Genomic DNA, 113,987 nt, shown 5'->3' with positions numbered 1-113,987 from the left:
CCGACGAACGTCCAGATGGATGGCCTCTTTTTCAGGATCGGAGCGGCAATGCCGATGCCCTCGGTGACGTTGTGGAGCGCAAAGCCCAGCACCAGGAAGGTACCGAGCCCAGCCGACCCCGCCGCAAAAGCGGCACCAATCGCCAGCCCCTCGCCGAGATTGTGCAGGCCGATCCCGAGCGCGATGTAAGTGGAAAGCGCAAGCCCGGCCGGCGCACCGCTTCGCCGCCCGATCGCCATCAGCAGAAGGAAACTGCTTAAGGCCGCCAGCACCACCATGACCGGCCCTTGGAAGATCGCGGCCGCCTCGCCGGCAAGTTCGAGCGCTTCTGCACTCGCATCGACAAACAGGAAGCCGAGCAAGCCGATCGTCAGCGACAGCAGGAAGGCCATGCCGTCGCGACCGACGCCGCGCAGCACCGGGTAGAACATCAGGCCGACGGCCACCGGCACGATACCGACGATGATGCCGACCAGCGCCTGCAGTCGCAGTTGGCCTGTCGTTGCCTGCGGCGTCGGCACGGCGACGGCAATGTCGTGAGCAAACGTGGCCCCGGTATTGCTCACCACCTTCACGGCATGCGCCTCGCCCAGCATCCATGGGAACGGCAGGTTCAGCCACGCTGCCCTGCCCCGCGCGATCGGCCCCGACGGATCCTGGGTGAATTGCCAATAGGCGTCGTCCACCTGAACCTGCGCCACTGTCATCGGTTCGGATCCACCGGCGCGAACAAGGAGACGAAGGCCGCTATCGTCGAGCACGGTCCTTTCGAAAGTCAGGTTTTCGATAGGCGGCGCACCATTGCGAAATCCTGACAACGGATCCGCCGATAGAATCCAGGCAACAGCAATGGCAAAGGCGATGAGAGGCAGCGCCAGCCACACCAGGTTGGTCTTTGCCGCGCGGATCGCAGCTCTCGGCAGGGTCTCGTTCATGCCAGCGCCTCCACCACATCGAACATGCCGACCCAGCCGAGCTCGGTAAACTCGGTCTGATGCGGGTGGAACATGTAAAGACCGGGCTCATGCTCGGCGAAGGTGAATTCGAGGATGCCGCGCTGTGCCTGGCACTGGGTGATGAGATCGACGGTTTTTAATGTTGGCGTCAACGTCGTGCCCTGATCGTAATAATCGAAGAAATTGGCGTGCAGGTGAAACGAGTTGATCGGGTCGAACTCGATGACATTGACCAGATAGATGCGTACCGGCTTGTCTTTCACGATCCGGATCGGCCGCTTCATGAAGGCGTGAGCGACAGTGTTGACCGCATAGAATTCGTTTTCGGCATCGAAATTGGTGTCGAAGGCGTTCATCACCATCACCAGTTCCTGCCAGCCGGCATTCTCCGGCGTGCCGAGCAGTCGGGAGCGGGCGACGTCCACATGTTCCGGCCGGCGCTCGGGATCGGGGTCGATGACGAAGGCGCCATACATGCCCTTGTGGATATGTCGGCGCAGCGGCATCGCATGGCAATGATAGAGGTGGCAGCCAAACGGCTTGGCGTCGAACTCGTAAATGAACTCATCGCCGGGATCGACCATGCCGGCACCCGGCACGCCATCCATGCGCGCGGCATGAATGCCATGAAAGTGGATCGAGTGGGGATGAGATGCGTAGTTGCGAAAGACGATCCGCAGACGCTCGCCCTCCTTTGCCCGAAGTGCTGGCCCCGGCACGCGGCCATTATAGGTCCAGGCCGGAAAGGTGATGCCGGGCGCGATTTCGATGTCGCGATCCTGCGCGGTCATCTCGAAGGTCCTGAGCGTTCGTCCATCCGGCAGCATCGAGACCGTACCGGTCTCCCAATCGGTCAGCATGTCGGTCGGGTCGAAACCGTTGACGGTGCTGTCGACATCGCCGATCGTCATCATCGCCCCATGCCCCATGGCGGGCATCGGATCCTGGGCGGCCGCCCCCGCCGGCGCAGCATGACCGGCATGGCTCGCCTGCTGTTGGCCCAAGGTGGCGCTGGTGCAGATCGCGGTCCCGCCCGCCGCCGCCAGCCCGCCCATCAGAAGGCTCCGCCTTCGGAGCAGGTCTGGTCTCGTCGGCTTGTCCATTTTTGGCCCCTCTCTCGATCGGATAAGCCACGCGCCGCGCTGCGATGGCATAGGTCAGCAATGCGCCACATGCTTTTGCAAATCATTTGCAGCTACATCAATAATGCAAATGCAACTCATTCGCAACTAACCTCGAATCGAGCGCTCTTGCGCAGGGACCCAAGGGACCGATCGCTTAACGCCGCAACTCCCATCTGCCCTGGAACGAAAACGTCCCCGGAAGCAGCGCTTCGGGGACGTTGATCGGAAGCCGTTGCACGGACCGGAAGCGGGCTCATCCGCATCGCAAAGCCCGACCGGCGCCAGTTTCACCATTCGAGTTCGAGTTGAGGAAGCCCGTTCGAGGTTTTTTCGATCGTCCGACCCGTCTCATCCACCGTCGCAGTGACCCGTTGACGGAAGGCCGAGAAGCTTTCGAAGGTGACGACGTCGATCGGTTCGTCGAATTTCATCGTCAGGCGATAGCGCCCCGGCTGCGCCGTCAGCGCCTGCACCGACAGGATCTCGCCTTCGAAAGCCTGGCCGAGATAGCGCCCCTTCACCCGCGAGCCCAGCATCCAGGGATTGAAGGGCGGCCGGTTGCCGACGGAGGCATGCAGCGTGTTCCAGTCGCGAAAGCCGTATTGCGCGGCGATCAATTCAAGCGAGCGGGAATGGCCGATGGTTTCGCCTTCGGCAGCAAGGCGGGTACGCAGGCGCCTGGCCTGATCTTTCAGGGCATCGAGTGAGGGAAGCGTGGTTGTTCCGCGCGTCATGAGAGGGTCTCCTGCAGCGGCATGCATTCCTTGGAGATGGGAGCCCGCATTGCCACCGGTTCGCATGCCGTTTCGGCTGACCGTGTCTCGAAGAAGGACTTCACCAAAGCATGACGCTCGCGGACGGCAGGGACCTTCACCCTGCCGTTTCCATAGGGGATGCCGTCTCGACTGTCAAACTTGGCCCGGAAGAGCGGCGATCGTGCAGGCGCAAAAGACGATTGCGCACGCGCAAAAGCTGTGGGACGACTACGGCGCGGGAGACAACGAGGGAGGACATCATGACCGACATGACGATACTCGCATTCGCGCTGGTTGCCTTCATCGGCATCGCGACACCGGGCCCGACGGTTCTGCTCGCGCTCACCAACGGCTCGCGTTATGGCGTGAAGCGCGCAATCGCCGGCATGCTCGGCGCCGTGCTCTCCGATTTCGTGCTGATCGGCGCCGTCGCACTCGGTCTCGGCGCCCTGCTCGCCGCCTCCGAATTCTGGTTTACCGTCGTCAAATGGCTGGGCGCCGCCTACCTCGCCTTTCTCGGCATCATGCTGTTGCGGTCGAAAGGGACGATCCAGGTCGCAACCGAGGCAAGCGGCTCCGGTCATCCCGTTTCCGCTGTCGCCATCTTCGTCAAGAGCTTCCTCGTCGCCGTCACCAACCCGAAGGGCTACCTGTTCTTCACCGCCTTCCTGCCGCAGTTCATCGACGCCGCGGCGCCGCAAGCACCACAATATGCCACCCTGACATTCGTCTTCGCCTCGGTCGATCTTGCCGTGATGTTCGGTTACGCGCTGCTCGGTGCACAGGCCGCGGCCTTCCTCAAGCACTCCGGCGCCGTCTGGCTCGATAGACTCTGTGGCGGCGCGCTACTGGCGCTCGCCGGCTCGCTCGCCCTCTATCGCCGCGCCACCGCCTGAAATGCTGTTTCGTCAGCACGTGCTCGCAGCCATCGCCAGCGGCGACGTGAGACCTTGGCCTTCCGACGCTGGACGAAGCCGACGGTCAGGGCCGGTGGTACGCTGCGCACCGCAGTCGGCGTTCTCGCCATCGATGCCGTCGACGAGATCGAGGAAGGCGCAATCACCGACGGCGACGCGCGCAAGGCCGGCTTTGCCGACCTCGGCGCTCTCTTGAAAGAGCTTGCCGCTCGCCGCGAGGGCCGCTGCTATCGCATCGCCTTCCACCGAGCCGGCGACGATCCGCGCATCACGCTGCGGGAAATGTCCGACTTCGGCAGCGAAGAACGGGCAGAGATCGGCCGCAAGCTCGATGACTTCGACCGCAGCGCGGGCATGGCCTGGACGATACCGGTGCTCACGCTGATCGCTGCCTGCGACGGAACCACCGCCACGGAATTGAGCGCCGCCATCGGCATGGAAAAACTGAAACTCAAGACGCGCATCCGCAAACTGAAGGAACTCGGCCTCACCGAAAGCCTAGCCGTCGGCTATCGCCTGTCCGAACGCGGCCGCGCCTTTCTCAAGGGGCAGTAACGCACGCACAAAAAAAGCGGACGGCGTCGAGGACACCATCCGCTTCTCGTCTTGAGGCACATGCGATCCACGGCAACACAGCGCGAACACCATCGTTGCGCGTATCGGTGGCTCCTTCTAATCCCGATTGCCACTGTTGCGTGCCTGGAGCAGGTGTGAGACGACTTGCCACCGAGACGGGCAAGGCGAGGAGACAGGCATGATCGGCTACACCATGGTTGGGACGGCGGACCTGAAACGCGCAGAGCGTTTCTATGATCCGCTGATGACGCTGATCGGCCAGGAACGTTGCTATTGCGACGAGCAGGTTTCCTCATGGGGCCGAACGGACGACGACAAGGCGCCGCGCTTCTTCGCCTGCTACCCCTTCGACACGCGTCCCGCCTCGGTCGGCAACGGCGCCATGACGGCCTTCCTGGTGGAAAGCGCCGGGCTGATCGACCGGTTGTTCGAAATCGCTATGGAGCGCGGCGGTAGCGAAGAGGGAAAGCCGGGCTTCCGCCCGCAATACGGAGACGGCTTCTACGCAGCCTATGTGCGCGACCCGGACGGCAACAAGCTTGCCTTTGTCTGCTACGACGCCCGCACGGAAAAAAACGCCGCCTAGTCGGTCCTTTTGCCGGGCACCTAGCGTCGCGTCGACCAGCCGAACCAGAGCGCCACGGCCGCGAGCATCAGTGCGAGCACGCGCCGCACCAGGCGTTCGCGTGACGGCGAGTTGAGGACCGGCTCCAATGCACCTGCCAGAAGCACGATCGCGGCATGCACCGCAGTCGCAACGCCCACATAGATCGCAGCAAGCGTCAGGTTCTGTGGCAACAGCGGCCGCGCGTCGTCAACGAAGGTCGGCAGGACGGTGACGAAGAACAGGGCCGCCTTCGGATTGAGCAGATTGGTGATCAGGCCACGTTGAAAATAGAAGGATGCCGGCTTGCCGCTCGGACCGGCCTCCTCGCCGTCGCCGTTCCAGGCGTCGAAGGCAAGATAGAGCAGGAAGCCGACCCCAGCCCAGCGAAGTGCGCCGTAGAGCATGTCCGACTGACCGACAAACTCGGCAACCCCGAAGGAGGCGGCGAAGCCCACGAGTGCCAGGCCGAGCGCGACGCCGGCAACGGTCGCCATGCCGGGCCGACGCCCCTCCGAAGCCGCAACCATGGCGAGGTAGGCCATGTTCGGCCCGGGCGTCAGTTCGATGATGAAGGATGTCAGCAGAAAGGGCAGCAGGGTCGCTGCCCCGAGAATGAACGGATCCATGCGGGAGATTTCCATGCACTTGCAACGAGTCCTTGTCCGCAAGGACAGGTCAGCGACACCGCGTTGTCAAGGAAGATCAGGAAATCATCGGGAGAGAGCGCGCGGCCCATGAGGCGTCTGCCCCCTCACCGGTCGCATCGGACCAGCGAGGGAGCAGCGAAAAATCCGCCTCCGCAGGGTTGGAGGCGGAAAGGGGTCTCAAGCCACGCGGCGGACCGGCGGCATCGTCAGCTTACGGCCGCTGGCGACGATCAGGCCGGCAGCGCCCTCAAGCCAGTTGTCCCGAAGCTCGAGCGCCAGGAACCGGCTGCGCTCAAACGGGCCGGGCATGACGAGGTGCTGCGTGCGGCTCGCGAAGAAGCCGAAGCGCTCGTAATAGGCGGCGTCGCCCACGAGCAGGATCGCGCCATGGCCGCGGTTCTTGGCCTCTTCGATCGCCGCCCGCATCAGCATGGCGCCGATGCCCTTGCCCTCATGATCAGGATCGACCGCGAGCGGACCGAGCAGCAATGCCGGCAGGGCATGGCCTTCGCGGTTGACACCGGCTTCGACGTTCCACAGGCGAACGGTACCAATCACATGACCGTCGATATCACGCGCGACGAAGGCGAGGCCCTCGGCCGGCAGCCGGCCACTGCGCAGCTTTTCCGACGACTTGCGGCGCCGCTCCGGCCCCATGGCACCGTCGAGCAGGTTCTCGCGCGCGACGACGTCGCCCGGATTTTCGGCATCGATTACAAATGTAGTGGGCGCAAAGAATGCGCGCAGGGCGTCAACAACAGCGGCCATCGGGGCCTCCCGTCATCAAAACCGCTTCAGGCGGACCGAACAAAAATTGTGAAATGGCGCTCCCGCCCGAAGACGGGAGCAATCCGGATCAGATTACGTAGGCCTTCAGCGGCTCGAAGCCGTTGAAGGCGACGGCCGAGTAGGTCGTCGTGTAGGCGCCGGTGCCTTCGATCAGAACCTCGTCGCCGATCGAAAGCGTGATCGGCAGCGGATACATGTTCTTCTCGTAGAGCACGTCAGCCGAATCGCAGGTCGGGCCGGCGAGTACGCAAGGCTCCATTTCGTCGGCATCGCGCGCCGTGCGGATCGGGTAGCGGATCGCCTCGTCCATGGTTTCGGCGAGACCGCCGAACTTGCCGATGTCGAGGAACACCCAGCGATGGGCGTCGTTGTCCGACTTCTTCGACACCAGAACGACTTCCGCCTTGATCACGCCGGCGTTGCCGACCATGCCGCGACCGGGCTCGATGATGGTCTCCGGGATGTTGTTGCCGAAGTGCTTCTTCAGGGCACCGAAGATCGCCTGGCCGTAGGCTTCCGCCGTCGGGACGTCCTTCAGGTACTTCGTCGGGAAGCCCCCACCCATGTTGACCATCTTCAACTCGATGCCGCGCTTGGCAAGCTGCACGAAGACGCGCTTGGCATCCGAGAGAGCCGCATCCCAGGCGTCGAGCTTCGTCATCTGCGAACCGACATGGAACGAGACGCCGTAGGAGACGAGGCCATGCTGATGGGCATAGACGAGCACGTCGACGGCCATCTGCGGGACGCAGCCGAACTTGCGCGACAGCGGCCATTCGGCGCCTTCGCCATTGGTCAGAACGCGGCAGAACACACGGGCGCCGGGAGCGGCACGGGCGATCTTCTCGACTTCCTCATGGCTGTCGACCGCGAACAAATTGACCCCAAGCGCATGGGCGCGGGCAATGTCGCGCTCCTTCTTGATGGTGTTGCCATAGGAAATGCGGCTCGGGGTCGCACCGGCATCGAGCGCCATTTCGATTTCAGCGACGGACGCGCAATCGAAGGAGGAGCCGAGACCGGCGAGAAGGCGCAGGATTTCCGGCGCCGGATTGGCCTTGACGGCGTAATAGATCGAGCTGTCGGGCAGCGCGTGACGGAAGGCCTTGAAGTTGTCGCGCACGACGTCGAGGTCGACAACGAGGCATGGGCCTTCGGGTCGTCGGGTGTTGATGAAGTCGATGATGCGTGCCGTGGTCATGGCCATATTCCCCTGATCCAAAATGCTCCGCTTTCGCGGAGGACAAAGGGCATACGCGCACATGCGCTGGAACCAGCCGGTGGAGACCCCGGAACCATGCATGCGCTCGATGCGCGAACGGTGAATCAAAGCCCGCCTAGGCTTCAATTCGGCTTTGTCTGCCATGGATTGGAGGGGATAACCCAACCGCACTTCCGGCAATGAAGGTGTGCCTCTTCAGTAACCCCGGCTGTTGGAAAGCCGGCAGACACCAGAAAGGCCCGCACCGTCGTTGCTTCAAGATGTCCTCGCATTTCCCGGTTGGCCGGAATAGCGACTGGAGGGGTTAGTTCCAGGTACCTTACCGATACCCTCACCTAATCGAGGGTCGGCGGACACCCACAGGCACGTGCGACTTTGGGCAAGGGCGTAGGTAAGAAAAAAGCCTGTCGCAATCAAGAGTTTTTTCGCACTGGCAGTTGAATTTTTTTCCAAGCAGGCAAAACTGGCGGTGTTCACAAACATTGAACGATCTGCGCCGGATCGATCACTGCTGTAAATTATTGAAAAGGGTCATTATTTTCAGCATGCGCCGGTATCCGCCGAAACCGGTGCATCAGGCGCAAGCGACGGACAATCTGCCGTCGGCATCCTCGGCGCGAAAAGAGGCGTTCGCATCGAATCGGCGCAACGCGATTGAGAGCACGAAAGAAAGATTGCCATGGACACACTCACCCGCATCCGCGCCTTCATCGACGTCGTGGACGCCGAGGGGTTCTCGGCCGCCGCCAGGCGCGTCGGCAAGTCGAAGGCGCTACTTTCGAAATATGTGCGCGAACTCGAGGACGAGCTCGGCGCGCTGCTGCTCAACCGCACCACCCGGCAATTCTCGCTGACCGAAGCCGGCCATACCTACTACCGCACCGCCTCGGAAATCCTGAAGGAGATCGACAACCTTGCCGATCTCGTGCGCGCCAACAACTCCGACCTGAAGGGACGGCTGCGCATCACGGCGCCGCGCACTTTCGTCGATGCCGAGATCGGCCAGTCGCTCATCGACTTCGGCAAGCAGCATCCTGAGCTCTCGCTGGAGATCGTCTCGGACGACCGCTTCGTCGATCTCGTCGAGGAAGGCTTCGACGCTGCCATCCGCATAACGCGACTGGAGGATTCCACGCTTATCGCCCGCAAGCTCGACGATTTCCAGGTGCTGATCTGCGCCGCGCCGGAGTTTCTTGAGAAATCCGGCCCGATCGAACACCCGACCGATCTTTCCAAGCTCCCCTGCATTCTCGACACCAATGGCCGCTCCTATTCCAACTGGCGCTTCGTCGAGCCCGACGGCTCGGCCTTCACCGTTCCGGTCAGCGGCCCGATCGAGGTCAACAGTCCGCTTGCCGCTCTGAGGGCCGCCGTCTCCGGCATGGGCGTCGCGGTCATTCCCGATTTCATTGCCCGGCCGAAGATCGCGGCGGGCGAACTCGTGACGATGTTTGACGATTTCCTGCCGCGCGACCGCGGCATCTATGCGATCTATCCGCATCGCCGCTATTTGCCGGCCAAGGTCAGGACGCTGGTCGATTTCCTGCATGCCTGGTTCCGCAAGCCACGCTGACCGCCTCTGCATCACCGAAGCTGCCGCCGGCGCATGTGATCGGCCAAGTCCCAATTCCGTCCCATTTCCGGTACATTCCCGGAAACGAATCGCGGGAGATCGCCCCGCCGAAAGGATTGCCGTTTCATGAGAACCAAACGCCTCATCATGGCCGGCCTTGCCACCCTGCTTGCGCCGTCGCTGGCCCTTGCCCATCCGCACATCTTCGCGGAAGCGCGGCTCGAGGTGGTCTCCGACGACAAGGCCGAAGTCAGCGAACTGCGAAACGTCTGGCGTTTCGACGAGCTGTTTTCGTCGAGCGTGGTGCTCGATTTCGACAAGAACTCGAATGCGATGCTCGATCCGGACGAACTGGCGGAAGTCGGCCAGACCGTGCTGGAGTCGCTGTCTGAGTACAATTACTACACGACGATCCTCGACAACGGCAAAACCATCAAGGTCAACAAGCCGGACAGCATCACCGTCGACTACAAGGACGGGCAGCTCATGATGATGTTCGCCGTCAAGCCGGCCGAGCCGATGCCGCTCAAGGGCAAGCTTTCCTTCGGCGTCTATGATCCGACCATGTATACGGCGATGGATTTCGCGACCGACAACGACCTGACCGTCGTCGGCGAGAAGATCAACGCCTGCGAACACAAGGTTGTCCGCCCCGATCCCGACGAGGTTCTCGCCGAGAACAAGGACACGCTGACCGATGCCTTCTGGAGCGATCCGACCGGCACGGACATGTCGAAGCTCTTTGCAACCAGGATAGAGATCACATGCTGAACACCCGCAGGATCGGACGTCTGGTCACGGCAGCGCTCATCGTCACGGCGCTCTCCGCAACGCTTGCGGCGGCCCAGTCGCCGCTCGGCATCGGCACGGCCGAGCCTGCATTCAAGACGACCGGCTTCCTCGGCGGTTTCTTCGCCTGGGTGAACATGGAGCAGCAGGGCTTCTACCGGTTGATGACCAACGCGTTGAAGGGCATGCGGGAAAACCCCTGGCAGCTCTGGTCGCTGGTCGGGCTCTCCTTCACCTATGGTGTCCTTCATGCCGCCGGCCCCGGCCACGGCAAGGCGGTGATCTCCTCCTACATGATCGCCAACGAGACCGAGCTGAAGCGCGGCGTAATGTTGTCGTTCCTTTCCTCGATCTTGCAGGGGATCGTCGCGATCCTTTTGATCGGCGCCGTCTATCTGCTGCTGCGCGGTTCGTCGATCAACATGACCACGGCGACGCGGTGGCTGGAAATCGCCAGCTACGCGCTCATTGCCGCTTTCGGCGGATGGCTGCTTCTGCGCAAGCTGCGGTCGATGCTGCGTCCGGTCGCCGTGGCCTCAATCGCCGGCGGCGGGCATATCCATCTCGCGCACGATCACGACCATCATCACCACGATCACCATCATCACGAACACGGCGGTCACCATGGGCACAGCCATGGCCCTGGCGAAGTCTGCGCGAGCTGCGGGCATGCGCACGCCCCCGATCCGTCGATGCTGAAGGGCGATCGTTTTGCGCTCCGGGAAGCCTGGTCGGCCGTTATCGCCGTCGGGCTGCGGCCCTGCTCCGGCGCGCTGATCGTGCTGTCCTTCGCGCTCCTGAACGGGCTCTATCTCGGCGGCGTGCTCTCGGTCTTCGCCATGTCGATCGGCACCGCGATCACCGTCTCGATCCTCGCGACCATGGCCGTCACGGCCAAGGGCGTTGCGCTGCGCTACGCCTCAAGCAGCTCTGCCGCAGCCCGGATCTCGAACGGCATCGAGATCGCCGGTGCAGCCTTGGTTCTGTTGCTTGGATTGGTTCTTCTCGGCGCGGCACTGCAGAGCTGACGCTCTGCGGCTTAAGCAGAAGCGATCGTCAAAGCCCGCGCTTGCGCTGGTAGCGGGCTCTCAGCCAGAACAGCAGGAAGAAGCCGAGCACGAAGATCACGCCGAAGGCAGCGGCAAGCCAGGGCGAGATGTCGCCAAGCTTCAGCATGATCGACGGCAGCACGAAGAAGCCGAGGCCGGCAACGACGAGAATGATCGCAGCGGCGATCGCCGGTGACTTTTCCTTGTTCTGCATGACTTCCCTGCTGTTGTCTGGTGCGACCGAACGTCGGGCGCCTACTTGGACGCCTTCCGCTCCAAGTCCGCACGTATATCTTCAAGCCGCCGCTTCTGGCGACCATCCTCGTCGAAGTTATCAGCTGCGAGCCAGGTTTCGAATGCGGCATTGAGCAGCGGCCATTCGCTGTCGATCATCGAGAACCAGGCCGTGTCGCGGTTTTCGCCCTTGGAGATCATGTGCTGGCGGAAGATGCCCTCGAACGTAAAGCCGAGGCGCGCCGCCGTGTTGCGGCTTGCCATGTTCTCGCTGTGGCATTTCCATTCGTAGCGGCGATAGCCGAGATCCTCGAAGACGTGTTTCGCCATCAGGTAATGGACTTCGGTCGAGAGCGGTGAGCGGGCCATGGCGGCGCCATGGGCGACAGAGCCGACTTCAACGACGCCATTGGCGGGATCGGCACGCATGTAATTGGCCATGCCGACGACGATACCCGTCGCCTTGTCGCGAAACACTTCGGTGACCCAACCGGACTTCTCCTGCGCCGCCGTTAGCCAGGCATCAAAACCTTCAATGTCCTTGAAGTCCGGCTGCGTGAAATACCTGAGCAGCGGATTGATCGCCATGCCGCCGAGACCGTCCCAGAGGTCCTGAAGATGCCGGTCACGCTCATAGGGCTCGAGCTTGACGAAGCGCCCTTCGAGCGCGACGCCCTTCGGCGCCGGGCATCCTTTCCAGTTCTTGAGATCACGCATCGGCCGCTCCTCCGTTACCCCTTGCACTTCGCAATAGGCCAGAGTGGCGACCGATACAAATTCAAACTGGTTATGAACCCATGAGGATCAGGCGAGGATGCTAGGCCGTCGCCGGCACCTTGGCGGCCGAAACGGTCGCTTCGATGTGATCGACCAGCGCATCCGGAAGGCCGAGGCGGCCGGCCAGCAGGTCGAGATAGCCACGCTCCGCACGCGTCTCCGGCTCGATCGTCAGGCGCGATGCGGTATAGACCTCGACGCGCTCTTCTTCCGTCTTGGCCGCACCGACGATCGCGTCGATATCGACAGGATTGGCAAGCTCGTTTTCGAGGAAGGCGGCGGCATCGGCCGAAAGGCCGGCGACCGACAGCTTGTCCATGATGTGCTGACGCTCGGCCTCGTCGATGTGCCCGTCAGCGCGCGAGGCCGCGATCATCGCCCGCACCAGCGTCAGCGCGAAGTCGTGGCTGACGGCCTCCGGCGCAGACGCGAAGCCGGAATCGGCCGGCGGCGGCAGGAGTTCCGGTTCCCCCTTGGCAACGGTTGCGCCTCCCGGCGTGTTGCCGGCCTGATAGTTCTTGTAGGCCTGGTAACCGAGACCCGCGATGGCCGCGAGGCCACCGAGCACAGCGGCATTGCCGGCCAGCTGGCGACCAGACTTGGTGCCGAGCAGGACCGCGGCGATGGCGCCTGTCGCCAGCGGATTGTCCTTGGCAAGCTGCGTCGCCTGGGTCGCGCGATCGCGCACCGTGCCGCCGGCACCGGGCACCTGCGATCCCAGAAACTGATCCAGCAATTTCTTCGCGTCGAACATCGGGTTTCGCTCCTTGTCGGTTGGATTGTCGGTTCCGGGCGGTTGAGATCAAACGAAACGGAGCGCCGCCCGCGCTCGCGCCGTCGAATGGATTGAGACATAGGAACGTTGCAGGGGAAATACAAATTCGCGCCAGGCGCGTGTGACGAAGAACACCGCGACCAACGAAAAAAGCCGGGCTTACGCCCGGCCTTCAAATGTAGAAACAGTGCTTCCCGTTCAGCCCTTGAGGGCGAAGGCTTCGGCCGCAAGCTTGGTGATGCCGGCCCAATCGCCCTTGGCGACCAGATCCTTCGGTGCGACCCAGGAGCCGCCGACGCAGACGACGTTCGGCAGCGTCAGATAGTCGCGCGCGTTGGAAAGCGAGATCCCGCCGGTCGGGCAGAACATCGTGCCGGCCAGCGGCGAAGACAGCGACTTGAGATAGGCGGCACCACCGGCCTGTTCCGCCGGGAAGAACTTCATGACGTCGTAGCCTTCTTCGCGCAGGCCCATGACTTCGCTCGCCGTCGCGGCACCCGGCAGCAGCGGCACTTCGTGGTCGTTCGCGACATCGATCAGTTCCTGCGTCGTGCCGGGGCTGACGATGAACTTCGAGCCGGCTTCGACAGCCGCTTCGAATTGCGCGGCATTGAGGATCGTGCCGGCGCCGGCAACCGCGCCTTCCACTTCGTTGGCAACCGCGCTGATCGCTTCGAGCGCTGCCGGCGTGCGCAGCGTGATCTCGATCGCCCTCAACCCGCCGGCAACCAGAGCGCGCGCCAGCGGCACGGCGGTCGCGACGTCGTCGATCACGAGGACCGGAACGACCGGCTGCAATTTGAGGATGGAAAGAAGCCTGTCGGTTTTCGCGCTCATGCCGATCGTCCTTTTTAAAACGATTGAATATGCCCTCCGCATACTCCGCCGGCCACCGGTTGTCGAGACCCAAGGGCGCAAGTGTGCGGCATTCTCATGTAAGCTGAAGATAAAATATTACCTACAACAAAGAGATGACTTGAGCCTTCGCACGAAAGCGATAGTTTGATGACGGCGAGCCTATCGAAATGGCGGATTATCCATGGCGAAGGAAATAGAACGCAAGTTTCTGGTCGCGTCCGACGCGTGGCGAGAGCATGCGGACAAGGGCATCGACCTCAGGCAAGCCTATGTCGTCACCATGGACGACCGCTCGCTGCGCGTGCGCATCCACGGCAACAAGTGGGCGCGCCTCACCATCAAGATCGGCAAGTCGGCGCTGGTCAGAAACGAATATGAATACGATGTACCGATGGACGACGCTCGCGAGATGCTGACGCAGGCGGTCGGCATCGTCATCGAGAAACGACGATATCGCGTGCCATACAGGGGCTTCGTCTGGGAAGTGGATGTCTACGAAGGCGCGCTCAAGGGCCTGGTCGTCGCCGAAGTGGAGATGAAGCGCGAGACCGACTTGCCGGCGCTGCCCAATTGGATCGACCGCGAAGTCACCGGCGACCGCCGTTATTCCAACCAGGCACTTGCCACAGAGGGGCTGATGGAACCCCAATCATGACCTACGCCTTCCGGCCCGGACGGCCGTTCACCAACGATTTCCGCGCCATTGCCGCCGAACAACTCACGCAGGCGGTCATGACCCTCGAAGACCGCCCTGATGGCCTCCATGAGGCCATCCATGAGGCCCGCAAGAACTTCAAGCGTCTGCGTTCGCTCTATCGGCTCGTTGCCGCCGACGCGCCGCAATTCCAGAAGCACGAAAACACGCGCATTCGCGACATGGCCCGCAATCTCTCAACCGTCCGCGATGCGGCAGCGCTGGTGGAAAACGCTCAATACCTGAGGGCATCGGCTGCCAGCGTCGAACAGGAGAAGGCTCTCACTCACATTTGCAAGCGGCTGGAGAAACGCCGCGACCGCATCGCTGCCTGCGAGACCGACATCGAGGACCGCGTTGCCGCAACCATCGTCACTTGTGAACACGCCCTGCAGGCACTGGCGCAAGTCTCTTTTGACGATCGTCGCCGCAGAACCGCCGCCCGGCTGACGAAAGGCTGGCAGCAGACGCTCAAGCGCGCCGCCCGCGCCAAGGAAGCCTGCGGCTCGAGCACCGAAGCCGGCGCCTTCCACGAGTTGCGCAAGCGGGCGCAGGACTACCGCATGCATCTGGGACTTATGCGCGACACCTGGCCGTCTGCTATCCAGGCCAAGCGCAGCGAGGCCAAGATGCTGGTCGACACGCTCGGCCACCTCAACGATCTCGCCGTCATGATCCAGTTGATCAACGAAGATCCGGCGCTGGCCGGCAACAGCCAGGACCAGGCCCATCTCATCGCCGCCGTCATTGCCCGGCAGGAAACCTTGCGAGACGACGCGTTGACACTGGCAGCTACGGTCTTCCAGGAGCAGCCCGCCGAAGAGAGCCGGACGATCCGTCTGCTCTGGCTCGACGCCGCGCGCTAGCACAGCCACCCCGGCGTATCCGCCCAAGGCGCGACAGAGTGCCCCTCTCGCCTGCCGCGATTGCGCTCGCGGCGCGAAAGCTGTATTTGCACCGGCCATGACCGACATTTCCACCACCCCGCGCCCTGAGACCCATGGTGAGACCCACGGCCAGTTTCTGGTCGCCGCGCTCTATCATTTCGCAAGCTTCCCGCGCTTCGCCGAATTCCGCGAACCGCTGCAGGCCGTCTGCGACGAGAACGGCGTCAAGGGCACATTGCTCATCGCCCATGAGGGCATCAACGGCACGATCGCCGGCACGGATGCCGGCATCGCCACGGTGCTTGCCTTCCTGCGCGCGCAGCCGGAGCTTGTCGCATTGGAGCACAAGGAAAGCCGCGCGTCCTCGATGCCGTTTCTGCGCATGAAGGTGCGGCTGAAAAAGGAAATCGTCACCATGGGTGTCGAGAACATCGACCCCAACAAGATCGTTGGTACCTACGTCGATGCGAAAGACTGGAACGCGCTGATCTCCGATCCCGAGACGATCGTCATCGACACGCGAAACGACTACGAGACGGCGATCGGCATCTTCAAGGGCGCGGTCGATCCGCAGACCAAGACCTTCCGCGAGTTCCCGGACTGGGTGCGCAACCACACCGGCCTGCACAACAAGCCGAAGATCGCCATGTACTGCACCGGCGGCATCCGCTGCGAGAAGGCGACCGCCTTCATGAAGGAACAGGGCTTCGACGAGGTCTACCACCTCAAGGGCGGCATCCTGAAGTATCTCGAGGAAGTGCCGCAGGAAGAGAGCCTCTGGGAGGGCGCCTGCTTCGTCTTCGACGATCGCGTCTCCGTTACCCATGGTCTGGAAGAAGGCGAGCACACGCTCTGCCATGCCTGCCGCCAGCCGCTGACCAAGGCCGATCTCCTCTCGCCGCACCACGAGGACGGCGTTTCCTGCATTCATTGCCACGAGGTCCGCACAGACGAGGACCGCGAACGCTACCGCCAGCGCCAGAAGCAGATCGAGCTTGCGAAGAAGCGCGGCGAACGCCACCTCGGTAGCTGAACGGCGGTTTCGCCCCTCATCCGCGCGGTGAGGGAGGCCCCTCATCCGCCTGCCGGCACCTTCTCCCCGCAAGCGGGCGAAGGGAGATCTGGCGCCGTCTCATCACAGATCAGGCTCCGGCATTTGGGCCGCCGCTTTCAAGCAGGTCCCGACCGGCAGCGAAGGTTCCAGCACGACGGCCGCTGTCGGGCACGTCCCCTCGCCCCGCCTGCGGGGAGAGGGCTAGGGTGAGGGGCAAACCTGCTGCTGCAGCTACCCCGGCAGCGCCTCGCATTCATCCAGCGCCAACGCGCTGCGGTCCCATTCATGCCGGCTGCGGGTGAATATCGCATCGGTCGGCTGGAACACTGAGGGATCGTCGAGCGTACCGGCATAGATCGACCAGCGCCAATCGTCAGGCGGTCCGGAGCCGAAGACCTGGCTGCCGCAGGTTTCGCAGAAATAGCGGACCGACACATTGCCGTTTTCGGCGCGTGTTTCGTAGCCGCGGCAGGTGCCTGACATTACCACGTTCGCGCGATCGAAGATCATGTAGCAGCAATGGCCGGTTCCGGTGGTGCGCTGGCAATCGCGGCAATGGCAGAAGCCGGAATAGAGGGGTTGCCCCTTCGCCTCGTAGCGGATTGCGCCGCAGAGACAGCCGCCTTTCATCACACTCATGTCGTCTCCTCCTCGAAGCGTCGGGAGGATAACCGCGCGGAACGCACGGTCAAAGCAAAACCGCGCGCCGGAATGCGGCGCGCGGTTGCTGTTTCGATCAGAAGCTTACCAGCTCGGGATCAGCGCGCCCTTGAAGGTGTCGTTGATGAAGGCCTTCACCTTTTCGTCGTGGTAGGATTCGACCAGCGTCTTCACCCACGGCGCATCCTTGTCGGCCTTGCGCACGGCGATGACGTTGGCATAGGGCGACTTCTCGCCTTCGATCGCGATCGCGTCCTTCTTCGGGTGCAGGCCGGCTTCCATCGCGTAGTTGGTGTTGATGACGGCCGCATCGACGTCCTGCAGCGAGCGCGGCAGCTGGGCGGCATCAAGCTCGGCGAAGGTGATGTTCTTCGGGTTCTCGGTGATGTCGGCAGGCGTGACCTTCAGGCCGGCCTCTTCCTTGACCTTGATCAGGCCCTTGGAGGCGAGAACGAGCAGCGCGCGGCCGCCATTGGTCGGGTCGTTCGGGATGGCGATCGTCGCGCCGTCCTGGAGTTCGTCGAGGCTCTTCACCTTCTGCGAATAGACACCCATCGGCGTGGTAATCGTGGTGCCGACGCTGACGATCTCGAAGCCGCGATCGGCGATCTGGTTGTCGAGATAGGGCTGGTGCTGGAACGAGTTGGCGTTGAGATCGCCATCGGCCAGAGCCTGGTTCGGAACGACGTAGTCGGAGAATTCGAGGATCTCGATGTCGAGGCCCTTGGGTGCCGCGACTTCCTTCACCTTCTCCATGATCTGGGCATGCTCGCCCGGCGTGACGCCGACCTTGATGGTCTCGGCAAGCGCCGTGCCGGCGATAAGAGCGGCAATCGCTGCCGCGATGATAAGCTTCTTCATGGATGTCTCCTTGTTCACGTTCAGTCTTGGGAGGAAATCAGGTCTTGCGGTTTTTCTTGTCGAAGCGCCGCGCCAGGCCGTCGCCGGCACTCTGGACGAGTTGCACCAGCACGATCAGCACGATGACAACGACGAGCATTACGTCGGGCATGAAGCGCTGGTAGCCGTAGCGGATGCCGAGGTCGCCGAGCCCGCCGCCGCCGACGGCCCCGACCATCGCCGAATAGCCGATGAGACTGACGGCGGTCATGGTGAGCGCCAACGTCAGAGCCGGACGCGCTTCGGCAAGCAGCACCTTGAAGACGATCTGCATCGGGGTGGCGCCCATGGCGCGCGCCGCCTCGATCAGCCCCTTGTCGATCTCGCGGATCGCCGCTTCCACCAGACGCGCGACGAAGGGGATCGTCGCGATCGTCAAAGGCACGATCGCCGCCTTGGTGCCGATCGAGGTGCCGGTCAAAAGCCGGGTAAAGGGAATGATCGCGACGACCAGGATGATGAAGGGCGTCGAGCGCGTGGCGTTGACGATCAGCCCGACGATGCGGTTGAGCGTCGGCGCCGGGAAGAGCTCGCCCTTGCCGCTGGTCGCGAGGAAGATGCCGATCGGCAGGCCGATCAGCGAGCCGATGAGGCCAGCGACGGCAACCATGTAGATGGTGTCGACGGTGGCACCACCGATGCGCAGGAGAATATCAGGCGACATAACCGAGCACCTCCGTTACCAGACCGTTTTCGGTGAAGAAGCGTTCGGCGCGACCGGATGTCTCGGCATCGGCGCCATAGGCAACGACCAGCGAGCCATAGGGCGCGCCGCCGATCTCGTCGATCGTGCCGGCGATGATGTTGACCTCGGCGCCAACCGATTTGATCAACTGAGAGATCAGCGGCCTTTCGGCCGCCGCACCAAAGAAGGTGAGCCGCACGACGGCACGGTCTCCAGGTGCGGGCTGGGCTTTGAGCGCCCGGGCCACCGCGTCCGGAAGCTTGGAGCCCGGCAAGCCCGAAAGCAGCGCGCGCGTCGTCTCGTGTTTCGGATGCGTGAAGACGTCGAAGGTGTGGCCGCGCTCGACGATGCGGCCGTGATCGATGACGGCAACATCCGAGGTCACCGCCTTCACCACTTCCATCTCATGGGTGATGAGCAGCACGGTCAGGCCAAGCTCGGCATTGATCCGCTTCAACAGGTCCAGGATCGACTGTGTCGTCTCCGGGTCGAGGGCCGAGGTCGCTTCGTCGGAGAGCAGCAGCTTCGGCTCGGTCGCAAGCGCGCGGGCGATGCCGATTCGCTGCTTCTGGCCACCGGAGAGTTCGGCCGGGTAGCGCCCGTGCTTGTCGGCAAGGCCGACGAGATCAAGCAGCGGCCGCACGCGCTGATCGATCGCGCGCTTGTCCATGCCTGATATCTCGAGCGGCAGCGCGACATTGCCGAAAACGGTGCGCGAGGAGAGCAGGTTGAAATGCTGGAAGATCATGCCGACGTTGCGGCGAAGCGTGCGCAGCGCCGCATCGTCGAGCCCGCCGACATCGACGCCGTCGACCAGCACCTTCCCGCTGCTCGGCTTCTCCAACCCGTTGACCAGCCGGATCAGCGTCGATTTGCCGGCGCCGGAACGACCGATAATGCCGGTGATTGAACCGCGATCGACCGTCAGCGAGACGTTGTCGAGCGCGGTGAAGGCGCCGCTTTGGCCGGAGGCGGGGAAATGCTTGGAAACGCCGTCGAAGACGACGGCTGCGTCAGCCGGTGACGTGGCTTTCAAGGCGGAAACGCTCATCGTTCGGAGATCCCCGAAAGAGGCGCAGTCGGAATGTGCGGATACATTAGGTGCTCTCGGATGTTCAAAACTCGTGATCCCGGCAAAGTCGGGATGGAAGGCGCGTCCGGTCAGGCCGACATTCGACAACGCATTCGGAACAGGGAGCACTTCTCTAGCATCAAGAAACCAGTCAGTTCAACTTTGGCGCCGCATGGCCCGCATGCGACATAATCTACGGCTCTTATGGAGAACTGCCGCTGGATTTCACAGACATGATTTTCCGCAATAGGAAGGAGATCGGCAAAACCATGCTCTTTTGCTGCACTGGGTGCCGCATCCCGCAGATCGCCATCTTGGAAATCCTTGTTTGAACGGACTGCACCCGACCGCATTTCATGCTAACGGGCAGGAACAGGGTTACGAGGTAAGAAATGCGCATCGTCTTGACCGGAAGCTCGGGCCGCATCGGCCGGGCGATCTATAACGCGCTCGCCGCAGACCATGATGTCATCGGCATCGACCGCACGCCTTTCGGCACGACCGCGATAGTTGGCGATCTCGTCGACGGCGAATTGCTGGAGCGGGCCATGGAGGGGGCGGATGCCGTGATCCATACGGCAGCACTGCATGCGCCGCATGTGGACATGCTCGCCGACCAGGAATTCGAACGCGTCAATGTGATGGGCACGCATCTGGTGATCGCTGCCGCCCAGGCGACGGGTGTCGGCCGTATCGTCTTTACCAGCACGACGGCTCTTTACGGCCACGCGGTCACCGCCGGAGGCTGCGCCTGGATCACCGAGGAGACACCGCCAAAGCCGCACACCATTTATCACCACACCAAGCTTGCGGCCGAAGCCCTACTTGAAAATGCCGCCGACCGTGCCCTGCATGTGCGGGTATTGCGCATGTCGCGCTGTTTCCCGGAGGCGGCCGACCGCGTCGCGAGCTATCGCTTGCACCGTGGCATCGATGTGCGCGACGTTGCGGCGGCGCATGCGGCGGCACTCGACAACGGCGGCCCTTTCTTCCAGCGTTACATCATCTCTGGCGAAACGCCGCTGCTTCCGACCGATTGCCGCCGTCTGGCAGAGGACGCCGCAAGCCTGTTGCGCGAACGCGCGCCAAAACTGTCGCAGGCTTTTGCGGATCGCGGCTGGCCGCTGCCCGCCACGATCGACCGGGTCTACGACCCGAGCGCCGCAATCGAGAAGCTCGATTGGAAGCCGCGCTACGGTTTCAAGGAAGTGCTGGCCCAGCTCGACCGGCAGAGCCTCGAGGTCCTGCCGGTCCGGTGGTGATCTTGGGGTAACGCAAATCCGGGAGAACCGTTTCGCGTTCTTCCCGGAGCTGTGCTTGATGCGGGTCGGCTGAAACCACGCGCCCAATTGTCAGGCGTGGTTGCCCTTCGGGAACTCTTCGGCGAGCGCCTGGTACCAGTGACCACTCTTCTTGATGGTGCGCACCTGGGTATCGTAGTCGACATGGACGATGCCGAAACGCATCTTGTAGCCTTCGGCCCATTCGAAATTGTCCATCAGGCTCCAGGCGAAGTAGCCGCGCATCGGGTAACCCTCGGCAATCAGGTCGGCCGTGACAGACAGATGGTCGGCGATGTAGTCGAGTCGCGGCTGGTCGTCGACGATGCCGTTTTCGACACCCATGTTGTAGCAGGCGCCGTTCTCGGTGATGTAGCAGTCGGGCAGCTGGTAGGTCGCGTTGAGCGTCCTGACCAGGCTACCGAGCGCCGGTGCGTAGACCTCCCAGCCGATATCCGTCTTGGTCTCGCTCACCGCCTTGGCGTTGATCGTCGCCGGGTACTCCGCACTCTTCGCCGGGTCGGCGCTGACCCGCATCGGCGTGTAGTAGTTGAGCCCCCACCAGTCGAGCGGCCGGGAGATCGTCTCCATGTCGCCGTCTTCGATCGTGGGCATGCGGTGGCCGAGCGCGCTCATGAAGCTCTCGGGGTATTCGCCTCTAAAGATGGGGCCGAAGAAGACACCATTGTGGAAGTCGAAGGCCCGTTCGGCCGCTGCCATGTCGGCCTTGCGGTCGCTGCCCGGATACACGGAGTGCGCATTGATGACGATGCCGGCAGGCAGGTTCGGCCGCTCCGAGCGGATGGCATCGACGCCGAGCCCGTGCGCCAGATTGGTGAAGTGCAGCGCGTGAAGGGCTGCATCCATGTTGCGCTCGCCCGGCGCATGGATGCCGTAGAGATGGCTCAGCCACACCGAACACCACGGCTCGTTGAAGGTCGTAACCGCGTCGAGACGATCGCCGAGACGGGCGATCACCGTCTTGGCGTAACGCTGGAAGGCGTAGGCCGTCGTGCGCGCCGTCCAGCCTCCCTCGCCCATCAGCGCCAGCGGCAGATCCCAATGGTAGAGCGTGGCGAATGCCCTAATGTTGCGGGCCTTAAGCCCGTCGACGAGACGGTCGTAGAAATCGAGCCCCTTTTCGTTGATCGGGCCGGTGCCTTCCGGAATGATGCGCGGCCAGGCGATCGAGAAGCGGTAAGCCTCGACGCCGAGGCTCTTGATCAGGTCCAGATCCTCGTCCAGCCGGTTGTAGTGGTCGCAGGCGACATCGCCATTGTGCCGCCCGAAGACACGGCCCGGCATGTTGGAAAACGCGTCCCAGATCGACGGCTTCCGGCCATCGGCCTTGGTGGCACCTTCGATCTGGAAGGAGGCGGTCGCCACCCCGAATACGAAGTCGCCCGGGAAGCGCTGGGCCAGGATCTTGGGATCGGTCATCTCTCTGCCTCGTCTTGTTCCGGCCCCGCCGGAAACGGGACCATGTTGTTTTCTTTTGTATCGCGGCCGACCTAAAGCCGTGCTGGCAAATGTCAACTCGCGAAAAAGGGCGGGAATGCCCCACCCTTTCGCCGGTTCTTGTGCTCCGCTACACCTTTACCCACGCACCATTTCGTTTGGATGACTGGACGCAGGCGTCGACGAAGACCATGCCCTTCATGCCATCATCGATGGTCGGATAGGTGACGGCCGGATCGACCTTTTCGCCCTTGCGCTTGGCGAAAATGGCGCGTGCCGCTTCGGTGTAGATATTGGCGAAGCCTTCGAGGTAACCTTCCGGATGACCGGACGGGATCCGGCTGACGCGGTTTGCCGCAGCACCCGCCCCGGCACCTGCCCGGGTGAGCAGTCGCTTCGGCTCGCCGAACGGCGTGTGCCAGAGATAGTTCGGGTCCTTCTGTGTCCATTCGAGCCCGCCCTTGGTGCCGTAGACGCGCACCATCAGGCCGTTCTCGTGGCCGGGCGCGACCTGGCTGCACCAGAGCAGCCCCTTGGCGCGCTCACCGTCCTTTGCCTTGAAGCGCATCATCACATGTGCATTGTCGTCGAGCTGACGACCGGGAACGAAGCTGTCGAGATCGGCCGAAAGCTCCTCCAGCTCGAGGCCGGAGACGAAGGCGCCGAGATTATAGGCGTGCGTGCCGATATCGCCGGTCGAGCCGCCGGCGCCCGAGCGCGCCGGATCGGTGCGCCAGGCCGCCTGCTTCTGGCCGGACTGCTCGATATTTTCGGTCAGCCAGTCCTGCGGATATTCCATCTGCACCAGCCGCACCGCACCGATCTCGCCATTGGCCACCATCTCGCGCGCCTGCCGCACCATCGGATAGCCGGTGTAGTTGTGCGTCAGCACGAACAAGGCATCGCTGTCCTCGGCCGCCTTTTTCAGCTTCTTGGCGTCGGCAAGCGTCGAGGTCAGCGGCTTGTCGCAGATCACGTGGATGCCGCGCTTCAGAAACTCCTTGGCAGCGGCGTAGTGAACGTGGTTCGGCGTGACGATGGCCACCGCCTCGATGCCGTCCTTCAGCTTCGCCTCGCGGATCGCCATCTGCTTGAAGTCGGAATAGACGCGCGACGGGTCGAGCCCGAGCTCGCGGCCCGAGCTTTCCGCCTTTTCCGGCGTCGACGACAAGGCGCCCGCCACCAGTTCAAAGTGATCGTCGAGCCGTGCCGCGATACGATGCACCGCACCGATAAAGGCGCCGGAGCCGCCCCCCACCATGCCGAGCCGGATGCGGCGCTCGCGCTTCTCGCTCGTTCCTTCGATTGCCATTTGGTTTCTCCCCTGTTTCCGTTCGTGTGTCGTTTGTGTGTTTCGCGTGACCGTTCGCGAGCATTGCCCGTCATCCCGGTGAGGCCCTCCTCATTCGCGCGGTGTGGGCCTGCCCCTCATCCGCCTGCCGGCACCTTCTCCCCGCACGCGGGGAGAAGGGAGATGCCGCACCCGCTCGCCACACAGACCTTGGCAACATGAACCGTAGGAGTAACGGCCAGCGTCGTGCACGTCCCCTCTCCCCGCCTGCGGGGAGAGGGTTAGGGTGAGGGGCAAGCCAAAAGCCGAGCGAGGGGAAATCCTCAAATCCCCAGCATGCGCCGGTTGGCGGCCTCGTCGGTACCGCCGCCGGCGAAATCGTCGAAGGCCTTTTCGGTGACGCGGATGATGTGGTGCTTGACGAAGTCGGCACCCTCGCGCGCGCCATCCTCGGGATGTTTCAGCGCGCATTCCCATTCGACCACGGCCCAGCCCGCAAAATCATTGGCCGCCATCTTCGAAAACACCGCGCCGAAATCCACCTGGCCGTCGCCGAGTGACCGGAACCGCCCGGCCCGGTTGACCCAGCCCTGGTAGCCGCCATAGACGCCCTGGCGTCCGGTCGGGTTGAACTCCGCATCCTTGACGTGGAACATGCGGATGCGGTCCTTGTAGATGTCGATGTTGTCGAGATAGTCGAGGCACTGCAGCACGTAGTGCGAGGGGTCGTAGAGCATGCAGGCGCGGGCGTGGTTGCCGGTGCGCTCCAGGAACATCTCGTAGGTGATGCCGTCGTGCAGGTCCTCGCCCGGATGGATCTCGTAGCAGACGTCGACACCACAGTCCTCGGCATGGTCGAGGATCGGTTTCCAGCGCTTCGCCAGTTCGTCAAAGGCGGTCTCGACGAGGCCGGCCGGCCGCTGCGGCCAGGGATAGACGAAGGGCCAGGCAAGCGCGCCGGAAAAGCTTGCCATCGCATTGAGCCCGAGGTTCTTCGACGCCGTCAGCGCCAGCTTCGCCTGTTCCACCGCCCATTGCTGCCTTGCCCCAGGATTGCCGCGCACCTCGGGTGCGGCAAAACCATCGAAGGCCTCGTCATAGGCCGGGTGCACGGCGACGAGCTGGCCCTGCAGATGGGTCGAAAGCTCCGTCACCTCGACACCGTTGTCGCGCGCCGTGCCGGCAAACTCGTCACAATAGGTCTTCGAGGTCGCTGCCTTCTGAAGATCGATCAGCCGCGCGTCCCAGCTCGGGACCTGCACGCCTTTGTAGCCGCAGTCGGCCGCCCATTTGGTGATCGCGTCCCAGGAATTGAACGGTGCCGCATCGCCGGCAAATTGCGCAAGAAAGAGCCCTGGACCCTTGATCGTCTTCATCCCGATTTTCCTCCCGATGAAACGGCCATTGATGATGTCGGCCTATCCGGTCAGTCGGCGACAAGGAGGTACAATGGCACCTTGTTTTCGCCACAACTGGCGGACCTGAAACGTTGCAGGCGCCAAAGCTAGCAGATTTTTAACAGGGGGCAACTGGCGAAGGCGCAGATTCCCGAGAGATTTGTAATCGATTTCATATTGCAGCCCACCTGCGTCGCCGACACCCGCAGTCGCCGCAAACCGGCGGCCCGGAGAGACCGGGCCGCCGCGAGCAACCTCGCGAGAGTGCTCAGACGTAGCGGTTGACGACGTTTTCGAGCAGTTCCTGCTTGCCGGACTTCGGCTGCGGGTTGAGATCCGATTTCAGCACCCAGGCTTCGATCTCCTCCAGCGAGAAGCCGCCGTCGAGCATCTTCTTGGCTTCCGGCACCTGCCAGCCGGCATAGCGCTGATTAAGCGGTGCCGAGAGCGCCTTGTCCTCGATCATCTTTGCCGCTGCCTTCAGACCACGGGCGCAGCAATCCATGCCGCCGATGTGACCGATCAGCAGGTCTTCCGGGTCGATCGACTGGCGGCGCAGCTTGGCATCGAAGTTGGTGCCGCCGGTCTTGAAGCCGCCGCCTGCGAGAACCTGGTAGTAGGCGAGCGCCATCTCCGGCACGTTGTTCGGGAACTGGTCGGTGTCCCAGCCGGACTGGTAGTCGTTGCGGTTCATGTCGATCGAACCGAAGATGCCAAGCGCATTGGCAAGCGCCAGCTCGTGCTCGAAGGAGTGGCCGGCGAGGATCGCGTGGCCCTGTTCGATATTGACCTTGACCTCGTTTTCCAGACCGTAGTTCTTCAGGAAGCCGTAGACGGTCGCGACGTCGTAGTCGTACTGGTGCTTTGTTGGCTCCTGCGGCTTCGGCTCGATCAGGATCGCGCCCTTGAAGCCGATCTTGTGCTTGTACTCGACGACGAGATTGACGAAGCGGCCGAGCTGGTCGAGTTCGCGCTTCATGTCGGTGTTGAGCAGCGTCTCGTAGCCTTCGCGCCCGCCCCACAGCACATAGTTCTGGCCGCCGAGGCGCTTGGTTGCGTCGAGGCAGGTCTTCACCGTTGCCGCGCCAAAGGCAAAGACATCCGGGTCCGGATTTGTCGCGGCACCCGACATGTAGCGCCGGTTGGAGAAAAGGTTGGCGGTGCCCCAGAGCAGATTGACGCCGGTCTCGGCCTGCTTCTTCTCGAAGTGATCGACGATATCGTTGAGGTTCTTCGTGTTCTCCGCAAAGCTCCTGCCTTCCGGGCGCACGTCGGCGTCATGGAAGCAGTAGAAGGGCACGCCGAGCAGGTTGAAGAATTCGAAGGCGACGTCGGCCTTCAGCTTCGCCGCGTCCATGGTGTCCTTGAACCAGGGGCGCTCGAAGGTCTGGCCGCCGAAGGGATCGCCGCCCGGCCAGACGAAGGTGTGCCAGTAGGCGACGGCAAAGCGCAGGTGATCTTCCATGCGCTTGCCGAGAACAACCTCGTCCTTGTTGTAATGACGGAAGGCAAGCGGGTTGGCGCTATCAGGGCCTTCATACTTGATCTTGGCGATATCGCCGAAAAATCCTGTGCTCATGGGTTTGGCTCCTCTCAAGGATGATGCGAATGGGATGGATTTCGGCCGGCGTCGCCCGTTCGATAGGCGCGGCCATTACGTGGAAGGTAATTGGTTTCATTCCCTCGTCCGGCGATAGCTGGGGCATCGAAACGCCAAACGAAAGGAACACTTCGATGCACGACTTCAACGCCATCGCCGAAGCCTACATTGCCGCCTGGAACACAACCGACGCCGCCGCCCGCTCTGCGCTGATCGAGAAGGCGTTCACCGCCGACGTCGCCTACCGCGACCCGATCATGCAAGGCGACGGCCACGCCGGCATCGATGCGCTGATCGCCGGCGTCCACGGCCAGTTCCCCGGCTTCCGCTTCACGCTGAAGGGGGCTGCGGACGGTTATGCCGACACGATCCGCTTTTCCTGGGCGCTCGGCCCGGAGGGCGTTGCCTCGGTTATCGAAGGCACGGATGTCTGCCAGATCGAGAACGGCCGCCTGAAGACGATCACCGGCTTTCTCGACAAGGTCCCCGCCCGCTGAGCGGCCGGCACCCGAACCGGATCTGCGGTGCAGCGTCGTCACGACGCCGCACCCTTGATCGCCGGATAGAGCCGGCGATAACGCTGATAGGTCTCCTCGTAGACCGAAACCAGCGACGCCTCGGGCGCGATGGTTTCGGCAGTGAGCGGCGCATAGCAGGTGGCGACGGGATCTGCACCCGTAGCGGCAATCAGGCCCAGGCGGGCTGCCCCGAAGGCGGCACCGAAATCGCCGTCGGCAGGCAGATCGACCGGCAGGTCGAGTGCCGTGGCGATCGACTTCAGCCAGTAGCGTGAGCGCGAGCCGCCGCCGATCGCGGTTACCCGCGACAGCGTCGTGCCGGCGGCGCGAAGGGCCTCCAGGCTATCGCGAATGGCGAAGGACACGCCTTCCATCACCGCCTGGGCCAGCACCACGCGGCTGCTTTCATGCCCTAGCCCGACGAAGGCGCCGCGGATCGCCGCATCGTTGTGCGGCGTGCGCTCGCCCGAGAGATAGGGAAGGAAGGTGACGCCGGTCGGCGCCTTCAGGTCATCACCAAGCTCGGCGCTCAAATCGGCAGCACTGAGACCGGCGATGCCCGAGTACCAGTTGAGCGCATCGGTCGCCGACAGGATGACGCCCATCTGGTGCCAGGTGTTCGGCAGCGCATGGCAAAAGGCGTGTACGGCGCTTTCCGGATTGGGCAGGTAGCTCGCATTCGCGGCAAAGAGCACCCCTGAGGTGCCGAGCGAGACAAAGGCATGTCCCTCGCCGACGGTGCCCATGCCGCAGGCAGACGCCGCATTGTCACCGGCACCGCCGGCAACCACGACGTCGCCGGCAATGCCCCAGCGGGCCGCGAGTTCCGAACGCAGCCCGCCAGCCGCCTCGGTGCCTTCGACCAGGCTCGGCATCTGCTTCTCGTCCATGCCGGTGGCGGAAAGCAGGCTCTCCGACCAACGGCGCTTGCCGGTGTCGAGCCAGGCGGTGCCGGCCGAGTCCGACATTTCCGACATGTGCTCGCCGGTCAGCCACAGGCGCAGATAGTCCTTGGGCAGCAGCACCCAGCGCACTTTGGCGAAGATCTCGGGCTCGTTGGCCCGCACCCAGGCAAGCTTCGGCGCGGTGAAGCCCGGGAAAACGATATTGCCGGTAATCGCGCGGAACTGCGGGTCCGCGTCGAGTGCTGCCGCCTCGCGGAAGCTGCGGGTGTCGTTCCAGAGAATGCAGGGCCGAAGCACCCGGTCGTCGGCGTCCAGCAGTGTCGCGCCGTGCATCTGGCCGGAGAGGCCAATGCCGCGCACCGCCGCAAGCTCCGCCGGGTGGGTCGCTTTCAGCCCGGCAATCGCCTCCTCGGTCGCCCGCACCCAGTCCGCCGGGTCCTGCTCCGACCAGCCGGGATGTGGCCGCGAAACGTCGAGCGCGCCGGAGGCCGAACCGATGATGCGCTGGTCGCCATCGATCAGCATTGCCTTGACGCCCGAGGTACCGAGATCCAGTCCGAGATACATGCTTGCCTCCATTGAGCAATTCCAGACCGGTTTGCCGTCTGGAACTGCGCAGTTCCAAATCGTTACGCCGGCTCGACCGGCAGGTTATCCCTAAGGAAAATCTCGATACGGATGCGCTCCTGCGCCCCGATCACCGATAGACCATCCGCACGGGCCTTCAGCACGCGGATGGCGCTGCGCACCTCATGGCCGGCATCCTGGTTGAGGAGCGCGTCCAAGGTGCCGGAGGCGAGTGCCGCGCGACTATGCGGTGTCAGCTCGTGCGCGATGGCGCAAATATCAGCCTGACGCCCGGCCTTTTCGAGTGCCGCGATCAGGCCGCGATTGCCGGCGCCGAGACTGTAGATGCCGGCGAGGTCCGCATGATCGGCGACAAGCCCCGAGACGAGGTTTTCGACTTCGGCGGGATCGTCATGACCCTCGACGACGGGCAGAAGCCGGCGGCCCGGGGCGCTTTCGGCCATCGCCGCGCTGAAACCTTCGAGGCGATCACGATGGTCGCGCACCAGCATCGCGCCGGCGACGATCGCGACCGATCCTTCGCGACCGCTGAGGAAACGCCCCATCAAGGTGCCTGCGGTCCGGCCGGCGGCGATGTTGTCGACGCCGGCAAAGTGATCACGCGACGATCCCGGCAGATCGGAGACCAGCGTCACCACAGCAATGCCGTCTTCGCGCAGCCGGTCGACAGCCGCAACGACCTCGGGCGCATCGATCGCAACCACGGCGACGCCGGCAGGGGCGAGTGTCCGCGCCTTTTCCAGTGCCGCGGCCAGGGCCGCCCTATCGAAGGCCGGCACGGAGAGCACGGTGATTGCGGTGCGCTCGACCGCAGACCGCACTTTCGCCGCTTCCACCTCGGCCGCAAGGCCGCGCATGAAGGTGTTGTCGCCCTCGGGCAGAATGAAGACCAGCGGGTAAATGCGGCTCTTGGCAAGATTGGCGGCGGCGACGTCGCGCACATAACCGAGCGTCGTTATGGCGCGTTCGACCTTGTCGCGGGTGACGCCACGCACGCCCGGGCGGTTGTTCAAAACCCGGTCGACGGTGGCGAGGCTGACCCCCGCTTCTGCAGCGATATCGTGAACTGTCGGACGCATGTTTTCCTCCGGGTTCTGCCTTTAGAGGAATTTCTGATGTACGTAAATCAGGAATCTTCAAAGCGGCGAAAACAGGCGTCCGTGCGCCGGCGGAAAGACGGCACGCTGTCACTTTAAACGATTGATTCTGATCGATTTAACGAATGTTGTGACACTTGCCAGATATTAGGCGAGCCGCTTGCTGAAAGCCGCAGTAAACGTGACCTCTCCGTGCGCGGAACCAGCCTCGGCCAACACAACATCCATGAAACCGTCCGTGACACGCACGATCGCAAAACCGCCCATATAGGCCGCCTTCGGCTTGATGAGGTCGAGCCCGCCCTGCCGGTAGATCATTGCGGTTTCGTGCTGGTGTCCGTGGAACAGGCCGATGACGTTGTAGCCTTTGAGGATATCGAGCAGTGCCTGGCGCTGGCCGACACTCCACCAGTGCGGCGCGCCGTCACCGGTGTCGTCAAAAGTCTTCAAGTTGGCATCCCAGACCTCCGTCGAAAACGCGTCCCAGCCATAGTGCTGGAACAGTATGACGGGCCGGCCATCGCCGGCATAGGCAGCCAGATCCTGTTTCAGCCAGGGCAGCGCATTCACCGCGCCTTTCGTCTCATCGCCGCCGAAGCGCTGCAGCTGCACAAGGTGCAACCCGCCCCAATCCCAGGAGTAGCAGTCCGAAAGCGGGTCGTAGTTGGTCACCGGCACCGGCGGCTTGTAGAAGACCGTCTGGCGATGATTGAGCTCGACATAATCGCGCAGCTCGCGGCGATACCAGTCGATATGCGGCGGCGGGCCGTCCTGGTCGAGGTCATGATTGCCGAGCCCGACGAATACGGGCATGTGGACGCGATCGCTCCCTGCCCCTTCCTGATAGCGGCTGGAGAACTGCTGCAGCTGCCGCCCTTCCCGCGGCTGGCGTACCTGGCCGCCGCCGTCGTCGGTGATGTCACCGCCAAGCACCAGGCCGAGTGGCTTGCCGATCTGCCGTCCGGCACTTGCGAGACCGCTCGGCTTGCCCGCGACCGTTTCCGGCCAGCGCATGGCATGCACGGCGTTCAGCGCCGCCACATGGCGCAGCAGGTTCGCGTCGGTCTTGCCTTCCGCCGCGCAGTTCGGCGCGAGCCCCTCGATCGAGACGAGGCAGGCATGGATGTCGTTGGAAAACAGGAAGGTCGCATCGATGGCTGGAATGGCGGCGCGGGCGCGAGGGGCCGCAAGCGCCGCCGCGAGACCGCCCAGGCCTACCATGAAAGATCGCCTCGAAATGCCGGCCGAAACCCATTGCCGCATGCCACCGCCCCCACCTTGCACGGACGGGAGTGTGCCGCAAGGCGTGGTTCCCGTAAACCGAGAGCCACGCCCTAAACGAGGCGTTCTAGTGACCGCCGCCGCTGGGGCCGGCGCCCTGCGGCTTCTTGATCATCATCACACCGAAGATCAGCGACAGGAACAGCACCGTCAAAAGCACGAAGATATCGCCGAAGGACAGGATGACTGCCTGCTTCTGCGCCATGGCGGCAAGCTGCTTGACGGCGATCGTCGTGCCGTCGAGACCATGGGCGTTGAAGTTGGCGGCCATGTTGTTGAACCGCTCCATCGCCTCCGGATTGCCCCACTGAACATGCTCGGCAAGGCGCGCATAGTGGAAGTCCTGGCGCTGGGTCAGGATCGTGTTGATCACCGCGAGCCCCACCGCACCGCCGAGGTTTCGGGTGAGGTTGAAAAGACCAGAAGCGCCGCGCATGCGCGCCGGCGGCATGGTGCCGAGCGCGATGTTGTTGATCGGCACCATGCAGAGCATCAGCCCGACGCCGCGCAGAATCTGCGGGATGAACAGCTCGTAGAAGTCCCAGTCGGCGGTGAGATGGCCCATGATCCAGGTGCCGGCGGCAAAGCTGGTAAAACCAATCGTCATCAGCACACGCGGATCGAGCTTTCCCGAAAGGATGCCGGCGACCGGCGCCGTGAAGAACATCGCAAGGCCCGAGACGAACATGGTCTCGCCGATCATCAGCGAATCGTAGCCGCGGATGCGACCGAGATAGAGCGGATAGAGATAGGTGAGGCCATAGAGCCCGATGCCCATGACGAAGGAGAACATCGAGCCGAAGGCGAAGTTGCGGTTGGCAAAGGCCCTGAGGTCGACGACCGGGAACTCCACCTTGAAGGCCCGATAGAAGAACACGATGGCGGCGATTGCCGAAGCGACTGCGCCCATCACGATGTGCTCGTCATTGAACCAGTCGTTGGTGTTGCCTTCTTCCAGCACGTACTCCAGCGCGCCGAGGAAAATCGCCATCGAGGCCAGGCCCCACCAGTCGAACTTCTTGAACAGGCCGAGCTCCGGCTTGTCGAAATCGATGAAGGTCCAGGTGAGCGTGGCGACGATGATGCCAGGGATGACGTTGACCAGAAACAGCCAGTGCCAGGAGAAAGCGTGGCTGAGATAGCCGCCGACCGTCGGCCCGATCGTCGGCGCCAGCGTCGCGATCAGGCCGATGATCGGCGAGACGATGTTGCGCTTGGACGGCGGGAAGATGGTGAAGGCCGCCGCAAACACCGATGGGATCATGCCGCCGCCGATGAAGCCCTGGATGGCGCGATAGACAATCATCTGGTCGATGTTCGTCGCCGTTGCCGCAAGCGCGCTCGCCGCGGTGAAGCCGGCGGCCGAAACCGAGAACAGCACGCGCGTCGAGACGATGCGCGCCAGCGTTCCCGACAGCGGGATCATGATGACTTCGGCGATGAGATAGGAGGTCTGCACCCAGCCGATCTCGTCCGAGCCGGCCGACAGGCCCGCCTGGATTTCGGCGAGCGAGGCCGAGACGATCTGGATGTCGAGGATGGCCATGAACATGCCGACGACCATGGCGAAGAAGGCGATCAGCCTCTTCGGATCCATATGTTCCTCGACCTTCGGTGCGGCGGCCGCCACCGAACCTGCTGTTGCCGTTGCGGCCATCTCAGCCACTCCTTGCAAAGGCGCGCCTTGAGGCGCGCCGGCGTTTGGGCCTGATTACTTGGTGGCGGCGACCTTGGTCTGATCCGGCGCCGTGCGCGTGTCGACGTCGACGACGACACTCAGGCCCGCGCGCAGGTGTCCTTCGGCCAGCACGTCGGCCGGGAGCGTGATGCGCACCGGCACGCGCTGGATCACCTTGGTGAAGTTGCCGGTGGCGTTTTCGGCCGGCAGCAACGAGAAGACCGAACCGGAGGCTGGCGAAATCGAGGCAACGGTGCCTTCGATCGCGTGATCCTCATAGGCGTCGACATGGACCTTGACCTTGGAGCCCGGCACCAGATGGGCGATCTGGGTCTCCTTGAAATTGGCGTCGATGTAGAGCTGGTCGACCGGAACGAGGGCAGCGAGCCGCTGGCCGGCTGAAACGAGATCGCCAACCTGAACCGCCACGTTGCCGACGATGCCGTCATAGGGCGCCTTCAAGACGGTGAAGCCGAGGTCGCGATTGGCCTTGTCGCGCGCAAGCTCGAGCGAGCGGATCTCGCTTTCGGCTTCGGTGCGCTGGGCTTCGAGAACCGTGATGCTCGCATTGGCAGCGGCGATGTTGGCATCGGCGCCGGCAAGGTTCGCCCGTGCCTGGTCGAGCGCCACATCGGCGTTGTCAAGCGAAGCGACGGTGCCAACGGCCTTGGACTGGAGGTCGCTTGCGCGCTTCTGCGCAAGCTCGGCGCCGCGCACCGTCGCTTCGAGAGCCTTCTTCTGCGCTTCGGTCTGGGCCAGGCTCGCCTTGGCACCGGCAATCTGCGCATCGAAACGGCTGAGTGCAAGTTTCTGGGTGGCAATCTTTGCCTCGGCCTGCTCGGCAGCGATACGATAATCGCCATCGTCGAGGGTAACGAGAGGATCGCCGGCCTTCACCTTCTGGTTGGCGACGGCATCGACCTTGGCGACGTATCCCGAAACCTTCGGCGAAATCGTCGCGATGTCGCCTTCGATATAGGCGTCATCGGTCGAGACCATGAAGCGGCCATTGGTCCACCAGTCGTAGCCGAACCAGGCGCCGGCGGCGAGAAGCGCCAGACCGAGCACCGGAACGATGGGCTTGCGCGCCTTCTTCGGCGGCTGCGCCGCTTCTGCGGGAGCCTGGACAGCGGCCTGCTCCGCCGCAGGCGCCTTTGCCTCAAGCGCGGTTTCCTGCTGCACTTCAAAATTCTCGTCGACTGGACGGACGCGAGCAGCGCTGGATGTGTTGGATGCGGACATTGGGCACCGGCCTGGTTAAAGATTGCTGAACGAACTGAACCGTTCGGTTCGATCGAGCTTGACATAGGCCCTTTCTGGTCGCATATCAAGAGGAAATCGAACCACGCGGTTCGATGACTGAAATTTAATGCAAGCAGGACGGAAACAAGCGACCACCATGAGCACGGTGAAGACCGGAACCCAGGACATGATCCAGCCGAATGTCGGCCAGGACGAAGATCTCTTTTCGATGGGCGGCCGCCACGCCGCCGGCGAGGACCCCGCCAAGCGCGAGCAGATCCTCGAAGGTGCCCGGCGCGCCTTTCTGAGCCAGGGTTTCGACGCTGCCAGCATGAACGACATCACCCGCGAGGCCGGCGTCTCCAAGGGTACGCTCTACGTCTATTTCGAGAACAAGGAAGACCTGTTCAAGGCTCTGATCATCAAGGGCAAGACCCGGGTGGTCCAGACCGCCAAGCACGCGCTCAACGATCACGACGACGTCGAGGAATCGCTCTACGATTTCGGCGTGACGCTGACGACCAGCATGACGGCCGAAGAAACGATCCGCTCCATGCGCATGGTGATCGGCGTGATCGATCGCATGCCGCATCTGGCCGAGCGCTTCTTCAGCGAGGCGCCGGAAAACGGTTATACCGTGCTCAAGGCCTATCTCGACCGGCAGGTTCCTGCCGGTACTCTGGATATCGACAACACCGAGATGGCCGCCCGCCAGTTCATCGAAATGGCGCAGGCCGGGCTCTTCAAGCACCGCCTGTTCGGCGGCATGTGCACCGCACCGCCGAAGGAACAGATCGAGGCGACGGTGACCGCCGCCGTCCGCGTCTTCATGTCCGCCTACGGACCGAAGAAATAGGACGGCTGGCGCCGAACTCATCCGACCCCTCCGGCGTTACAATCCAGCAATTGCGATCAAGCGCGCCTTCCGGCAAGACCCTATCACCAGGGCGCTGCCAAAGGAGTGATGATGAGTGCCATCGGACGCGCGGTCTGGTTCATCGAGAGCCATTTCGCAAGGGACATATCGCTGGATGAGATCGCCGGGGCCGCTGGCCTCTCGCGCTTCCATCTCTCGCGCGTTTTCGGGCTGGTCACGGGCCGTTCGATCAGCGCCTATATTCGCGGCCGGCGCCTCAGCGATGCCGCTTACGCCCTGGCCGATGGTTCCCTCAGCATTCTTTCGGTAGCCCTCGAAGCGGGCTACAACTCGCACGAGGCTTTCACCCGCGCCTTTCGCGACCAGTTCGGCGTGACGCCCGAGACGGTGCGCAAGCAAAGGCACGTTCGAAACATCGAACTGATGGAGCCTTTAAGAATGGACGATACCCGCCTTCTCAAGATCGACCCGCCGCGCTTCGAAGACAGCCCGCCCCTGCTTCTGGCGGGCCTAGCGGAAACCTGTGCCTACAGCCGCACCGAGGGCATCCCTTCGCTCTGGCAGCGGTTCAACCGCCACTTCGGCAACATAGCCGGCCAGAAGGGCGACATCGCCTACGGCGTCTGCACCCAAAGCAATGGCGAGGCCGGAACCTTCCGTTACATGGCAGCCGCGGATGTCAGCGAAATCGACGACCTGCCGGAGGGCTTTTCGACGCTGAAGCTGCCGAAGCAGCGTTATGCCGTCTTCCTGCACCGCGGCCACATCTCCGCGATCGCCAAGACCGCGGACCATGTCTTCGGCACTTGGTTGCCCGAGTCCGGACTTCAGCACGGCGAAACGCCTGATCTCATCGAACGCTACGACGAGCGCTTCGACCCGCATTCGGGCATGGGCGTCGTCGAACTTTGGATTCCAATCAAATCGTAAACGGTAAAGCGCCGCCGCAAATAGCGGCGGCGCTTGTCACCTCCGCGATGTTTCTTAAATACTTTCGGCGATTCTTGCGCGACGACGCGCCACCCACAAAGGAAGATCGCCGATGCAGGATATCCTGTTGCTTGCCCAAGACCCCGCCGCCTGGGTCGCCCTCGTCACCCTTGTCGTCATGGAGGTGGTTCTCGGCATCGACAACCTGATCTTCATCTCGATCCTCACCAACAAGCTGCCGCTCGAGCACCGCGAAAAGGCCCGCCGCATCGGCATCGGCCTCGCCCTCGTCATGCGCCTTGCGCTTCTCGGCACTGTCGCCTGGATCGTCAAGCTGACGACGCCGGTGTTCGAGGCCTTCGGCCACGGCTTCTCCTGGAAGGACATGATCCTGATTGCCGGCGGCCTGTTCCTCGTCTGGAAGGCGACCAAGGAAATCCACCACAATGTCGATCCGGCCGATCATGGCGAGGACTTCATCGCGTCTTCGGCGATCAACAGCTTCGGCGCTGCGATCGCTCAGATCCTGTTGCTCGACCTCGTCTTTTCGGTCGACAGCATCATCACCGCCGTCGGCATGACGCCGCACCTGCCGATCATGGTCATCGCCGTGATTGCCGCCGTGACCGTGATGCTCGTCGCCGCCAATCCGCTCGCCAACTTCATCGAGAAGAACCCGACGATCGTCATGCTGGCGCTCGCCTTCCTCCTGATGATCGGAACGACGCTGATTGCCGAAGGCATGGGCCTGCATGTGCCGAAGGGTTACATCTACGCCGCCATGGCCTTCTCGGCCCTTGTCGAAATCCTCAACATGGTCGCGCGCAATGCGCGGCTCCGGAAGGCAGGCAAGCTCAACTGACGAGTTGCGCCCACGACGGCCTCATCGCGAAAAGGCCCGCATCGCCGATGCGGGCCTTCTTGTTTGTGGGAGTTCACGAAGAGGCGGGACCGAACCGACCGGCCGTCAACCGCGAGCCTTCAGCGAAAAGCAGGATCGCTCCTCCTCTTTCGCTGAGCCATGCCGGTAGCCCGGCTCCGCGCCTTCTGATTGGACAACGCGTCTCCCGAGGAAACGTTCCGCTGACCTCCGGTCCGGTTCATACGTCTGCGCGATGACCGACTTCGACCAGAATGTTGCCGGGAATGACCACATAGAAGACGTAGGCGCCGTGCCGGTCCTCCGGTGCGATCACCTGGGCGCCGGATCCACGCACCCGCCGGTAGGCGTCGTCGACCTCAGCCCGCGCCGGCAGCAGGAAGCCGACATGATAGGTCTGGGCGCCGAGGTTCACCTGGTCACCACCGCCGAGTGCCGTGATCGGCGGGCTGACGACGAGCACGAGGCCGAAACCGTCCGTCAAGCGATAGAAGGCGTCCTTGCCGCGCTTTTCGACCAGCGTCAGGCCGAAATGGTCGATGAGGAAGGAAGCCGTTTCGGCAACGACGGGGCTATAGAGGTCGATATGATTCAGTCGCATGTTCACAGTCTCCGTGTTCGAGAAACGCGGCGGACTGCGCCGATGTGCATACCCCGCCGCGGACCGATGCGATGGCATCGGAACCACGTCGTGGGTTCGAACGGGACGTTCGAGCAGAGCTTCGTTAGAAAACCGAAGGGACCGGGCTTACCTTATCCGGTCCTGCCTTTTTCGACGCGTCCTGCTTACAGCAGAAAAGCCGGACACGGAAGATGGAATGGCGATCAGTTCTTTCCGGCGTCCGGATCGATGTGCTGGAGTTCCTGCAGATAGGCGTCGAGACGATCGAACTTCTGTTCCCAGAAGCGCCGATAGCTGTCGAGCCAGCTGTTGACGTCCTTCAGCGGCGCGGCCTCGAGCCGGCACGGGCGCCATTGCGCTTCGCGGCCGCGGCTGATCAGCCCGGCGCGCTCGAGAACCTTGAGATGCTTGGACACTGCCGGCAGGCTCATTGCGAAGGGTTCCGCCAGTTCGCCGACCGAGGCCTCTCCGAGAGCGAGGCGAGCGAGGATCGCCCTTCGCGTTGGGTCGGCCAGGGCTGAGAGCGTCGTCGACAAGCGATCTTCCGGCATTTTCTAAAAAACCTTTCAGTTAAATAACCTTTCGGTTCATTATCGCCCAGGGCAGGCAGTGTCAACAAAAACCGGCGTGATCCACTTTCCGTTGACATGATCGGTGTTCTATGGTCTCACGCGAGCCGACTGGAATAGCCTGCCGATACCGCTGTTGCGGCACCCTTGCGGGCCTTTCCTTCCCATAAAATGCGCGCCCCAGCGGTCGGATTTCTTTTCCGGCAAGGGGCGAAAAGCACGTCAGACGGGCAAAGACCATGGCAAATTCAGCAGTCCGGGTACGCATCGCACCCTCCCCCACCGGCGAGCCGCATGTCGGCACGGCCTATATCGCTCTGTTCAACTACCTCTTTGCGAAGAAGCACGGCGGCGAGTTCATCCTGCGCATTGAAGACACCGATGCGACCCGCTCGACGCCGGAGTTCGAACAGAAGGTGCTGGACGCGCTGAAATGGTGCGGGCTCGAATGGTCTGAAGGTCCTGATGTCGGTGGTCCCTATGGCCCCTATCGCCAGAGCGACCGCAAGGACATGTACCGTCCCTATGTCGAGAAGATCGTCGAGAACGGTCACGGCTTCCGCTGTTTCTGCACGCCCGAGCGACTGGAGCAGATGCGCGAGAGCCAGCGCGCCGCCGGCAAGCCCTCGAAGTATGACGGCCTTTGCCTCAACCTTACGGCCGAAGAAGTGACGTCGCGCGTTGCCGCCGGCGAGCCGCATGTCGTGCGCATGAAGATCCCGACCGAGGGCTCGTGCAAGTTTAACGACGGCGTCTATGGCGACGTCGAAATCCCGTGGGACGCCGTCGACATGCAGGTGCTCTTGAAGGCCGACGGCATGCCGACCTACCACATGGCAAACGTCGTCGACGACCATCTGATGAAGATCACCCACGTCGCCCGCGGCGAGGAGTGGCTGGCTTCCGTGCCGAAGCACATCCTGATCTACCAGTATCTCGGCCTCGAGCCGCCCAAATTCATGCACCTGTCGCTGATGCGCAATGCCGACAAGTCGAAACTGTCGAAGCGCAAGAACCCGACGTCGATCTCCTATTACACCGCCCTCGGCTACCTGCCGGAAGCGCTGATGAACTTCCTCGGCCTGTTCTTCATCCAGATCGCCGAAGGCGAGGAGCTGCTGACGATCGAGGAACTGGCGGCAAAGTTCGATCCGGAAAACCTTTCCAAGGCCGGCGCGATCTTCGACATCCAGAAGCTCGACTGGCTGAACGCGCGCTGGATCCGCGAGAAGCTCTCGGAAGACGAGTTCGCTGCCCGTGTGCTTGCCTGGGCGATGGAAAACGACCGCCTGAAGCAGGGCCTGAAGCTCAGCCAGTCGCGCATCTCGAAGCTCGGCGAACTGCCGGATCTCGCAAGCTTCCTGTTCAAGTCCGATCTCGGCTTGCAGCCGGCTGCCTTCGCCGGCGTCAAGTCGACGCCCGAGGAACTGCTCGAGGTCCTCAACACCGTTCAGCCGGATCTCGAAAAGATCCTGGAGTGGAACAAGGAGTCGATCGAAGCGGAACTGCGTGCGGTCGCCGAGCGCATGGGCAAGAAGCTGAAGGTCATCGTGGCGCCGCTCTTTGTGGCGGTTTCCGGCTCTCAGCGCTCGTTGCCGCTGTTCGACAGCATGGAAATCCTGGGCCGCGCCGTGGTACGCCAGCGCCTGAAGGTTGCCGCCCAGGTGGTCGCCTCCATGGTCGGCAGCGGAAAGTAAGGAGAGCACGATGAACGACAAGACCGAGACCACTGGCCTCTCCTCCGACGCAACTGAAGTCCGCGCACAGAAGCTGAAGCTGCTGCGCGAACAGATCGGCGACGTCTATCCGGCGCATTTCCACCGGACGATGAGCAATGCCGAACTCACTGCCAAGTACGAGGGCCTAGAACCGGACACCGAGACGCAGGATGTCGTGACCGTTGCCGGCCGCGTCTATTCCTCGCGCAACTCCGGCATGTTCATGGACATCCATGACGCCTCCGGCAAGATCCAGATCTTCAGCCACAAGGACGTGACGAGCGAAGAGGCCCGCGGCCTGCTGCCGATGATCGACATCGGCGACATCATCGGCGTCACCGGCGTCGTGCGCCGTACCAAGCGCGGCGAGCTGACGATCAACGCCCAGGCGATCACCATGCTCACGAAGTCGCTGCTGCCGATGCCCGAGAAGTGGCACGGCCTCTCCGACATCGAAATTCGCTACCGCAAGCGTCACCTCGACATCATGACCAACGAGGAATCGAAGCTGCGCTTTCAGAGCCGCAGCCGCATCGTTTCCGGCATCCGCCGCTTCATGGAAAACGACGGCTTCATGGAAGTCGAGACGCCGATGCTGCATTCGGTCTATGGCGGCGCCACCGCCGAGCCGTTCAAGACGCATCACAACACGCTGAAGCTCGACATGTTCCTGCGCATCGCGCCGGAACTGTACCTGAAGCGCACGCTGGTTTCGGGTCTCACCGACAAGGTCTTCGAGATCAACCGCAACTTCCGCAACGAAGGCGTCTCCACCCGGCACAATCCGGAATTCACCATGATGGAATGCTACTGGGCCTATGCCGACTACGAGGACATCATGGACCTCGTCGAGCGGCTGTTCGCCGAGCTGGCGATGGCGATCCACGGTTCGACCGAATTTGCCTACGGCGACAAGGAAATCTCCTTCAAGGGTCCGTTCCGCCGCGTGCCGATGCCCGACGCCGTCAAGGAAGCGACAGGCATCGACTTCCTGGCGATGAAGACCGACGAGGAAGCCCGCGCGGCCGCCAAGGCTGCCGGCTTCGAAGTCGAGAAGGACTGGACCTGGGGCGAGTGCCTCGCCTTCATCTTTGAAGAAAAGGTTGAAGGAACGCTGATCCAGCCGGCCCACGTCACGCATTTCCCGAAGGACATCTCGCCCTTCGCCAAGGAAGTGCCGGGCGAACCGCGCCTGGTCGAGCGTTTCGAGACCTATTGCAACGCCTGGGAACTCGGCAACGCCTTCTCGGAACTCAACGACCCGGAAGAGCAGCGCGCCCGCATGGTCGAGCAACTCGAACAGGCGCATGCTCGCGGCGAAAAGGCCAAGCAGCTCGACGACGAGTTCCTCGATGCCATCGACCAGGGCATGCCGCCGGCCGGTGGCCTCGGCATCGGCGTCGACCGCCTGATCATGCTTCTGACCAATGCGCCGTCGATCCGCGACGTCATCCTCTTCCCGGCACGCCGCCAGAAGGCCGACTGATCAAGGTCGCATTGCCACGAACACGAAGGCCCGCCGCACCAGCGTCGGGCCTTTTATTTTCTGATGATGATCCGACGTCTCGGACGCAGCGTGGTCTCAGTGACCGGCCGGCGCCTCGGCCGTCTCCTCCGGTTCGGCCGCATGTTCGGCACCGCCTGCTTCGGCGGTCTTGGCTTCGGCCGGATCCGCGGACGGATCGATGCACGACGAGTGGTCGTCCATCGCTGCCATCATCATGCGGATATCATCCATCGAGAGATCGACCGTCTTGCCATGAAAGACGCCGACGGAATTCGCCGTACCGGCATTATAGGAAGCGCGGAACGTTTCGCTCATTCCAGGCACGCTCTGCGGGCCCGGAGCGAAAAGCACTTCCGCCCCGATTGCGGCTCCGCGAACCTGCGCCCGATCCTCCGGGCCGGCCGCGTCGAGCACGACGACCTGATAGAGATCGGCGCTCTCGGCCTTCGCCAGCGCGCCGACCACACGCAGGGCCGTGCGCATGCGTGCCTCGCCATCGGCGCGATCGGTCTTGACGTGCATGCGGATCCAGCGCTGGCCGTTATGGCTGAGCTTGAGGGTCCGCAGCATCGTGCATTCGAGACCCGATGTATTCGGCTTGGAAAGCCCCGCCATCAGTGCGTCCCGGCTGACATAGACAGCGGCCCCGCCGGATGCGGCCGACACGCCGAAGGCGGCCGCGAGGATGACGAGCAGCCTCTTCGATGGCCGAAACTTGCCGAGGATAGCCTTCACGAGGGTGACTCCGCCGTCATATCCAGGAATTGCAGAAAAGCCCGAAAGGGCGCGCCTCAACATTAGGCGCGCCACCCTTTCGGAAAGTTTAAGCTGCTGCGAGGGAGCCCGCCATGTCTGCCGGTGCAGCGATGTTCCAACGGAAACCGGCCAGGAAGGCGCTCAGTCTCGGCCCAGGCGCCCGCGAGGGAGATTGACTTTCACAGCCATCTTGCCTCCATTGCGGGCCGTCAAACACAAGAACAAGAAAAGAAGAACGCAATGCACAAAGTCATCTTTGATACGGACCCGGGCATCGACGATGCGATGGCGCTGCTTTTCCTGCATCGTCATCCGGCTATCAACCTGATCGGCATCACCACTGTCTTCGGTAATGCCTCGGTCGAAACCACCACCCGCAATGCGCTGTTCCTGAAGCAGCAATGGGGCATCGATGCACCGGTTGCCAAGGGCCTCGACAAGACCTTCGACCCCGACCGTCCGCATGTTGGCTGGCCGACCTTCATCCACGGCGACGACGGCCTCGGCAACATCGATGTCCCGGAGACTGTCGACCTGCCGATCGACCCGCGCCCGGCGCACCGCTTCATCATCGATACGGTCCGCGCCCATCCGGGCGAAGTGACGCTGATCGCCGTCGGCCGCATGACCAACCTGGCGCTGGCGCTGCGCGAGGATCCGGATTTTGCCGCACTCGTGCGCGAAGTCGTCATCATGGGCGGCGCCTTCGACGTCAACGGCAACATCACACCCGCTGCCGAAGCCAATATCCACGGCGACCCGGAAGCCGCTGACGTGGTGATGACGGCCGCGTGGCCGGTCACCGTCGTCGGCCTCGACGTCACCACCCAGACCGTGATGACCAAGGCGATGATCGCCGACATAGCCGAGCGCGGCGGCGAGGCCGGCAAGCTGCTTGCTGACATCTCGAAGTTCTACGTCACCTTCTACGAGCAGCATGTTCCCGATGGCATGGTCGTGCATGACAGCTGCGCCTGCGCCTATGTCGTGGCGCCCGATCTCTTCACCGTCAGAAGCGGATCGATCCGTGTCGTCTGCGGCGGCATTGCCGACGGCCAGACGATCCAGAGCCCCGACAACAGGCTCTTCCCGCCGAGCCCGTGGGACAATCTGCCAAGCCAGAAGGCCTGCATCGACATCGATGCGGCCCGCACGCTGAAGCTGATCAGCGACACGCTTGTCTTGAACGACTGAACCTGATCGAGGCGCGACCGATGTTGCGCCTTGAAAAACTTGAACAAGATGGCTGGCGGACGCGCGTTCGCCGGCTATCTTTATGTCCATGAAACCGGACGCCCTGCTCTATCCCGCCCCCAAGGGTCTCTACTGCCAGATTGGCGATTTCTACATCGACCCGGTGCAGCCGGTCGAAAGGGCGCTCATTACCCATGGCCATTCCGACCATGCCCGCGCCGGCCACGGCCAGGTGCTCGCCACCCGCGAAACCCTCGACATCATGCGCATTCGTTACGGAGATGGATTCTGCGGCACGAGCCAGGCGGTCGAACTCGGGGAAAGGCTGACGCTGAACGGTGTCGAGGTGGGCTTCCATCCCGCCGGCCACGTGCTTGGCTCGGCACAGATCTCAGTGCATGCCAACGGTATCCGCATCGTCGTCTCCGGCGACTACAAACGGCGACGGGATCCGACCTGCACGGGTTTCGAACCGGTTGCCTGCGACGTGTTCATCACCGAGGCCACCTTCGGTCTGCCGGTCTTCCACCACCCGGACGACCGGGCCGAGACGCGCAAGCTGCTCACCTCGCTTACCCAGTTTCCCGAACGGACCCACGTGGTCGGCGCCTATGCGCTCGGCAAGGCTCAGCGCGTCATCGCGCTCCTGCGCGAAGAGGGCTACCACCAACCGATCTTCATCCACGGCGCCCTGCAGCGGCTCTGCGACTACTACCAGAGCCAGGGCATCGATCTCGGCGAACTTCGTCCGGCAACACTTGCCGCCGACGAAAAGCAGGATTTCAGAGGGACCATCGTGATCGGCCCGCCCGCCGCCTTCGCCGACCGCTGGTCGCGGCGCTTCACCGATCCGATCGCCATCTTCGCCTCCGGCTGGATGCTGATCCGCCAAAGAGCGAAACAGCGCGGCGTCGAACTGCCCTTGGTCATTTCCGACCATTGCGACTGGGCTGAGCTGACTGAGACGATCACCGAGATCGCTCCCGGCGAAGTCTGGGTCACGCACGGCCGCGAGGAAGCACTGGTGCGCTGGTGCGAGCTGCAAGGCATCGCCGCCCGCCCGCTGCACCTCGTCGGTTACGACGACGAGGGAGAGTGACGGGATGCACGCCTTCGCCGAACTGCTCGATCGCCTCGTCCTGAGCCCGCAGCGCAACGCCAAGATCCGCCTGCTTGCCGATTACTTCCGGACGGCGCCGGATCCGAGCCGCGGCTACGCGCTCGCGGCGATCGCCGGTACGCTGTCGCTGAACACGGTCAAGCCGGCGATGATCCGGGACCTGCTCCTCGAACGCATGGACGCGGTGCTCTTCCAGTACTCCTACGACTATGTCGGCGACCTCGCCGAAACGGTCTCGCTCGTCTGGGAACCCCCGGTTGGTACGGTTCAATCGGACATCCCGCTGGGTGCCGCCATCGAGCGCCTGCAGATGACCGGGCGCGCCGACGTGCGCAGCGTCGTGCGCGACATGCTCGACCACCTGGACACCTCGGCGCGCTTCGCCTTCCTCAAGCTGGTGACCGGAGGCCTGCGCATCGGTGTATCGGCGAAGCTCGCCAAACAGGCGCTTGCCGACATGGGCGGCAAGGATGTCGCCGAAATCGAGACGCTCTGGCACGGCCTGTCACCGCCCTATCTGCCGCTCTTCCGCTGGCTCTTGGGCGAGGCGGAGAAGCCCGAGCTTTCGACGCCGGCGGTCTTCCACTCGGTCATGCTCGCCAATCCCGTCGGTGAGGGCGATCTCGACGCGCTCGACCCCAGGGATTTCGCGGCCGAATGGAAGTGGGACGGGATCCGCGTACAGCTTGCCAATATAGGCGGCGTCAAACGTCTTTACTCCCGCAGCGGCGACGAGATTTCCGGCGCCTTTCCCGATGTACTCGAAGCCGCCGACTTCACCGGCGTCATCGACGGCGAACTGCTCGTCGGCGGCACGGCACGCACCAATCGCGCAACCCGAAGCTTCGCCGACCTGCAACAGCGCCTGAACCGCAAGACCGTCAGCCACAAGCTTCTCGATGCCTACCCCGCCTTCATCCGCGCCTATGACATTCTCTTTTCGGGCGAAGAGGACGTTCGCCCGCAAGGCTTTGTCACAAGAAGGGCAATGCTTGCCGATCTCGTGGAAAGCGCTGCACCACAGCATTTCGACCTGTCGCCGCTGGTGCCGTTCTCGTCCTGGGAAGAGCTTGACCGGCTGCGCGCCGACCCGCCCGACCCGGTCATCGAAGGCATCATGCTGAAACGGCTCGATTCGCCCTATACGCCCGGCCGTGTCAAAGGGCCCTGGTTCAAGTGGAAGCGTGCGCCCTTTAATATCGACGCGGTGCTGATGTATGCACAGCGCGGTCACGGCAAGCGATCGAGCTACTACTCCGATTACACCTTCGGCGTCTGGACTGTCATCGACGGGAAGGAAACGCTGGTACCGGTCGGCAAGGCCTATTTCGGCTTCACCGACGCCGAGCTGGAGCTTCTCGACCGTTTCGTCAGGGACAACACAACCGACCGTTTCGGACCCGTCCGTGCCGTCAGGGCCGAACCCGATTTCGGTTTCGTCGTCGAGGTCGCCTTCGAAGGCATCAACCGCTCGACCCGGCACAAATCCGGCGTCGCGATGCGTTTCCCCCGCATTGCCCGCCTGCGACAGGACAAGCTGCCGCGCGACGCCGATCGCCTGGAGACACTGCAAGCCATGATCGAAGCCCGGGAAGGCGCGTAGCATCGCGCTATTCATCCGGAAATCTCGGAACACCGGCGACCGCTGAGCGTTGGGAGGGGCTATCAACCGAAAGGTGGTGTTCCATGCCAGCCAAATCGAAGGCTCAGCAGAAGGCAGCCGGTGCGGCCCTGGCCGCAAAACGCGGAGAGACCAAGAAGTCCAGTCTCAAGGGCGCCTCCCGCGAGATGGAAAAATCCATGACGGAAGGCGAACTCAAGGAACTCGCCGAGACCAAGCGCAAGAAGCTACCCGAGCGCAAGGGTGGCTGAATGCGAAACCTCGTATAAAAGAGCCGACTAAAACAAGAATTATTAAGACCCTTTTGGGATCATCCCGGTCGATACACAGCCATTCGCGTGCCGCCGGGGTGATTTGTGCCTGCCAGACATGCTTTCAACCTCGGAATGAAGAGGCTCTCCAGGGTTTTAACGCCAAGCTACCTTCCGGCGGTCATCGCGGCTTTCGTGGTCCTGGTGGCCGGCATCCTGGCGGACAATCAGAACCAGGTGGTGGCCGAGGCGCGCTTGCGCGCACGGGTCGCCGAAGAGCTCAATCCCATCCGCTCCAAGCTCGAAGCCAACGTCAACGGCAATATCCAGCTCGTGCGCGGCTTGATCGGCACGCTCGTCACCGAGCCGGGCATGGATCAGAAGCGCTTCGCCGCCCTTTCGCGCAGCATCTTTACCGAACGCTCGCAACTGCGCAGCATCGCTGCCGCGCCGAACCTCGTCGTCTCGCTCGTCTACCCGCTCAAAGGAAATGAGAAGGCGCTGGGGCTCGATTACCGCAAGAACGAGTTGCAGCGCGCTGCCGTCATGCGCGTCAAGAACACCAGGCAGATGGTGCTTGCCGGCCCGGTGGATCTCGTCCAGGGCGGGCGTGGGCTGATCGGCCGCTTCCCGGTAATGATCGACGCCGGCGGCGGCAGCAATCGCTTCTGGGGCATCGTCTCCGCCATCATCGACATCGACCGCCTCTATCGTGACAGCGGCCTCCTTTCCGAACAGCCCGGCATAGATATCGCCATAGCCGGGCGCGACGGCACCGGCGCGGAAGGGCAGGTCTTCTTTGGCGACCCCGCGGTCTTCAAGCATTCGCCGGTCGCGATGACCGTGCTGTTGCCGGGCGGCTCCTGGCGTATCGCAGCCGTTCCCAGGGGCGGCTGGCCGACGACGGCCGGCAATGCCTGGTTCATCCGCGGATTGATCGTTCTCGGCGGCCTGATGATCATCCTGCCGATGGTGCTGACCGGTCGCCTGATGAGCGAGCGGCAGATGAACATCCGCGCGCTGAGGCACAGCAAGGCGCAGCTGCAGGAGCTCTCCCATCGCCTGAAGATCGCGCTGGACTCGTCGCAGATCGGCATTTGGGAGCTGGATATTGCGAGCGGCAAGTTGCTTTGGGACGACCGGATGCGCGAACTCTACGGTCGCGCCGGCTCCACCCGCGAGACCTATGAGGACTGGAGAAGCGCCCTTTATTCCGACGATCTCCAGCGCGCCGAGGCCGAGTTCGCAGAAGCGCTCGAGACGGGCGACGCCTACAACTCGGACTTCCGCATCTGCCTCCCAGACGGCAGTTTGCGTCACATTCGCGCGATCGGCTCTGCCTATATCGGCGCCGATGGCATGCGGAAGGTCGTCGGGGTCAACTGGGACGTCACCGCCGACTTCGAGACCCGCGAAACCCTGTTCGAAGCCAAGCGCATGGCCGAGGCGCACAGCGTCGAGCTCGAGGCGGCGCGCCATCGCATGGAATTCAATGCCCTGCACGATCCGCTGACCGGCCTGCCGAACCGCCGGTTCCTCGATCAGGTCCTGGCCGAGCGCAACAGGCATTTCGCGCCGGAAGCCCGGCTCAGCATATTCCACATGGACCTCGACCGGTTCAAGCAGATCAACGATACGCTCGGCCACGCCGCCGGCGACGAAATCCTGCGCCATGCCGCCGAGCTGCTCCGGGGCAATGCGGATGCCAGGGACTTCGTTGCTCGCATCGGCGGCGATGAGTTCGTCATCGTTCGCCAGGATGGCGGGATGGAACCGGACGCCACACTCGCGTCCCGCATCATTGAGGCGATGAGCGTGCCCGTCCGCTACAAGGACCAGGAGTGCCGCATCGGCGTCAGCATCGGCATTGCTGCCCAGGCCAAGGCAACGGATGATCTGTCGCACGTGCTGGTCAATGCCGATATTGCGCTCTACGAAGCCAAGCGCCGCGGCCGCAACCGGCACGAGACCTTTACCGGTGAGCTGAAGACGGCCGTTTTCAAGACCAAGCAAACGGCCGACGAGATCCTTCGCGGGCTGGAGCACAACGAGTTCATCGCCCATTTCCAGCCGCAGTTCTGCCCGCGATCCCTCGACATAACAGGTGTCGAGGCACTGGCGCGCTGGGATCATCCATCCAAGGGACTGCTCGGCCCGCATACCTTCCTGAAGACGGCGGAAGACATCAACGTGGTCGCGTCGATCGACCAGGCAATCCTGGAACAGGCGCTGTTCCAGATCTACCGCTGGGAGGCGGGCGGCATCCATATTCCCAAGGTCTCGGTCAATCTGTCCTATGCACGGCTTCACGATGAAAACCTGATCGATCGCCTCGAACAATTGCAAATTCCGGCGGGCCGCCTGTCCTTCGAACTACTGGAATCGATCTCCTTCGACGAGGGCGACGTGACGGTGCTTTCCAACATCCGCAGGATCAAGGAGCTCGGCATCGACATCGAGATCGACGATTTCGGCACCGGCTATGCCTCGATCCTGAGCCTTCTGAAGCTGACCCCGCGGCGGCTGAAGATCGATCGCCAGCTCGTCCTGCCGATCCTCGACTCGCCCGCCGAAAAGCGCCTCGTCGAATCGATCATCGATATCGGCACGTCGCTCGGCATCGAAGTGATCGCCGAAGGCGTCGAGACGCTGGAACACGCCCATATCCTGAAGGAACTCGGCTGCCACGGGCTGCAAGGCTATGCCTTCGCGCGGCCGATGAACGCCAACGACCTCGCGACCTTCGCCTTCGAGCGCCGCTGGCTTGCGGCCTGAGAAGCACGCCGGCCTGCTGCAAAAAACACGGTGCGTGCATTTTTCGCACCGGTAAGGCTTGGCAGCTTTGCCGCGAATCGCCATAAAAACAATTGCCTGCCTCCACGTCTTGGGATCGGCGGCATCACCTGCGGCAGTCGCTGATGCGACCGCCCTTTCGGGCCTCTAGGGCGTCCCGCTTCAAGGGCAACCCACTGAAGCGGAAAAGATGCTCTAGATTCAACATCCTGGTGCGTCCCCTGTGCGTTCTTTTGAAAGCACGGCGCTCTGGTGCCCGCTCTCCATGAAACCCGAACGAAGGGAACGGTACGATCGAATACGCGGGAAAATTGCTTTCTGTCTTCATTCTCGCCCCATTTGCGGGAAGCCTCCTTGCAATCTTCTTTCCGCCCGATCAACGCGGTGCGACAGCCTGGTTCGCAGGAACGATCGCGCTCCTGTGTTTCCTCGTCGCCGCCAGCCTCTATCCCTTCGTCACCTCGGGCGGCGTGCTGCGCTACGACATCGCCTGGCTCCCTGAACTCGGCCTCAATTTCACGCTCAGGATGGACGGCTTCGCCTGGCTCTTCACGGTGCTGGTGACAGCGATCGGCGTACTCGTCGTGATTTACGCCCGCTATTACATGGCCGCGGAAGACCCGGTGCCGCGCTTCCTGGCGCTGTTTCTTGCCTTCATGGGCTCGATGCTCGGCGTCGTGCTTTCAGGCAATCTCATCCTGCTTGCGGTCTTCTGGGAACTGACGAGCATCGTTTCGTTCCTCCTGATCGGCTACTGGCACCACAATGCCCATGCCCGCGACGGCGCCCGCATGGCGTTGACCGTGACCGGCACGGGCGGCCTCTGCATGCTCGTCGGCCTCCTGCTGATGGGCCGCATCGTCGGCAGCTACGACCTCGACGTCGTGCTGGCGTCGGGCGATCTGATCCGCAACTCGCCGCTCTATATGCCTGTCCTGATCCTGGTCCTGCTCGGCGCATTGACGAAAAGCGCGCAGTTCCCGTTCCACTTCTGGCTGCCGCACGCGATGTCGGCACCGACGCCGGTCTCCGCCTACCTGCACTCCGCAACCATGGTGAAGGCAGGCGTCTTCCTGCTTGTGCGCCTGTGGCCTGTGATGGCCGGTACCGAGGCCTGGTTCTGGATCGTCGGCCTTGCCGGGCTCTCCACCCTGCTGCTCGGCGCCTATTTCGCCATCTTCCAGCAGGACCTCAAAGGCCTGCTGGCCTATTCCACCATCAGCCATCTCGGCCTGATCACGGTGCTGTTGAGCCTCGGCAGCCCGCTTGCCGCCGTCGCCGCGGTCTTCCACATCGTCAACCACGCCACCTTCAAGGCGTCGCTGTTCATGGCGGCGGGCATCATCGACCACGAGACCGGCACGCGTGACATGCGCAAGCTCGGCGGGCTGATCCGCTACATGCCGGGAACGGCGGTGCTCGCCATGGTCGCGAGCGCTGCCATGGCTGGTGTTCCGCTTCTGAACGGCTTCATTTCGAAGGAAATGTTCTTCGCCGAGGCGATCGAAACGCACCAGGCCAACATCCTCGACACGATGACGCCCTACGTCGCGACGCTCGCCGGCATGTTCGCGGTCACCTATTCGCTGCGCTTCATACACAGCGTCTTCTTCGGCAAGACGCCGGAGGATCTGCCGAAGGTGCCGCACGAGCCGCCGCGCTGGATGCGCGTGCCGATCGAGTTCCTGGTGCTCGCCTGCCTGGTCGTCGGCATCATTCCGGCGGTCACCATCGGTCCGTTCCTGCACACGGCGGTCGTATCGATCCTGGGTGCCAGCACGCCATACTACAGCCTCTCCGTCTGGCATGGCTGGAACCTGCCGCTGATCATGAGCTTCGTGGCACTGGCGGGCGGCGTCGGCCTCTATTTCCTGATGCGCAATTATCTTGCGACCAGCATCGAGGGGCCGCCGATCTTCCGCCTGCTGCACGGCCAGCGCATCTTCGAGCGCGTGCTCGTGACGCTCTCCTGGAAATGGGCACGTTCGCTCGAACAACGGCTCGGCACCCGGCGGCTGCAGCCGCAGATGCGCTTCCTCGTCTTCATCGCCGTCGCCGCCGGTGCGCTGCCGCTGCTTCTAAGCAAATACGAGCTGCCGCCGCTTCTCGTTCGCAGCATCGATCCGGCCTTCGCGCTGCTCTGGGCGGTCGGCATCGCCTGCGCGATCGGCGCGGCGCTGCTGGCAAAATTCCACCGGCTCGCCGCACTCGTGCTGCTTGGCGGCGCCGGTCTCACCACCTGCCTGACCTTCGTCTGGCTTTCGGCGCCGGACCTTGCCGTGACTCAGCTGCTCGTCGAGATCGTCACGACGGTCCTCATCCTGCTCGGTCTTCGCTGGCTGCCGAAGCGTATCGAGGATACGCAGGAATCGGAGCTGCTGTCATTGCGGGTCCGCTTCCGCCGTCTGCGCGACTTCCTGCTGGCGATCGCCGCCGGCGGCGGCGTGGCGCTCATCGCCTATACGATGATGACCCGGCCCATGCCCGAGACGATCGCCAGCTACTTCCTTGAGCGCGCCTACAAGGAGGGCGGCGGCACCAACGTCGTCAACGTCATCCTCGTCGACTTCCGCGGCTTCGACACGCTCGGCGAAATCGCCGTTCTGGCAATCGTCGCGCTCACGGTCTTCGCTCTGCTCCTGCGCTTCCGCCCGCAGGCCGACAGCCTGGAGGCACCGGAACAGCAGCGCGTCCAGAACGCCTTCGACGACGACCACCCGGATCGCAGCAAGGGCGACAGCGTCGCCGAGTACCTGTTCGTGCCTTCTGTGATCATGCGCTGGATGTTCCCGGTCATCGGCATGCTCGCCGCCTATCTGTTCCTGCGCGGCCATGACCTGCCGGGCGGCGGCTTTGCGGCCGGCATCGCCATGTCCATCGGCTTTATCCTGCAATACATGTCCGGCGGCACCCGCTGGGTCGAGGAACGGCTGCGCATCCATCCGCTGCGCTGGATGAGCATCGGTCTGCTGGTCGCCGCGACCACCGGCATCGGCTCCTGGCTCTTCGGTTATCCGTTCCTCACCTCGCACGCGCAATACGTGACGCTGCCGATCGTCGGGAAGTTCCCGCTTGCGAGTGCGCTATTCTTCGATCTCGGCGTCTTCTCGCTGGTGCTGGGCGCAACGGTGCTGATCCTCATCGCCCTTGCCCACCAGTCGATCCGTGCGCCGCGTGCCCATGCCCGCGCCACGCGGAGCGGAAAGGAGGCCCGCTAATGGAGATCATCCTCTCTGTCGCGATCGGCGTGCTGACCGCATCGGGCGTCTACCTGCTGCTGCGTCCGCGGACCTATCAGGTGATCATCGGCCTCTCGCTGCTCTCCTATGCCGTCAACCTCTTCATCTTCGGCATGGGGCGCCTTCGCGTGAACGCGCCGCCGGTGCTGGAACCCGGCGGTGTCGGCGACCTCAGCCGCTTCACCGATCCGGTGCCGCAGGCGCTCGTCCTGACCGCCATCGTCATCGGCTTTGCGATGACCGCGCTCTTTCTCGTCGTGCTGCTCGCCTCGCGCGGCTTCACGGGCACCGACCACGTCGACGGCCGGGAGCAGCGCCATGACTAACTGGGTGCACCACCTGCTGATTCTGCCGATCTTGCTGCCACTGATGGTCGGTGCCGCGATGATCCCGATCGACGAGCGCAACCGCATGGTGAAGGGCGTGATGGGCTTCGTCTCGACGCTCGCGCTTTTCATCCTCTCGATGGTGCTGATGCGCATCGCCTCGATGGACGGCGCCCCCGCCGGCAGCGGCGTCTATCAACTCGGCAACTGGCCGGCGCCCTTCGGCATCGTGCTGGTGCTCGACCGCCTGTCGGCGCTGATGCTGTGCCTGACGAGCGGACTGGCGCTTGCCGCCCAGGCCTATTCGATCGCGCGCTGGCACACGGCCGGCCATCACTTCCATTCGCTGTTCCAGCTGCTGATCGCCGGTCTCAACGGCTCGTTCCTGACCGGCGACCTCTTCAACCTCTTCGTCTTCTTCGAGATGATGCTGGCGGCATCCTACGGCCTGCTGCTGCACGGCTCCGGGCCGCTCCGCGTCAAGGCGGGCCTGCATTACGTTGCTATCAACCTCGCTGCCTCGTCGCTCTTCCTGATCGGCGTCAGCCTGATCTATGGCGCGACCGGCACGCTCAATATGGCCGATCTCTCGATGAAACTGGTGACGCTCTCGCCGGATGACCGCCAGATGGTTGAGGTCGGAGCGGGCGTGCTCGGTGTCGCCTTCCTGGTGAAGGCCGGCATGTGGCCGTTGAGCTTCTGGCTGCCGACAGCCTATTCGGCCGCGACACCGCCGGTCGCCGCCGTCTTCGCGATCCTGACCAAGGTCGGCATTTATGTCATCCTCAGGCTTTCGCTGTTGGTCTTCGGCGCCAGCGCCGGCGCCTCGGCGGGCTTCGGCCAACCGATCCTGCTTCTGGGTGGCCTGCTGACAATCGCCTTCGGCGCGATCGGCGTGCTGGCCTCCCAGGCCATGGGCCGTCTGGCCGCCTATTCGGTGCTGGTTTCTTCCGGCACCCTGCTCGCGGCAATCGGCCTCGGCCATCCGAGCATGATTGCCGGCGCGCTGTTCTATCTCGTCAGTTCGACACTGACGATCTCCGCCTTCTTCCTCTTGATCGAACTGGTCGAGCGTGGCCGCGACGCCGGCGCCGACGTTCTGGCGGTGACGATGGAAGCCTACGGCGATGCCGACGAGGACGAGGAGGAAGAAGTGGTCGGCGCCGCGATCCCCGGCACCATGGCGATCCTCGGCCTCTGCTTCTGCCTTTGCGCCCTGCTGCTTGCCGGCCTGCCGCCGCTTTCCGGCTTCGTCGCCAAATTCGCGATCCTCGGCGGTCTTTTCGGCCTGTCGGGAGCCGAAGCCGCTCCGGCGATTTCCGCAGCCGACTGGACCTATGTCACCCTCTTGATCGTCTCCGGTCTGGCGGCGATGATCGCCATGAACCGTGTCGGCATCCGCACCTTCTGGGCGTCGATTGAAAACACCGTGCCGCGGGTGGTCGTCATCGAGATCACACCCGTCGTCGTGTTGCTCGCCACCTGCATATACCTCAGCGTGCAGGCCGGCCCGACGATGCGCTACATGCAGGCGACGGCGGACTCGCTTCTGAACCCGGCGGGCTATGCAGAACGCGTACTCACCGCACCTCGGGCGGGAGGGCAATAGCCGATGCGCACCTGGTTTCCCTACCCGCTTCTTTCGGCCGGTTTGCTCGCCATCTGGCTGCTGCTCAATCAGTCGGTCGCCCCCGGCACGATCCTCATGGGTTCCGTGCTTGCCACCGGTCTCGGCTGGGTGACGCTCAAGCTCGGCCTCGCCCGTTCGCACCCGCGGCGGGTCCTGCTGATGCTGCGTTTCGGCTTTACCATTGCGCTCGACATCATCCGATCCAACCTGGCCGTCGCTGCCGTCATTCTAAGGGGCCGACGCAGACCGCCGAATTCCGGCTTCCTGACCGTCGATATCGATCTCGATGACGAAAATGCCCTGGCGCTGCTCGCCTGCGTCATGACGGCGACCCCGGGAACGGCCTGGCTCGAATACGACCGCCTGCGCAAATCCCTGCTCTTCCATGTGCTCGACATGGAGAACGAGCGCGTTTGGATCGATACGGTCAAGCGCTACGAGGCCGCCTTGAAGGAGATATTCGGATGATGGAACTCACGATCATCTGGTCGATCCTGATTGCCCAGATCATGCTCGGCCTGGCGATGGCCTTCGCCTTCTACCGCATGGTGAGAGGACCGCGCGCGCAGGATCGCATCCTCGGCCTCGACACGCTCTACATCAACGCCATGCTGATGCTGCTCACCTTCGGCATCCGCACGGCAAACTCGATCTATTTCGAATCGGCGTTGATCGTCGCGCTGATCGGTTTCGTTTCGTCGATCGCCTTCGGCAAGTTCCTGATGCGCGGGGAGATCATCGAATGAGCCATGTCACCGACCTTCCCGTCTGGGCGGCCATTCTGGTCTGCGGGCTCACGGTTCTGGGCGCTGCCATAGCGCTGATCGGCTCGGTCGGCCTGCTGCGGTTTACCAGCTTTTACGAGCGGCTGCATGCGCCGACGCTGGCAACCAGCGGCGGCGTGCTGCTGATCTGCACAGCCTCGATCATCTGCTTCGCCGTGCTGCAGAGCCGCTGGGTGTTCCACGAAATCCTGATCATCGTCTTCGTTCTCGTCACCACACCGATGACGCTGATGCTGCTCGGGCAGGCCGCACTCTATCGCGACCGCGTGGAAGAAAAACACGGCGTGCCGCTCAAGCAGCGTCCGCCGCGCGAAGAACCGGCAGAGTAGGTTTCAGCCTGCGCAACGACAGGGAAAGCCGGCGACAGGGACCTGAAGCGACCCGGCCTATTCGCCGCGGCCCCTGAACCGTCGCTGATAGGCGGGATCGTAGAGCGAACTCTCGCGGAAATCGGAGGCTTCGAGCCCCGGGCCGACGAAGATCAGCGCGGTGCGCTCGATCGGCTCTTCCGCCACCTTGGCGGCGATGTCCCCGAGCGTGCCACGCACCACCCGCTCGTCCGGCCAGGAGGCTTTGACGACGATAGCAACAGGGCAATCGGCGCCATAAAGCGGCGTCAGTTCCTCGACCACCTGCTGGAGCGCGTGGATGGCGAGATGGATCGCCAGCGTCGCGCCGGTGGCGCCGAAGGCGGCGAGCGTCTCACTGTTCGGCATCGGCGAGGCGCGACCGGAGACGCGGGTCAGCACCAAGCTTTGAGCCACCGCCGGAATGGTCAATTCGCGCCCAAGCGCTGCGGCCGCCGCCGCAAAAGATGGCACGCCCGGCGTCATCGTGTAGGCGATGCCGTGCTTCTCCAGCCGGCGGATCTGCTCGGCCACCGCACTCCAGACCGAGAGGTCGCCAGAATGAAGCCGCGCCACGTCGAGACCGTCGGCAGCCGCCTTCAAGTATTCCGCCTCGATTTCGTCCAGCGACATCGGCGCGGTATCGACGATGCGCGCACCCGGCGGGCAATACTGCAGGAGGTCCGGCGAAACGATCGAGCCGGCATAGAGGCAGACCGGGCAACGTCCGATCAGGTCGCGGCCGCGCACCGTGATCAGATCCGCAGCCCCCGGGCCGGCGCCGATGAAATGTACCGTCATATCTAGCTCTCTCTTTGTTTCACGCAGTTGCGGACGCAAAACCGCTTCACGCTCCTGCTGGTTTTGCTCACTTTTCTTCCGCATTTCCGGACGCAAAACCGCTTCGCACTGCTGGTATTGTTCTAGCTCTTCGCCCAGGACCACTGCGTCACCGGCATGGCAGGCCGCCATCCGGTCATCGCGCCAACGGGACCGGCTCGTGCGATATCGATTCGGATCAGCGTGCCACCGAGCCGCACGTGATGATCAAGCAGCACCGCTTCCATATCCGTTGTCACCGCGTTGGCGACCAGACGTCCACCAGGCCCGAGCGCCGCGATCGCGGCCTCCATCACGCCGGCTTCGCTGCCGCCGCCGCCGATGAAGATCGCATCGGGCTGCGGCAGGCCGGCAAGGGCGGCCGGTGCTTCACCTTCGACCACTGTCAACCCCGGCACACCGAACATCGTCGCGTTGCGGCCGATGCGGACCGCACGCTCCGGCGACACTTCGATGGAGATCGCGCGCATGGTCGGGTCGGCCAGCATCCATTCGATACCGATCGAGCCGGAGCCGCCGCCGATATCCCAGAGCAGTTCGCCCTTGCGCGGCGCCAGTGCTGACAGCGTCAAAGCCCTGACCTCGCGCTTGGTGATCTGCCCGTCATGCTCGAACAGCGCGTCGTCGCGGCCGGCCGCAAGCGGCAGGATGCGTGCGCCCTCGTCGGCCGTCACCTCTATGGCGCAGACATTCAAGGGGTGCACGAGGCCGAGCATGAAACGCGAGGCGATCTGCGTCGTCACCCGTTCGCCGGCGCCGCCGAGCGCCTCCAGAACCGTCAGCCGGGACTGACCGAAGCCGCTGGCGACCAGCAGCTCGGCCAGGTCCCGCGGGCCGGCCCCGTCCGATGTCAGCGTCAGCACGCGCGCGCCCGGATGCAGGTGCGGCCGCACCAGATCGAGCGGACGTCCATGCACTGAGACGAGCGTCGCATCCTGCAAGGCCCAGCCTAGCCGTGAGGCGGCAAGGCTGATCGAGGACGGTGCGGGGAGCGTGCGGATCTCGGCAGACGCGACACGGCGCGCCAGCGTCACGCCGACGCCGAAGAAGAATGGGTCGCCCGAGGCAAGCACCACGACAGGTGTGCTACGGCGACGGACGATTTCCACCACCGAGCGCTCGAGCGGGCTCTGCCAATGATGAGCCTCGCCTGTAATAAGGGAAGCGGCGAGCTCCAGGTGGCGATGACCGCCATAGACGACGGGTGCCTCGGCGATCAACCGCTTGGCCTCGTCGCCGAGACCCGCTACACCATCTTCACCGATACCGATGACGGTCAGCCAGGGGGAGACGATGGCGGGTTCGCTGTTCGACACGTCAGCCATGGAAAAACCTCGCATTCTGATATTGGGCGGCACCACCGAGGCGCGCGAACTGGCGAGCCGATTGGCCGAAGACGCCCACTATGACACCACCATCTCGCTTGCCGGTCGTACCGCCGACCCGCGGCCGCAGCCGGTCAAGACCCGCATCGGCGGTTTCGGCGGCGCCGATGGGCTGGCGCACTTCCTGCGCGACGAAAACATCGCCCTGCTGGTCGACGCCACGCATCCCTTTGCCGCGCGCATATCGCACAATGCCGCGGAAGCGGCGCAACGAACCGGAATTCCGCTGCTTGCCCTTCGCCGACCGGAATGGCTGCCCCTGCCCGGCGATCGCTGGACCACCGTCGACAGCGTTGTCGAAGCGGTGAGCGCGCTTGGCGATCGCCGCCGGCGCGTCTTCCTCGCCATCGGCCGGCAGGAGGCGTTCCACTTCGAGGTCGCACCGCAGCACAGCTACGTTATCCGCAGCGTCGATCCGGTCACTCCGCCGCTTAACCTGCCCGACCAGGAGGCGGTCCTGGCGACCGGCCCCTTCAAGGAAGCCGATGAAGCCGCGCTGCTTGAGACCCGGAAGATCGACGTGATCGTCGCCAAGAACAGCGGCGGCAGCGCCACCTATGGCAAGATTGCCGCGGCGCGCCGGCTGGGCATCGAGGTGATCATGGTCGAGCGGCGCAAACCGACGGACGTGCCCGCCGTTAGCAGTTGCGGCGAGGCACTCGACCGCATCGCTCACTGGCTCGCCCCCGCATAGAAGCGCGGCGTGTAGACGAGATCGGGCTGCCCATCCCGCTCGACGATGCGGGTTTCCGGAGAGCCGATGATGACGCAGGTCGCCATGTCGGCGCGATTGGCATCGGCTTCGCTAAGCGGCATCACCGCGATCCGCTCGTCCGGCCGTCCGGCCGCGCGGCCGAAGATGACCGGCACCGTTGCCGGCAGCACACCGCGCAGGATCTCGAAGGCTTCGCCGAGCTGCCACGGTCGCGCCTTGCTGATCGGATTGTAGAGCGCAATGACGAGCCCCGCTTCCGCCGCCAGCCTGAGCCGCCGGGTGATGACCTCCCATGGCTTCAGGTTGTCGGAGAGAGACATCGCGCAGAAATCATGACCGAGCGGCGCGCCGATACGGGCGGCAACGGCGAGCATGGCCGTCACGCCGGGCGTGATCACCAGTTCGACCGATTTCCATTCCTTGGGCCCCTTGTCGATCGCCTCGCAGACGGCGGCCGCCATCGCAAAGACGCCGGGATCGCCGCCGGAGACCATGCAGACCTTGGCGCCGGCAGCAGCCCGTGTCAGCGCCACCTGTGCCCGGTCGAGCTCCTCGCGATTGTCGGAGGCGACGCGCAGCTGGTCGGGACGCAGGTTCAGCCGATCGAGATAGGGAAAATAGCCGTAAAACTCTTCCGCCGCCGCAACGGCTTCCACCGTCTCCGGCGTCATCTGCTTCGGGCTGCCCGGGCCGGTGCCGACCACATAGAGTGTACCGGTCATGGCCTGTCCTTCCAGCCGGGCACGAGCACCAGCGAGAAATAGGGCGCCTCGTCGTCGGCCTTCTCGGCAAGCGCCGTCATCGCCGCGTTCTTCATCGTGCCGCGCTCGACATAGACGGCCTGGTCGAGACGGCCGGAAGCGGCAAGCGCCCGGCGGATCTTCGGCAGATTGCGCCCGACCTTCATGATGACGGCCGCTTCGGTATCCCCAAGCCGCCGGCCGAGTTCGGCCTCGGCCATGGTGCCCGGAAGCACCGAAAGCACGTCGTCGCCCTGCACCAGCGGCAGGCCGGCAAGCGACCAGCAGCCGGACATGGCGGTAATGCCGGGGATCACCTCAACCGGGAAGCGGTTGGCGAGCCGCACATGCAGGTGCATGTAGGAGCCATAGAACAGCGGATCGCCTTCGCTGAGGACCGCGACCGTGCGCCCGGCAAGAAGATGCGTCGCCACGGCTTCGGCGGATGCATTGTAGAAATCGGTGATCTGGCTCTTGTAGGCGCCGTCGTCCTTGTCGATTTCGGTCGTCACCGGATAGTAGAGCGGCAGCTCCAGGAGATCGGGCTTCAGCAGACCTTCGACCACGGCGCGGCCGTTGCCGCTGCGCCCGGCCTTGGCGAAATAGGCAAGCACATCGGCCTCGCCCAGTGCCTTCACCGCCTTGACCGTCAAGAGCTCCGGATCGCCGGGGCCGGTTCCAACGCCGATCAGGCGCCCCACGCCGGCGCCGCTCACAGGCCCGGCCTCGCGAGCGAATTCAGCGCCGCAGCGGTCATGGCGCTGCCGCCGAGGCGACCGCGCACGATGGCGAAGGGAACGCCGTAGGAATTCTCGGCGAGCGCATCCTTCGATTCCGCCGCGCCGACGAAACCGACGGGCATGCCGAGGATTGCCGCCGGCTTCGGCGCTCCGTCCCGCAGCATTTCGAGCAGGAAAAACAGGGCCGTCGGCGCGTTGCCGATCGCCACGACCGAACCGGCCAGACGCTCGCTCCAGAGTTTGAGCGCCGCGGCAGAGCGGGTGTTTCCGATCTCGGCGGCAATCTCAGGCGTGCGCGGATCGCGCAGCGTGCAGATCACCTCGTTGCCGGCCGGCAGCCGTGCGCGGGTAACACCGTGAGCGACCATCTCGGCATCGCAGAGGATCGGTGCGCCGGCCTTGAGCGCCGCGCGGGCCGAGGTCACGAAATCGGGAGAGAAGACGAACTGCTTGGTCGCTTCGACCGAGCCGCAGGCATGCACCATGCGCACCGCCAGATCCGCTTCCTCCTCAGAGAAACCGGAAAGGTCGGCCTCGGCGCGGATGATGGCGAAGGAACGCTCGTAGATGGCGTTGCCATCGCGGATGTAATCATACTCAGGCATGTCTATTCCTGTTCGAACGCTGCCGAGACGCGCGCAGCTCCGAGCCGTGTAAGACAGGACTGCGCCGATTCGCCAGCGTCTTTGTTTTGCCGCACCAGCCGGCCGAGCCGGGCGAGCGCGGATTTCACTCCATTCTCATCGGTGTAGGCGCTTGGCAAGCCGTTCGCAGCCCCATTTACGACAAGCCCGTATCCTGATGGCGCACCGGCCAGCGTCAGCTCCGACCGCCTCGGTCGGGCACAGCCCTTGGCGCAGCCGGACAGATGGACGGTAAGCGAGCCGTCGAGCAGCTCGGGCGCCATCTCGACAAGGCTTTGTGCCATGCCCTTGGTCTCCATCCAGGCGGAGGCACAGCCCTTGCTGCCGGCGCAGGTGGCGATCGCGTTGCGCGGGTCGTCTTCGACGATGCGAAAACCATGCGCCGCTGCCAGGCTCTGGGCGACAGCCGCGGTCTCGTGGCTGAGGCCAAGCACGAAGAAGGCGTGCCCCGGCGCAAGCCGGATCGCAGTGGCGCCAAGCTCCTGGACCTGATGGAGGAAGGCCGCCAGCGCGGAGGCTTCCACCTGGGCAAAGGCAAGGCCGAGACCAAGAACGACCCCGGCGTCACCGAGGTCATGACTGCCGGGAATCGAGGCCGAACTCAGAACTGCCGGACATTCGGACAATGCCTCGCACCGACAAAGGGCGCGGATTTCTGCCGGGTCCAGATCGCGCCCGCGCGCCGTCGTGCCGAGGCTCGCCAGTTTTTCGAGAATGGTGATCAAGGCCGGCACGACCGCGTTGCCGACAAACGTCCCGATGATCGATCCCTTCGCTGCCGTCCCGCCCAGCGACAGCAGCCATCCAGAGCCGTCGGGCGTCGAAAGCGCCCGAAGGCGAATGTCGGCAACCACAGCATTAAGACCAAAGCGTCCGCCACCGTCGATGACGACCGACAGTTTGGGCGCAAGCCTCAGCATCGGCCGGCGCGCCTGCAAGGCTTCCCGAAGCCCTGCCGCGATCGATCGGGGATCGGCGATCTCTGTCGGATCGATACCGGCCAATGGCGGCACCTCAATCGCAAGGCCCTCGGCGATCATGATCTCGGCATCCCCGATCGCCTGCGCCAGCGCCGGCACCGTCGCCTCGCTCAGGCCGCGCAACTGCAGGTTTCCGCGCGCGGTGATCTCGATGATGCCGTTGCCGAAGGTCTCGGCGGCGGCCGCAAGCGCGATGACCTTGGGAATGGTCAGGCTGCCGTCATCGGGCCTGAGCCGCACGAGCAGCCCGTCGCCGGTCTGCATCGGTGCGGCGAGCGACGGACAGGCGCCGCGCCGCATCGAGGCGCTGGCACCGGGTTCTCCAGTCGATGGAAGGGCACAGGTGCTCATCAAATCCGTCATCGCTCGAGGTTCTCCTCCCTGAAGAAGCCCCTTAAGACGCTATAACACAGCCGCAAACCTTGAGTGAGATCAATCACGGCGCGGTCTGTCCGGCGTCCTCACTCCTCGAAGTCGGCGCCCTTGCGTAACAGGTAGATGTCCATGATCCAGCCCATTCTCTCGCGCGCTGCCGCCCGCGTTTCGAGGATCCGGTCCCTCACCTCGGCAAGGCGACCGGATATGACGATCTCATCCGGCGTACCAAGATAGGCGCCCCAGAAGATTTCCGCGTCGGGATCGTCGATCCGCTGAAACGCCTGCTCCCCGTCGAGCATCACGACGGAAGTCTGGCTCTTTTCCGGAAAGCTCTCGTGCAACCGGCGCCCGGTGGTGATCTCCACCGGCTTGCCGACGAGGTTCAGCGGAATGCGGTGGCTGGCGCAGAGCGCCTGCAGGCTGGTGATCCCCGGAACGACGTCATAGTCGAAGGCAACCTGCCCGCGCGCCTTGACCCGCTCGACGATGCGGATGGTGCTGTCATAGAGCATCGGATCGCCCCAGACGAGAAACGCGCCGGTTCCATCCTCGCCCAATTCCTTCGCCAGCAACCCCTCGTAGATCGCGGCAATCTGGGCGTGCCAGTCGTCGACGCTGCCGTCGTAGCTGACGCCCTCGGTGCGGCGCACCGGCACAGCGAATTCGACCGTGCGGCTGTCGCCGCGCGTCACGTAGCGGGCGCAGATGTCGCGGCGCACTTCGGCCAGCTCGGTCTTCTTCGCCCCCTTGGTCGGGATGAACAGCACGTCGGCGCGGTTCAGCGCATTGATCGCCTGTACCGTCATATGCTCCGAATTGCCCGAACCGATGCCGATGATCAGAATTTTGCGCATGTCCTCGCCTCCGCCTGCCTTCTCTCGGCGTGTTTGGCGGATCGCCGTCTCCGGCGCAAGACCTCACCGCGACAGCGGAAACGTCAACGCCGACCTCAGTTCATTTCGGCGACAGCCGGATCTTCGGGCAGCCGCCAGTCGATCGGATCAAAACCCTTGGATTCCAGGAAGGCATTGGCCTGGGAGAAATGCCGGCAGCCGAGAAAACCGGAATGGGCCGACAAGGGCGAAGGATGCGGCGCGCGCAGCACCAGATGGCGCGACCGGTCGACGAAGGCCGCCTTCTTCTGCGCGTAGGAACCCCAGAGCATGAAGACGACGGGATGATCCGCCTCGTTGACCGCGCGGATGATTGCGTCCGTGAACTTCTCCCAACCGCGCCCCTGGTGTGACGCCGCATTGCCGCGCTCCACCGTCAGCACGCTGTTTAAGAGCAGCACACCTTGCTTCGCCCAGCTTTCGAGGAAGCCGTGTCGCGCCGGCGGAATGCCGAGATCTGTATTCAGTTCCTTATAGATGTTGACGAGCGAGGGCGGTGTTCGGATACCGGGGCGCACGCTGAAGCAGAGCCCGTGCGCCTGGCCGTCGCCGTGATAGGGGTCCTGGCCGAGGATGACGACGCGCACTTTGTCGAGCGGCGTCAGGTCGAGCGCGCGGAAGTATTCAGGTCCCCGCGGAAAAATCTGTCTGCCTTCGTTCCTTTGGGCGAGCAGGAACTGCTTGAGCTCGGCCATATAGGCGCTGGAAAATTCCGGCGCCAGCGCTGCCTTCCAGCTCTCTTCGAGCTTCACCGCCGTTTCCATCGCACCTCCGGTCCATCAATTGGCTTTGAGGCCAGCAATTTAGGCCGCCCGACCGCCATCGCAAGCCCCATCGCGGATGTTGCACGGCTTTTGCCTGGAGCGGATGGGCGCGCCGGACGCCGCGCTAGCCGTCTACAAGAGCATTGTATTTCAATGGATACAACGCTAATCAGGAAGCGATATCGTTGTATCCTAAGAGATATCACGCTTCGTTGGAGGAAATCGATGATCAAGAGAAGAGACTGGCTGAAGGGCCTGGTGTTGACACTCTGCCTCGCCTGGGCCGGTACCACCGTCATGCCGGCATCGGCGCAGGCCGAAGAGAAGGTAACGGTCTTTGCGGCCGCTAGCCTCAAGAACGCGCTCGATGCGATCAATGCCGAGTGGCAGAAGGAAAGCGGCAAGGAAACGACCGTTTCCTACGCGGCAAGCTCGGCACTCGCCAAGCAGATCGAACAGGCCGCCCCAGCCGATGTCTTCATCTCTGCCGATCTTGCCTGGATGGACTATCTCACGGACAAGAAGTTGATCAAGGACGACACCCGCTCCAACCTGCTCGGCAACCGCATCGTACTCGTTTCCGGCAAGGCCGACGCAGCAGCCGTCGATATCAAGCAGGGCTTCGACCTGGCAGCCATGCTCGGCGACGGTCGCCTCGCCATGGGTGCCGTCGATTCCGTTCCGGCCGGCAAATACGGCAAGGCGGCGCTCGAAAAGCTCGGCGCCTGGAAGGCCGTAGAGCCCAAGGTCGCCGGCGCCGAAAGCGTGCGCGCGGCACTCCTCCTCGTCTCGCGCGGCGAAGCACCCTATGGCATCGTCTACCAGACCGACGCGGCCGCCGACCCGGGCGTGAAGGTCGTCGGTACCTTCCCGGAAGACAGCCATCCGCCGATCATCTATCCGATTGCGATTACCGCCGAGAGCAAGAGCCCGGATGCCGCCGCCTATGTCGACTTCGTCAAGTCGGCGAAGGCAGCCGCCCTCTTCGAAAAGCAGGGCTTCACCGTCCTTAAGTAATCGGCCTGAAAAGGCGGTGGATCTCGGCTGTCCAGAGGCAGGCGAAGCATCTATCGTCACGTGTCGCCCGCGCCCAAACGCGGGCGACGCGATCATTTGTCAGAGGCGGGGGGCGGACGCAGGCGGACAGCCACATCCCACCGGCCTCGTATCGGGGAGCGACATCTGTTGGACTGGCTTGCAGTAAGCGATGCGGAATGGACGGCGATCCTTTTGAGCCTGCGCGTCGCAACCGTCGCGATGATCTGCAGCCTGCCCTTCGCGCTCGCCATCGCCATGCTGCTCGCGCGCGGCCGTTTCTGGGGCAAGACGCTGCTGAATGGTCTCGTTCACCTGCCGCTGATCCTGCCGCCGGTCGTTACCGGCTTCCTGCTGCTCCTGCTCTTCGGGCGCCGCGGACCGCTCGGCGCCTTCTTTGCCGACTACTTCGGTTTGGTCTTCTCCTTCCGCTGGACGGGCGCGGCGCTCGCCAGCGCGGTCATGGCCTTTCCGCTGATGGTGCGCAGCATCCGCCTGTCGATCGAAGCAATCGACCGCAAGCTCGAGGACGCAGCGACCACGCTCGGCGCCAGCCCGCCCTGGGTCTTTGCCACCGTCACCCTGCCGCTGATCATCCCCGGCATCATCGCCGGCATGATCATCGCCTTTGCCAAGGCGATGGGCGAGTTCGGCGCGACGATCACCTTCGTCTCCAACATTCCCGGCGAGACACAGACGCTGTCGTCTGCGATCTACACCTTCACCCAGGTGCCGGGTGGCGACGCCGGTGCCATGCGACTGACGATCATTTCAATCGTCATTTCCATGGCCGCGCTCATCTTCTCCGAACTGCTGGCGACATTCGCCGCCCGTCGGGTGGCGGCCCAATGAGCCTCACCGTCGAAGCCCGCCACCAGTTCGGCAGTTTCTCGCTCGATGCCGCCTTCACCTCGGACGGCGGCGTTACCGCGCTGTTCGGTCGCTCCGGCTCCGGCAAGACCTCGCTGATCAATATCATCGCCGGGTTGTTGAAGCCGCAAAGCGGTCGCGTTGTGCTCGATGGCGACGTCATCGCCGACAGCGAGCGCCGGATTTTTACCCCGGTGCATCGCCGCCGCTTCGGCTATGTCTTCCAGGAAGCACGCCTCTTTCCGCATTTGAGCGTGCGCCGCAATCTTTCCTATGGCCGCTGGTTCGCCGGCAAGAGCGGCTCCGGTGGCGACTTTGCGCGCATTGTCGAGATGCTCGGGATCGGCCATCTGCTGGAACGCAACCCTTCAGCCCTGTCCGGTGGCGAACGGCAGCGCGTCGCGATCGGCCGTGCGTTGCTCACCGCACCGCGCCTGCTCCTGATGGATGAGCCGCTCGCCGCACTCGACGAGGCCCGCAAGGCCGAGATTCTGCCCTATCTCGAACGGCTGCGTGACGATGCCGGCGTCCCGATCGTCTATGTCAGCCATTCCGTCGGCGAAGTCGCCCGGCTGGCGCGCCGCGTCGTCGTCCTCGAAAACGGCCGGGTCACCGCATCGGGCGCGGCCGCCGAGGTCTTGAGCGCGCCGGCCGCCATGCTCGCCACCGGCAGGCGCGAGGCCGGCGTCCTGCTGGAAGGCGTGGTCGAGGGAACCGATCCGTCCCACGAACTGACGACGGTCCGGGTCGGACGGGAACGGCTGCGCATTGCGGGTGTCAGCGCGGCACCCGGCAGCAGGCTTCGCCTGCACGTCGCCGCGCGCGACGTCATGCTGGCGACATCAAGACCTGTGGAGATCAGCGCGCTCAACGTGCTGGAAGGGCGCATCCTTGCGATCACGACGGAGGAAGACGGCAGCGTCGATGTCAGGGTGACTTGCGGCGATGCGACGATTGCCGCCCGCATCACCCGCTTTTCACGCGACGCGCTTGCGCTTGTTCCCGGCAAGACGGTCTACGCCATCATAAAATCGGTGGCGATCGATCACTGAGCTTTGCCCGGAACGACCTCGCCAGCGCCTGCTGGCGGATCGCTGCCGCGAACGGATTCGAGCCAGGCAAGATCCTCGGCGATCGCGGCTTGCGTTTTTTCCTCCATCTCGCGGTAGCGCCGGATCAACGTTTCGCCGAAAGGTGTCACCTGCGCCCCGCCACCCTGTTTGCCGCCGCGCTGCGACTCGACCGAAGGCTCGGAGAACATCCGGTTCAAAGCATCGACCAGCAGCCAGGCGCGCCGATAGGACATGTCCATCGCCCGGCCGGCCGCAGAGATCGACCCGGTCTCGCGGATCAACTCCAACAGCATGATCTTGCCGCGGCCGAGCCGGGCGGCGGGCGGAAAATCGATGCGCAGGACGGGGCGAAGATCGGGGCGGCTCTCACTCATGCGGGCGAGCATAGAAGCTCCCCGGGCAAACCGGAAGTCCGCCCGATGGCGAGGCGGACCAGCTTTCCCAAACAAAGTGAGCCGGCAAACCCAAGCTTTCGAGCAATGGCCAGATAGCAGGTCTTGATCTCGCGGCGGCGGCATGCACCGATGACCGCGACACGTCCTGCCCGAAAGTCCCCCCATGCCCGGTCCCACGCTTGATCCCATCGCCACCGATACCGCCCTGCCCGCCAAGGCCGACGTCGTGATCGTCGGTGGCGGTATCATCGGCGTCAGCACGGCCCTCTTCCTCGCCGAACGCGGCATCGATGTCGTGCTTTGCGAAAAAGGCATGCCGGGAGCGGAGCAGTCGAGCCGCAACTGGGGCTGGGTGCGCGTCATGGGCCGCGACGAGCGCGAGATCCCGCTGGCGATCGAGGCGTTGAAGATCTGGGATACACTCGACACCCGTGTCGGCGGCGAGACCGGCTTTCGCCGCAGCGGCATTCTCTACATCTCCGAGAATGAACGTGATGCCGCCAACCGCGATGCCTGGCTCGCGATGGCCAAACCCTATGGCGTCGACAGTCGGCAGCTTGGCGCTGATGCGACCGCGGCGGCGATGCCGAGCGCCGCCCTTCGCTATGAAGGTGCGCTCTTCACCCCAAGCGACGGCCGGGCAGAACCGCAAAAGGCCGTGCCTGCGATCGTTGCCGGCGCCCGCCGCGCCGGAGCGCGCATCTTGACCGGCTGCGCCGTGCGTGGCGTCGAGCGGGCGGCCGGGCGGATCTCCGCGGTTGTGACCGAGAAGGGTCGCATCGAAACTTCGACGGTCGTCGTCGCCGGCGGTGCCTGGTCGCGACTGTTCCTCAAGAGCCTTGGCATCCGCCTGCCGCAACTGAAAGTGCGCAACACGGTCGTGAGAACCGGCCCGGCTTCCGGGGGACCGGAAGGCGCCGGCGCAACCGCAACTTACGCCTACCGCAAGCGGCTCGACGGCGGCTACACGATTGCCGACGGCGCGGCCAATCTGCACGCGATCGTGCCCGACAGCTTCGCGTTCTTCCGCGATTTCCAGCCGGCGCGAAAGGCGGAAGGCGAGGCCGTGCAGGTCGGCCTCAGCGCCCAGAGCTGGAACGAGCTGTTCCAAATCGGCGCCGTCCCGCTCGATCGCCCGGGCGCCTTCGAGCGCCACCGCGTGCTTGATCCCAACCCGGATTCCCGCCGCGCACTTCATGCTCTCGACGCCGCCGCAAAAGCCTTCCCGTTTCTGCGTGAGGCCAAGGTGCAGCAGATCTGGGCCGGCCTGATCGACGTGACGCCGGATGCCGTTCCGGTGATTTCAGCGGCAGAAGGCGTTCCGGGACTGATCATCGCGACCGGATTTTCGGGCCACGGTTTCGGCATCGGACCGGGCGCCGGGCACCTCGTTGCGGATCTCGTGACCGGAGATAAACCGGTCGTCGACCCCACCCCATTCCGGCTCTCGCGCTTCCTCGACGGGACACCGATTACGATCGCCCCGCCGGTTTGATCGCCGTACGGCGAAACGCCCGCGAAAGAAAATTACAAGCAGCGACCGGCAAGGCCATGCGCAACACAACGCGTGAGCGCACTCCCGGCAGGATTCTATCTTTCTTCGTCTGCCCCTGCCCCGCAACACGGAAAGACCTTCATAAGCCCCGGAACTCGTGGCAGTCTGTGAGTATTCCCGTCGGGAGAGCGGGGCTTAGGAGGAGTGTACGCAGACCTCAGGCAGAGGAGCCGTGTGAGGTCGGAACGTACGTCTTCGCATATGTCAGTCCGATCGTTTTCCCGATTTAGAGCATTTCCAGCAAAACTGCGTAGCGGTTTTGCGTCCGGAAATGCGTGAAAACAGAGATGAAGAGCGGTTCAATTGGAACCGATCTTTGATTTGGTGCGCTGCGCACTCCGGAGGAGGCCGGAAACTGCATGAGCGATCTCGATCGACTTAGCCTGCATGTCCCCGAACCCGCCGTTCGGCCCGGTGGCCAGCCGGATTTCTCCAACGTCAAGATCCCGAAGGCCGGCTCCGTTCCGCGCCCGGAGGTGGACGTCGCGCCGGAAGAGATGCGCGATCTCGCCTATTCGATCATTCGCGTCTTGAACCGTGACGGCGAAGCGGTCGGCCCCTGGGCCGGTCTGCTGTCCGACGACGAGCTTCTGGCTGGTCTCAAGCACATGATGACGCTGCGCGCCTTCGACGCGCGCATGGTGATGGCGCAGCGTCAGGGCAAGACCTCGTTCTACATGCAGCACCTGGGCGAAGAGGCCGTTAGCTGCGCCTTCCGCAAGGCGTTGGTGAAGGGTGACATGAACTTCCCGACCTATCGCCAGGCCGGTCTTCTGATCGCCGACGGCTATCCCATGGTCGAGATGATGAACCAGATCTTCTCGAACGAGAGCGATCCCTTGCGCGGCCGGCAGCTGCCGATCATGTATTCCTCCAAGGAGCATGGCTTCTTCACCATCTCCGGCAACCTCGCAACCCAATATGTGCAGGCTGTCGGCTGGGCGATGGCGTCGGCGATCAAGCGCGACACCAAGATCGCCGCGGCCTGGATCGGTGACGGCTCGACGGCGGAATCGGACTTCCACTCGGCGCTGGTCTTTGCCTCCACCTACAAGGCGCCTGTCATCCTCAACATCGTCAACAATCAGTGGGCGATCTCCACATTCCAGGGCATCGCGCGCGGCGGCTCCGGCACCTTTGCCGCCCGCGGCCTCGGCTTCGGCATTCCGGCGCTGCGCGTCGACGGCAACGACTATCTCGCCGTTTACGCCGTCGCCAAATGGGCGGCCGAGCGCGCAAGGCGCAATCTCGGGCCGACGCTGATCGAATACGTCACCTATCGCGTCGGCGCGCATTCGACCTCCGACGACCCGAGCGCCTACCGACCGAAGACGGAATCGGAGGCCTGGCCGCTCGGCGATCCCGTCCTCCGGCTGAAAAAGCACCTGATCCTGCGCGGCGCCTGGTCCGAAGAGCGCCACACCCAGGCGGAAGCCGAAATCGTCGATGCGGTAATCCAGGCACAGAAACAGGCCGAAGGCCACGGCACCTTGCATGCCGGCGGCAAGCCGTCGGTGCGCGACATCTTCGAGGGCGTCTATGCCGAGATGCCGCCGCACATTCGCCGCCAGCGGCAGAAGGCAGGATACTGACATGGCCAGAATGACAATGATCGAAGCCGTGCGCAGCGCCATGGACGTCTCCATGGAGCGCGACGACAATGTCGTCGTCTTCGGCGAGGACGTCGGCTATTTCGGCGGCGTCTTCCGCTGCACGCAAGGGCTCCAGGCGAAGTACGGCAAGACCCGCTGTTTCGACGCGCCGATCAGCGAAAGCGGCATCGTCGGCACGGCGATCGGCATGGCGGCCTATGGGCTGAAGCCCTGCGTCGAGATCCAGTTCGCCGACTACATGTACCCGGCCTACGACCAGATCACCCAGGAAGCGGCCCGCATCCGCTACCGCTCCAACGGCGATTTCACCTGCCCGATCGTGCTGCGCATGCCGACCGGCGGCGGCATCTTCGGCGGCCAGACCCACAGCCAGAGCCCGGAAGCGCTCTTCACCCATGTCTGCGGCCTCAAGGTCGTGGTGCCCTCCAATCCCTATGACGCCAAGGGCCTGCTGATCGCTTCGATCGAAGATCCCGATCCGGTGATGTTCCTGGAGCCGAAGCGGCTCTATAACGGCCCCTTCGACGGCCATCACGACCGACCCGTCATTCCCTGGTCGAAACACGATCTCGGCGAGGTACCCGAAGGCCACTACACCATCCCGATCGGCAAGGCGGAGATCCGCCGTCAGGGCTCCGCCGTCACCGTCGTCGCCTATGGCACCATGGTGCACGTGGCGCTTGCAGCGGCCGAGGAAACCGGCATCGACGCCGAGGTGATCGACCTGCGCAGCTTGCTGCCACTCGATCTCGATACGATCGTGAAGTCGGTGGAAAAGACCGGTCGCTGCGTCGTTGTGCATGAGGCCACGCTCACGTCAGGCTTCGGCGGCGAAGTGGCCTCGCTCGTCCAGGAGCATTGCTTCTACCATCTCGAAGCGCCCGTCGTGCGCGTTGCCGGCTGGGACACGCCCTACCCACACGCCCAGGAATGGGACTATTTCCCCGGCCCCGCGCGCGTCGGACGCGCGCTCGTCGAAGTGATGGAGGCCTGACATGGGCGAATTCGTAATCAAGATGCCCGATGTCGGCGAAGGCGTGGCTGAGGCCGAACTCGTGGAATGGCACGTGAAGCCTGGCGATCCCGTTCGCGAGGACATGGTGCTCGCCGCCGTCATGACCGACAAGGCGACCGTCGAAATCCCCTCGCCCGTCACCGGAACCGTGCTCTGGCTCGGTGCCGAAGTGGGTGACACCGTCGCGGTGAAGGCGCCGCTGGTGCGCATCGAGATCGCCGGCGAAGGGGAAGCGGCGGCACCGGCTGTTGACGACAAGCTGACAGCAAAGGCGGAAGAGAAACCCGCCGTAAAGGCCGAGGCGCCCGCCCCTGTCGCCAAGCCTACGCAACCCGTCAAAGTCGAGGCGAAGGCACCGATCGCGAATGGCCACGTGACCGGCGAGCGGCTGGAAAAAGCACTGGCCTCGCCGGCCGTGCGCCTGCGCGCCAAGGAAAGCGGCGTCGACCTGCGCCAGGTGGCCGGCACCGGTCCGGCCGGCCGCATCACTCATGATGATCTCGACCAGTTCATCGCCCGCGGCGCCCAGCCGGCGCCGGCGCCCGCCGGCCTGCAGCGCAAGACCGCGGTCGACGAGATCAAGATGACCGGCCTTCGCCGCCGCATCGCCGAGAAGATGTCGCTTTCGACCTCGCGCATTCCCCACATCACCTATGTGGAAGAAGTGGATATGACAGCGCTCGAGGACCTGCGGACGACGATGAACCGCGACCGCAAGCCGGACCAGCCGAAGCTGACGATCCTGCCCTATCTGATGCGCGCGCTGGTCCGCACCATTGCCGATCAGCCCGCCGTCAACGCGATCTTCGACGACGGTCCCGGCATCATCCACCGCCATCACGCCGTCCACATCGGCATCGCCACCCAGACACCCGCCGGCCTCACCGTCCCGGTCGTGCGCCATGCCGAGGCACGCGGCATCTGGGACTGCGCCACCGAACTCAACCGCCTGGCGGAAGCGGCCCGCACCGGCACGGCCACCCGCGACGAGTTGACCGGGTCGACGATCACCATCTCGTCGCTCGGCGCGCTCGGCGGCATCGTCACCACCCCGGTCATCAACCATCCGGAAGTGGCGATCGTCGGCGTCAACAAGCTTGCGATCCGGCCCGTCTGGGACGGCACGCAGTTCGTGCCGCGCAAGATCATGAACCTGTCCTCGAGCTTCGATCACCGCGTCATCGACGGCTGGGATGCGGCCGTCTTCGTGCAGCGGCTGAAGACCCTGCTCGAAACGCCGGCGCTTATATTCGTGGAGGCCTGAGGCGATCATGAAGGAAATTTCCTGCAAGCTGCTCGTGATCGGCGCCGGCCCCGGCGGCTACATCGCAGCCATCCGCGCCGGCCAGCTCGGCATCGACACGGTCATCGTCGAAAAGGCCAAGGCCGGCGGCACCTGCCTCAATGTCGGTTGCATTCCCTCCAAGGCCCTGATCCACGCGGCCGAAGAGTTTCACAAGCTGCGCGCGGCCGCCTCCGGCCGCAACCCGCTCGGCCTCTCTCTGGCCAATCCGTCGATCGACCTCGCCCATACCGTCGCCTGGAAGGACGGCATCGTCGGCCGGCTGAACGGCGGCGTCACCGGGCTTCTGAAAAAGGCCGGCGTCAAGGCCGTGATCGGCGCCGCCCGCTTCGTCGATGGCAAGACCGTCGATGTCGAGACCGAAATCGGGCTGCAGCGCATCCGCGCCGAAGCGATCGTCATTGCCACGGGCTCGGCGCCGGTCGAACTGCCGGACCTGCCCTTCGGCGGGCCGATCATTTCCTCGACGGAAGCCTTGTCGCTGAAGAGCGTGCCGAAGAGCCTCGCCGTCATCGGCGGCGGCTATATCGGTCTGGAACTGGGCACCGCCTTCGCCAAGCTCGGCAGCCATGTCACCATCGTCGAGGCGCTGACGCGCATCCTGCCGCAGTACGACGCGGATCTGACGAAGCCGATCGCCAAGCGCCTCGGCGAGCTCGGCATCGAAGTCTTCACCCAGACGGTTGCCAAGAGCTACTCCGCCGAGACCGGCAGCCTGCATGCCGAGCACAACGGTCGCGCCATCGATGTCGCCGCCGAAAAGGTGCTCGTCACCGTCGGCCGCAAGCCGGTGACCGAAGGCTTCGGCCTGGAGGAGATCGACCTCGACCGTACCGGCCGCTTCATCCGCATCGACGACCAGTGCCGGACGTCCATGCGCGGCATCTACGCGATCGGCGACGTCACCGGCGAGCCGATGCTGGCGCACCGCGCCATGGCGCAAGGCGAAATGGTGGCGGAGATCGTCGCCGGCCACAAGCGCAGTTGGGACAAGCGCTGCATCCCCGCCGTCTGCTTCACCGATCCCGAGATCGTCACATCAGGGCTCTCACCCGACGAGGCGCGCGCGAGCGGCATCGAGATCAAGATCGGCCAGTTCCCCTTCCAGGCGAACGGCCGGGCGATGACGACGCTTGCGGAAGACGGTTTTGTCCGCATCGTTGCCCGCGCCGACAACCACCTGGTGCTCGGCATCCAGGCCGTCGGCCACGGCGTCTCGGAACTCTCGGCAAGCTTCAGCCTGGCGATTGAGATGGGCGCGCGGCTCGAAGACATCGCCGGCACGATCCATGCCCACCCGACACAATCGGAGGCCTTCCAGGAGTCCGCGCTGAAGGCACTGGGGCACGCGCTGCATATCTGACGGTGGCCACCCACTAGCGCCAACCATTGCCGTATGGGAGAAAGACATGAGCAGAATTGACCCTATCGTCATCGTTTCGGCGGCCCGCACCCCGATGGGCGCCTTTCAGGGCAGCCTCAAGGATCTGACTGCGCCGGAAATCGGCGCCGTCGCGCTGAAGGCAGCACTTGATCGCGCCGGCCTTGATGCCGTCGACGAGGTGCTGATGGGCAATGTGCTGCCGGCCGGCATTGGCCAGAACCCGGCGCGCCAGGCCGCTCTTGGCGCGGGCCTCGGCAAGGAAACGCCGTCGACGACCATCTCCAAGGTCTGCGGTTCCGGCATGAAAGCGCTGATGCTCGGCCACGACGCGCTCCTTTCGGGCAGCGCGTCGGTGCTTGCCGTCGGCGGCATGGAGTCGATGACCAACGCCCCGTATCTGCTGCCGAAGGCGCGTGGCGGTTTCCGCCTGGGGCATGGTGAGGTCAAGGATCATATGTTCCTCGACGGCCTCGAAGACGCCTACTCCGGTCGGCTGATGGGCACCTATGCCGAGGATACGGCCGAACACTACCAGTTCTCGCGCACCGATCAGGACGCGTTTGCGCTTCGCTCGCTGGAGCGCGCCAACCGGGCGGCTGAGGATGGTTCCTTTGCCGAGGAAATAGTGGCGGTTAGCGGCGCCGGCAAACGCCAGACCGCCAACCTTGATCGCGACGAGCAGCCGACCAAATCGGATCCGGCAAAGATCCCGAAGCTGAAAGCCGCCTTCCGTGACGGCGGCAGCGTGACGGCGGCCAATTCGTCGTCGATCTCCGACGGTGCAGCGGCGCTGATCTTGATGCGCGCAAGCGAGGCGGAAAAGCGCGGGCTCACGCCCCTTGCCATCGTCGCTGGCCATGCCGGCCATGCGCAGGAACCGGCCTGGTTTACCACCGCGCCGATCGGCGCGATCGACAAGCTGATGGCCAAGCTCGCCTGGGAGAAGGGCAGCGTCGGCCTCTACGAAATCAACGAGGCCTTCGCCGTGGTGGCGATGGCCGCGATCCGCGATCTCGGCCTCTCCGACGATATCGTCAACATTAACGGCGGCGCCTGCGCGCTCGGCCACCCGATCGGCGCATCCGGCGCCCGCATCATCGTGACGCTCTTGCACGCCATGCGCGCGAAGGGCGTCAAGCGCGGCATTGCCTCGCTCTGCATCGGCGGCGGCGAGGCGACGGCGGTCGGACTGGAACTGTTGCACTAACAAATGAGCGCCACCGGTCGAAACGGGTGGCGCTTCTCATTTTCAGCGGACGATTTGTCCCCCGAGCCTCTCACCCGCTTGGCGGCGAGAGGGCCGGATTTCCCATACCTCAGCCCATGCGCTCGGAAGCGTAGGAACCCGGGCTCGGCGGGAAGACGACGACGCGGTTGCCGTTGATGAAGCAGCGGTTGTGGATATGGGCGTGTACCGCACGGGCCAACACCTGGCTCTCGACGTCGCGGCCGATCGAGACATAGTCTTCCGCGCTCTGGGCATGGGTGATGCGGGCGATATCCTGCTCGATGATCGGGCCCTCGTCGAGATCGGCGGTGACATAGTGCGCCGTCGCGCCGATCAGCTTCACGCCGCGCTCATAGGCCTGCTTGTAGGGGTTGGCGCCCTTGAACGACGGCAGGAAGGAGTGGTGGATGTTGATGATGCGGCCCGACATCTTCTTGCAGAGCGCATCGGACAGAACCTGCATATAGCGGGCGAGCACGATCAGGTCGGCGCCGGTCTGTTCGACGAGCTCTAGGAGCTGGGCTTCCGCCTTCGGCTTGTTCTCCTTCGTCACCTTGATGTAGTGGAAGGGAATGTCGTGGTTGACCACCACCTTCTGATAGTCGAAGTGGTTGGAGACGACCCCGACGATATCGATCGGCAGCGCGCCGATCTTCCAGCGGTAGAGCAGGTCGTTGAGGCAATGGCCGAAACGCGACACCATCAGCAGCACCTTCATGCGCTCTTCGCTGTCGCGGATCTCCGCATTCATGTCGAAGCGCTTGACCACCGGCTCGAAGCCCGCTTTCAGCTCGTCGAGCGTGGCGCCCTCCTGGCTGATGAACGTGAGGCGCATGAAGAACAGGCCGGTTTCGAGGTCATCGAACTGCGAACTGTCCGAAATGTAACAGCCCTTTTCGGCGAGATAGCCGGTGATGGCGGCAACGATGCCACGGGTGGTCTTGCAGCTGACGTTCAGCACATAGCTTTTCATCGGTAGATCTCTCGCTCCAGAGGTTTTTCCGGCCCCCCTTATACGGCCAGTCACACAAAAACTAGCGCGGCCTTGGCCCGGCCGTCGATCCATTCGCGACATCCGTTTGACGGAACCGGCCAGATGAGGCCGGTCAGCACAAGGCAGCTTCAGTCAGATGATGTCTGAAGGAACAGAACGGACAACCGCACCGGTCAGCGCGGCGTGCGATCCGGGTGAGCGCGGGCGAATGCCTCGATCTCCGAACAATTCTGATCGATCGCGACAAGCCGTGGGCAAGCGCTGAGATCCACCTCCCAGCGGCGGGCATTGTAGACCTGCGGCACGAGGCAGAAATCCGCCATCGACGGGCTGTCGCCATGGCAGAACCGGCCGGTTGCGGGATGGTCGAGCAGCTGTTCGAAGGCGGCAAGTCCCTCGCCGATGAACTTGCGCATCCAGTTGCGCCGCGCCGCCTCACCGTCCTCGGCATTGGCCATGACATAGGAGATCACGTCGAGATTGCAGACGGGATGGATGTCCATCGCGATCGCGTGGGAGAGCATGCGCACCCGCTGGCGCCCGACGGCATCGTCAGGCAGGAAACCGGCATTGCTGCGTGTCTCGGCGAGATATTCGATGGTGGCGAGCGATTGCGTGAACCGCTCGCCATCGATGTCGAGAACGGGCACGAGCCCCTGCGGATTGCGCGCCAGATGCTCCGGCGCCTTGTGCGCCTTGGCGAGCAGATCGACCGGCACCGAACGATAGCTTTCGCCGAGGCTGTTGAGCGCGATACGCACCCGATAGCTCGCCGACGAACGCCAGTAGTCGTAAAGGACGGTCTCGCTCATGCCTTTGCCCGTTCTTGTCGTTCAGCCGTTTAGGCCTTGTTGTAGGCTTCGACGGTCTGTTCGATAGCGCCGAAGATCGAATGGCCGGTCTTGTCCTTCATCTCGATGCGCACGACGTCACCGACCCTCAGGAAATGCGTCTTCGCCGCACCACCGACGATGGTTTCGATCATGCGCAGCTCCGCGATGCAGGAATAACCGGCACCGCCCTCTGCGACCGGCTTGCCCGGTCCGCCGTCAAGCTTGTTGGAGACCGTGCCCGAGCCGATAATCGTGCCGGCAGAAAGCGGCCGGGTCTTGGCCGCATGCGCGACCAGTTGGGCGAAATCGAAGGTCATGTCGATGCCGGCATTGGCTCGGCCGAAGGGCTTGCCGTTGATGTCGACGCAGAGCGGCAGATGCAGCTTGCCGCCGTCCCAGGCCTCACCCAATTCATCCGGGGAAACGGCGACCGGCGAAAAGGCAGAAGACGGCTTTGACTGGAAGAAGCCGAAACCCTTGGCAAGCTCGGCCGGGATGAGGCCACGCAACGATACGTCGTTGACCAGCATCACCAGGCGGATCGCAGCGCGCGCCTCGTCATTGGTAGCGCCCATCGGCACGTCGTCGACGATGACGGCGACCTCGCCCTCCATGTCGACGCCCCAGCTTTCGTCGGCAAGCGGGATCGGATCGCGCGGCGCGATGAAGCTGTCGGAGCCGCCTTGATACATCAGCGGGTCGGTCCAGAAGCTTGCCGGCATTTCGGCATTGCGGGCCTTGCGGACGAGCTCGACGTGATTGACGTAGGCCGAGCCGTCGGCCCATTGGTAAGCGCGCGGCAACGGCGACAGGGCGTCGTGTTCATGGAACCGGATCGTCGGCTGCGAGCCGGTCTCGATCCCCTCGGCCACGCGGGCAAGCCGCGGGCCTGCGTGTTCCCAGTCGTCGAGCGCTGCCTGCAGCGTACGGGCGATATGCCCGACCTCGGAGCAGCGGGTGAGATCGCGAGAGACGACCACGAGCTTTCCGTCGCGCGTACTGTCCTTGAGTGTCGCCAGTTTCATGCAGTCCTCCCTCTCAATCTTCTCATTGTTCCGGACCGAAAGCCGCTGCGCGGCCTTCGCGGAGTTGTTTTAAGCGGGCGAATCGTCCGCAAGTCTCACAACAAGGCCGTCGGCGGCGATCGTCAAGGCGCCTGCCCAGCTTTTGCGGGTCGCCGCAATCCAATGGCCTTGCGTTATCTCGGGATCATCGGCCGGAATGAGGTGGTGCAGCACCAGCCGACCGACGCCGGCGGACGTTGCGATCGCGGCCGCCTGTTCGGCGAATGTGTGGCTCGCAAGCAGGTGCTCCTTCAATCGCGCGCCGTTGCCGGTGCGCGCCACCAGCCGGTCGACGCCTTCGGCGAGCATCGCTTCGTGCACGAGAATGTCAGCCCCTCGGGCGAAATCGGCGAGCGGCGGAAAATAGGCCGTATCAGCGGAAAAGACGACCGAGCCCTCCGCATGATCGAACCGCAGCGCGAAACAGTCGGTGACTGGCGGATGATCGACGCGTAGCGCCGACACGGTCAGGCCGTTCTCCGAAAAGACCGCGCCCTCGGAAAACTCGACGACGTCGACAAGAGCGCACAGGTCCGGCCGGCCTTCGTCGACGATGCGAATGTCGATGTCGAAGGCCATCGCCTGAAGGAAGCCCTGCCAATAGGCACGTGTCCCGGCGGGGCCGAAGACGCGCACTGGATGCGCGAGCCCCGCGGTCCAGGCCGTGTGGATCAACGGACCAAGCTCAAGCACATGATCCGAATGCAGGTGGGTGATGACGATCAGGTCCAGCGCCTTCAGCGGCACGCCGGCATCCGTTACTCCGCGGGTAACGCCAAGGCCGCAATCGACCACGATCGAACGGCCGCCGATTTGAAGCAATGACGAGGTCGGCCACGGGCCGCCCGGCCGGATCGCCGGACCACCCTTGCTGCCAAGCAAAACGAGGCGTGAACTCAAGACCAATCGCCTTCCGGCGTCCCGTTGAAGCGCTTCTTGAGATCCGTCCAGCAGTCGATGTAGTTGTCCTGCAACGTCTCCAGTTCGGCGGCGAAGCGGGTCAGCTGCTGTGGGAAGCGGGTCTCGAACATGAAGGCCATCGTATGGTCGAGCTTCACCGGTTTCAACTCACTGTTTGTCGCCTTGTCGTAGCCCGACGCATCCGGCCCATGTGCCAGCATCATGTTGTGCAGGCTCATGCCGCCGGGCACGAAGCCCTCTTCCTTGGCGTCATAGCGGCCGTAGATCAGCCCCATGAACTCGCTCATGATGTTGCGGTGGTACCAGGGCGGCCGGAAGGTGTGCTCGGCCACCAGCCAACGCGGCGGGAAGATGACGAAATCGATGTTCGCCGTACCCTCTTCGCCCGAGGGTGCCGTCAGCACCGTGAAGATCGACGGGTCCGGATGATCGAAGAGGATGGCGCCAACCGGCGAGTAGGTCTTGAGGTCGTATTTGTAGGGCGCGTAGTTGCCGTGCCAGGCGACGACGTCGAGCGGTGAATGGCCGATCTCGGTCACATGGAAGCCGCCGCACCACTTCACATGCACGCGGCAAGGCGTCTCCTTCTCCTCGAAGGCGGCGACCGGCGTCTTGAAGTCGCGCGGATTGGCAAGGCAGTTGGCGCCGATCGGGCCGCGATCCGGCAATGTGAACTTGGCGCCATAGTTCTCGCAGATATAGCCGCGCCAGACCTTCTCTTCACCAAGCCGCGTCACCTTGAACATGGTGCCGCGCGGCACGATGCAGATTTCCGAGGGCTCCACATCCATCTTGCCGAGTTCCGTGAAGACCTGGATCGCGCCCGCTTCCGGAACGATCAAGAGTTCGCCGTCGGCATTGAAGAAATAGTCGTCCACCATGTCGGCGTTGAAGGCATAGGCATGGGCCGCCATTCCGGTCTGCGTCGGCGCATCGCCCGCCGTCGTCATGGTGCGGATGCCCTCAAGGAAGTTCAGTTTTTCCGAGGGCGCCGGCAACGGGTTCCAGCGCAACTGGCCGAGCGCCAGGGAATGCTCGGCCACATGCGGCGCCGTCTTCCAGTGCGGATAGTCGATCTTGGAAAACCGCCCGGTGTGGCGGACGCTCGGGCGGATGCGGTAGAGCCAGGAGCGCTCGTTGGTGCCGCGCGGCGCGGTAAAGGGCGAGCCGGAGAGCTGCTCGGCATAGAGCCCGTAGGCGCATTTCTGTGGACTGTTCTGGCCCTGCGGTAGAGCTCCCGGCAGGCTTTCGGTCTCGAAATCATTGCCGAAACCCGGCATGTAGTTGAGCGCCTCGGCTGCGTCAGTCCGTGCCTCGGCCTGTTTTCCTGCCTTGTCGAGCATGGTTCTATCCTCCTCCCTTGAGCATCCGGCTCCAGCTCTCGCAGCGGGGCCAGCGCAATCCCAAACACCGCCCGCAACGGCCCCATCCATGGTGGACGCGAGCCTCGCCTTCGGCATATTAGTTGCAATCGTAACTATCGATTTTGTAACTATCAAGGAAACACCGATGACCGCCGACGGCTTCGAGCTCAATGCCTTCCTGCCCTACCGGCTGAACCGCGCGGCCGAATTCGTCGCCCTGCGCTTTGCCGCACAATACAAGGCGCGCTACCAGCTCACTCGCCCGGAATGGCGAACGCTGGCAGCCCTCGGCAGCACCCGTCGTCCAATGACGGCAACGGAAGTGGGCGCGCATTCCGCCATGCACAAGACCAAGGTGAGCCGTGCGGTCGCAGCACTCGAAGAGCGGCGCTGGCTGACGCGCAATGAAAACGAAGGCGATCGCCGCCTCGAACATCTCCAGCTGACGAAGGCGGGCCTGCGTGCCTATGTCGAACTGACGGCGCTTGCGGCCAGCTACCAGGCTGAACTCGACGCTTTGGTTGGAGCCGCCGGAATGCAGGCGCTGACGGCTGGTCTCGAGGCGATTGAACGCGCCATCGGCAAAGTGGAGAAACGTCCTCGCCGCGAGGGGTGAAACGTCAGCCCTTCATCCGCTCCGGAATCGGCACACCTTCAAAACTCTTCAGCGTTTCGAGCACGATCGACGTCTTCACGTGCTGCACGCTGTCATGCGGCAAAAGCACGTCGTTGACGAAGCGCGACAGCCCCGCGAGGTCAGGCGTCACCACCCGCAGGTGATAGTCCATCTCACCGGTCAGCGCATAGGCCTCCAACACCTCGGGCAAACTCGAAATGAGCTTGCCGAAGCGCTTGGCATTGTCGCGGTTGTGGGTGGCGAGCGTCACCGAGATCACCACCATCAGATCGAGGCCGAGCTTCTGCCGGTCGATCTGTGCCTGATAGCCGGTGATGTAGCCTTCGGCTTCGAGCCGGCTACGCCGCCGTGAGCATTGTGACGGCGAAAGTGCGATGCGCTCCGACAGCTCATTATTGGTCAGATGTCCGTCGCGCTGCAATTCGCTGAGGATCTTGAGATCGAACCCGTCAAGCTGCTCCATTCCTGCATCCTAATTCACTATTATGCATGTTCCGTGCGCCATCCTGTCTAAACCGCGCAAGAATACAAGCATCATGCATGGGAATTGCGTCATACTCCAGCAAAGTTTGGAAGAACAAGAGGAGACTTCCGATGGGCCCCTTCCCGCATGACGCCCCGCCGGCAACGATTACCGCTGAAAACCCCGCTGGCACCGACGGCTTCGAATTCGTCGAATTCGCCCATCCGGAACCGGAGAAGCTCGCCGAGCTTTTTGCTCGCATGGGTTACAGCCCGGTTGCCAAGCACAAGACCAAGAACATCACGGTCTGGCGGCAGGGCGACATCAACTACATTCTGAACGCCGAACCCGGCTCGCATGCCATGCGCTTCGTCGATGAGCACGGCCCCTGCGCCCCGTCCATGGCCTGGCGCGTCGTCGACGCAAAGCACGCCTTCGACCATGCGGTTTCGAAGGGCGCGATCCCCTATGAAGGCAAGGACAAGTGCCTCGATGTTCCGGCGATTGTCGGCATCGGCGGTTCGCTGCTCTATTTCGTCGAGACCTACGGCGCCAAGGGCTCTGCCTATGAGACCGAATTCGAGTGGACCGGCGAGCGCAATCCGAGGCCCGAGGGCGTCGGATTCTATTATCTCGACCACCTGACGCACAACGTCTATCGCGGCAATATGGACAAGTGGTGGGCCTTCTACCGCGAGCTGTTCAATTTCACCCAGATCCACTTCTTCGACATCGACGGCCGCATCACCGGCCTCGTCAGCCGGGCGATCACCTCGCCCTGCGGCAAGATCCGCATTCCCTTGAACGAGTCCAAGGACGATACGAGCCAGATCGAGGAGTATCTGCGCAAATACAAGGGCGAAGGCATCCAGCACATCGCCGTCGGCACCGAAGGCATCTACGACGCCACTGACAAGCTGGCGGACAATGGCCTGAAATTCATGCCAGGCCCGCCGGAGACCTATTACGACATGTCGCATGACCGTGTTCACGGCCATGACGAACCGATCGACCGGATGAAGAAGCACGGCATCCTCATCGACGGCGAAGGTGTGGTGAACGGCGGCATGACGAAGATCCTGCTGCAGATCTTCTCGAAGACAGTGATCGGCCCGATCTTCTTCGAGTTCATCCAGCGCAAGGGCGACGAAGGCTTTGGCGAGGGCAACTTCCGCGCCCTGTTCGAATCGATCGAAGCCGACCAGATCCGTCGCGGCGAACTGGGGCCGCAGGCGGCCGAGTAAATCGCAGCCGACAACGCCGGCACTTCTAACTCGAGCCTCTCGCCTCAAGCGAGGGGCTTTTCTGCAAGTAAGGGCATCCAGCCAAACGAGATGCTTGAGCTTTCTCGCGCGCCCGTTCAGAGCGCGCTACTGCCGGCAATGTCAGTTCGTGGTCTGGTTGACCACGCGCCAGTTCGGCCGGCCGAGATTGTGCGGCCATTCGATGACGTCACGGTCGTTGAAGTAGACGACTTCGGCCAGGTTGGGGAACTGCGGGTCCGGTTGTGTCGCGGTGTTCATCCAGGGCTGCATATAGGCCGGGCTGCCTTCCCATCCGAGCTCGGCGACCCAGATCGGCTTGTTGTACTTGGCCACCAGGTCGTAGCCGGGCTTGAGCGCCTGCGCGAACGTCCTTGGCGTCCCATATTCGATCTGATCGAATGGTTCGAGCCCGAAGACCGACAGCCCGACGAGATCGACGTAATCGTCACCCGGATAATAGGCATCGAGGTTCGGCAAACCCTTTGGCGACCACATGATCTGCGCCTTCGGCGCCTTCTTGCGCACGATGTCCATCGCATGCTTGTAGGCCTTGATCCAGTCCTGTGGCGCCCAGCCAGCCCAGGAGAACCGTCCGGACGTGTCTTCCATCTCCTGGCCCCAGCGCACGATGACCGGGCTCTTCAGCTCGGCGATCATGTCGGCGATCGCCTCCATGTTGACGTCGTATTCACCCCTGAGCATCCGGTCGCGGAGCTGCGCCGGCGTCAATTTCCAGTCGAGCGACCAGGACCAGGGCTCGATGGTGATCAGCAGATTGCGTCCCCGCTGAAGGGCATACTCGTCAGCGGTGCGCAAGGATGCGAGATCGACGTCCTCCCAGGGCAGGAACAGAGCTTCGGTCGTCACATCGCTTTGGGCGCCGAAATCGCCATGCGGGTCATAGGCGCCGAATCTCGTTCCGCCAGGGTGCATGACGGGACGTTTGTCGATCATGGTCTGGGTCTGACCGGCATTGCCCGCAGGATTGGCTTGCTCCTGCGCCAACGCGGATACCAAGCTGCCGAAGTCCAGTTGCAGGGCCAGGGCAGTGCATAGGGCGAATGCCAATTTGCGTTTCATTTCATCCTCCTGCTGCGTCTATTTTTTGGCCAAGAACTGTTCCTTGAGACGCAACGCCTTTGCTGTGATGTCGTCCTGGGCGACGAGGCTGTAGTAGGCGTCATTGGGCTTGGGTTTTGCATGCTTGAAGACATACCATTCGCCGTTTGGCACCTTCCGCTGATAGATCGTGTCGCCGATCTTGGCATGGCCGAAGCAGGTCCGCGCATCGCCGGCCTCGGCCGCGGTCGTCCAGATGGCCTGCATGCACATCATGCCGAGATCGCTGACGTACCAATTGCCTTCGGCAAAGGATCGGTTGCCGTTGCCCTTGTCGACAAAGGCCACGAGTTTGCGGTCATGCGCGGTGAAGCGTGCACCGCCGGTGGACCATTGCCAGGTCTTGTTGCGGTAGAGGGAATAGACTTCGTAAGCGCTGAGCGGCGTCGGCTTGACTTCCATCTTCGCCTTGACCGGCTGGGCGCCCAAGTAGACCGCAGCGGCTGCAACCGGCAGCAACAGCGGCAGAACCATGACTTTTATCGACCCTTTCATCCACTTTCTCCTCACATTGGAGATTACACACTCGACTGTTCGCCGCCGTCATGACGGCACGTAGTATCGGCCGACCTTCTTTGTCGTCCTGGTTTCCCGGTACTTCGTTTCACTGACACTCCTTCTTCCGGCATTGTTAGAGGTGGCCCGTGATACGGCAGGTTCGATCCGCGCCCCGCTCTCGGGCGGCTGAGAAAAGCCTTTCCATTGCAAATGGAAGCGAACGATCCTGAGTTTCGTACCGTGTCCGGCGCCGGCGACCGTGTATTTCGCCTCGGTGAAGGTCACGAAACCCAAGCCATGCGACAGGGCCTCCGTTGCCTCGGCGCCGTGACGCACCGCCGATTGGGCCGACAGCACCGAAACCAGCACCAGAGAGCCGGCCGTCATTGCGGTCATCGTCGAACGCGGCATAAGCGGCAGCCCGTTCTCGCGGGCGTGTCGAACGTGGATCACCACCACGAGCCCGGCATAGACGAGGGCGTTGATCTCGGCGAAGACGTAGAAGCCGCGTGCCGTTCCGGCATCGGAAATCAGCCAGACGGCGAGCGCCGACATCAGGGAAAGCACGAAATAGGGCATCAATATCCGAAGCGGCAGGGGAGCCGCGGCACCGCCGCCTTTCGGCGTGATGCGAAAATCGACGAACGAGCCGGTCAGGTGATCGCGCACCGCCGCCAGACAGCCGAGCAGCGACCAGGGCCACCGCGCGAACAGGAACAGGACCGTCTCCCAACTCAGCACCCGCGCGTCGTGCGGCCGGAACGTACCGGTCGAACGCCAGAAATAGGCGAGCACGACCAGAACCACTGACAAAGGCACGAAATGCAGCAGAAAATCGGGATAGTCGACGTCAACGAAGGCCCGCCCCATCAACAGCGCCACGATCGGCATCAGGAACATCAGCGCCATGAAGCACGAAAACAGCGGGTACCAGAGTTGCGAAAACAGGAACTGGAACTGCAGCCGCGGCCGCAGCTTCGGCACATACAAAGGCGAATATTTCAGCAGGATCGCGACGAGGCTGCGAGACCACTGGAACTCCTGAACCACGAGATCGGCAAAGTTCGCCGGCCCGTCGCCATGGGCTATGGCGTTGAGGGCATGCACGCCGCGCCAGCCATGGGCATTCATCATCAGCGTGGTCGAATGATCTTCGGCGAGTTCCGGCCCCAATCCGCCGATCTGCTTCAGGGCCTTTGTCCGCACGGCGTAGTGGGAACCGATGCATAGGGGCGCCCAGCCATTGTTGTAGCCGACCTGAAGGGAGCCATGCAGGCTCGCCTCCGCGTAAAGCCGCCCGCGAGCCGACCAGCTTGCCGCGGCATTCGCGTCGCATATGCTCGGCGCCGAGACATAGCCGACCGACGGGTCGTTGAAGGGACGCAGCACCTCGACGAGATAGGTGGCTTCGGGCACGTGATCGGCGTCGAATTGCGCCACGAGATCGTAGCGGTCATAGCCGTGGTGATCGTAGAAATAGGCAAGGTTTCCTTCCTTGCAGCGCGTGCGGCGCGGCCAGGCGGCGCGATGATATTCGGCGATACCCTTTCGCGTGGAGATGAAAACCCCGTGGGCCGCACACCAGGAAACCGTTTCCGGCGACGGGTCTTCGTCCGCCAGCCACACATCGAAGTCGCAGCCGGTCTGGTCCAGCATCGCCTGCAACGTCTTGCGTACAACGGCAAACGGCTCGGACGGCGCCTTGGTGACGACCATCGCGATCCGCCCCTGGGGCACCGGCCCCGTGCTCACCGTGGCCACCTTCGCGCCGGAAAAGATCGTGATGAAGTAGACCGGCAGCAGGGTGATCCACCCGACGACGACGGTGATAAGGACGTAGGACGGCCAGTCCAGAACATGGGCCGGATCGAGCCACCACCACCAGAAATACGTGAAGGCCGCGAACCACGCGGTAACCCCCAACATGTTCAGTATCTGCAAGCGCCCGGAAAACAGCGTCGTCAGACGCGGCCTGACGGGCCCCGCACGCGCGAGATCGGCATAGCGCCGAAATCCATCGACTGTGGCTGCCCAGCTCATCGCCACACCTCCAGCCCGAAACCCGGCGCCGCCGTGCGGATGATGGTTTCGATATCCGAGAAGGCCGGCCGGAAGCCCAGTTGCTGCCGCGCCCGGCTGGTGTCGGCATAGAGCACGGGCGGATCGCCCGGGCGACGCGGCAACATCTGCACGGGAACCTGCCGCCCGGTAACGCGATCGATCGCTTCGAGAACCTCCCGGATCGAGGTTCCATGTCCGGAGCCGAGATTGGCGCGCAGTACCTCGCCGCCGTCATTCAGATAGTTGACGGCCGCGACATGGGCGTCGGCAAGGTCGGTCACGTGAATGTAGTCGCGAATGCAGGTTCCATCCGGCGTCGCATAGTCGTCGCCGAAGATGTCGAGCCGTTCGATCCCGCCGGCCGCCGCCATCAGGGCACGCGGTATGAGATGCGTCTCGGGATCGTGCCGTTCCGTGAGCTGTCCTTCCGGATCGGCGCCTGCGGCGTTGAAGTAGCGCAGCGCGACGGAGCGGAAATCATAGGCGCGCGCATAGTCGCCAAGCATCAGCTCGATCATCAGCTTCGTGCGCCCATAGGGGTTGATCGGAAACTGTTCCGTATCCTCGGTGATCGGAAGCCGCTGCGGCACGCCATAGGTGGCGCAGGAACTGGAAAACACGATGCGTGCCAGCCCGGTCGCGCGGCAGGCTCCGAGCAGCGCGATGCTGCCTGCGACGTTGTTGCGGTAGTATTTTCCCGGGTCTTCGACGGATTCCCCGACATAGGCGGAAGCCGCAAAGTGGATCACGCATTCAGGCAGGAACGTCCGGACGGCCGTTGCCAGCCGTTCCGTATCCTCGAGATCGCCTTCAACGAGGGGACCCCAGCGTACGTTGGCCCTATGTCCCGTCGACAGGTTGTCATAGACGACGGGGACGAAACCCTGCTGGGCAAGGCGTTTGCAGGTGTGGCTTCCTATGAAGCCGGCACCGCCGGTGACGAGTACGACGCGGGACATCTCATACCGCCTGTCCCGCCGTTGCGCGATCGGCCGCGCTGAGGCGCTCCTCGAAGTAGGCGATAGTGCGCTCAAGCCCGTCGCGCAGGATGACCTTCGGCTCCCAGGCGAGTTCGGTCAGCGCCTGCGAGATATCGGGACGGCGCTGGCGAGGATCGTCGACGGCCGCCGCCTGGTGAACGATGCGCGAGCGCGACCCGGTCAGAGACCGCACCATCTGCGCAAGTTCGAGAACGGTGAACTCCCCAGGATTGCCAAGGTTGATCGGGCCGATGCAGTCATCCGCCGAGACCGAAAGCCGGAGAAAGCCGTCGATCAGGTCGTTGACATAGCAGAAGGACCGGGTCTGCTGCCCGTCGCCATAGATGGTCAGGTCCTTGCCGAGCAGGGCCTGAACGACGAAATTGGAGATCACCCGGCCATCGTCCGGACGCATGCGCGGACCGTAGGTATTGAAGATGCGCGCGACCTTGATCTTGACCCGATGGGATCGGTGGTAGTCGAAGAACAGGGTTTCGGCCGACCGTTTTCCTTCATCGTAGCAGGCACGCGGGCCGATCGGATTGACATTGCCGAAATAGACCTCGCGTTGCGGGCTGAGGAGCGGATCGCCGTAGATTTCCGAAGTCGAGGACTGGATGACCGTGGCGCCGGTGGCGCGCGCATTTTCGAGTGCATGCAGCGCGCCAAGGACGTTCGTCATGAGAGTGCCAACCGGATCGGCCTGATAGTCGGGCGGCGATGCGGGAGAGGCAAAGTTGAAGATGACGTCGGCGTCAATCAGATAGGGTTTGCGAACGTCATGATCGATGATGTGGAAATGCGGGTTCTGCACCAAATGAGAGAGGTTTTCACGCCGTCCGGTTGAAAAATTGTCGAGACAAATAACCGTATGACCTAGAGAAAGAAGTCTTTCGCAAATATGAGAGCCAAGAAACCCGCCTCCACCTGTTACTAGAATTCTCCTTGGTATTCCTGAAATCTTCTTTAGAAATTCCCGTTGCCCGACGACAGACAACGGCCCCGGAACGACCTTTCGCATACACACCTCCAATTATTGTACACACCATTTCTCATGGTGATTGGAGACGGGCTGCCAATGGAAATATAATAAGGAGTTTGTTCTTTATTACAAATTCACGCACAACCCGACAGAACTATAATTCTACAATCCATCCGAAAATCTACTTATCTTCAATTTCAATATTAGTTAATTATCAAATAACCATTAGCGCGTCAACTAAAACAATAAGGATTGATATAATGTAATCTGAAATAGGAATAAAATAATCGGAAACATAATCACGAATAGTTACATTATAATCCAATCAACATAATCATCTAATACCTTGTTAACCATCTTGAAGTCACAGCGGGCTATCGGATCGCTCAAGAAACATTGCCATTCTCAGGGGAGTAGACCGTCATGCGGATGCCGGTCGCGTGTTCCGCCGTGGCGACCACGCTTCGCCACAGACCAGATCACGGGAACGCGGCAAACGGGGCCTCACAGACGATATCCAAACACCAACATCTGCGCTCTCGACCACGTCGAGGCACAGAAATGAAGTGTTTGGCCGACGCTGCCGAGCCTAGTTCTTCGAGCCTAGTTCTTCCAGCGCGACGAAAGCGTGTCGCCACCCCGTTCGGCCGCCGCATCGTTGGTGAAGTAACGCGACGCCGCCTCCGTGCGGTTGCGGACGTTCATCTTCTTGTAGATGTTGCGGACATGAACCTTGACGGTATTTTCCGACAATCCAAGACGATCCGCGATGATCTTGTTTTGCGTTCCCTTGCAGATCAGATCGAGGATCTGAACTTCGCGGGTCGTCAGTCCGTCAGGTCCGGCATCGCGCTTGCGCCGACCTGCGCCTGCGGCCGGACCGGATCCGGACAGCTCTGCCCGCCGGCCATAGAGACTGCTCGCGGCGAAGGGCTCGGGCGAAAGCCGTCGCAGTAAGGCGGCTGGGAAGTGCTCGCCTCCCTTCATCAGTAAATCGATGGCCGCAAGGCAGACGTCCAGGTTCAGGTTCAACGGCAAAACGCCATGGATCAACCGCTCTTCAACGAAGCCGGCAATCGACGGATCGAGCTCGTCGGCATTCTCCACCACCAGACCGATCGAGGTCTTGGGGTGGAACTCGTGGATCGTCCGCAAGATTGCTGGAAAGGACTTGGCCGGCATCCGGTAGAGCATGATCAACGTCACGTCGACGAGACTGCCGTCCAACAGATTGTCCGGATCGGAAAAGCAGACGATGTCGTGCCCCTGAAACCGCGAGCCGACCGCCTGCATCAGGCACTCGGCAAACAGATCGATCTTGGCAAGCATGACAATCTTTTTTTTCTGCGATAAAGCCTTGTTGTTTTCTTCAAAATCACCAACGCTGGAGCTTCCCGGATACATTACGCCCTCCTAGGATTTTTCCATTTGTTTTTATGGGTGCTGCGTTTTTCCCGCTGTGCACCACACTTTCAGAAAATTTATTCGGAACCACTATGCATCACGATATCTTCCCGCCCCGGGAAAATTCGCGATAGCTAATGTAACGTAAAGATCTTCATTACGAAACAACCCAAAAGGATTAGAGGCGCTTCATAAGCGTTCTTAAATCGTTATAAATCGAACCATCTTTGGGTTACACTGCGATCGACCCCCTTATTGGGGGCGTGAAAAACGTCATCAAGATGGCAGTGATCGCCGTTCCGCCGCACACGACGGGCCATCCATTTCCGCGAGGCGCAGCCCTTCCGAGACGAGAAAACGGATTAGCTGCCGAGGTATTCCCGGTATCGCCTACTCATTTCGCGAGGTCGATATACCTAATAATACTTCGTTAGAGCTAGTAAACTTGCGCTTCGGGCGAAGCGGGTCGACCGTTCGCGCGAGGAAGCGGGGCACACAACCGCATGTTTGGTGCCCACAGTCGCGCTGGTGCGCGTGAATCTTGACGCCATAACAACGGCTTGGGACTGCGGATTACGCCACAAACAGCCAATAATTACAAACCACTAACCAGAATTGGTAGCTTCCGCGCGCCCGCGTTTGGAGTCACATTGGCGTTTCGTTCCTGAGTATGAACGAAAACAGCCTGGGTTTCGGAGGATCTTAATCCGCTAATGCCCTTCAACCCAGCGCGTGGCGTAAGCGTAAACCAGAGTAAGCGTAAAGAATACATTGATTGATTGCGGATTTCGTTCCGCTTTGTCATTTAAAAAAAGCATAAAATTCGAAATGTATTTTAATGAAAGCGATATAAATCAAGTTACAATATTGTTTATTCCTCAAAAACGGAGCCAACCCAGAAAAATACCGTAAGATCTAAAGGTATTTGGTGTTGGCTCCCCTTTTAACTTTAACCCCAAAAACGCCGTCTCAGCGTCCTTGAAACGGCTCCTCGCCCGTCAAGCCCTCTTCTCGCTCTCACTCCAGTCGAGAGCTCTTCCCGAAAGGAAGCCGCTGGACGCTTTCAGCATGATCTGCTCCTCCTGTCGGGTCTCCCTGAACAATGAAACGGCCGCGAGAGATATGTTCGCGGCCGTCCGATCACATCGCACTCAGCGAGCGCTGCCGCCCGAGCCCTACTTCTTCTCGAGTGCCTGCGTGAGCTGGTCGACGATATCCTGCTGCGACTTCAGGCCGGAGGCCGTCAGATAGAGCTTGGCGGAGTCGAGGTAGACGACGTGGCCGTCCTTCCAGGCCTTCGTCTGGCGCACCAGTTCGTTGTCGAGCAATGCCGCTGCGGGCTGCGCCTGCTGGCCGATTGCCGCATCGCGGTCGACGACGAAGATCCAATCGGGATTGGTCTCGAGAATGTACTCGTAGGAAACCGCCTGACCGTGGGTCGCTACCTGCAGTTCCGCATCGGCCGGCTTGATGCCGAAGACATCGTGCAACACGCCGAAACGCGATCCCTTGCCATAGGCGCTGATCTTGCCGCCGGTGGTGAGCAGGATCAGCCCGGTGCCCTTCTCAGCCGCAATGCCGCGAAGCTTTTCGATCGAGGCATCGAGCTTTTCGACGCTCGCTTTGATTTCCGCTTCCTTGCCGAAGATCTGGCCGAGAATCTCGGCATTCTTCTTGACGCTGCCGATGAGATCCTTGTCGTCGGAGGTCAGATCGATCGTCGGCGCGATCTTGGCGACATCGGCATATTTCGCCTGCGATCGACCACCGACGATCACCAGGTCCGCCTCTGCGGCATTGATGGCTTCGTAGTCGGGCTCAAACAGCGTGCCGATCTTCGGATAGCTGTCGGCCTTGTATTTTTCGAGCGAAGGCGGGATTGCCGCGCCGGGAACGCCGGCAACGGGAATGCCGAGCATATCCAGCGTCTCCAGCATGCCGAAGTCGTAAACCAGCACCGTCTTCGGGTTTTTCTCCACGTCGGTGACGCCGCTGCTGTGTTCGATCTTCAGCGTCTCGGCCATGGCGGCCGGCGCGCCGGCGACTGCGAATGCCGCCGCAATGACGAGGTTGCGCAGACCATTAGAAATCGAAGATATATTCATGACTGTTTTCCTCATCTTTTATCGGTCGTCGTAGCGCGATTTTCCGGCGAGGGCAATGCACAGCTTCCGCTTGCCGAAGATGCCGCAGAAAACTTGACGAAGCCGATCATATATAAGACTAAGGCGAACCGTCCGCGGAGTGCCACTGCGCGGTGGCAAGCTTGAGCCTTCCACGAGGGCGTCGAGCGCAAACGGGCAAGGGACATGCAGGCGGTGGTCAAAACGAACAACAGGCAGAGCAGGCCCGTATGATGAAGCCGGCCCTGATTCCCATCCCCGTCATCCTCCTGCTTGCCGCCGCCAGCGTCTTCACTGGCGTCGGAAGCCTTGCCGCAGCCGACGACGGGCGTGGCTGGTTCCTGGTGGTCGAGAGCCGCCTGCCGCGCACACTTGCGCTGATGCTCGCAGGCGCCGGCCTCGCGGTCTCCGGTACGATCATGCAGATGCTGGCGCGCAACCGTTTCGTTGAGCCGTCGACGGCGGGAACCGCCGAGTCCGCCGCGCTCGGAATGCTGCTTGCCATGCTCATCGCCCCCAACCTGCCGGTCGCCGGCAAGATGGTTTTCGCGGCGCTGACAGCGCTTGCCGGCACAGCCCTGTTCCTGCAGATCCTGCGGCGCATTCCCTTGCGCTCGGCGCTGATGGTTCCGCTCATCGGCCTCATGCTCGGCGGCGTCGTCAACGCCATCACCACCTTCATCGCCTATCGCTACGACCTGATGCAGTCGATGGGGGCCTGGATGTCGGGTGACTTCTCGGTGGTGCTGCGCGGTCGCTACGAGCTGTTGTGGATCGGTTTCGCGCTCACCCTCGTCGCCTATGCGACCGCCGCGCGCTTCACCGTCATCGGCATGGGCGAGGCGATCGCACGCAATGTCGGCCTCAACTACGACAGGGCCGTAACGCTCGGGCTCGCCATCGTCTCCATGGTCACGGCAACGGTCGTCGCCACTGTCGGCATGATCCCATTCCTCGGTCTCGTTGTTCCAAACATCGTCAGCCTGATCATGGGCGACAATCTCAGGCGCACGCTGCCCGTGGTCGCCGTCTCCGGCGCCGGCCTGGTGCTCGCCTGCGATATCGTCGGGCGGCTCCTGATCGCTCCCTACGAGATCCCCGTGGGAGCCGTCATGGGCGTCATCGGCAGCCTGATCTTTCTCCATCTCCTGCTTTCGAGGCGCTCCCATGCAGGCTGATGCCAAGAGGATCGCCCCGTCCACCATCCTGCTTGCTTCGGCCGCGCTTGCACTCGTGTCGATGGTCGCTTTCATGACCATCGGTGCCAAGGGGAGCTGGTCCTTCCTTCTCTCCTTCCGCGGCACGAAACTGCTCGGCATGGTGCTGGTCGCCTATGCGATCGCCGTCTCGACGGTCCTGTTCCAGACGATCTCCGGCAACCGCATCCTGACGCCATCGATCATCGGCTTCGATGCCATGTATACGTTGCTTCAGACGATCATGGTGTTTTTCCTGGGTGCTGCGGGCGCCGGCAGCGTCGATCCGCGGCTGCAGTTCCTTGTCGAAACGGCGGTGATGGTCGGACTTTCGCTGCTGTTGTTTCGGGCGCTGTTTTCCGGCGCCGGCCGCAGCCTGCATCTTCTGATGCTGGTCGGCGTCATCCTGGGCGGCCTGTTCCGCAGCCTGTCGTCTTTCCTGCAGCGCATCCTCGATCCCAATGAGTTCGTCGTGCTGCAGGACAGGCTGTTTGCAAGCTTCAACAGCATCGATGCCAATCTGCTCGGCATTGCCGCCGTCGCTACCCTGGCCGTGACCTTCGTTCTGTGGCGGCTTTCGCCGACCTTCGACGTGCTCTCGCTTGGCCGAGAAGCGTCGATCGGCCTCGGCGTCGATCATCAGCGCGTCGTCACCCTTCTGCTGGTGCTGATCGCCGTGCTGGTGTCGGTCTCGACTGCGCTCGTCGGGCCGGTGACATTCTTCGGCCTGCTGGTCGCAAGTCTCGCCTGGCAGCTGACGCCGACCGCCAGCCACCGCTACGTGCTGCCGGTCGCCGTTTGCATCGCGATCGCCACGCTCGTCGGCGGCCAGGTCATCCTCGAGCGGCTGTTTTCCTTCAACACGGCGCTCAGCATCGTCATCGAATTCTTCGGTGGCCTTGTCTTCATCTTCCTGCTGGTCCGAGGTTCCGCCCGATGATCGAAATCCAAGAGGTGACGAAATCCTACGGTGGCAATGCGGTGGTCGACCGGGTGTCGCTGACGCTGCCCGCCGGCGGCCTGACCTCGATCATCGGTCCGAACGGTGCCGGCAAGTCGACGCTGCTGTCGATCGTCAGCCGGCTGATGCCGATGGATACGGGCAAGGTGCTGGTCGACGGTCTCGACGTCAGCCGCACGGCTGGCGACGTGCTTGCCCGGCGGCTCTCGATCATGCGCCAGGACAACCACATCACCGCCCGCCTCAGCGTGCGCGACCTCGTCGCCTTTGGCCGTTATCCCTATTCCAAGGGGCGGCTGACGGCAGCCGACGCCGAACATATCGAGCGCTCGATCGCCTATCTCGGGCTTGAACCCTATCAGAACCGCTTTCTCGACGAACTCTCCGGCGGCCAGCGCCAGCGTGCCTTCATTGCCATGGTGCTCTGCCAGGACACCGACTACATGCTGTTCGACGAGCCGCTGAACAATCTCGACATCAAGCATGCAGTCGAAACGATGAAGCTGTTGCGGCGCCTCGCCGACGACTTCGACAAGACCGTGGTCGTCGTCCTGCACGATATCAACTTCGCCTCCGCCTATTCCGACCGCATCGTCGCGATGCAGGCCGGTCGCCTCGCCTTCGAGGGGTCGCCGGAAGACATGATCGTGCCGTCCCGCCTTCAGGCGATCTTCGACGTCGATTGCCGCGTTCACGCTGTCGGCGAAACGCGGCTGGTCAACTATTTCGAATAGGTCGGGAACGCAAAGCGCGCTGCACGAAAATTCCGTGCAACGCGCCTTGATCGATTGAGCCAGCACTTGTGCTCGCCACCCTAGCCGGCGACGCCGCGCGCACCCTCCTTGCCGATCCGCGCAGCATCCGCGGCATGATCCTCGTCCGTCACCGAAGAGAGCCTCTTCAGCCGACGGCCGAGCTTCGTGTTGATGTCGTCCATCACGGTGAACATCACGGGCACGAAGACGAGGCTCAGCATCGTCGAGGTGATCAGGCCTCCGATCACCGCGATTGCCATCGGCGCCCGGAAGGCGGCATCGGCGCCGACGCCGATCGCGGCGGGAACCATGCCGGCCACCATGGCGATGGTCGTCATGATGATCGGTCGCGCGCGGGTGACGCCTGCCGTCAGCAGGGCCGTTCGCCGATCGGCACCCTCGTTGCGGCACTCGATCGCATGGTCGACAAGCAGGATCGAGTTCTTGCAGACGATGCCCATCAGCATGAGGATGCCGATCGTCGACGAGAGATCGAGCGAAGCGCCGAAGAGCAGCATGGCGAGCGCCGCTCCGCCGATCGACAGAGGCAGGGCCACCAGGATGGTAATCGGCTGCAGGAAGTCCTTGAAGAGCAGCACCAGAACCGCCGCGACCATCAGGATGCCGGCCAGCAGTGCAAGCGCGAAGTTGCGGAACATCTCCGACATATATTCGGCTTCGCCGTAGTTGGCCTGCGACACGCCCAGGGGCAGTTCGGTCATGGCCGGTAGGGCCGAGATCGCCTCGAACGCAGTCCCGAGCGTGATGCCGTTGAGATTGGCCTCGACGGCGATCAGACGCTTGCGATCGAGACGTTCAACGCTGCTTTCCTCCGCACCGAAGGATATATCGGCGACCGAGGTCAGCGGCACCACCGTGCCGGCATTCGTGCCGACCCTCAGATTGCGTAGCGTGTCGACGTCACCTCTGGCCGCCTGGTCGAGCATGACCCGGATCGGCACCTGGCGGTTGCCAAGGTTGAAGCGCGCCGAATTGCTTTCGCTGTCACCCATCGTGGCGATGCGGGCGACGGTGCCGATCGAGGTCACCGAGACACCGAGCCTTGCTGCCTCGTCGAAGCGCGGCTTGACCAGCAGTTCCGGCGAAAGCAGCGGCTCGGTGGACTGGACGTTGACCAAGCCCGGAAGCGCACGCATCTCCTTTTCAAGACGCCGTACCGAAGCCATCAGCGCTTCCGGATCGTCACTCGTCAGATAGATCGAGAGATCCTTGGCTCCCTCGACGGACGAGAACGTTGCCTGGATATCGGGCGTTGCAGCCAGCAGCGGGCGGAGCGACAGCTCGAAGGACTTGCGATCGGGCCCGCGCTCCTTGCGCGGCTTGAGCTTGATGCGCAGGGAGACCTCGTTGAGGTTTTCCGCCGTCGCCAGAACGTTTTCGACCTCCGGCCGCGCCTTGATCTGGCCGACCAGATCATCGGAAATGCGGGCGGTTTCTTCGAGCCGCGTGCCGGGGGGCAAGATGATCTTGAGTTGCGAGACGTTGCTGTCGCTCGTCGGTAGGAAGCCGGTCGGCAGCATGGTCAAGAGCCCGATCGAGCCGATGAAGATCAGCGCGACCAGCGACAAAGCCGTCTTGCGATGATCCAGGGTCCAACCGAGCAAGCGTCGATAGCCGTTGGCGATACGCGATGGCTTGCCGGCATGGCCATGGCCGCCCCTCGGTCGCAGCAGGTAGGCCGCCATCAACGGCGTCAGCAGGCGTGCCACCGCCAGCGAGAACAGCACGGCGATCGCGACCGTCAGGCCGAACTGCTTGAAGTACTGCCCGACGGCGCCGCCGATGAAGCTGACCGGCGCAAAGACCGCGACGATCGTCAGGGTCGTGGCGACGATGGCAAGACCGATCGCATCGGCCGCGTCGATCGCCGCGATGAACGGGCGTTTGCCCATGTCGACGTGGCGTTCGATATTCTCGATCTCGACGATCGCGTCGTCGACGAGAATGCCGATGACGAGCGTCAGCGCCAGCAGGCTGATGCCGTTGAGCGTGAAGCCGAGCAGGTCCATCACCGCGAAGGTCGGCAGGATGGAGAGCGGCATGGCAAGTGCAGAAATCAGCGTCGCTCGCCAGTTGCGCAAGAAGGCGAAGACAACGACGACCGTCAGGATCGCACCTTCGATCAGGGCGGTGACAGCCGCGTCGTAGCTTTCTTGCGTGTATTCGACGAGCGAGATCAGCTCCGTGAATTCGACGCCGGGCATACGTGCGCGGATCTCCTTCAACCGCGCGGCAACGGCGTCGGCAACGACGGTGTCACTCGATCCCTTGCTGCGCGAAACCGAGAAGCTGACGACCGGCTCGCCGTCGACGCGCGCGAAGTTGCGCGGCTCGGACGACGTATCCTCGATCGTCGCTATGTCGGAGAGCTGCACCCAGCGGCCACCTGACAGCGGGATCGACAGGCGCGAGAGCTCCTCGACCGAGCCGGCGCTGCCGACCGTGCGGATCGACTGCTCGCGGCCGCCGATCTCCCCGCGTCCGCTCGGGATATTGGTGTTGATCTCGCGCAGTGCCGTATTCACCTGGTCGGCCGTCACGCCAACCGCCAGCAGACGCTCGGGATCGAGCGATACCCGGACCTCGCGATTGACGCCGCCGAGCCGCTGCACCTTCTGCACGCCGGGCAGCGTCAGCAATTCGCTGTTGATCGTATCGTCCACGAACCAGGAGAGCTCCACGGGCGACATGTCGGGGGCGCGTACGGCGTAATAGACGATGGCGCTGCCATCCACATCGAGGCGCGAGACGATGGGTTCCTGGATCGACTGCGGCAGGTCGGAGCGGATCTGCGCCACGGCCTCGCGCACGTCGTTGGCGGCACGGTCGGGATCGGTGCCGATCTTGAATTCGACCGTGGTCGTCGACACGCCATTGGTGATGGTCGAGCGCATATGGCTGACCCCGACAAGGCCGGCGGCCACGCCTTCGACACGGCGCGTGACCTGCGTTTCCATTTCGGCCGGCTGGGCGCTCGGCTGCGTGATCGTCACCGTCACGACCGGAAACGACACACTCGGATTGGCGTTGACCGGCAGCCGCAGGAACGAGGCGATGCCCATCAATGTGAGGACAACGAAGAGAACGATCGTCGGAACGGGCCTTCGGATCGCCCAGGCAGAAATGTTGCTGGTCATTGCTGCTTGCCCGTCTGCGCCGGCTGGACATCTTTCGCCAGGACCGCTTCGCCTTCACGCAGCGACACCCCGGCCTTGAGAACAATCCGGTCACCGGCTGCAAGCCCGGAGACGATCTCGACCTTGCCACCCTGGCGCATGCCCGGCTGAACCGTCTTGCGCGCCACTTTGCCCGCATCGACGACGAAGACCGAAACCGTGCCGTCGGGAGCCCCGTAAAGCAGCGCGGAATCGTCGACCATGATCGCCTTGCGTTCGGCCACCACGATCTCCGCCCGGCCGAAGGTGCCGGCAAAGGGCGGCTTGCTGGTATTCAGCGTGACCTGCGCGGTTCCGAGCCGGGTTTCGCGGTCGATCTTCGGATTGATCACGCGCACTTTGCCCTCGATCCAGTCACTGCGGCCGGAGAGCTTGACCTTGACGACCTGGCCGACGGCAAGTAGCGGCAGTTCCGTTTCCGGAACTTCGGCCGCAAACTCGATCTCGCCCTCGCGGATCAGCTTGACCAGCGGGTCAGAGCCCGCAAGCGCACCGGCACGGGCGAGCCGCTCGGAGACGATGCCTGCGGCGGGAGCCACGATCACGGCGCGTTCGAGTTTACGGCATGCCTCGGCCTCGAGTGCTTCCGCCTGTTCGTAGTCGGCCCGTGCGACCTTCACCGCCTGTTCGGCGATCGCAAGCGCAGAGACACGCTCCTCGAGAATGGTTTCGGCCTGAAGGTGGCGCAATTGCCGGGCCCGGGCGAGCTTCCTCTGCTCCTGCGTGACCGTTTCCGCCTCCCGCGCCATCGTGGCACCCGCACGGGCCACCCGGCCCTCCGCCTCGCGCAGAAGGTTTTCCAGCATGTCGGTCTCGAGCCGGGCAATCACCTGCCCGGCCGCAACCCGGTCGCCGATCTCGACTTCGACTTTGGCGATACGCTGATCGGTCAAGGTCGTGCCGACCGCAATCTCCTCGCGAGCGACGAAGATGCCGGCGAAGGACCGGGTCCACTCCTGCGGGCGGCTGTCGGCCACGAGTGTCGACACCGTACGGCTGATAGCCGCGCTATCGACAGGAACGGACGCGGCCGCCTCCCCGGAGGCGTGCGCCACACCACCCGTCATGGCGAGCGCAATGAGCGCAGCAAGCATGACTTTCAACTCAACTGTACGTCTCATTTCATTGGCTTTCCATTGGTGAGGCCAGTCGGATCGCAAACACGGGCGCTCCAAGCTGCCGGCCTCGAGATCGGGCAATCTGCATCGAATAATTATTAGATTAGTCAATCTAATAATTTGATCCATCAAACGCGACAATTGTAGGGCAGATTACATACTATCATTGCGGGAAGATGGCGGAGTTCCTGTCGGCTGGCGACCTTGACACCGGCGCACCACCCCACGAAATTAGAGTGCTCGCTCTAATAATGAGATTGCCCTGCAAGGAGAATTGGCGATGCGCAAGGTCGACCCCGAGAAACACGCCGCCAAACGTCGACTGATCCTCGATGCGGCAATCACCTGTTTTGCGCGCAAGGGCTTCCACGGCACGTCGACTGCCGAAATCTGTGCCGAGGCAGGCATGAGCCCGGGCAATCTCTTCCATTATTTTCCGACCAAGCACACCATTATCGCGGCGATCGTGGAGGAGGAACGTCAAGAAACGGCGGAGATCTTCCGCAAATTGGGTGAAGCCGAAGACCTCTTTGCTGCTCTGCTCGGTTTCATGGACACCGTTCTCGAGCTTGCGGGCGACCCGACCTATTCGAGCCTCGCGCTCGAAATCGCCGCTGAAGCGATGCGTGACGAACGGATCGGTACGCTCGCCGCCGCCAATGACGCAGAGCTTCAGGGAGCCCTTGCAGCGCTGCTTCGGGGTGCGGCTAGCCTAAATCAGATCGATCGGACTGTGGATGCGGACGGTGCTGCCCGATGGATTGCCGCAATCATCGACGGCATCTTCAGCCGGGTCGCTATCGACCCCGGCTTCAAGCCGAAGCACGAAGGCACGATGCTGCGGCTTCTCCTGACCCGGTTTCTGCGCCCGCAGGGCTGACGCCTTCGAACGGAATGACCGCAGTGAGCATTCTCTCGCCGCGGTCGTTGATTTCAGGCCCACCAGCTTTCGCCGGAGGTTCCCTCAAGACGGAAGCAATATCAGGAATGCTTCTGGATGATGCCGTAGACGATGTTCCGGTTGGCACCGAACTGGACGCGCGCATCGACGGCAGCTTTGCCCGCGCTCTTGTGGATGATGTTCCACATGTCCGCCTCCGAACGCAGCAGCAGTGCCCAGTTCATGAAGGTCTCCATGTAACCGTCAACGCCGATATCCTGGGCGAAGTTGGCAAACAGGAAGACACCATTCGGCTTCAGCATCTGCAGGCAGCGGTGGGTCAGCTTGATGGCCACCTTGTCGGCAAGATAGTCATAGAGGCCGGCAGCATAGATGAAGTCGAACTTGCCGAGCTTCTGATCGCGGCCAAGCAGGCTGCGGACGGAGCCATCAACGCCTTCGATGCAGGTTCCGGCGAAGTCGCGGCTGATCGAACCGACGCTGAGCGGGTCCTGGTCGAGCGCCACCCAGCGCTTGATCCGACGCTCCTCAAGCGCCACCGAGCGATTGGCCTCGCGCAAGTGGCCGGCTGCAATCGTCAGAATTTCCGCCTGCGAACCGCGGCTGGCCGCGATCTCGTCGACGTGACGGGTCAGGAGGTCGCGACGCTCGCGCACCGCAACCGAGGAGGACGCGTCCTTGGTGTAGTCATACAGCGCTCGCCCGATAGGCGATGCCCGCTCGATCTCCTTGGCAACGCTTGCATGACCATAGATGAAGTCAAGCAACTGCGCGTCGCCCGAGTAGCCCCTGGGCTTTTCGGAGGACCATCGGGTGAACGGGTCCTGGAGGAAATATTCCGACACCGGGTGTGCCTGGGCGATCGGTATCAGTTCCTGCCAGACGTTCGGGTGGAACTTGGCCCTGGTTTCATGGAGAGCGGCTGCAAGCCGGTCGATAATCTTCGCCGGGTCCGTTCCCTGCAGGAACTGCTCCTGGGCAATCCTGAGAATCACTGCGAGCTCGGCCCTGCCGACCGTGAGCTGTTCGTCGTGCCGCTCGCCCCTGGGCGAAACGAACTCATCAGCCATCGCCTTGGGAGTAATCAGGCTTTGACCATCGAAAACCGTCTGAAATTGGCGCACGCGAGACCATCCGTTAATGCTTTGTTAACAATGGTCGCGAAGATGCGCGCATTACGGCTCGGTTTGCAAGTTTTTGTATATAATAAGGTAAATTCTCGTGCTTCCTCCCTTTGGGTTACGCCTAATCCTAGGCGTTCCGGCCCTTTAATTTAACAAAACTTAATGGACACCTCCTATCATCCCACCCGCACCACTCGTCCCTGTTGCAGGCGTAAAGTGGGGGGCAAGCATGGAGTGTCCGAAACAACGTCCATTGATGGAAAAGCGACGACAGATTTCCGTTGACCGTGACGCAGCGCGATGGATCAGTGCATGAAGCACACGTTGGCCGACGTAGTTGACATCGACCTACATAAGCAGCCGCACAGGCCGCATTTGGCTGAGCTTCAGACACTCTATCGAATGGAGGGCGAGGCTGGCCGGCGTGCGGCGACGAGGCAGGGCCTCTGGGTCGCGGTTGCCGTCTATCTGTCGTTTTTCGCGATCGACATTCTGCTGGTCCCTGATGTCGCCTTCAATACGATCCTCGCGCGCCTCGTCGTCGGCATCGGCGCGCTTTTGACCTTCGAGATCCTGTATCGCATCAAGGCCCGAACCAAGTGGCTCGACGGCACCTGCGCCGCTGCACTGGTCTTCGGCTACATCGGCTGGCTCGTGCCTGCGATGATGACGGCCGACGTCGGCAGCATGTCCTACTACATGATCTTCGGCGCGATCTTCATGATGGGCGCCAATCTCTTCTTCAGTTTCCGCTTCCGCCTCTCGGTCGTCGCCTCCGGGATCGTGTTGACGACGTTCTTCATCGCTCTCTCGTTCTTCTCCGAGCAAGATCCTGCCTATCTGATCGCCTTCGGGACCTTTTACGTCTCCTGCTTCATCTTCACCTCCTATGTAAACTGGAAGCTCAACCGCGAGCGCTACAAGGTGTTCCTCAACGCCTTCGAGGCGAAGATCCAGCAGAACGAAGCCTCGGAACGAGGAATGGCGCTGCTGCGGCTATCCAACACCGATCCCCTGACCGGTCTGGACAACCGCCGCGCCATCGACCAGCAGCTGCGCGACTATTGGAACGATTGGCAGAAGCTCGGAAAAAGCTTTGCCGCTATGCTGATCGACGTTGATTTCTTCAAGAAATACAATGACTGCTACGGCCATCAGGAGGGCGACCGCTGCCTCGTTCTGGTGGCCAATGCGCTCGGCGAGGCGATCAAGGACTATAACGGTTCCATCGGTCGCTATGGCGGCGAGGAGTTCATCGTTCTTGCCCGCCTGGACACTCTGGAGCAGGCAGCCGAGCTGGCCGAGGTGATCTGCCGTACCGTCGAGAACATGCGGCTAGTGCATGAGCAGCGCCGCGATGGCGTCTCCATCGTCACCGTCAGCGTCGGTGCCGCCTTCACGCGCAATCAGACCGGCGCCAAGCTCGAGAAGATCATCCACGAAGCCGACCGTGCGCTCTATGCCGCCAAGGCGAGCGGCCGAAACTGCGCGAAGCTGTTCGACCCGAACGACCCGCAAAGCAGCGACGAAAGCGAGAACATTGCCGCGCTTCTGAAGATCGCGGTCGATCAGAACCTGGTATCGCTCGTCTACCAGCCGATCAGGAACGTGATGACCGGTGAGGTCGAGGCCGTCGAGGCCCTGATGCGGCTGACGATGCTGGACGGCACGTCGGTTCCGCCGAGCCTTTTCATTCCGGTTGCCGAGCGAACCGGCGCAATTCTCGACCTCGGTCGCTGGGCGATCAAGACCGTCTGCCGCGAACTTCTCGTCGACAACCATATCCCGCTCGTCAGCGTCAACGTCTCACCGATCCAGCTGAAGACTCCGGGCTTTGCAACCTCGGTCGCCGCGATCCTCGGAGAGACCGGCGTGGCCGGCAGCCGTCTTGCCTTCGAGATCACCGAAGGGCTCGAAATGGAGATGCATTCGGGCATCCTGCGCTGCATCAGCGACCTCGAAACGCTGGGCATCAGGATATGGCTGGATGACTTCGGCACGGGCTTTGCCGGCCTCTCCTGGCTGCGCCTGATCGAATTCGATACCGTAAAGATCGACCGGTCGTTCCTGCACGATTGCAATACCCCCAAGGGGCGCGCCATGCTGCAGGACATCATCGGGCTGGTGCGAAACCGCGGCCACAAGATCCTGATCGAAGGCGTAGAGACCGACGAGCAACTGGCGCTGATGCGGCGCTTCCGGATCGACCAGGTCCAGGGCTTCCACGTCGGCCGCCCTGCGCCGGCAGAGACTTTCCGTACGCCACCGGACAAGCCGCGCATGCCGCTGCGAAACGGCGCCCGATCCTAGCCGGGCCCACGCTCGATCCGGAAGCGCATAGTGCGCACTTCGGAGCCGGCTTCAGCCAAAACACAACCTTAACATAGCCCGCGAATACATGTTGCGCTTCGACCGGGTGGAGACGTAGTATACCGGAGCTTACAGTGCCGCCGGATACAATCTCACATTGTGACCATGGGAGCGTGCATGACCATGGAAAGTCGGCAGGACAGCCGGGTCAAGTCGGCAGTTGCCCCACCCACCGACGCGGAAATTCTGGCACAACTCGATCGAATTCGCCGCAGCGCCGAGTTCGATGCGCCGGAGCGTGATCGCAAATTCCTGACCTATGTCATCGAGGAAACGATTGCGGGCCGAGGAGATCGCATAAAGGCCTATTCGATTGCAACCGAGGTCTTCGGCCGGGATTCCTCTTTCGACCCGCAGACGGATCCGGCGGTGCGGATCGAAGCCGGCCGCATTCGCCGGGCGCTCGAACGCTACTACCTCGTTGCCGGGCGAACCGATCCGATCGTCATCAGCATCCCCAAGGGCGCTTACGTGCCAACTTTCGAACGGCGCATCGATGCGTGGCTCCCGTCGCACACGGAAGCCAAGGAAAGTGCCGCACAAAAACCAGCCACGCTACGCACCCGGCGAGGAGCCTGGCTCACGGCGGCAGCCATGGTCTGCGTCGGTGGCGGCCTGGCAGCCGGGGCGCTCCTCCTTCACGAGGATGACAAATCGATCGTTCGCCTGCAGCCGACGATCCCGAAGCTCGTCGTCACACCATTTGAAGACCTGTCAGGAACCTCCCAATCGGCGATGATGGCCCGCGGGCTCACTGACGAGGTCGTCGGCAACATCGCCAAGTTCAAGGAGATCACCGTCACCACCCGTGAAGGGCCCGATGCCTCGCCGCAGGGTGGTCCGGTCTTTGCCCTGGAGGGTCGGGTCCGGTTCGACGGCGAAAGACTGCGGCTCGTGGCGAGACTCATCCAGCGGTCCGATGGATCGGTGGTATGGACGAATGCCTACGACGAGCGTCTGGAAACCGGCAAGACTATCGACCTGCAGGTGAAGGCGGCCGCCGCTGTGGCTGGCGCCGTGGCACAGCCCTATGGTGCCATTTTCCAGGCAAACGCCACGGCGTTCAAACAGTCGGTTCCCGATGACTGGCAAGCTTATGCCTGCACCTTGAGCTATTACGGCCATCGCGGCGACGTCGGTGCGCAAGGCCAAGCCGGGGTGCAGGAATGTCTGCAACAGGCGACGCGACAGGTGCCAACCTACGCGACGGCCTGGGCCTTGCTGTCGATGTCCTATATCGACGCCTTCCAGGATCGTCTCGATCGCTCCTCCTCGGTAACGCTGGAGCGGGCAACCGAAGCTGCAGCCCGTGCTGTGGAACTGGATCCCCAGGACGTGCGCGCCCTTGAGGCGCGAATGCTTGCCCTGTTCTTCCGCGGCGATGTCGATGCTGCCCTGGCCGTCGGCGCGCGCGCACTTGCGATCAATCCCAACGACGCCGAGCTCGCCGGCGAATACGGGTTCCGGCTGGCGCTTTCAGGCCAATGGGATTCCGGCTGCAAGCTGCTGTCGGAAAGCGTCGCCCGCAACTTTGGTCCCGCCCGCTATTTCGAAGGAGCGCTTTCGGTCTGCTCCTACTTCGGGGGCGACTATGTCACCGCCGAGCGATGGGCGCGCATGGCCGATCTTCGCACCCATCCGTTCTCCCGCGTCATGCTTCTGGCCACGCTGGGCAAGCTTGGCAAAGATGCACAGGCGCAGGAAGAAAGGAAGTGGATCGAAACCAACCTGCCAGGCCTGCTTGAAGGTATCCCACAGGAGGTCGCTCTGAGGCTGCGCCGTCCGCAGGATCGGCAACAGCTTGTTGATGGCTTGCGCAAGGCGGGCGTGCCGATTCCCGAAACCGAATTCGAACAGGCACGCACAGACAGTTCGATCCACTGACCAAGGCGCGGCTCAAACCGGCCGCGGCGATTGCGATGCGTCGGATTGGGGTTTTTCGCGTACGGTGCCCCCCTGCATCCAGACCATCAGCAGATCGTGGACCACACTGAGGACGATGGGGCCCAGGAAGAGGCCGATCAGCCCGTAGGAAAGCGTGCCGCCGAGCACCCCGAGCAGGATGACCAGCGTCGGCGTCGAAAGTCCGCGAGCCACCAGGATCGGCTTCATCACATTGTCGATGACGAAGAGCGGGACCAGCAGAATGGTCATAAGCAGCGCTGGACCGAAATCCATCGTCACCCAGGCCCAGATGATCACCGGAAGCAGGACCAGCGCGGGCCCGATCTGGATGATGCAGAGAACAAGCACGACGAATGCGATCGCACCCGGCGCCGGAACATGGAACAGGCCGAGCACCAAGGCACAGAGAAAGGCCTGCAGCAACGCGACGCCGATGACCCCGCGTGCCACGTTGCGGATCGTCGCTGCCGCCAGACGCAGGAAGCCGATGCCCCTGTCACCACCGATCCTGCCGGAGAAACGTTGCGCCATCTCCGCCAGCCGTTCGCCGGAGCCGAAAAGAAAGCCGGCCACCAAGACGGACACCACGAAGCTCAGCACCTCGGCGCCGATGCTCGCAATTTTGCCGAGCGCCTTGCTGCCCGCCTGCACCAGCGAAGGTTCGAGCTTGCTCAGGAGAGCTTCGAAATTATCCGATGCCATGCTCCAGGCGGCATGAACCCGTTCACCGACGATCGGCCACTCGCGAACATATTCCGGTGGTACCGGCACTCTGAGCGAACCGTCGGCAAGTTTTGCGAGCAGCGCCTGGAGCCCTTCGGCAAAGCTGACCGCAATCGCGGTCAACGGGGCGACGATGACGGCCAGACAGGTCAGCGTGATGAGAAATGAAGCCAATCGCCGCGAGCCGAGAAGGCGGCCAAGTCGGGCATAGGCCGGGTAGAGCGCCACGGCAAGGATGGCCGCCCAGATGAGAATGATGGCGAATGGCGCAATCAGGGTCAGGGACCAATAGGCAAAAAGCCCGACGATGCCGATCCTGGCGATATCGGTGATCTTCGCCTCGAAGGACGGGGGACCGGTTGGCCCATCGCGAACCGCGCCCGTTCGGGAAGGATCATCAACCATTCTCGCCCCTCACCCCTTGATGTGGCAAATCAATGCACCGCTGAGCTTCTCGACGGCCCCGCCTATCGCCAAATCCATATGCCTGGGACCCGCCCTCCCGCGACCCGCAGCAGCCAGCATACCTCCCCCCGTGCAACAGTCATGCGGATCGTACCCCGGCGATGGCCGATAGGCAGTAACATACAGTAGCATACGTCATTCGGCCTTCCCCATCGGCTACCCTCCTCTAGAGATACCTGTGACAGACGGCAGTAGAAATATAAGCTGCGACCGCATCAAGCACTGGTTGCAGCAGAAGCGTCGACAGGGGGGCTGTCACGCGCGCTTGTCCAAGCGCCCGCGCGCCTCAGCCAACAAAGGGAGGCTGGATAGATGATCCGGAAAACGATCATCGCGCTCGGCAGCGCAGTGACGATACTGGTTTCAACGCCCATCACGGCCGTCATGGCCCAGCAGACGGCGAGTGCGCCAGCCGCTGAGCAGCAGACGGCGCCGGAACCCCTCAGCGACGACGAGCTCGAAGTTCTGGTCGCACGCATCGCGCTCTATCCGGACGAATTGGTGGCGCTTATTTCCGCTGCCGCGCTCTATCCGCTGCAGATCGTCGAGGCGGAACGGTTCCTGGAGGCTCGCCAGAAGAAGCCGGACATGAAACCAAAGGACGATTGGGACGGTAGCGTCATTTCGCTGCTCAACTACCCCCAGATCGTTAAGATGATGAGCGAAGACCTCGAGTGGACGCAGTCTTTCGGCGACGCGATCGCCAATCAGCAGAAAGACGTGCTGATCGCGATACAGCAATTGCGTGACGAGGCGGTCGCCAAGAACATCATCAAGAGCGACGATAAGGTGAAGGTGGTCCAGGAAGGCGACAACGTCATCATCCAGGCAGCCAACCCTGAAACGATCTACGTGCCGCAGTATCCGCCGGAGATGCTGTACGAGCCGAATTATGCACCGGCGCCGATCGGCTACTATGAAGAACCCTATCCGGCCTATTGGTATCCGGGTGCGGCCTTCTTCGCCGGCGCGGTGACTGGGGCGGCCTTCGCGGCGATCGTCGACTGGGACGACTGGGGCGTCTGGGGCGGCCGCTGGAACGGCGGCGACATGGACATCGACTGCAACAACTGCTTCAACAACATCAACGGCAAGGTGAAGTGGAACGACATCGACTGGAAGAATGTCGATCGCAGCAAGATCAACTTCGACCGCGACCAGCTTCAGCATTTCGACCGAAACAGCATCAAGAACAACATCAAGGCGAACGGCAACAACAACCTGCGCAACCGCGCCGCCGAGATCAACCGCGATCGGCCGAACGCGCGGCCCGGCGGTGGTGGCGGCGGTCAGATCCGGGACGTGCGCAAGAGCACGCTCGATGGGCTGAAGGCCCAGCAGAGGCCGGCAGCGCGGCCCGGTGGTGGCGGGCAGGGGGTTGCGAAAGCGCGGCCCGGCGACGGCAAGCCGAGCCTCAACCGCCCTGGCGGCAACAAGCCTTCGCAAGTGAACCGTCAGGGCGGCAAGAAGAAGATGGCCGCCAAGGCGCAGAACCGACCGAACAGGCCGTCGGGCCTCGGCAACGTCAATCCCGGGCGGCGTGAAATCAACTCGTCACGCCGCGGCGGTCAGAGCATGGGCGGTGGCCACCGCGGCGGCGGGCGGCCACAGATGAGCCGCGGCGGCGGCAGGCCGCCAATGCACCGCGGCGGCGGTGGTCGAGGCGGCGGCGGCGGACGCAGGCGTTGAACGGATCATAGGAGAACGACCATGGCAAAGCTCTTTCATCCGTTTCTCCTCGGAACGGCGATCGCCCTCACGCTGGCCGCCGTGCCACTCAACGCGTCTTTCTCGCAGACACAGACGCCGGCGGAACAGGCGCCAACGGATCAAATGGCCGCGGGCCTCGATGCCTATGCGGCCGACGAGGATCCGCCGATCTTCGATGATCCCGCCAAGGCGGTCGACGACTTCAAGGCGAAGCTCGCCGCCAACGATTTCGACGGTCTGGCAAAGCTTCTGGGGCTCAATGCGGAGAAGCTGAAGGCCGGTGAAGGGGCGATGGATACCTTCGCGCTCATTCGTGAAGGTGCCGCCCGCAATGTCGTCGTGCGCGATCTCGAAGGGCGCAAGATCATCCAGCTCGGCGATCGGCTCTGGCCCCTGCCCTTCCCGATCACCAAGGGCGATGACGGCAAATGGGCTTTCGACACCTATGTCGGGCTTGAGGAGATCGTCAATCGCCGCGTCGGCGAGAACGAGCTCGAGGCAATCGATACGGTACAGGCCTATGTCGATGCGCAGAAGGAATACGCCTCGCAGGATCGCGACGCCGATGGCGTGCTCGAATATGCCCAGAAGCTGATCAGTACACCTGGCCAGACGGACGGGCTCTACTGGCCGGCCGATCAGGGCGATGGCGAAAGCCCGGTCGGCGACGCGATCAGCGAGGCAGCCTTGGAAAAGGCCAAGGCCGGCCAAGGCTACTTCGGCTACCGCTTCCGCATCGTGACCTCGCAAGGCGATAACATTGCCGGCGGGCGATATGACTATGTCATCAACGGCAACATGATCGGCGGTTTCGCCTTGATCGCCTGGCCAGTCAGTTATGCCGAGACCGGCGTCAAGACCTTCGTCGTCAACCAGCAGGGCATCGTCTACGAGCGGGACCTCGGGCCGAGCACCGAGCAGATCGTGCCCTTCATCGATCGTTTCGATCCCGATGACAAATGGGACGTGGTGCCCGATTGAGCGCCGATCTCAGTTGACGATCTCCTGTCGGGCCGGATTTCCCCTCCGGCCTGAATGGGCGAACGGATCGACGACATCGTTGCCGAGGTTCTCTGACGGTTTCGGCCACCTACGCGTCAGCTTGTGCAAATCTCAGCGGCATGTGCAGCGAAACGCGATAGCGCGTCGGCCCGACATGACCGGCGGTCAATGATGCACCCTCCGGAAAATGCGTCCTGACCCGATGAGCGACATTGGCAAGGCCAATACCGAGGCCCTCGCCCGCCTTGCCGGAAGCGGACGCGGCAACGCCGTTTTCGACGGACAGATTAAGCGTCCCTCCGACCCGGGCCGCCCGGATGTGAATTTCGACCTCGCCGATTGAGCGGCCGACGCCGTGCTTCACCGCATTCTCGACCAGCGGCTGCAGGATCAGACTTGGAACCATGGCACCCTCGAGTTCGGGAGGGATGTCGATACGGACGACCATTCGATCCGAAAACCGCTCCTTCTCGATATCGAGATACTCTTTCTGCAGAGCCATTTCGTCCGCAAGCCGCAATTCGCGCATCGGATCGAGCTGCAGCGTCGACCGCAGAAACCCCGAGAGCGACATGATCATCCGCTCGGCCCGCTGCGATGCCCCCTCCTCCACCAGGCCGGTGATGGAGTTGAGCGTATTGAAGAGGAAATGCGGGTTTATCTGATATTGCAACGCACGCATCTGCGCCGCCAGCGCCTCTTCGCGCGAGGCAATCAGTTTCAGATCCCGATCGCGGACGTCCATGTGATTGAGTAACGCCACGAAGAGAAACGACCAGCCAAAGAAGATCGACATGCGGTAACAGACCGCATAGCCGTAATCCATGATGTTGAACGGCACGACGACGGGCGACATGATCAGCGTGTAGAGGTAGTAGTCCAGCAGCGACATACCGAGGGAGCTGACCAGGGAAAGCAGCAGGCACACGAAAATTTGCGTGGCATAGCGCTGCATTCTCATGCGGCTGAGCAGATGCGCAAACAGAATGGCCAGAACGACAAAGACCGCTTCAAGGACAAGCTTGCCAAGGAACGGCTTGAGGGGATTGTCACCGATTGTGAGCCAGATCGGACTACTGATCAGCAACTCGGCGGCTGCATAGATCAAAGCCAGGCGCAGGGTCGTTGCGGGAAATCGACGGCCATCCAGGAAGCTGTCGGTCGGAATGGTGATGTGTTTCATGCAAACTCTATCACGCTGGTTTCAGGTGGCTTTGTTCGGGCGACGTGACCGCCTGGCTGCGCCCGGTTTGGGTTATTTGAAAGGGCAAACAAAGAAATTTAGCAACCAAAAGGTTTACTCACCGTTCTCAACCGCGCCAAGATTGCGTCGGGAGGGGAGACCGATCGGTCGTTGGGGGCGCTGATGTACTGCCGACGATCCGCCTGTCGAACGAGATCATCGAGGCGACCCGCACTTGGCTGGCCTTGGAGGATTGGGATTTCGACGGGTAATTTTGAGAAGCTGGTCTGCCTTGCCGTCTTCCGTCGTGGTCCGGAGGGTGGACCGACGCATTGGCTAGGGCTGTGTCTAGAACGTCAAAAAGCCCGCCGGATTTCTCCGCGCGGGCTTTTTTTGATTTGGTTGCGGGGGCAGGATTTGAACCTGCGGCCTTCAGGTTATGAGCCTGACGAGCTACCGGGCTGCTCCACCCCGCGCCATCTAGGTAAACCGCTAAGCGGTTTATCCGTCATCGCGGTAAATCCCTATGGGATTTATCCGCTCTTTCCGGGTTTTGCCGAAGGCAAAATCCCGTTTAATCCGGTCCGAGTTTTGCGAAGCAAAATCCCGTTGTTTGTCTGTGCCGAGCAAATCGGTAGGATTTGTCTCGCGTAAGGGACGCACTGATTATTTTCAGCCTAGCAAAACAAAAGGGCCGCTTGGTGGCGGCCCGTGTTCGGCAGGGCCGAAGTGTGTGTCGAGAAGATTTCGGTTTGTTTCCGCCGCTACCTTATCCTTCTCGGCGATGCCTCGAAGGGGAGCGGCGGTTGTTTCTCTTGCGCTTTGCAGACCTGGCAGCGACCTACTCTCCCGCGTCTTAAGACGAAGTACCATCGGCGCTGGGGCGTTTCACGGCCGTGTTCGGAATGGGAACGGGTGCAGCCACCCCGCCAGAACCACCAGGTCGGCAAAGCGCAAGATTTGCGCCTAGCTTGGCGCAAACCGAATGAGAAGCTGGTTGAAGTTTTCACTTCAGTTGTTTTGAACACGTCGCTCATCTCAAGGCGAATGCAAAAGCATTCGTCCGAACGTGATGAGCACAAGCAATGGGAACGATCAAGCCAATCGAACGATTAGTACTGGTAAGCTTCATGCGTTGCCGCACTTCCACACCCAGCCTATCAACGTGGTCGTCTTCCACGGTTCTCAAGGGAATACTCGTTTTCAGGTTGGTTTCCCGCTTAGATGCCTTCAGCGGTTATCCATTCCATATATAGCTACCCTGCTATGCCCTTGGCAGGACAACAGGTCCACCAGAGATATGTCCATCCCGGTCCTCTCGTACTAGGGACAGATCCTGTCAATATTCCTACACCCACGGCAGATAGGGACCGAACTGTCTCACGACGTTCTGAACCCAGCTCACGTACCGCTTTAATTGGCGAACAGCCAAACCCTTGGGACCTGCTCCAGCCCCAGGATGCGATGAGCCGACATCGAGGTGCCAAACAACCCCGTCGATATGGACTCTTGGGGGTCATCAGCCTGTTATCCCCGGCGTACCTTTTATCCGTTGAGCGATGGCCCTTCCACGCGGGACCACCGGATCACTATGACCGACTTTCGTCTCTGCTCGACTTGTCAGTCTCGCAGTCAGGCGGGCTTATGCCATTGCACTCGACGACCGATTTCCGACCGGTCTGAGCCCACCATCGCGCGCCTCCGTTACTCTTTCGGAGGCGACCGCCCCAGTCAAACTACCCACCATACACTGTCCCGGATCCGGATGACGGACCGCGGTTAGACATCCATGACGATAAGGGTGGTATTTCAAGGATGGCTCCACAAGAACTGGCGTCCCTGCTTCAAAGCCTACCACCTATCCTACACATGCCGACACGAATGCCAGTGTAAAGCTATAGTAAAGGTGCACGGGGTCTTTCCGTCTGACCGCAGGAACCCCGCATCTTCACGGGGAATTCAATTTCACTGAGTCTATGCTGGAGACAGCGGGGAAGTCGTTACGCCATTCGTGCAGGTCGGAACTTACCCGACAAGGAATTTCGCTACCTTAGGACCGTTATAGTTACGGCCGCCGTTTACTGGGGCTTCGATTCAGAGCTTGCACCCCTCCTCTTAACCTTCCAGCACCGGGCAGGCGTCAGACCCTATACGTCGTCTTGCGACTTCGCAGAGCCCTGTGTTTTTGATAAACAGTCGCTACCCCCTGGTCTGTGCCACCCCATCTGACTTGCGTCAAAAAGGGTCACGCTTCTTCCGAAGTTACGCGTGCAATTTGCCGAGTTCCTTCAGCATAGTTCTCTCAAGCGCCTTGGTATACTCTACCTGACCACCTGTGTCGGTTTCGGGTACGGTCTATAATGGTGGAGCTATTTCCTGGAACCGCGTCCCCGCCTGGACAATCCAATAAGTCCAAACAAGTTAAGCGATCCGTCACTACCACCAGGCCCACGAATATTAACGTGGTTCCCATCGACTACGCGTGTCCGCCTCGTCTTAGGGGCCGGCTAACCCTGCTCAGATTAACTTTAAGCAGGAACCCTTGGTCTTTCGGCGAGAGGGTCTCTCACCCTCTTTATCGTTACTCATGTCAACATTCGCACTTCCGATACCTCCAGGACCCCTCACGGGTATCCCTTCACAGGCTTACGGAACGCTCCGCTACCACACGTCTTGCGACGTATCCTCAGCTTCGGTGCATGGCTTTAGCCCCGTTACATTTTCGGCGCAAAGACCCTTAATTAGACCAGTGAGCTGTTACGCTTTCTTTAAATGATGGCTGCTTCTAAGCCAACATCCTGGTTGTTTTGGGATCCTCACATCCTTTCCCACTTAGCCATGACTTGGGGACCTTAGCTGGAGGTCAGGGTTGTTGCCCTTTTCACGACGGACGTTAGCACCCGCCGTGTGTCTGCCGACTAGTACTCCTCGGTATTCGGAGTTTGGTTAGGATCAGTAAGACGGTGAGTCCCCATAGCCCATCCAGTGCTCTACCCCCGAGGGTATTCGGTCGACGCACTACCTAAATAGTTTTCGCGGAGAACCAGCTATTTCCGAGTTTGATTGGCCTTTCACCCCTAACCACAAGTCATCCCAATCTATTGCAACAGATGCGGGTTCGGTCCTCCAGTTGGTGTTACCCAACCTTCAACCTGCTCATGGCTAGATCACTCGGTTTCGGGTCTAATGCGACGAACTGAACGCCCTGTTCAGACTCGCTTTCGCTGCGCCTTCACCTATCGGCTTAAGCTTGCTCGTCACACTAAGTCGTTGACCCATTATACAAAAGGTACGCTGTCACCCTTGCGGGCTCCAACTGTTTGTAGGCATCCGGTTTCAGGTTCTATTTCACTCCCCTTGTCGGGGTGCTTTTCACCTTTCCCTCACGGTACTTGTTCGCTATCGGTCATGCACGAGTACTTAGGCTTGGAGAGTGGTCTCCCCATGTTCAGACAGGATTTCACGTGTCCCGCCTTACTCAAGGACACTGAGTGTTCTACGTGTAAGGGGCTATCACCCTCTACGGCCGACCTTTCCATGTCGTTCCACTTTATTCCTCAGTGCCACTGGCCTGGTCCGCGTTCGCTCGCCACTACTTGCGGAGTCTCGGTTGATGTCCTTTCCTGCAGGTACTTAGATGTTTCAGTTCCCTGCGTTCGCTTCTTACCCCTATGTATTCAGAGTAAGATACCTTTAAACAATACTTGGAAACCTAAGCCGTACTTGCGTACGACTTAAATTTTCCAAGCATTTAAGGTGGGTTCCCCCATTCGGAGATCCATGGATCAAAGCTCATTCGCAGCTCCCCACGGCTTATCGCAGCGTATCACGTCCTTCATCGCCTGTGCATGCCAAGGCATCCACCAAATGCCCTTCTTTCACTTGATCGTTCTCATTGCCAATGCTCATCCATTAGCCGTCGTCCCGAAGGGACGCGGCAGAAAGGGTTACCTTTTACAACCCAATCCTTATGAGATGCCATCGACGTGTTCGATACGGTCGCTTTATTGGAACCACGC

At 62.7% G+C, this 113,987-nt stretch carries 99 protein-coding genes, 1 tRNA gene, 2 rRNA genes and 2 pseudogenes (1 of these 104 cut by a window edge); 48 read left to right on the top strand and 56 right to left on the bottom strand.

Going from position 1 to position 113,987, the window contains the following annotated elements:
- From ACTJKM_RS02830 to ACTJKM_RS02820, 3 genes are all read right to left on the bottom strand, one after another.
- On the bottom strand, positions 1-935 hold the 5' portion of the coding sequence (locus ACTJKM_RS02830; RefSeq protein ID WP_440659916.1) for a ZIP family metal transporter. Its footprint begins 253 nt before the window's first position; 935 of the gene's 1,188 nt are visible here — the first part of the coding sequence; its start codon is at positions 933-935; its stop codon lies beyond the left edge, outside the window.
- Positions 932-2,059, bottom strand: coding sequence for a multicopper oxidase domain-containing protein (locus ACTJKM_RS02825; RefSeq protein WP_110880178.1), 1,128 nt, complete (start codon positions 2,057-2,059; stop codon positions 932-934). Before ACTJKM_RS02825 ends, ACTJKM_RS02830 begins: the two co-directional genes overlap by 4 nt.
- Positions 2,060-2,367: 308 nt before the next feature.
- Positions 2,368-2,814, bottom strand: coding sequence for a glyoxalase superfamily protein (locus ACTJKM_RS02820; protein ID WP_057254571.1), 447 nt, complete (start codon positions 2,812-2,814; stop codon positions 2,368-2,370).
- Positions 2,815-3,095: 281 nt separating this feature from the next.
- Between ACTJKM_RS02820 and ACTJKM_RS02815 the strand changes: the two genes are divergently transcribed.
- The 3 genes from ACTJKM_RS02815 (at position 3,096) to ACTJKM_RS02805 (ending at position 4,914) form a co-directional block, all read left to right on the top strand.
- On the top strand, positions 3,096-3,731 hold the full coding sequence (locus ACTJKM_RS02815) for a LysE family translocator (RefSeq protein ID WP_058325264.1): 636 nt from the start codon (positions 3,096-3,098) through the stop codon (positions 3,729-3,731).
- Between the two features lie 54 nt (positions 3,732-3,785).
- Complete coding sequence (locus ACTJKM_RS02810) at positions 3,786-4,307, top strand: hypothetical protein (RefSeq protein ID WP_440659915.1); 522 nt, start codon at positions 3,786-3,788, stop codon at positions 4,305-4,307.
- 199 nt (positions 4,308-4,506) lie between these two features.
- A complete protein-coding gene (locus ACTJKM_RS02805) occupies positions 4,507-4,914 on the top strand; it encodes a VOC family protein (RefSeq protein WP_058326860.1) in 408 nt (135 codons plus the stop codon).
- 20 nt (positions 4,915-4,934) lie between these two features.
- On the opposite strand, the gene ACTJKM_RS02800 is transcribed toward ACTJKM_RS02805, so the two are convergent.
- From ACTJKM_RS02800 to odc2, 3 genes are all read right to left on the bottom strand, one after another.
- Positions 4,935-5,561, bottom strand: coding sequence for a LysE family translocator (locus tag ACTJKM_RS02800; RefSeq protein WP_057254567.1), 627 nt, complete (start codon positions 5,559-5,561; stop codon positions 4,935-4,937).
- A gap of 198 nt (positions 5,562-5,759) precedes the next feature.
- Positions 5,760-6,350: a GNAT family N-acetyltransferase gene (locus ACTJKM_RS02795; RefSeq protein ID WP_058326861.1), complete on the bottom strand. Its 591-nt coding sequence runs from the start codon at positions 6,348-6,350 to the stop codon at positions 5,760-5,762.
- 88 nt (positions 6,351-6,438) lie between these two features.
- On the bottom strand, positions 6,439-7,578 hold the full coding sequence (gene odc2 / locus ACTJKM_RS02790) for an ornithine/lysine decarboxylase (protein ID WP_234793116.1): 1,140 nt from the start codon (positions 7,576-7,578) through the stop codon (positions 6,439-6,441).
- A 694-nt stretch (positions 7,579-8,272) separates the two neighbouring features.
- Between odc2 and ACTJKM_RS02785 the strand changes: the two genes are divergently transcribed.
- The 3 genes from ACTJKM_RS02785 (at position 8,273) to ACTJKM_RS02775 (ending at position 10,983) form a co-directional block, all read left to right on the top strand.
- Positions 8,273-9,166 (top strand): LysR family transcriptional regulator, encoded by an 894-nt coding sequence (locus ACTJKM_RS02785; RefSeq protein ID WP_057254565.1) that lies wholly within the window; start codon positions 8,273-8,275, stop codon positions 9,164-9,166.
- 126 nt (positions 9,167-9,292) lie between these two features.
- Entirely contained in the window at positions 9,293-9,937 is a 645-nt protein-coding gene (locus tag ACTJKM_RS02780) for a DUF1007 family protein (protein WP_058325269.1), read from the top strand.
- Positions 9,931-10,983 (top strand): nickel/cobalt transporter, encoded by a 1,053-nt coding sequence (locus ACTJKM_RS02775; RefSeq protein ID WP_057254563.1) that lies wholly within the window; start codon positions 9,931-9,933, stop codon positions 10,981-10,983. The genes ACTJKM_RS02780 and ACTJKM_RS02775 overlap by 7 nt, the downstream gene beginning before the upstream one ends.
- A 28-nt stretch (positions 10,984-11,011) precedes the next feature.
- On the opposite strand, the gene ACTJKM_RS02770 is transcribed toward ACTJKM_RS02775, so the two are convergent.
- From ACTJKM_RS02770 to ACTJKM_RS02755, 4 genes are all read right to left on the bottom strand, one after another.
- The gene (locus ACTJKM_RS02770; RefSeq protein ID WP_034786975.1) at positions 11,012-11,218 is read right to left on the bottom strand and encodes a hypothetical protein; all 207 of its coding nucleotides are present in this window, start codon (positions 11,216-11,218) and stop codon (positions 11,012-11,014) included.
- Positions 11,219-11,259: 41 nt separating this feature from the next.
- Entirely contained in the window at positions 11,260-11,955 is a 696-nt protein-coding gene (locus ACTJKM_RS02765; protein WP_058325271.1) for a GNAT family N-acetyltransferase, read from the bottom strand.
- Between the two features lie 100 nt (positions 11,956-12,055).
- Entirely contained in the window at positions 12,056-12,769 is a 714-nt protein-coding gene (locus ACTJKM_RS02760) for a tellurite resistance TerB family protein (protein WP_058326862.1), read from the bottom strand.
- 219 nt (positions 12,770-12,988) lie between these two features.
- A complete protein-coding gene (locus tag ACTJKM_RS02755) occupies positions 12,989-13,627 on the bottom strand; it encodes a 2-dehydro-3-deoxy-phosphogluconate aldolase (protein WP_058326863.1) in 639 nt (212 codons plus the stop codon).
- A 202-nt stretch (positions 13,628-13,829) separates the two neighbouring features.
- Here ACTJKM_RS02755 and ACTJKM_RS02750 point away from each other — a divergent pair, with 202 nt between their 5' ends.
- From ACTJKM_RS02750 to trhO, 3 genes are all read left to right on the top strand, one after another.
- Positions 13,830-14,303 carry a CYTH domain-containing protein gene (locus ACTJKM_RS02750; protein WP_058326864.1) on the top strand — a complete coding sequence of 158 codons (474 nt, stop codon included), beginning with the start codon at positions 13,830-13,832 and terminating at the stop codon, positions 14,301-14,303.
- Complete coding sequence (locus tag ACTJKM_RS02745) at positions 14,300-15,208, top strand: CHAD domain-containing protein (protein ID WP_058326865.1); 909 nt, start codon at positions 14,300-14,302, stop codon at positions 15,206-15,208. Before ACTJKM_RS02750 ends, ACTJKM_RS02745 begins: the two co-directional genes overlap by 4 nt.
- A gap of 97 nt (positions 15,209-15,305) precedes the next feature.
- Positions 15,306-16,262 (top strand): oxygen-dependent tRNA uridine(34) hydroxylase TrhO, encoded by a 957-nt coding sequence (trhO, locus tag ACTJKM_RS02740; protein WP_058325276.1) that lies wholly within the window; start codon positions 15,306-15,308, stop codon positions 16,260-16,262.
- A 252-nt stretch (positions 16,263-16,514) separates the two neighbouring features.
- On the opposite strand, the gene ACTJKM_RS02735 is transcribed toward trhO, so the two are convergent.
- The 4 genes from ACTJKM_RS02735 to ACTJKM_RS02720 form a co-directional block, all read right to left on the bottom strand.
- Positions 16,515-16,922, bottom strand: coding sequence for a GFA family protein (locus ACTJKM_RS02735; RefSeq protein WP_063891571.1), 408 nt, complete (start codon positions 16,920-16,922; stop codon positions 16,515-16,517).
- Between the two features lie 105 nt (positions 16,923-17,027).
- Positions 17,028-17,804: a MetQ/NlpA family ABC transporter substrate-binding protein gene (locus ACTJKM_RS02730; RefSeq protein WP_058326866.1), complete on the bottom strand. Its 777-nt coding sequence runs from the start codon at positions 17,802-17,804 to the stop codon at positions 17,028-17,030.
- A 37-nt stretch (positions 17,805-17,841) separates the two neighbouring features.
- Positions 17,842-18,507: a methionine ABC transporter permease gene (locus ACTJKM_RS02725; protein ID WP_057254555.1), complete on the bottom strand. Its 666-nt coding sequence runs from the start codon at positions 18,505-18,507 to the stop codon at positions 17,842-17,844.
- Positions 18,497-19,579, bottom strand: coding sequence for a methionine ABC transporter ATP-binding protein (locus tag ACTJKM_RS02720; RefSeq protein ID WP_058326867.1), 1,083 nt, complete (start codon positions 19,577-19,579; stop codon positions 18,497-18,499). Before ACTJKM_RS02720 ends, ACTJKM_RS02725 begins: the two co-directional genes overlap by 11 nt.
- 413 nt (positions 19,580-19,992) lie before the next feature.
- Between ACTJKM_RS02720 and ACTJKM_RS02715 the strand changes: the two genes are divergently transcribed.
- Positions 19,993-20,862 (top strand): NAD-dependent epimerase/dehydratase family protein, encoded by an 870-nt coding sequence (locus ACTJKM_RS02715; protein ID WP_057254553.1) that lies wholly within the window; start codon positions 19,993-19,995, stop codon positions 20,860-20,862.
- 90 nt (positions 20,863-20,952) lie between these two features.
- On the opposite strand, the gene ACTJKM_RS02710 is transcribed toward ACTJKM_RS02715, so the two are convergent.
- The 4 genes from ACTJKM_RS02710 to xylA form a co-directional block, all read right to left on the bottom strand.
- Positions 20,953-22,320 (bottom strand): GH1 family beta-glucosidase, encoded by a 1,368-nt coding sequence (locus ACTJKM_RS02710; RefSeq protein WP_058326868.1) that lies wholly within the window; start codon positions 22,318-22,320, stop codon positions 20,953-20,955.
- Positions 22,321-22,468: 148 nt separating this feature from the next.
- Positions 22,469-23,650 carry a Gfo/Idh/MocA family protein gene (locus tag ACTJKM_RS02705; protein WP_058326869.1) on the bottom strand — a complete coding sequence of 394 codons (1,182 nt, stop codon included), beginning with the start codon at positions 23,648-23,650 and terminating at the stop codon, positions 22,469-22,471.
- A 302-nt stretch (positions 23,651-23,952) separates the two neighbouring features.
- Positions 23,953-25,005 (bottom strand): sugar phosphate isomerase/epimerase family protein, encoded by a 1,053-nt coding sequence (locus ACTJKM_RS02700; RefSeq protein ID WP_058326870.1) that lies wholly within the window; start codon positions 25,003-25,005, stop codon positions 23,953-23,955.
- 289 nt (positions 25,006-25,294) lie between these two features.
- Positions 25,295-26,605: a xylose isomerase gene (xylA, locus tag ACTJKM_RS02695; protein WP_440659914.1), complete on the bottom strand. Its 1,311-nt coding sequence runs from the start codon at positions 26,603-26,605 to the stop codon at positions 25,295-25,297.
- Positions 26,606-26,634: 29 nt separating this feature from the next.
- Between xylA and ACTJKM_RS02690 the strand changes: the two genes are divergently transcribed.
- Complete coding sequence (locus ACTJKM_RS02690; protein WP_375293082.1) at positions 26,635-27,123, top strand: nuclear transport factor 2 family protein; 489 nt, start codon at positions 26,635-26,637, stop codon at positions 27,121-27,123.
- Positions 27,124-27,161: 38 nt separating this feature from the next.
- Here ACTJKM_RS02690 and xylB read toward each other — a convergent pair whose 3' ends face one another.
- The 5 genes from xylB to ACTJKM_RS02665 all read right to left on the bottom strand — a co-directional run bounded on the left by xylB (position 27,162) and on the right by ACTJKM_RS02665 (position 33,935).
- Positions 27,162-28,616 carry a xylulokinase gene (gene xylB, locus ACTJKM_RS02685; RefSeq protein ID WP_058326872.1) on the bottom strand — a complete coding sequence of 485 codons (1,455 nt, stop codon included), beginning with the start codon at positions 28,614-28,616 and terminating at the stop codon, positions 27,162-27,164.
- A 62-nt stretch (positions 28,617-28,678) separates the two neighbouring features.
- The gene (locus ACTJKM_RS02680; RefSeq protein ID WP_058326873.1) at positions 28,679-29,716 is read right to left on the bottom strand and encodes a LacI family DNA-binding transcriptional regulator; all 1,038 of its coding nucleotides are present in this window, start codon (positions 29,714-29,716) and stop codon (positions 28,679-28,681) included.
- Positions 29,717-29,881: 165 nt separating this feature from the next.
- Positions 29,882-30,955, bottom strand: coding sequence for a metallophosphoesterase (locus tag ACTJKM_RS02675; RefSeq protein WP_058326874.1), 1,074 nt, complete (start codon positions 30,953-30,955; stop codon positions 29,882-29,884).
- 127 nt (positions 30,956-31,082) lie between these two features.
- Positions 31,083-32,672, bottom strand: a complete 1,590-nt coding sequence (locus tag ACTJKM_RS02670) for a DHA2 family efflux MFS transporter permease subunit (protein ID WP_113513696.1) — start codon at positions 32,670-32,672, stop codon at positions 31,083-31,085.
- 54 nt (positions 32,673-32,726) lie between these two features.
- Positions 32,727-33,935: an HlyD family secretion protein gene (locus ACTJKM_RS02665; protein ID WP_058326875.1), complete on the bottom strand. Its 1,209-nt coding sequence runs from the start codon at positions 33,933-33,935 to the stop codon at positions 32,727-32,729.
- Between the two features lie 187 nt (positions 33,936-34,122).
- Here ACTJKM_RS02665 and ACTJKM_RS02660 point away from each other — a divergent pair, with 187 nt between their 5' ends.
- The 3 genes from ACTJKM_RS02660 to ACTJKM_RS02650 all read left to right on the top strand — a co-directional run bounded on the left by ACTJKM_RS02660 (position 34,123) and on the right by ACTJKM_RS02650 (position 36,604).
- Positions 34,123-34,791 (top strand): TetR/AcrR family transcriptional regulator, encoded by a 669-nt coding sequence (locus ACTJKM_RS02660; protein ID WP_373419944.1) that lies wholly within the window; start codon positions 34,123-34,125, stop codon positions 34,789-34,791.
- A 111-nt stretch (positions 34,792-34,902) separates the two neighbouring features.
- Positions 34,903-35,742, top strand: coding sequence for a GyrI-like domain-containing protein (locus tag ACTJKM_RS02655; RefSeq protein ID WP_440659913.1), 840 nt, complete (start codon positions 34,903-34,905; stop codon positions 35,740-35,742).
- 112 nt (positions 35,743-35,854) lie between these two features.
- Entirely contained in the window at positions 35,855-36,604 is a 750-nt protein-coding gene (locus tag ACTJKM_RS02650) for a TerC family protein (RefSeq protein WP_058325287.1), read from the top strand.
- A 238-nt stretch (positions 36,605-36,842) separates the two neighbouring features.
- Here ACTJKM_RS02650 and ACTJKM_RS02645 read toward each other — a convergent pair whose 3' ends face one another.
- Together ACTJKM_RS02645 and ACTJKM_RS02640 are read right to left on the bottom strand one after the other, a co-directional pair.
- Positions 36,843-37,223, bottom strand: coding sequence for a VOC family protein (locus ACTJKM_RS02645; protein ID WP_058326876.1), 381 nt, complete (start codon positions 37,221-37,223; stop codon positions 36,843-36,845).
- 224 nt (positions 37,224-37,447) lie between these two features.
- Complete coding sequence (locus tag ACTJKM_RS02640) at positions 37,448-37,795, bottom strand: ArsR/SmtB family transcription factor (protein WP_058325288.1); 348 nt, start codon at positions 37,793-37,795, stop codon at positions 37,448-37,450.
- 257 nt (positions 37,796-38,052) lie between these two features.
- Here ACTJKM_RS02640 and gltX point away from each other — a divergent pair, with 257 nt between their 5' ends.
- Both gltX and lysS read left to right on the top strand, forming a co-directional pair.
- Positions 38,053-39,510, top strand: coding sequence for a glutamate--tRNA ligase (gene gltX / locus ACTJKM_RS02635; protein ID WP_058326877.1), 1,458 nt, complete (start codon positions 38,053-38,055; stop codon positions 39,508-39,510).
- Positions 39,511-39,520: 10 nt separating this feature from the next.
- Entirely contained in the window at positions 39,521-41,017 is a 1,497-nt protein-coding gene (gene lysS / locus ACTJKM_RS02630) for a lysine--tRNA ligase (RefSeq protein WP_057254539.1), read from the top strand.
- Between the two features lie 96 nt (positions 41,018-41,113).
- On the opposite strand, the gene ACTJKM_RS02625 is transcribed toward lysS, so the two are convergent.
- Positions 41,114-41,773: a hypothetical protein gene (locus tag ACTJKM_RS02625; protein WP_057254817.1), complete on the bottom strand. Its 660-nt coding sequence runs from the start codon at positions 41,771-41,773 to the stop codon at positions 41,114-41,116.
- A 261-nt stretch (positions 41,774-42,034) separates the two neighbouring features.
- On the opposite strand from ACTJKM_RS02625, the gene ACTJKM_RS02620 reads away from it, so the two are divergent.
- The 11 genes from ACTJKM_RS02620 to mnhG all read left to right on the top strand — a co-directional run bounded on the left by ACTJKM_RS02620 (position 42,035) and on the right by mnhG (position 55,082).
- Positions 42,035-42,988, top strand: coding sequence for a nucleoside hydrolase (locus tag ACTJKM_RS02620; protein WP_057254538.1), 954 nt, complete (start codon positions 42,035-42,037; stop codon positions 42,986-42,988).
- 88 nt (positions 42,989-43,076) lie between these two features.
- Positions 43,077-44,087, top strand: coding sequence for a ligase-associated DNA damage response exonuclease (locus ACTJKM_RS02615; protein WP_057254816.1), 1,011 nt, complete (start codon positions 43,077-43,079; stop codon positions 44,085-44,087).
- Positions 44,088-44,091: 4 nt separating this feature from the next.
- On the top strand, positions 44,092-45,711 hold the full coding sequence (locus ACTJKM_RS02610) for a cisplatin damage response ATP-dependent DNA ligase (RefSeq protein WP_057254537.1): 1,620 nt from the start codon (positions 44,092-44,094) through the stop codon (positions 45,709-45,711).
- An 83-nt stretch (positions 45,712-45,794) separates the two neighbouring features.
- Positions 45,795-45,980, top strand: coding sequence for a DUF3008 family protein (locus ACTJKM_RS02605; protein WP_057254536.1), 186 nt, complete (start codon positions 45,795-45,797; stop codon positions 45,978-45,980).
- A 135-nt stretch (positions 45,981-46,115) separates the two neighbouring features.
- Positions 46,116-48,755: an EAL domain-containing protein gene (locus ACTJKM_RS02600; RefSeq protein ID WP_113513698.1), complete on the top strand. Its 2,640-nt coding sequence runs from the start codon at positions 46,116-46,118 to the stop codon at positions 48,753-48,755.
- A gap of 329 nt (positions 48,756-49,084) precedes the next feature.
- The gene (locus ACTJKM_RS02595; protein ID WP_058326878.1) at positions 49,085-51,991 is read left to right on the top strand and encodes a monovalent cation/H+ antiporter subunit A; all 2,907 of its coding nucleotides are present in this window, start codon (positions 49,085-49,087) and stop codon (positions 51,989-51,991) included.
- On the top strand, positions 51,991-52,338 hold the full coding sequence (locus tag ACTJKM_RS02590; protein ID WP_058326879.1) for a Na+/H+ antiporter subunit C: 348 nt from the start codon (positions 51,991-51,993) through the stop codon (positions 52,336-52,338). The genes ACTJKM_RS02595 and ACTJKM_RS02590 overlap by 1 nt, the downstream gene beginning before the upstream one ends.
- Positions 52,331-53,947, top strand: a complete 1,617-nt coding sequence (locus ACTJKM_RS02585; protein WP_058326880.1) for a monovalent cation/H+ antiporter subunit D — start codon at positions 52,331-52,333, stop codon at positions 53,945-53,947. Before ACTJKM_RS02590 ends, ACTJKM_RS02585 begins: the two co-directional genes overlap by 8 nt.
- A gap of 3 nt (positions 53,948-53,950) precedes the next feature.
- Complete coding sequence (locus tag ACTJKM_RS02580; protein ID WP_057254531.1) at positions 53,951-54,436, top strand: Na+/H+ antiporter subunit E; 486 nt, start codon at positions 53,951-53,953, stop codon at positions 54,434-54,436.
- The gene (locus ACTJKM_RS02575) at positions 54,433-54,714 is read left to right on the top strand and encodes a K+/H+ antiporter subunit F (RefSeq protein WP_057254530.1); all 282 of its coding nucleotides are present in this window, start codon (positions 54,433-54,435) and stop codon (positions 54,712-54,714) included. The genes ACTJKM_RS02580 and ACTJKM_RS02575 overlap by 4 nt, the downstream gene beginning before the upstream one ends.
- Positions 54,711-55,082 carry a monovalent cation/H(+) antiporter subunit G gene (gene mnhG, locus ACTJKM_RS02570; protein WP_058326881.1) on the top strand — a complete coding sequence of 124 codons (372 nt, stop codon included), beginning with the start codon at positions 54,711-54,713 and terminating at the stop codon, positions 55,080-55,082. Before ACTJKM_RS02575 ends, mnhG begins: the two co-directional genes overlap by 4 nt.
- Before the next feature lie 57 nt (positions 55,083-55,139).
- Here the strand turns inward: mnhG and cobM are convergent, their stop codons facing one another.
- The gene (gene cobM / locus ACTJKM_RS02565) at positions 55,140-55,901 is read right to left on the bottom strand and encodes a precorrin-4 C(11)-methyltransferase (RefSeq protein WP_058326882.1); all 762 of its coding nucleotides are present in this window, start codon (positions 55,899-55,901) and stop codon (positions 55,140-55,142) included.
- 122 nt (positions 55,902-56,023) lie between these two features.
- Complete coding sequence (locus ACTJKM_RS02560; RefSeq protein ID WP_058326883.1) at positions 56,024-57,265, bottom strand: bifunctional cobalt-precorrin-7 (C(5))-methyltransferase/cobalt-precorrin-6B (C(15))-methyltransferase; 1,242 nt, start codon at positions 57,263-57,265, stop codon at positions 56,024-56,026.
- Here ACTJKM_RS02560 and ACTJKM_RS02555 point away from each other — a divergent pair.
- On the top strand, positions 57,234-58,019 hold the full coding sequence (locus ACTJKM_RS02555; RefSeq protein ID WP_440659912.1) for a cobalt-precorrin-6A reductase: 786 nt from the start codon (positions 57,234-57,236) through the stop codon (positions 58,017-58,019). The genes ACTJKM_RS02560 and ACTJKM_RS02555 overlap by 32 nt on opposite strands.
- Here the strand turns inward: ACTJKM_RS02555 and ACTJKM_RS02550 are convergent.
- The 6 genes from ACTJKM_RS02550 to ung all read right to left on the bottom strand — a co-directional run bounded on the left by ACTJKM_RS02550 (position 57,998) and on the right by ung (position 63,179).
- A complete protein-coding gene (locus ACTJKM_RS02550) occupies positions 57,998-58,762 on the bottom strand; it encodes a precorrin-3B C(17)-methyltransferase (protein WP_440659911.1) in 765 nt (254 codons plus the stop codon). The two genes, ACTJKM_RS02555 and ACTJKM_RS02550, sit on opposite strands and share 22 nt — an antisense overlap.
- Positions 58,759-59,496 carry a precorrin-2 C(20)-methyltransferase gene (locus ACTJKM_RS02545; protein ID WP_110880649.1) on the bottom strand — a complete coding sequence of 246 codons (738 nt, stop codon included), beginning with the start codon at positions 59,494-59,496 and terminating at the stop codon, positions 58,759-58,761. The genes ACTJKM_RS02550 and ACTJKM_RS02545 overlap by 4 nt, the downstream gene beginning before the upstream one ends.
- On the bottom strand, positions 59,493-60,125 hold the full coding sequence (locus tag ACTJKM_RS02540; RefSeq protein ID WP_057254524.1) for a precorrin-8X methylmutase: 633 nt from the start codon (positions 60,123-60,125) through the stop codon (positions 59,493-59,495). The genes ACTJKM_RS02545 and ACTJKM_RS02540 overlap by 4 nt, the downstream gene beginning before the upstream one ends.
- 2 nt (positions 60,126-60,127) lie before the next feature.
- Entirely contained in the window at positions 60,128-61,495 is a 1,368-nt protein-coding gene (gene cobG, locus ACTJKM_RS02535; protein WP_440659923.1) for a precorrin-3B synthase, read from the bottom strand.
- Positions 61,496-61,605: 110 nt separating this feature from the next.
- Entirely contained in the window at positions 61,606-62,376 is a 771-nt protein-coding gene (gene cobF / locus ACTJKM_RS02530) for a precorrin-6A synthase (deacetylating) (RefSeq protein ID WP_440659910.1), read from the bottom strand.
- 95 nt (positions 62,377-62,471) lie between these two features.
- Entirely contained in the window at positions 62,472-63,179 is a 708-nt protein-coding gene (ung, locus tag ACTJKM_RS02525) for a uracil-DNA glycosylase (protein ID WP_057254522.1), read from the bottom strand.
- Positions 63,180-63,404: 225 nt separating this feature from the next.
- Between ung and modA the strand changes: the two genes are divergently transcribed.
- The 3 genes from modA (at position 63,405) to modC (ending at position 66,136) form a co-directional block, all read left to right on the top strand.
- Complete coding sequence (gene modA / locus ACTJKM_RS02520) at positions 63,405-64,196, top strand: molybdate ABC transporter substrate-binding protein (RefSeq protein ID WP_440659909.1); 792 nt, start codon at positions 63,405-63,407, stop codon at positions 64,194-64,196.
- A 168-nt stretch (positions 64,197-64,364) separates the two neighbouring features.
- Positions 64,365-65,066: a molybdate ABC transporter permease subunit gene (gene modB, locus ACTJKM_RS02515; protein ID WP_093233588.1), complete on the top strand. Its 702-nt coding sequence runs from the start codon at positions 64,365-64,367 to the stop codon at positions 65,064-65,066.
- The gene (modC, locus tag ACTJKM_RS02510; protein ID WP_440659908.1) at positions 65,063-66,136 is read left to right on the top strand and encodes a molybdenum ABC transporter ATP-binding protein; all 1,074 of its coding nucleotides are present in this window, start codon (positions 65,063-65,065) and stop codon (positions 66,134-66,136) included. Before modB ends, modC begins: the two co-directional genes overlap by 4 nt.
- Here the strand turns inward: modC and ACTJKM_RS02505 are convergent.
- Positions 66,130-66,531 carry a winged helix-turn-helix domain-containing protein gene (locus tag ACTJKM_RS02505; RefSeq protein WP_058325332.1) on the bottom strand — a complete coding sequence of 134 codons (402 nt, stop codon included), beginning with the start codon at positions 66,529-66,531 and terminating at the stop codon, positions 66,130-66,132. The two genes, modC and ACTJKM_RS02505, sit on opposite strands and share 7 nt — an antisense overlap.
- A 184-nt stretch (positions 66,532-66,715) precedes the next feature.
- Between ACTJKM_RS02505 and ACTJKM_RS02500 the strand changes: the two genes are divergently transcribed.
- The 7 genes and pseudogenes from ACTJKM_RS02500 to ACTJKM_RS02470 all read left to right on the top strand — a co-directional run bounded on the left by ACTJKM_RS02500 (position 66,716) and on the right by ACTJKM_RS02470 (position 74,629).
- On the top strand, positions 66,716-68,047 hold the full coding sequence (locus ACTJKM_RS02500) for an NAD(P)/FAD-dependent oxidoreductase (RefSeq protein WP_440659907.1): 1,332 nt from the start codon (positions 66,716-66,718) through the stop codon (positions 68,045-68,047).
- 419 nt (positions 68,048-68,466) lie between these two features.
- Positions 68,467-69,699 (top strand): 3-methyl-2-oxobutanoate dehydrogenase (2-methylpropanoyl-transferring) subunit alpha, encoded by a 1,233-nt coding sequence (locus ACTJKM_RS02495; RefSeq protein WP_057254517.1) that lies wholly within the window; start codon positions 68,467-68,469, stop codon positions 69,697-69,699.
- 1 nt (position 69,700) lies between these two features.
- On the top strand, positions 69,701-70,714 hold the full coding sequence (locus ACTJKM_RS02490; protein ID WP_057254516.1) for an alpha-ketoacid dehydrogenase subunit beta: 1,014 nt from the start codon (positions 69,701-69,703) through the stop codon (positions 70,712-70,714).
- A 1-nt stretch (position 70,715) separates the two neighbouring features.
- Positions 70,716-70,977, top strand: a pseudogene (locus tag ACTJKM_RS02485) (biotin/lipoyl-containing protein); the annotation flags it as partial.
- 152 nt (positions 70,978-71,129) lie between these two features.
- Positions 71,130-71,999, top strand: a pseudogene (locus ACTJKM_RS02480) (dihydrolipoamide acetyltransferase family protein); the annotation flags it as partial.
- Positions 72,000-72,006: 7 nt separating this feature from the next.
- On the top strand, positions 72,007-73,401 hold the full coding sequence (gene lpdA, locus ACTJKM_RS02475; protein WP_058325305.1) for a dihydrolipoyl dehydrogenase: 1,395 nt from the start codon (positions 72,007-72,009) through the stop codon (positions 73,399-73,401).
- 46 nt (positions 73,402-73,447) lie between these two features.
- Positions 73,448-74,629 (top strand): acetyl-CoA C-acyltransferase, encoded by a 1,182-nt coding sequence (locus ACTJKM_RS02470; RefSeq protein ID WP_440659906.1) that lies wholly within the window; start codon positions 73,448-73,450, stop codon positions 74,627-74,629.
- A gap of 109 nt (positions 74,630-74,738) precedes the next feature.
- On the opposite strand, the gene purU is transcribed toward ACTJKM_RS02470, so the two are convergent.
- From purU to hmgA, 5 genes are all read right to left on the bottom strand, one after another.
- Positions 74,739-75,623 carry a formyltetrahydrofolate deformylase gene (gene purU, locus ACTJKM_RS02465; RefSeq protein ID WP_057254512.1) on the bottom strand — a complete coding sequence of 295 codons (885 nt, stop codon included), beginning with the start codon at positions 75,621-75,623 and terminating at the stop codon, positions 74,739-74,741.
- Positions 75,624-75,817: 194 nt separating this feature from the next.
- Positions 75,818-76,456 (bottom strand): maleylacetoacetate isomerase, encoded by a 639-nt coding sequence (gene maiA / locus ACTJKM_RS02460; protein ID WP_440659905.1) that lies wholly within the window; start codon positions 76,454-76,456, stop codon positions 75,818-75,820.
- Positions 76,457-76,485: 29 nt separating this feature from the next.
- On the bottom strand, positions 76,486-77,502 hold the full coding sequence (locus tag ACTJKM_RS02455) for a fumarylacetoacetate hydrolase family protein (protein WP_057254510.1): 1,017 nt from the start codon (positions 77,500-77,502) through the stop codon (positions 76,486-76,488).
- 69 nt (positions 77,503-77,571) lie between these two features.
- Positions 77,572-78,441, bottom strand: a complete 870-nt coding sequence (locus tag ACTJKM_RS02450) for an MBL fold metallo-hydrolase (protein WP_057254509.1) — start codon at positions 78,439-78,441, stop codon at positions 77,572-77,574.
- On the bottom strand, positions 78,438-79,805 hold the full coding sequence (gene hmgA / locus ACTJKM_RS02445) for a homogentisate 1,2-dioxygenase (protein ID WP_058325309.1): 1,368 nt from the start codon (positions 79,803-79,805) through the stop codon (positions 78,438-78,440). The genes ACTJKM_RS02450 and hmgA overlap by 4 nt, the downstream gene beginning before the upstream one ends.
- A gap of 166 nt (positions 79,806-79,971) precedes the next feature.
- Between hmgA and ACTJKM_RS02440 the strand changes: the two genes are divergently transcribed.
- The gene (locus tag ACTJKM_RS02440) at positions 79,972-80,442 is read left to right on the top strand and encodes a MarR family winged helix-turn-helix transcriptional regulator (RefSeq protein WP_058325310.1); all 471 of its coding nucleotides are present in this window, start codon (positions 79,972-79,974) and stop codon (positions 80,440-80,442) included.
- A gap of 4 nt (positions 80,443-80,446) precedes the next feature.
- Here ACTJKM_RS02440 and ACTJKM_RS02435 read toward each other — a convergent pair whose 3' ends face one another.
- Complete coding sequence (locus tag ACTJKM_RS02435) at positions 80,447-80,926, bottom strand: Lrp/AsnC family transcriptional regulator (RefSeq protein WP_057254506.1); 480 nt, start codon at positions 80,924-80,926, stop codon at positions 80,447-80,449.
- Between the two features lie 131 nt (positions 80,927-81,057).
- Between ACTJKM_RS02435 and hppD the strand changes: the two genes are divergently transcribed.
- Entirely contained in the window at positions 81,058-82,170 is a 1,113-nt protein-coding gene (hppD, locus tag ACTJKM_RS02430) for a 4-hydroxyphenylpyruvate dioxygenase (RefSeq protein ID WP_057254505.1), read from the top strand.
- Positions 82,171-82,311: 141 nt separating this feature from the next.
- On the opposite strand, the gene ACTJKM_RS02425 is transcribed toward hppD, so the two are convergent.
- The 7 genes from ACTJKM_RS02425 to ACTJKM_RS02395 form a co-directional block, all read right to left on the bottom strand.
- Positions 82,312-83,271 carry a glycoside hydrolase family 26 protein gene (locus ACTJKM_RS02425; RefSeq protein ID WP_057254504.1) on the bottom strand — a complete coding sequence of 320 codons (960 nt, stop codon included), beginning with the start codon at positions 83,269-83,271 and terminating at the stop codon, positions 82,312-82,314.
- Positions 83,272-83,289: 18 nt separating this feature from the next.
- Positions 83,290-83,805, bottom strand: coding sequence for a DUF995 domain-containing protein (locus ACTJKM_RS02420; RefSeq protein ID WP_057254503.1), 516 nt, complete (start codon positions 83,803-83,805; stop codon positions 83,290-83,292).
- A 48-nt stretch (positions 83,806-83,853) separates the two neighbouring features.
- Entirely contained in the window at positions 83,854-85,848 is a 1,995-nt protein-coding gene (locus ACTJKM_RS02415; protein WP_063893335.1) for a glycosyltransferase, read from the bottom strand.
- Positions 85,845-86,828 (bottom strand): UDP-glucose 4-epimerase GalE, encoded by a 984-nt coding sequence (galE, locus tag ACTJKM_RS02410; RefSeq protein ID WP_440659904.1) that lies wholly within the window; start codon positions 86,826-86,828, stop codon positions 85,845-85,847. Before galE ends, ACTJKM_RS02415 begins: the two co-directional genes overlap by 4 nt.
- Position 86,829: 1 nt before the next feature.
- Positions 86,830-87,870, bottom strand: a complete 1,041-nt coding sequence (locus ACTJKM_RS02405) for a UDP-glucuronic acid decarboxylase family protein (protein ID WP_440659903.1) — start codon at positions 87,868-87,870, stop codon at positions 86,830-86,832.
- Positions 87,871-88,434: 564 nt separating this feature from the next.
- Positions 88,435-89,235, bottom strand: a complete 801-nt coding sequence (locus ACTJKM_RS02400; RefSeq protein WP_057254501.1) for a helix-turn-helix transcriptional regulator — start codon at positions 89,233-89,235, stop codon at positions 88,435-88,437.
- Between the two features lie 1,175 nt (positions 89,236-90,410).
- Positions 90,411-91,340 carry a siderophore ABC transporter substrate-binding protein gene (locus ACTJKM_RS02395; protein ID WP_110880657.1) on the bottom strand — a complete coding sequence of 310 codons (930 nt, stop codon included), beginning with the start codon at positions 91,338-91,340 and terminating at the stop codon, positions 90,411-90,413.
- Between the two features lie 251 nt (positions 91,341-91,591).
- Here ACTJKM_RS02395 and ACTJKM_RS02390 point away from each other — a divergent pair, with 251 nt between their 5' ends.
- The 3 genes from ACTJKM_RS02390 to ACTJKM_RS02380 are packed head-to-tail and all read left to right on the top strand — an operon-like array spanning position 91,592 to position 94,249.
- A complete protein-coding gene (locus ACTJKM_RS02390) occupies positions 91,592-92,536 on the top strand; it encodes an ABC transporter permease (protein WP_058326904.1) in 945 nt (314 codons plus the stop codon).
- Complete coding sequence (locus ACTJKM_RS02385; RefSeq protein WP_058325313.1) at positions 92,526-93,494, top strand: iron chelate uptake ABC transporter family permease subunit; 969 nt, start codon at positions 92,526-92,528, stop codon at positions 93,492-93,494. Before ACTJKM_RS02390 ends, ACTJKM_RS02385 begins: the two co-directional genes overlap by 11 nt.
- Entirely contained in the window at positions 93,491-94,249 is a 759-nt protein-coding gene (locus ACTJKM_RS02380) for an iron ABC transporter ATP-binding protein (RefSeq protein WP_058325314.1), read from the top strand. The genes ACTJKM_RS02385 and ACTJKM_RS02380 overlap by 4 nt, the downstream gene beginning before the upstream one ends.
- An 80-nt stretch (positions 94,250-94,329) precedes the next feature.
- Here the strand turns inward: ACTJKM_RS02380 and ACTJKM_RS02375 are convergent, their stop codons facing one another.
- Complete coding sequence (locus tag ACTJKM_RS02375; protein ID WP_440659902.1) at positions 94,330-97,428, bottom strand: efflux RND transporter permease subunit; 3,099 nt, start codon at positions 97,426-97,428, stop codon at positions 94,330-94,332.
- Positions 97,425-98,588: an efflux RND transporter periplasmic adaptor subunit gene (locus ACTJKM_RS02370; RefSeq protein ID WP_440659901.1), complete on the bottom strand. Its 1,164-nt coding sequence runs from the start codon at positions 98,586-98,588 to the stop codon at positions 97,425-97,427. The genes ACTJKM_RS02375 and ACTJKM_RS02370 overlap by 4 nt, the downstream gene beginning before the upstream one ends.
- 277 nt (positions 98,589-98,865) lie before the next feature.
- On the opposite strand from ACTJKM_RS02370, the gene ACTJKM_RS02365 reads away from it, so the two are divergent.
- Positions 98,866-99,465, top strand: coding sequence for a TetR/AcrR family transcriptional regulator (locus tag ACTJKM_RS02365; RefSeq protein WP_057254495.1), 600 nt, complete (start codon positions 98,866-98,868; stop codon positions 99,463-99,465).
- A 101-nt stretch (positions 99,466-99,566) separates the two neighbouring features.
- On the opposite strand, the gene ACTJKM_RS02360 is transcribed toward ACTJKM_RS02365, so the two are convergent.
- Positions 99,567-100,610, bottom strand: a complete 1,044-nt coding sequence (locus ACTJKM_RS02360) for a class I SAM-dependent methyltransferase (RefSeq protein WP_440659900.1) — start codon at positions 100,608-100,610, stop codon at positions 99,567-99,569.
- Positions 100,611-100,922: 312 nt separating this feature from the next.
- Here ACTJKM_RS02360 and ACTJKM_RS02355 point away from each other — a divergent pair, with 312 nt between their 5' ends.
- Both ACTJKM_RS02355 and ACTJKM_RS02350 read left to right on the top strand, forming a co-directional pair.
- Entirely contained in the window at positions 100,923-102,920 is a 1,998-nt protein-coding gene (locus tag ACTJKM_RS02355) for a putative bifunctional diguanylate cyclase/phosphodiesterase (RefSeq protein ID WP_057254493.1), read from the top strand.
- Between the two features lie 177 nt (positions 102,921-103,097).
- Positions 103,098-104,864 carry a hypothetical protein gene (locus ACTJKM_RS02350; protein WP_058326895.1) on the top strand — a complete coding sequence of 589 codons (1,767 nt, stop codon included), beginning with the start codon at positions 103,098-103,100 and terminating at the stop codon, positions 104,862-104,864.
- A gap of 12 nt (positions 104,865-104,876) precedes the next feature.
- Here ACTJKM_RS02350 and ACTJKM_RS02345 read toward each other — a convergent pair whose 3' ends face one another.
- Positions 104,877-106,013, bottom strand: coding sequence for an AI-2E family transporter (locus ACTJKM_RS02345; RefSeq protein WP_057254489.1), 1,137 nt, complete (start codon positions 106,011-106,013; stop codon positions 104,877-104,879).
- Between the two features lie 372 nt (positions 106,014-106,385).
- On the opposite strand from ACTJKM_RS02345, the gene ACTJKM_RS02340 reads away from it, so the two are divergent.
- Together ACTJKM_RS02340 and ACTJKM_RS02335 are read left to right on the top strand one after the other, a co-directional pair.
- A complete protein-coding gene (locus ACTJKM_RS02340) occupies positions 106,386-107,762 on the top strand; it encodes a DUF3300 domain-containing protein (RefSeq protein ID WP_058326897.1) in 1,377 nt (458 codons plus the stop codon).
- A 21-nt stretch (positions 107,763-107,783) separates the two neighbouring features.
- Complete coding sequence (locus ACTJKM_RS02335) at positions 107,784-108,764, top strand: DUF2950 domain-containing protein (RefSeq protein ID WP_058326898.1); 981 nt, start codon at positions 107,784-107,786, stop codon at positions 108,762-108,764.
- 109 nt (positions 108,765-108,873) lie between these two features.
- Here the strand turns inward: ACTJKM_RS02335 and ACTJKM_RS02330 are convergent, their stop codons facing one another.
- The 4 genes from ACTJKM_RS02330 to ACTJKM_RS02315 form a co-directional block, all read right to left on the bottom strand.
- A complete protein-coding gene (locus tag ACTJKM_RS02330; RefSeq protein WP_440659899.1) occupies positions 108,874-109,968 on the bottom strand; it encodes a sensor histidine kinase in 1,095 nt (364 codons plus the stop codon).
- A 399-nt stretch (positions 109,969-110,367) separates the two neighbouring features.
- Positions 110,368-110,444: transfer RNA gene (locus ACTJKM_RS02325), tRNA-Met, on the bottom strand.
- Positions 110,445-110,796: 352 nt separating this feature from the next.
- A 5S ribosomal RNA gene (rrf, locus tag ACTJKM_RS02320) occupies positions 110,797-110,911 on the bottom strand.
- 148 nt (positions 110,912-111,059) lie between these two features.
- A 23S ribosomal RNA gene (locus ACTJKM_RS02315) occupies positions 111,060-113,856 on the bottom strand.
- Between the last annotated feature and the right edge of the window lie 131 nt (positions 113,857-113,987).

The organism is Ensifer sp. 22460, assembly GCF_052044935.1.
In the GTDB taxonomy this organism is placed as follows: domain Bacteria; phylum Pseudomonadota; class Alphaproteobacteria; order Rhizobiales; family Rhizobiaceae; genus Ensifer.
The sequence above is the reverse complement of the archived record's forward strand: the minus strand, read 5'-3'. Positions and strand labels throughout refer to the sequence as shown.

Coding starts and splice junctions, on each gene's coding strand:
- ACTJKM_RS02825 (WP_110880178.1), bottom strand. CDS start 2,059: ATGGACAAGCCGACGAGACCAGACCTGCTCCGAAGGCGGAGCCTTCTG.
- ACTJKM_RS02820 (WP_057254571.1), bottom strand. CDS start 2,814: ATGACGCGCGGAACAACCACGCTTCCCTCACTCGATGCCCTGAAAGAT.
- ACTJKM_RS02815 (WP_058325264.1), top strand. CDS start 3,096: ATGACCGACATGACGATACTCGCATTCGCGCTGGTTGCCTTCATCGGC.
- ACTJKM_RS02805 (WP_058326860.1), top strand. CDS start 4,507: ATGATCGGCTACACCATGGTTGGGACGGCGGACCTGAAACGCGCAGAG.
- ACTJKM_RS02800 (WP_057254567.1), bottom strand. CDS start 5,561: ATGGATCCGTTCATTCTCGGGGCAGCGACCCTGCTGCCCTTTCTGCTG.
- ACTJKM_RS02795 (WP_058326861.1), bottom strand. CDS start 6,350: ATGGCCGCTGTTGTTGACGCCCTGCGCGCATTCTTTGCGCCCACTACA.
- odc2 (WP_234793116.1), bottom strand. CDS start 7,578: ATGGCCATGACCACGGCACGCATCATCGACTTCATCAACACCCGACGA.
- ACTJKM_RS02785 (WP_057254565.1), top strand. CDS start 8,273: ATGGACACACTCACCCGCATCCGCGCCTTCATCGACGTCGTGGACGCC.
- ACTJKM_RS02780 (WP_058325269.1), top strand. CDS start 9,293: ATGAGAACCAAACGCCTCATCATGGCCGGCCTTGCCACCCTGCTTGCG.
- ACTJKM_RS02775 (WP_057254563.1), top strand. CDS start 9,931: ATGCTGAACACCCGCAGGATCGGACGTCTGGTCACGGCAGCGCTCATC.
- ACTJKM_RS02770 (WP_034786975.1), bottom strand. CDS start 11,218: ATGCAGAACAAGGAAAAGTCACCGGCGATCGCCGCTGCGATCATTCTC.
- ACTJKM_RS02765 (WP_058325271.1), bottom strand. CDS start 11,955: ATGCGTGATCTCAAGAACTGGAAAGGATGCCCGGCGCCGAAGGGCGTC.
- ACTJKM_RS02760 (WP_058326862.1), bottom strand. CDS start 12,769: ATGTTCGACGCGAAGAAATTGCTGGATCAGTTTCTGGGATCGCAGGTG.
- ACTJKM_RS02755 (WP_058326863.1), bottom strand. CDS start 13,627: ATGAGCGCGAAAACCGACAGGCTTCTTTCCATCCTCAAATTGCAGCCG.
- ACTJKM_RS02750 (WP_058326864.1), top strand. CDS start 13,830: ATGGCGAAGGAAATAGAACGCAAGTTTCTGGTCGCGTCCGACGCGTGG.
- ACTJKM_RS02745 (WP_058326865.1), top strand. CDS start 14,300: ATGACCTACGCCTTCCGGCCCGGACGGCCGTTCACCAACGATTTCCGC.
- trhO (WP_058325276.1), top strand. CDS start 15,306: ATGACCGACATTTCCACCACCCCGCGCCCTGAGACCCATGGTGAGACC.
- ACTJKM_RS02735 (WP_063891571.1), bottom strand. CDS start 16,922: ATGAGTGTGATGAAAGGCGGCTGTCTCTGCGGCGCAATCCGCTACGAG.
- ACTJKM_RS02730 (WP_058326866.1), bottom strand. CDS start 17,804: ATGAAGAAGCTTATCATCGCGGCAGCGATTGCCGCTCTTATCGCCGGC.
- ACTJKM_RS02725 (WP_057254555.1), bottom strand. CDS start 18,507: ATGTCGCCTGATATTCTCCTGCGCATCGGTGGTGCCACCGTCGACACC.
- ACTJKM_RS02720 (WP_058326867.1), bottom strand. CDS start 19,579: ATGAGCGTTTCCGCCTTGAAAGCCACGTCACCGGCTGACGCAGCCGTC.
- ACTJKM_RS02715 (WP_057254553.1), top strand. CDS start 19,993: ATGCGCATCGTCTTGACCGGAAGCTCGGGCCGCATCGGCCGGGCGATC.
- ACTJKM_RS02710 (WP_058326868.1), bottom strand. CDS start 22,320: ATGACCGATCCCAAGATCCTGGCCCAGCGCTTCCCGGGCGACTTCGTA.
- ACTJKM_RS02705 (WP_058326869.1), bottom strand. CDS start 23,650: ATGGCAATCGAAGGAACGAGCGAGAAGCGCGAGCGCCGCATCCGGCTC.
- ACTJKM_RS02700 (WP_058326870.1), bottom strand. CDS start 25,005: ATGAAGACGATCAAGGGTCCAGGGCTCTTTCTTGCGCAATTTGCCGGC.
- xylA (WP_440659914.1), bottom strand. CDS start 26,605: ATGAGCACAGGATTTTTCGGCGATATCGCCAAGATCAAGTATGAAGGC.
- ACTJKM_RS02690 (WP_375293082.1), top strand. CDS start 26,635: ATGGGATGGATTTCGGCCGGCGTCGCCCGTTCGATAGGCGCGGCCATT.
- xylB (WP_058326872.1), bottom strand. CDS start 28,616: ATGTATCTCGGACTGGATCTCGGTACCTCGGGCGTCAAGGCAATGCTG.
- ACTJKM_RS02680 (WP_058326873.1), bottom strand. CDS start 29,716: ATGCGTCCGACAGTTCACGATATCGCTGCAGAAGCGGGGGTCAGCCTC.
- ACTJKM_RS02675 (WP_058326874.1), bottom strand. CDS start 30,955: ATGGTAGGCCTGGGCGGTCTCGCGGCGGCGCTTGCGGCCCCTCGCGCC.
- ACTJKM_RS02670 (WP_113513696.1), bottom strand. CDS start 32,672: ATGGCCGCAACGGCAACAGCAGGTTCGGTGGCGGCCGCCGCACCGAAG.
- ACTJKM_RS02665 (WP_058326875.1), bottom strand. CDS start 33,935: ATGTCCGCATCCAACACATCCAGCGCTGCTCGCGTCCGTCCAGTCGAC.
- ACTJKM_RS02660 (WP_373419944.1), top strand. CDS start 34,123: ATGATCCAGCCGAATGTCGGCCAGGACGAAGATCTCTTTTCGATGGGC.
- ACTJKM_RS02655 (WP_440659913.1), top strand. CDS start 34,903: ATGAGTGCCATCGGACGCGCGGTCTGGTTCATCGAGAGCCATTTCGCA.
- ACTJKM_RS02650 (WP_058325287.1), top strand. CDS start 35,855: ATGCAGGATATCCTGTTGCTTGCCCAAGACCCCGCCGCCTGGGTCGCC.
- ACTJKM_RS02645 (WP_058326876.1), bottom strand. CDS start 37,223: ATGCGACTGAATCATATCGACCTCTATAGCCCCGTCGTTGCCGAAACG.
- ACTJKM_RS02640 (WP_058325288.1), bottom strand. CDS start 37,795: ATGCCGGAAGATCGCTTGTCGACGACGCTCTCAGCCCTGGCCGACCCA.
- gltX (WP_058326877.1), top strand. CDS start 38,053: ATGGCAAATTCAGCAGTCCGGGTACGCATCGCACCCTCCCCCACCGGC.
- lysS (WP_057254539.1), top strand. CDS start 39,521: ATGAACGACAAGACCGAGACCACTGGCCTCTCCTCCGACGCAACTGAA.
- ACTJKM_RS02620 (WP_057254538.1), top strand. CDS start 42,035: ATGCACAAAGTCATCTTTGATACGGACCCGGGCATCGACGATGCGATG.
- ACTJKM_RS02615 (WP_057254816.1), top strand. CDS start 43,077: ATGAAACCGGACGCCCTGCTCTATCCCGCCCCCAAGGGTCTCTACTGC.
- ACTJKM_RS02610 (WP_057254537.1), top strand. CDS start 44,092: ATGCACGCCTTCGCCGAACTGCTCGATCGCCTCGTCCTGAGCCCGCAG.
- ACTJKM_RS02605 (WP_057254536.1), top strand. CDS start 45,795: ATGCCAGCCAAATCGAAGGCTCAGCAGAAGGCAGCCGGTGCGGCCCTG.
- ACTJKM_RS02600 (WP_113513698.1), top strand. CDS start 46,116: ATGAAGAGGCTCTCCAGGGTTTTAACGCCAAGCTACCTTCCGGCGGTC.
- ACTJKM_RS02590 (WP_058326879.1), top strand. CDS start 51,991: ATGGAGATCATCCTCTCTGTCGCGATCGGCGTGCTGACCGCATCGGGC.
- ACTJKM_RS02585 (WP_058326880.1), top strand. CDS start 52,331: ATGACTAACTGGGTGCACCACCTGCTGATTCTGCCGATCTTGCTGCCA.
- ACTJKM_RS02580 (WP_057254531.1), top strand. CDS start 53,951: ATGCGCACCTGGTTTCCCTACCCGCTTCTTTCGGCCGGTTTGCTCGCC.
- ACTJKM_RS02575 (WP_057254530.1), top strand. CDS start 54,433: ATGATGGAACTCACGATCATCTGGTCGATCCTGATTGCCCAGATCATG.
- mnhG (WP_058326881.1), top strand. CDS start 54,711: ATGAGCCATGTCACCGACCTTCCCGTCTGGGCGGCCATTCTGGTCTGC.
- cobM (WP_058326882.1), bottom strand. CDS start 55,901: ATGACGGTACATTTCATCGGCGCCGGCCCGGGGGCTGCGGATCTGATC.
- ACTJKM_RS02555 (WP_440659912.1), top strand. CDS start 57,234: ATGGCGGGTTCGCTGTTCGACACGTCAGCCATGGAAAAACCTCGCATT.
- ACTJKM_RS02560 (WP_058326883.1), bottom strand. CDS start 57,265: ATGGCTGACGTGTCGAACAGCGAACCCGCCATCGTCTCCCCCTGGCTG.
- ACTJKM_RS02550 (WP_440659911.1), bottom strand. CDS start 58,762: ATGACCGGTACACTCTATGTGGTCGGCACCGGCCCGGGCAGCCCGAAG.
- ACTJKM_RS02540 (WP_057254524.1), bottom strand. CDS start 60,125: ATGCCTGAGTATGATTACATCCGCGATGGCAACGCCATCTACGAGCGT.
- cobG (WP_440659923.1), bottom strand. CDS start 61,495: ATGAGCACCTGTGCCCTTCCATCGACTGGAGAACCCGGTGCCAGCGCC.
- cobF (WP_440659910.1), bottom strand. CDS start 62,376: ATGCGCAAAATTCTGATCATCGGCATCGGTTCGGGCAATTCGGAGCAT.
- ung (WP_057254522.1), bottom strand. CDS start 63,179: ATGGAAACGGCGGTGAAGCTCGAAGAGAGCTGGAAGGCAGCGCTGGCG.
- modA (WP_440659909.1), top strand. CDS start 63,405: ATGATCAAGAGAAGAGACTGGCTGAAGGGCCTGGTGTTGACACTCTGC.
- modC (WP_440659908.1), top strand. CDS start 65,063: ATGAGCCTCACCGTCGAAGCCCGCCACCAGTTCGGCAGTTTCTCGCTC.
- ACTJKM_RS02505 (WP_058325332.1), bottom strand. CDS start 66,531: ATGAGTGAGAGCCGCCCCGATCTTCGCCCCGTCCTGCGCATCGATTTT.
- ACTJKM_RS02500 (WP_440659907.1), top strand. CDS start 66,716: ATGCCCGGTCCCACGCTTGATCCCATCGCCACCGATACCGCCCTGCCC.
- ACTJKM_RS02495 (WP_057254517.1), top strand. CDS start 68,467: ATGAGCGATCTCGATCGACTTAGCCTGCATGTCCCCGAACCCGCCGTT.
- ACTJKM_RS02490 (WP_057254516.1), top strand. CDS start 69,701: ATGGCCAGAATGACAATGATCGAAGCCGTGCGCAGCGCCATGGACGTC.
- lpdA (WP_058325305.1), top strand. CDS start 72,007: ATGAAGGAAATTTCCTGCAAGCTGCTCGTGATCGGCGCCGGCCCCGGC.
- ACTJKM_RS02470 (WP_440659906.1), top strand. CDS start 73,448: ATGAGCAGAATTGACCCTATCGTCATCGTTTCGGCGGCCCGCACCCCG.
- purU (WP_057254512.1), bottom strand. CDS start 75,623: ATGAAAAGCTATGTGCTGAACGTCAGCTGCAAGACCACCCGTGGCATC.
- maiA (WP_440659905.1), bottom strand. CDS start 76,456: ATGAGCGAGACCGTCCTTTACGACTACTGGCGTTCGTCGGCGAGCTAT.
- ACTJKM_RS02455 (WP_057254510.1), bottom strand. CDS start 77,502: ATGAAACTGGCGACACTCAAGGACAGTACGCGCGACGGAAAGCTCGTG.
- hmgA (WP_058325309.1), bottom strand. CDS start 79,805: ATGCTCGACAAGGCAGGAAAACAGGCCGAGGCACGGACTGACGCAGCC.
- ACTJKM_RS02440 (WP_058325310.1), top strand. CDS start 79,972: ATGACCGCCGACGGCTTCGAGCTCAATGCCTTCCTGCCCTACCGGCTG.
- ACTJKM_RS02435 (WP_057254506.1), bottom strand. CDS start 80,926: ATGGAGCAGCTTGACGGGTTCGATCTCAAGATCCTCAGCGAATTGCAG.
- hppD (WP_057254505.1), top strand. CDS start 81,058: ATGGGCCCCTTCCCGCATGACGCCCCGCCGGCAACGATTACCGCTGAA.
- ACTJKM_RS02425 (WP_057254504.1), bottom strand. CDS start 83,271: ATGAAACGCAAATTGGCATTCGCCCTATGCACTGCCCTGGCCCTGCAA.
- ACTJKM_RS02420 (WP_057254503.1), bottom strand. CDS start 83,805: ATGAAAGGGTCGATAAAAGTCATGGTTCTGCCGCTGTTGCTGCCGGTT.
- ACTJKM_RS02415 (WP_063893335.1), bottom strand. CDS start 85,848: ATGAGCTGGGCAGCCACAGTCGATGGATTTCGGCGCTATGCCGATCTC.
- galE (WP_440659904.1), bottom strand. CDS start 86,828: ATGTCCCGCGTCGTACTCGTCACCGGCGGTGCCGGCTTCATAGGAAGC.
- ACTJKM_RS02405 (WP_440659903.1), bottom strand. CDS start 87,870: ATGCGAAAGGTCGTTCCGGGGCCGTTGTCTGTCGTCGGGCAACGGGAA.
- ACTJKM_RS02400 (WP_057254501.1), bottom strand. CDS start 89,235: ATGTATCCGGGAAGCTCCAGCGTTGGTGATTTTGAAGAAAACAACAAG.
- ACTJKM_RS02395 (WP_110880657.1), bottom strand. CDS start 91,340: ATGAATATATCTTCGATTTCTAATGGTCTGCGCAACCTCGTCATTGCG.
- ACTJKM_RS02390 (WP_058326904.1), top strand. CDS start 91,592: ATGAAGCCGGCCCTGATTCCCATCCCCGTCATCCTCCTGCTTGCCGCC.
- ACTJKM_RS02385 (WP_058325313.1), top strand. CDS start 92,526: ATGCAGGCTGATGCCAAGAGGATCGCCCCGTCCACCATCCTGCTTGCT.
- ACTJKM_RS02380 (WP_058325314.1), top strand. CDS start 93,491: ATGATCGAAATCCAAGAGGTGACGAAATCCTACGGTGGCAATGCGGTG.
- ACTJKM_RS02375 (WP_440659902.1), bottom strand. CDS start 97,428: ATGACCAGCAACATTTCTGCCTGGGCGATCCGAAGGCCCGTTCCGACG.
- ACTJKM_RS02370 (WP_440659901.1), bottom strand. CDS start 98,588: ATGAGACGTACAGTTGAGTTGAAAGTCATGCTTGCTGCGCTCATTGCG.
- ACTJKM_RS02365 (WP_057254495.1), top strand. CDS start 98,866: ATGCGCAAGGTCGACCCCGAGAAACACGCCGCCAAACGTCGACTGATC.
- ACTJKM_RS02355 (WP_057254493.1), top strand. CDS start 100,923: ATGAAGCACACGTTGGCCGACGTAGTTGACATCGACCTACATAAGCAG.
- ACTJKM_RS02350 (WP_058326895.1), top strand. CDS start 103,098: ATGACCATGGAAAGTCGGCAGGACAGCCGGGTCAAGTCGGCAGTTGCC.
- ACTJKM_RS02345 (WP_057254489.1), bottom strand. CDS start 106,013: ATGGTTGATGATCCTTCCCGAACGGGCGCGGTTCGCGATGGGCCAACC.
- ACTJKM_RS02340 (WP_058326897.1), top strand. CDS start 106,386: ATGATCCGGAAAACGATCATCGCGCTCGGCAGCGCAGTGACGATACTG.
- ACTJKM_RS02335 (WP_058326898.1), top strand. CDS start 107,784: ATGGCAAAGCTCTTTCATCCGTTTCTCCTCGGAACGGCGATCGCCCTC.
- ACTJKM_RS02330 (WP_440659899.1), bottom strand. CDS start 109,968: ATGAAACACATCACCATTCCGACCGACAGCTTCCTGGATGGCCGTCGA.